This window comes from Salimicrobium jeotgali (assembly GCF_001685435.2).
Classification (GTDB): Bacteria; Bacillota; Bacilli; order Bacillales; family Halobacillaceae; genus Salimicrobium; species Salimicrobium album.
On record NZ_CP011361.2, the window covers coordinates 1 to 115,343 of the forward strand.

Below are 115,343 nucleotides of genomic sequence, written 5' to 3' on the forward strand. Positions count from 1 at the left end.
TTATACGTCCAGATTCTGAACGTAACGAGCATTTTCCTGTATGAAATTCCTTCTCGGCTCGACCGCATCCCCCATCAGCATGCTGAATGTCTCATCCGCTCCGATGGCATCCTCAAGAGTGACCTGGAGCATCGTACGGCCTTCAGGGTTCATCGTCGTCTCCCACAGCTGCTCCGGATTCATCTCACCGAGACCTTTGTAACGCTGGATCACCGGTTTCGGAGTAGCCGGTATTTCGGCAAGCTTCTCCTCCAGTTCCTGGTCGGAGAACGTGTAGTACTCTTTTTTGTTCTGTTTGATCTGATAGAGCGGCGGCTGGGCGATATAGACGTACCCGTCTTCAAGCAGCGGTCTCATGTACCGGTAAAAGAACGTAAGGAGAAGGGTACGGATGTGTGCCCCGTCCACGTCTGCGTCCGTCATGATGACGACTTTGTGATAGCGGGCCTTCGATACGTCGAACTCTTCGCCAACTCCGCTTCCGAGTGCCGTAATCATGGTACGCACTTCGTTGTTGGAGAGGATTTTATCAAGACGTGCTTTCTCGACGTTCAGAATTTTACCGCGCAGCGGAAGGATAGCCTGAAAGTGACGGTCCCGTCCCTGTTTGGCCGATCCTCCGGCCGAGTCCCCCTCCACGATATAAAGTTCGGACTCGGAAGGGTCTTTCGAAGCACAGTCGGAAAGTTTCCCGGGAAGATTGGAGATCTCAAGAGCGCTCTTTCTTCTCGTCAGCTCTCTCGCCTTCTTGGCTGCCATTCTTGCCCGTGAAGCCATCAGGCCTTTTTCGACGATGATTTTAGCGACGTTCGGGTTTTCCAGCAGGAATTTACTGAAGTTTTCGGAAAACAGCGCATCCGTAACTGTACGGGCTTCACTGTTTCCAAGCTTCGTCTTCGTCTGCCCTTCGAACTGAGGATCGGGATGTTTGATCGAGATGATGACGGTCAGTCCTTCTCTCACATCGTCACCCGTCAGGTTCGGATCATTCTCACGGAACATGCTGTTCTTCCGGGCGTAGTCGTTGATGACACGGGTCAGCCCCGTTTTGAATCCGGATTCGTGCGTTCCGCCTTCATAGGTATGAATATTATTGGCATAGGAATAGATATTACTGGCGAAGCCGTCGTTATACTGAAGTGCCAGTTCGATGGAAATTCCGTCCTGCTCCGCTTCGGCATAAATCGGTTCATGAAGAACTTCCCGGCTGCTGTTCAAGTGTTCCACGTACGAAATGATACCGCCTTCGTAGTAAAACTCCTTTTTCCCGTTGCCGTGCTCTTCACGCTTGTCTTCCACCGTGATAGTCAGACCGCGGTTCAGAAACGCAAGTTCTCTGAGACGCGTCGTGAGCGTTTCGAAATCATATTCCTGACCTTCTTTGAAGATCTCAGGGTCCGGTTTGAAATGAATCTGTGTTCCGGTCTTATCCGTCGTATCGATTTCTTCGACGTCTTTTTGGGGGACGCCGTGGCGGAAATCCTGATGATACAGTTTACCGTCCCGGTGCACGTGTACTTCGAGATAATCGGAAAGAGCGTTCACTACAGAAGCTCCGACGCCGTGCAGACCGCCCGAGACTTTGTAACCGCCGCCGCCGAACTTACCGCCGGCGTGAAGAACGGTCATGATCACCTCAACGGCCGGACGTCCGGTCTTTTCCTGGATACCGACGGGAATACCGCGCCCGTTATCCATAACCGTAATACTGTTATCTTCTTCGATAACCACCTGGATATGGTCACAGTGGCCGGCCATCGCTTCATCAATACTGTTATCGACTATTTCCCACACCAGGTGATGGAGACCCTTTTCGTTCGTCGAGCCTATATACATACCCGGACGTTTACGTACCGCTTCCAGACCTTCGAGCACCTGAATCTGATTCTCATCATACGCCTGTTCTTTACCTCTTTGAATCTCTTCACTCATAGTTTCACCCACAGTCCTTGTTTCTTTTGATTATTTATCAAGCGCTTCTTCCATCTCTTCCGAATAGTCATCCAGTTTATCCAGGGTGTTCTGCATTTTTCCACGCTTTTTCAGGGTGGCTACAGAAAGGGGACTGAAATAGAGCACCTCTTCCGTAACAACCATCGCTTTCGGCTCATATTCCTCCGTCTCCACCACCTGCTTTTCTTTTCTTCTGTTGAAGACCATCTCTTCCGTAATGGTGGAAGAACTGAGCAGTTCGCAGTCAATGATGGCTACGACCTCTTCGGATTTCACTATGTTTCCTTCACCTATATGAATGAACAATAGGACACCTCATTTCTTTCTTATTCCTTCTTCGATATAAAAAAGTTCCGCTTCCTGCAGTGCTTCGTGTTCGATACCGTCGATACTCGTCGTCGAGACGAACGTCTGGACTTTTCCACGAATCGTATGGAGCAGATGAGACTGCCGGTAGTCATCCAGTTCACTGAGGACATCATCAAGCAGCAGAACCGGGTACTCTCCGGTTTCTTTATTGATCAGTTCTATTTCGGCCAGTTTCAGGGAAAGGGCAGTCGTCCTCTGCTGTCCCTGGGAGCCGTATGTCTGGACGTCTCTGCCGTTCACATAAAAGACGAGATCGTCCCGGTGAGGTCCGGCGAGGGTCGTCCCTCTTTCAATCTCTTTCGTTTCGATCCCGTGGAATTTTGCTATATAACTTTCTTTGATAGCGTCAAGATCCATATCCTCCGACACATCAAGACTCGGTCTGTAGAAAATCTCAAGTTTCTCCAGTTCCCGGCTGATGCCCCGGTGGATCGGAGCTGCCCATTCTCTCAAAAGATTCAGAAACTGGAAGCGCCGCTCCACGATAATCGCTGCATGTTCGATAAGCTGTTCGGTAAGTACGTGCAGCATGGTCGCATCTTCATTGCGACGGCGCTGCAGGTCTTTCAGAAGATGGTTCCGCTGTCTCAGAACTTTCTGATACTGACCCAGGTGATAAATATACCTCGGCTGGATCTGTCCGATTTCCATGTCTATGAAACGGCGGCGCACCTGCGGATTCCCCTTTACGAGGTTCAGGTCTTCAGGTGCGAACATGACGACATTAAGGGCACCGATGTAATCACTGAGCCGCCTCTGCTCGATATGATTCAGTTTCGCTTTCTTCCCTTTTTTGGAGAGGACGATTTCCATAGGAAAACGGCTGTTCCGTTTTATAATCGTACCTTTTATTTTAGCATACTCCGCGTCCCACTGTATGAGTTCTTTATCCCTCGGAGTACGATGTGATTTCGTGAAAGCGAGTAAATAAATCGATTCCATCAAATTCGTCTTCCCCTGAGCATTTTCTCCGATGATGACGTTGATCGTGTCGTCGAACTCGAGAGCAAGTCTGTCGTAATTTCTGTAAGTAGTCAGGGCTATATCTTTAATATGCATCAGATCGCTTCTCCATCTACTGTTCGGAGACGACTTCGTATGCTCCGAACTCCTCAATTTCAACGACGTCACCGATCCGGAGCTTCCGGCCCCGTCTGGATTCGGGTTCACCGTTTACCAGTACTTCAAATTCGGAAAGAAGCATTTTCACCATTCCGCCCGATTCTGCAACGTTCGCCAATTTGAGGAATTGCCCAAGCTGGATCTGTTCGGTCGTTATTTCAATTTTTTCGCTCATCTCCGTCACCTTTATTCTCTAAGTAGTATCTATTTATCTATTTTACTAAAGATAAGGGGTTATGAAAAGGAAAGGGCCTTACTTTATCGGGGAGGTGGGAAAAGTTTCCGGAGCGGTCAAGAAACCCGTCACAACCGGTTACAGTCCCTTTCAGATCAAAACCTGAAAAAAGAGTTATCCACAGTGGATAACTCTTTCTCACGTTACACGTAATTAATACGTACGGACCGGCAGGATGAGCTGAAGTATGGAATCATCGTCTACAGGAGTGATCAGGAACGGCCGCATCGCTCCTGTAAAAGATATTTTCACCTGAGTTGCATCGATCGCCCTCAGGGCATCCATCATGTATTTGGCGCTGAACGATATTTTCAGTTCTTCGCCGTCGATTGTGTCAGCCGTCACTTCTTCCGTTACGTTACCGACTTCCGGAGAATTTCCGTGAATTTCAATCTGGTTGTTTTCTTTCGTAAGCAGACGTACGACGTTGTTTCTGTTTTCTTTAGCCAGTAAAGAAGCACGGTCCACGGACTGAAGCAGTTCTTTGGAATCGATAAGTACCGTCGTTTTGCTTTCGTTCGGAATAAGACGGGATGTCTCCGGATAGTTACCTTCGAGAAGACGTGACAGGAAGTATAAATGTTTTGTCCGGAAGAGGATCTGGTTATCCGTAATGCTTATCTGTACCGAGTCTCCCGTATCATCGAGAATTTTGTTCAGTTCACTGAGACTCTTCCCGGGGATGACGACGGAAGGAAGGTTCAACCTTTCTTCCGTTTCCAGGCTGATTTTCCTTGAAGCGAGACGGTGGCTGTCGGTTGCTACGAACTGAAGATTCTCTTCTTCCGTACTCACGTGCACTCCTGTCAGAATCGGTCGGGTCTCGGAAGTGGAAACGGCGAATCCGGTCTGTTTGATTAATCTTTTCAGAAGATCCGTAGGCATATCGAAACTGTTTTCCGTACGCAGTTGCGGAAGAGACGGATATTCTTCGGCGTCCTGGCCATTCAGGTGAAATTCTGCACTTCCGGAACGGATCGTTACGTTCTTCGTATGATCGCTTTCTATTTCCACGGTATTATCCGGAACTTTACGTACGATATCAGGAAAGTACTTTGCCTGTAGAACGATGCTTCCCGGTTCAATGTTTTCGATATGGACCGTTCCGTCTTCCTCGGCGGGTATGAAAGATTCGATGGAGATGTCGGAGTCACTCCCCGTAAGTTTTACTCCTTCTGTCGTAGCTTCCAGTTTCATTCCTGTAAGAATCGGAATTGCCGTACGGGAAGATATGGCTTTCATTACATCCTGGACACTTTCCATCAGTTGATCACGCTGAATAGCGAATTTCATTCATGAGTCCTCCTAAAGTGAATATATTAATTATTATTATTAAAAAAATAGTAGTAATAGTAATAGGGCGTGTGGATTTGTGGATAACTGTAATTATATTGTGACACACATAATTATCCACATGTGTATAACCTGTGTGCGAATGTGTACCTGTTATTCACACTATACCCAGGCCTTACGTTTTCAACTGTTCTGTAATTTCATCGAGTTCCCTGTGAAGCTGCTGGTCACTGCTCAGCATATTCGTAATCTTTTCGTGGGCATGGATAACGGTCGTATGATCGCGTCCTCCGAATTCTTCTCCGATTTTAGGGAGGGAGGCATCAGTGAGCTCCCTCGATAAATACATCGCGATCTGACGGGGGAACGCTACGGATTTCGTCCGCTTTTTCGCAGGAAAGTCTTCCATGCGGATGTTGAATTTCTCAGCGACGACTTCCTGGATATCGCCGATTGTAATGACTTTCGGCTTCTTGTTCGGAATAATGTCCTTCAGGGCTTCTGCCGCGAGCGAAGCGTTGATATCCCGATTGATCAGGGAGGAGTAGGCCACCACTCTGATCAGTGCTCCTTCGAGTTCGCGGATGTTGGTATCGATCTGGTTGGCAATATAAAGCATAACCTCATTCGGAATTTCGAGACCTTCCGCTTTAGCTTTTTTCCTTAGGATCGCAATTCTCGTCTCAAGATCCGGCGGTGTGATATCCGTAATCAGTCCCCACTCAAAGCGGGAGCGCAGCCTGTCTTCAAGTGTCGGTATCTCTTTCGGGGGACGGTCGCTTGAAATGACGATCTGTTTGCTTTCTTCATGAAGAGTATTGAACGTGTGGAAGAACTCTTCCTGGGTCTGTTCTTTCCCCGCAAGGAACTGGATGTCGTCTATAAGAAGAACGTCCACGCTCCGGTATTTGTTCCGGAAGTTCACGGCTTTGTTATCACGGATCGAGTTGATGAATTCATTCGTGAATTTTTCGGACGTAATATATACGACTTTCGCATTCGGGTTATGATCCAGGACGTAATGCCCGATCGCATGCATCAGGTGAGTCTTGCCAAGCCCGACGCCCCCGTAGATGAAAAGAGGGTTATAAGCCCTTGCCGGAGCTTCCGCAACGGCCAGAGAGGCTGCGTGAGCGAACCGGTTCCCGCTTCCGATGACGAACGTATCGAACGTATATTTGGAATTCAGCATACTCGTCGGGGATTCTTCCCCGTCTTTAAGATCCGGAGGTTTGGAGGAGAGTTTTACGTCTTCGAGAGACTCCTCTTTCGTTTCCGGGATGATGAACTTCGTTTTCAGTTCCGATCCTGTCACTTCAATCAGCGTTTCTTTTATTAATTTCTGATACTGGTTCTCGAGCCAGTCCCTCGCGAATTCATTCGGAGCTATGATGGTGAGCGTATCTTCGTCGAGAGAGTGAGCTTTCGTCGCTTTCAGCCAGGTCTCAAAGCTCGGTTTGCTGATTTTCTCTTTCATCTGCTCCAGAGTGGCATTCCATAACTCATGGATATTTTCCAACCCTTTCACCCCTTTCCTGTTCCAATAAAGAAAAGCTTTTTGTTCGTTTTACATAACAAAAAGCTATAATTTTTCGCTTTAACATAAAAATGTCTTTTAAACTGTTGTGGATGTACGATAGGGTATGAATAAAGGACTCAGTCGTTTTTTACCCATTATCCACACCTTTGTGTATAAGTATGTCTACACCCCTGTGAAAAACTATCCACATATTACCCACAAGCTGTGGATAATATAAAATCGGGCAGGAATTAATTTCACTGTTAAACACAAATATAATATCAAATAAATCGCAGTCTTGCAATGAATCACAGGAACTTATCCACAATTTCTACAGCTTGAGGAAAAAACATATCCACACCACCATATTTTGTGGTTAACCTGTAGATTAGTGCTGTGGATAGAAACGAGAACTGAAAATGTTGTGCACACTGGAGGTGGACAGCTTATTTTTTGGTTGTTGTAGTACAGATGCTGTTGTAAGACACCTCTGAAAAAAGAACTCCCCTTAAATTAGTAATTGACATCATTTTTTAAATATGATTATAATGATTAGGACTGCCTATGACATGAGAAACAACATGTAAATCCCATCAGGAGGTGTGTATATAATGAAACGTACATTTCAACCAAATAATCGTAAGCGCAAAAAAGTACACGGATTCCGTACACGTATGAGCACGAAGAACGGCAGAAAAGTTCTTGCTCGTCGTCGTCGTAAAGGAAGAAAAACGTTATCCGCATAAGACCACTGAAGTAATCAGTGGTTTTTTTTCTAGGTTCTGCCATTCGTGTCGGAGTGATGATCGCCACCTGGTGTTCTCCGGCCTTTGGGACAGAACTTTTTTAATGCAGATAAGAGGTTGTGAGAACTGTGCAGAAAGCATACAGAATCAAAAAAAACAAAGAATTTCAGACGGTCTTCAAAAAAGGGAAATCTTTTGCCAACAGGCAGCTGGTTCTTTATTATTTTAAAAAAGATCAGCCTCATTTCCGGATTGGACTATCCGTGAGTAAGCGGATAGGCAATGCTGTAATGAGAAATAAAGTGAAGAGGTACCTGCGTCAGGCTTTTCAGGAAATGGAAGAGGAGCTTCATCAGGAATATGACTACGTAGTGATTGCCAGAAAACCGGTGAACACGATGGAGTACCACGAACTGAAGCAAAGTCTTCAGCACGTCTGCAGGCGTTCCGGTGTTTTGAAAAAGAAATTGAAATAAAATGTTCATGGAATGATTCCTTAATAAGTGCTAGTATGAAAAAGGAAATATGAAGTTTCAGTAAGGAGGAAGGAACGTTGCGTAAAAAGCTGAGCATATTGCTCGCAATGGCGGGAGTACTGCTATTCCTTTCCGGGTGTGCGCAGATTAATCAGGATGTTTCTGCGGATAGTACCGGATTCTGGAATGAATTCGTAGTCTGGCCGTTATCACAGACGTTGTTGTTTTTCGCTGATTTCTTAAGCGGAAGTTATGGATTGGCAATCATTACGGTGACGATCATCATTCGTCTGGTCTTGTTGCCGTTGAACGTTAAACAGTTGAAAAGTTCGAAATCGATGCAGGATATTCAGCCTCAACTGCAGGAATTAAGACAGAAATACAGTTCGAAAGATGCTCAGACGCAGCAGAAGCTGCAGCAGGAAACGATGAATCTTTTCCAGCAGAACGGTGTCAACCCGCTGGCCGGGTGTCTGCCGATCATCGTTCAGATGCCGATACTGATCGGTTTCTATCACGCAATTATGAGAACACCCGAAATACAGACGCATAACTTCATGTGGCTCGAACTCGGTTCTCCGGATCCGTTTCTCGCTATATTGACAGCTGCCACTACGTTCCTTCAGCAGAAGCTGATGATGGCAGGCATGTCGGGAGCAGCAGGTGCGAACCCTCAGATGCAGATGATGCTTTACATCATGCCGCTGATGATCGGTACATTCGCATTCTTCTTCCCGTCCGCCCTTGCTCTCTACTGGATCGTGGGTAACGTGTTCATGATTTTACAGACGATATTCATACGTAAACCGATGATGAACAAATCGACAGGAGGCGCAAATCAGTGAAGCAAATGACTGCTACAGGCTCATCAGTGAAAGAAGCGGTCGACTCTGCCCTGGCCGAACTTCGGACAACAGAGGACCGGGTTGATGTGGAAATACTGGATGAAGGCAGAAAAGGTTTTCTTGGATTCGGAGCAAAACCGTCCATAGTCAAAGTGACGAAGAAAAAAGATCTGGAAGAAGAAACAGTCGCCTACATTCAGAACGTAGCAGCTCAGATGGGACTTACTGTGAGCGTCGATACGAAAAAAAAGAACCGGGAAATCTATGCCGATATTTCCGGGGAAGACATAGCCAGACTGATCGGAAAGCGCGGGCAGACACTGAATGCCCTGCAGTACCTGACTCAGATGGCTGTAAACAATTCGGCTGAACAGCTCATGAGTGTCACCCTCGATGCAGAAGGTTACCGGGAACGTCGCCGCGAGACGCTGGAACAGCTGGCCGAACGTAAGGCAGAACAGACACTCGTGAGACAGCAGCAGGTGAAACTAGAACCTATGCCTTCCTACGAACGGAAAATCATTCATGCGGCTCTCCAGAGAAACAGACGGGTAGAGACGGATTCGGCCGGAAAAGATCCGAACCGCTCCGTCGTTATCCGCCCTGTGCTATAGAATAACTGCAACCCTTTTCCCGCCAGGCTTCCCTGGCGGGTTTTTGTATGCGGAAAAGGAGGGGCCGGCTTTTTCGTGACTTTCGGAGCCTGGAACTTCGGGCGAAGGTAACGATTACGCAGGAAACGTGACGTCTGTGCATCATAGTACAGCCGGAAGGTAACGATAAAGTGGGAATCGTGACGTTTAAAGACTGGAAAGCCCCCTGAAGGTCACGATAATCCGGGTCCTCCTGAAGCCCCGGGAGATTCTTTTAAGCTGTGAAGCAGGAACTTGATATTTATCCCCAAATCATGCTAATCTTAACTGTTAGTTATTAACGATAAACTTATCCACATGTGGATATTTCAATAAAGAAGGAGGTGCGATGTATGGATACCGATACGATTGCGGCTATTTCTACCCCGACAGGAGAAGGAGCGATTGCGATTGTCCGCCTGAGCGGGGATGATGCAGTTTCCAGAGCGAACGAACTGTTCCAGGGGAAAGATTTGACGACTGTCGATTCTCATACGATGCACTATGGAAAATTATTGGACCCGGAAACGGGTGAAATAGCGGAAGAAGTGATGGCGTCGGTCATGCGTGCACCGAAAACCTTCACCCGGGAAGATATCGTTGAGATCAACTGTCACGGCGGGCTCGTCTCCGTGAATCGGGTCCTTGAGATTGTCCTCGCTCAGGGGGCGAGACTTGCCGAACCCGGGGAATTCACGAAACGTGCTTTTCTGAACGGACGAATCGACCTGTCGCAGGCGGAAGCAGTCATGGACCTTATCCGTGCCAAAACGGACAGAGCGATGAACGTGGCGTTGAAGCAGATGGACGGCCGGTTGTCCGGTCTGATCCAGAATCTGCGACAGAAACTTCTGGAAACACTTGCCCAGGTGGAAGTGAATATCGACTATCCGGAGTATGATGACGTCGAGGAAATGACGAACGACATCATGCAGGAGAAAACGGCGGAAGTCCGTGATGAGATCGAAAATCTTCTGCAGACGGCGAAGCAGGGGAAGATTCTGCGCGAAGGCCTGGCTACGGCTATCATCGGCCGTCCGAACGTCGGGAAGTCATCACTGATGAACACGCTCGTCCATGAAAACAAAGCGATTGTCACCGAAGTTCCGGGGACGACGCGGGACGTGATCGAGGAATATGTAAACGTGAGAGGAGTGCCGCTCAGACTGGTGGATACAGCCGGTATCCGGGAAACCGAGGACATCGTCGAACGGATCGGAGTAGAGCGCTCGCGTCAGGTGCTGACGGAAGCGGATCTCATTCTTCTTGTGTTAAACTATGGAGACGAGCTTACGGAAGAAGACGTGAAGCTTTTTGAAGCGGCTCGCGATATGAACATGATTGTATTGCTGAACAAGACGGATCTTGAACAGAATATAGATATAGAACGTGTGAAAGAATTAGCCGGGGACAACCCGGTCATTTCCACTTCCCTCATTCAGGAAGAGGGGATCGATCAGCTTGAGAACGCGATCTCTTCCACATTCTTTGAAGGAGAAATCGACAGCGGAGATATGACGTACGTATCGAACGTACGGCACGTTCAGCTTTTGAAGCAGTCCAAACAGGCACTGGAAGATGCGCGCGAAGGTATGGAAATGGGAGTGCCGATCGACGTCGTTCAGATCGATGTGACGAGAACGTGGGAACTGCTTGGTGAAATTGTCGGTGACACTGTCGGAGAAAGTCTTATTGATGAATTATTCTCGCAGTTCTGCTTAGGGAAATAAAATTTTAAAGGAGAGATCTCGAATGACTTATGATGCAGGTCATTACGACGTTATTGTTATAGGAGCCGGTCATGCCGGAGTCGAAGCGGCTGCAGCTTCCGCTCGGCGCGGCGCGAAGACGCTCATGCTCAGTCTGAATCTGGATATGATTGCGTTCATGCCGTGTAATCCTTCGATCGGCGGTCCCGCCAAAGGAATAGTTGTACGTGAAGTGGATGCTCTCGGGGGTCTGATGGGCCGCGTCATCGATAAGACCCATATACAGATGCGCCTTCTGAACACAAGAAAGGGTCCGGCCGTACGCGCTTTGCGTGCTCAGGCGGATAAACCTCTTTACCTGAAAGAGATGAAACGTCTGCTTGAAAATCAGGAAAACCTCACCCTTCGCCAGGGAATGGTGGAAAAGATTCTTGTAGAGGACGATCAGGTCAAAGGAGTCGTAACGGAAACGAAAGCGGCATACTATGCCCCGAGCGTCATCGTGACGACCGGTACGTTTATGAGAGGCCGCGTCATTATCGGTGATCTGTCGTACGAAAGCGGACCGAACAACCAGCGTCCGACCGTCACGCTTTCCGAGCAGCTCGAAGAACTGGGTATCGAAATGGTACGGTTCAAGACCGGGACGCCGATGCGCGTAAACAGCCATACGATCGATTACTCGAAAACGGAGATTCAGCCCGGGGAAACGGAACCGCGCTCGTTCTCCTATGAAACGACCGAATTCATTACCGACCAGATTCCGTGCTGGCTGACGTATACGAACGAAACGACGCACGAAGTCATTAACGAAAACCTCGGTCTGTCTCCGATGTATTCGGGAATGATCAAAGGTACAGGGCCTCGTTACTGCCCATCCATTGAAGATAAAGTTGTACGCTTCAACGACAAGCCACGTCACCAGATCTTCCTGGAACCGGAAGGCCGGGACACGGAAGAGGTGTACGTCCAGGGGCTGTCCACTTCTCTTCCGGAATACGTGCAGAAGCAGATGATGGAAACAGTACCGGGACTCGAAAACGCAGAAATTATGCGGGCCGGCTATGCGATCGAGTACGATTCTGTCGTGCCGACACAGCTTTGGCCGAGCCTTGAAACGAAACAGATTGACGGGCTGTTTACAGCCGGTCAGATCAACGGGACTTCCGGGTATGAAGAAGCGGCCGGTCAGGGACTGATGGCAGGGATCAACGCTGCTGCCAAAACGCTTAATGTGGAACCGTTGATTCTCGATCGTTCCGAAGGATATATCGGAGTTATGATCGATGATCTGGTCACGAAAGGTACAAGAGAACCGTACCGTCTCCTTACTTCCCGTGCAGAATTCCGTCTTATGCTTCGTCACGATAACGCGGATCTCCGTCTTACGGAAAAAGGATACGAGCTCGGCCTCATTCCGGAAGAGCGCTATAACCGTTTCACAGAGAAACGCCGGAAGATCGAAGAAGAGAAGAAACGTCTCGAAAATGAAATCGTCAAGGCCACTGAAGACGTACAGGACATCGTGAAAGAATCGGGTACGACGCCTCTGAAAGAAGCTGTACGGGCGAGCGACCTTCTGCGCCGGCCTGAAATCGACTACAGCTACATCGAACGTCTCACTCCTTCCGATATTGCTTTGACGGCGGATGAAAAAGAACAGGTAGAGATTCAGATCAAATATTCCGGTTATATTAAAAAATCTTTGGAACAGATCGAGAAGATGAGAAATATGGAATCCAAAAAAATACCGGACGACATCGACTACGATGCTATTCAGGGTCTCGCTTCCGAAGCGGCAGACCGTTTGAAAGCCGTACAGCCGCTCTCTGTCGGTCAGGCTTCGAGAGTTTCCGGTGTGAATCCGGCTGATATATCGATTCTGCTTGTCTACATCGAACAGGGAAATGTAGCCCGGGTTTCCGGCTGAGGAAGGACGTAAGATATGGATATTTCTACTTTTCAAAACAAATTGAAAGAACAGGGAATCGAGCTTACGGAGAAACAGCTCGATCAGTTCGAAAAATATTGGGAAATGCTTGTCGAGTGGAATGAAAAAATGAACCTGACCGCTATTACGGAAAAAGGGGAAGTGTATGAGAAACATTTCTATGATTCTCTGACGGCTGCCTTTTACCATGACTTCTCCGGCCCGCTCCGCATCTGTGATGTCGGGGCGGGGGCAGGTTTTCCAAGTCTTCCGCTGAAAATCGTGTTTCCGGAACTGAAGGTTACGATCGTCGATTCCTTGAAAAAGAGAATCGGTTTCCTGAACCATTTAGCTACGGAGCTTGAGTTGAACGATGTGGCTTTCTATCACGACCGCGCCGAGAATTTCGGCAAGAACGGTAAATTCCGGGAAAAGTATGATCTCGTCCTCGGACGTGCTGTCGCCCGGATGTCTGTGCTGAGTGAACTGTGCCTGCCGCTTGTGAAAAAAGGCGGGTTCCTCATCGCCATGAAAGGGCCGAACGCCCAGGAAGAGATGGACACAGCAGAATCCGCCATTTCTATCCTAGGCGGAGAGACGAAGGATGTGCACAGCTTCACGCTTCCGGAAGACGGAGCGGAGAGAAGTATTATACGCATTGAAAAGCGCCGAAAAACCCCTGGTAAATACCCGAGAAAAGCAGGAACTCCGAATAAAGTTCCTCTTTCCTGAAAAACAGACGAAAAATCCCCCTTCCTGTTGGAAGAGGGATTTTTTTCGTTATGGTTTCAGAACGACTTTAATGTTGCCGTCTTCTTTTTTATCGAAAATATCGTACCCTTTGGCCGCATCCTCAAGAGGAAGGCTGTGGGTGATGATATCGGTCGGATCCAGTTCATTGTTCTCGACCATGTCATACAGCTTCGGCATCAGGTGGATGACAGGCGCCTGACCCATTGTCAGGGAAACGTTCCGGCTGAAGAAATCACCGAGCGGGAAGGCGTTGGCGTCTGTACCGTATACGCCGGTAAGCTGGACGACTCCGAACTTCCGTACAGCCTGGGAAGCTGTGATAATCGGATGGATCGTTCCGAACTGGTTATCTTCATCGGAACCGAATTTCTCCCCTTTCGGTACCGTTCCGTCCATGCCGACACAGTCGATGACGACGTCAGCTCCGCCTTTGGTGTTTTCATGAAGGAGGGAGCCGATGTCCGGATTATTGGAGAAGTTATAAGTTTCCACGTTATTCGTCTTCTCGGCATGACTGAGGCGATGATCGACCTGATCGACGGCGATTACGCGTGCTGCCCCTTTCATGCGGGCGAACTTCTGAGCCATGAGGCCGATCGGTCCGCTTCCGAGAATGATGACGGTATCTCCTTTTTTCACCCCGCTGTTTTCCACACTCCAGTAAGCTGTCGGCATTACATCGGAGAGGAAGAGGACGCTTTCATCTTCCAGTTCGCTGTTCTCCGGAACTTTAAAGGAAGTGAAATCAGCATACGGAACGCGAAGGTACTCCGCCTGGCCGCCGGGGAAGTTCCCGAACATTTCCGTAAATCCGAAAAGACCGCCCGGTTCGCCGTGCGGGTTGGATTCGTCACACTGGCTCTCCATCTGGTTCTTACAGAAGAAACATTCCCCGCATCCGATGTTGAACGGAATCACGACTCTGTCGCCTTTTTTCAGGTTTTTCACTTCAGGGCCGACTTCTTCTACGATACCCATCGGCTCGTGTCCGACGACGTAGTCCTGTTCGGGCTTAAGTCCGCCTTTATAAAGGTGTAAGTCGGAGCCGCACACTCCGCTCGCTGTTATTTTCACGATCATGTCGCTCGGTTCTTGTATGGAAGGAGCCTGTACATCTTTTACCTGCATATTTTCTTTACCCTGGAACGTTACTGCTCTCATGTTGGTATCTCACTCCTTTTCTGGTATTGGAGACAATATATCCCTGAAATTCCAAAGTTAAACATGAAGAAATAGGGAAACTTTTCAATATTAAAGCGCCTGGCACGTGGGGCAGTAGTACAATCGGCGGTTGCCGGCTTCTATTTTCTCTATTTTCGTCCGGCATATGTGGCAGGGCTGAAACGAGCGCCGGAAAACCCAGTGCCGGTACTGGGTTCTTGTTTTTCCTTCTGCTTTCATCCGTTCTGCAATATCTGGATCGACGGTGATTCCTTTGTAGCGGTAAGATTGTTCCATAAGGGTAATCGTAGCCTCTGCCGCTTTCGCTATCTGCTGTGGCGTGGAGTCTGTGGGTCTCAGGGAAGGGTGGATACCTGCGAGAAAAAGGATTTCGCTCCGTAAGTAGTTTCCGATACCGGCTACGAAAGACTGGTCCAGAAGCAGGGTGGTCCATCTCCGTCTGAAGAAACGTTTGCTCGTGTACCGTTCTCTCAGCTGTTCTTTCGTCACAGTCTCGGATAAAATATCCGGTCCGACTTTTCTTATGAAAGGATGATCAGGTACTTCCTCGTCTCTCAGCACTTCGATGTCCGAAGCACTGTATAAAAGAGCGGACTTTTTTTCGTTATGAATCGCCAGTCGGAGCTGCCGGTTCGTCTTCGGGTAGTTGTAGGCATTCCTGATCATCCATTTCCCATACAGCTGGTTGTGGGAATAGATGGTGTACCCATTGTCAAAGCGGGTAAGCATCGCTTTTCCTTTCGTATCTACGCCGGTTACGGTCGCCCCGGTCAAAATATCCTCATATCCCTCCAGTGTTTCAAAAGCGAAAGATATATCAAGGACTTCCCTGTCTTTCAGGGCTTTCTCCACCGCATCAGCGGCTTTCCGTATTTCTGGTCCTTCCGGCATAGCGGATCTCCTCTCAATAAAAAATCTTTTAATAAAAAAGACGTAAGCAGTCGGATGAAAACTTCTTCCTGCTTACGCCCCGGCTTCTCCCGGTTGGTTCCACTTTTAGCTGGACATGTAGAGGCCGCCGTTGATGTGGATGAACTGGCCGGTCATGTATGTCGAGTCGTCGGATGCGAGCAGGACATAGCTGCCTACGTGCTCCACCGGCTGACCCGGACGTCCCATCGGTGTATTCGTACCGAACTGTTCCACTTTATCCTCATCAAACGTGGCAGGGATCAATGGTGTCCATATCGGTCCGGGCGCTACTCCGTTCACACGTATACCTTTATTCACGAGCTGCTGGGCCATGGAACGGGTGAACGCTACGACGGCACCTTTCGAAGAAGTATAGTCCACGAGCTGAGAGTTCCCTGTATACGGGTTGATGGAAGCCGTATTGATAATAGAGCTTCCTCTCTCCAGGTGAGGGATGGCCGCTTTCGTCAGATGGAACATAGAGAAGATATTCGTCCGGAACGTCTGCTCCAGCTGTTCTGCCGAAATGTTCAGCAGGTCATCCGTCGGGTGCTGTTCCGCCGCATTGTTTACGAGTACATCCAGTTTACCGAACTCGCTGAGAGTTTTTTCGACGATATTTTTACAGTGCGTTTCATCACCGACGTCTCCCGGGAGAAGGAGCGCTTTTTGACCTTCCGCTTCGATAAGCTTTGCGGTATCTTCGGCGTCCTGGTGTTCTTCCAGATAAGAGATGGCTACGTCGGCACCTTCTTTGGCATAACCGATAGCTACGGAGCGGCCGATGCCGCTGTCGGCTCCTGTAATAAGAGCGACTTTACCTTTCAGTTTGTCACCGCTACGGTAATCTTCATCCGCGTGGAGCGGTTTCGGGTCCATTTTCCCTTCCACGCCGGGCTGATGCGATTGTCCCTGCTTCGGCTGTCCTTCTGTCTGTCGATCAAAACGTTCCATGTTAAGATCCTCCTTCTATATAAGTTAATGATTTATAGTGATAGTCAGTAGTTACGCTTTCTAACTTCTATCATTCCACCTGTAAAAAAAATCAAACTCCCCTTTCATATTTTGTCCGTGTGCGATAAGATGAACGGTAACTTTTATAAGAGGGGGGAAGGATATGCAACTGGAATCCGCACGACTGACTCTGCGTCCATACCGGGAGACGGATGCAGAGCCGGCAGCTGAACTGGCGAATGATGAGGAAATCGCCCGGAGAACCTTCGTGCCGCATCCATATACGGTGGAGCACGCCGAAACGTGGATTGCCACGCATGAAGAAGCGATAGAAGAAGGCACGGCGTACCCTCTTGCAATAATCGAAAAGAAAAGCGGAGAGCTTACAGGTACGATGACGCTCAGGGTGAACCGGAAACATAAAAACGGCGAGCTCGCCTATTGGGTGGGACGGCCATTCTGGGGAAAAGGGTACGCTTCGGAAGCGGCCCGCCGTATTGCGGACTTCGGATTCGATGAGCTTGAACTTGAACGTATGTGGGGGAGGGCCATGGCGGATAATATCCCTTCCCAGCAGGTAATGAAGAAAGTCGGGCTCCGATATGAAGGTGCGTTACGTCATGAGGTTCTCCATGACGGAGAGTTCAGGGATACCTACATGTACGGCATGATCCGGGCGGACCGCTCCGATAAATAGGGAAAAGCCGGCACGAGTTCTGAACTTGTACCGGCTTTTTTTCATGTCAGGGATAATCGCTCGATAATGACGTCGGCGACCTGTCCTTCGGTATAACCGTCGGTAAGAAACCGTTCGTGGTGGTCGCGATATACGGATTTTCTTTCCTCGAACAGCTGACGGATTTCTTCGGTCGTTTTATTACGGAGCACAGGACGGTCTTCCATCAGTTCGTCGATCCTGCTTTTCCATATTTCCCAGGAAATATCGAGAAATACTACGTGACATTGTGCCATACACACGTCTTTGATTTCTTCCTGCAGAAAAGCGCCCCCTCCGAGAGAGAGTATAGTACCGGGCTGTTTTGCATAGTAAGAGATGAATTTCTTTTCTTCATCGCGGAACATTTTTTCCCCGTACGCCGTGAACATGTCGCGTATTTTCATATCGTGATACCGCTCGATTTCTTTATCGACGTCAATGAACGTGCGGTTCAGTTTTTCACTGAGAAGGGAACCGACCGTCGTTTTACCGACTCCCATAAATCCGATGATGGCAATGCTTTTTTCCATAGTGAAAATCTCCCTGCCTATTGATATTTGCGCAGCTGAGCGATCGTTTTGTCCAGTTCTTCAATCGGTATCTGGCCCGGCGCTGAGGCGTGCTTTCCTACAGCGTACGTAATGACGGAACCGAAATACCACGCAAACATCCGGGTTACGGTACCGAGTCCGCCCATCGCCATCGTAATGACCGGTATGCCGAGGGAACGTTTTGCTCCTTCCGTGACGGTAAGAAGGCGGAGGACATCCTGTTTATTTTCCGGAGTGACGGCCAGTTTCGCGTAATCTGCCCCTTTCTTCTCAGCCTCCCGGAGAATGGCGTGCATCTCTTCGGAGGAGGGGGTGGAGTCGAAATCGTGAAAGGATAAAATAAGCTGCTTGTTGTTCGAAGATGCCGCTTCTTTTACACGTTCAACGTCCTCCTCGGGCTGTCTGAGTTCAAAATCGAGAAGAGAGACGTGTGAGTTGGCAGCTACACGTTCGATCAGCTCCACTTTGTGTGACTGATCGATATCGGTCTGGTCTCCTCCTTCTTTCTGGTCGCGGATAGTGAAGAGGAGCGGGATGTCCTTCTTCACTTCTCCGATTGTTTCAAGAGTTTCGAGAACGTGCTCTGTGTCTGCAAGATTCCGGAAATAATCGGCTCTCCATTCAAAAAGGTCCGGATTCTTCGGTACTATGGAACGCACTTCTTCCGTCACATCTTCCATCGTTTGTCCTGTGACGGGAGTACAGATATTCACATCGTTCTGTTTCAGCATGTATAAACCCTCCCCGTTTGGTTATATGTGTTTTATTTTACTTGAAAGGGTAGGGGAACGACAGGGAAAAGGGGGAAAATTTAAAATTCTGCGGATTGCTGCACACATTTATTCAAGAAAACTTCGTCACAGAGCGGCAGAAATGTGTATAATTGGTACAGAATGAACGAACAGATGGAGTGATTAAAGTATGAATGATAAACAAAGAGTAGGAATCGTATTCGGCGGAAAGTCTGCCGAGCACGAAGTCTCCCTGCAGTCTGCGAAGAACGTCGTGGATGCGATCGACAAAGAGAAGTATGATGTAACGCTGATCGGTATCGATAAGCAGGGGAACTGGCATGTGAATGACGTAAGCAATTATCTGGAAAATGAAGACGACCCTGCCAACATCCGCCTTCACCATTCGGATGAAGCGGTGGCGATTGTGCCGGGACGGGAAGAGAGCCAGGTTCTTCAAGTGTCGAAATCAGAGGCGCTGGAGCAGCTGGACGTCGTATTCCCGATTTTACACGGGACACTCGGGGAAGACGGAAGCATTCAGGGGATGCTTAGAATCGCCAATCTCCCGTACGTCGGCCCGGACATCCTCGGCTCGGCCGTATGTATGGACAAAGATGTGGCCAAACGTCTGCTGCGCGAAGGGGGACTTGAGGTCGCGAAATCTCTCACTCTCCGTAAGAGAGACAGAGGGGAGGTCACTTTCCACAAGGCAGCCCGTACTCTTGGTACGCCGTTCTTCATCAAGCCTGCCAGTCAGGGCTCCTCGGTCGGAGTAAGTAAAGTGAAAACAGAAGAGGAGTTTGAAGAAGCTCTGTCGGAAGCCTTTCTTTACGATAAAAAAGTCCTGATTGAAGAAAATGTGGACGGCAGAGAGCTTGAATGTGCCATCCTCGGCAACGAACAGCCGAAAGCCTCCCAGATCGGAGAAATTCTCCCGGCCGGAGATTTTTACTCCTACGAGTCGAAATATATCGATGAAAGCGGGGCCGGTCTGCAGCTGCCGGCGCAGCTGACGGATAACGAAAAAGAAAGAATCCGTACCGCTGCCGTTCGCGCCTTCGAAATTTTGGAGTGTGAAGGAATGGCCCGTGTCGATTTCTTCCTTACTGAAGAAGGGAAACTCGTCATCAATGAAATAAATACCATTCCCGGCTTCACGAAAATAAGTATGTATCCGAAACTCTGGGATATTAGCGGTATCCCTTATCCGAAGCTGATCGACGAGCTTCTCCAGCTCGGGATTCAAAGATACGAACGCGACAATCAGTTGAAAAATACAGTAGAATAACGGAAAGCCCGGGCAGCTTGTGATGGCCCGGGCTTTTCATTATTTATTCAGTCTTTCCATGTCTCTTCAAGGACGCGCACCCAGTTTTTCCAGGCGATTTTCTCCAGTTCTTCTTCAGTAAACCCGTCTTCTTCCAGGGCTTTAAGCACTTTTCTGCTTCCGGTTACATCCTGAAGCACATCCGGTATTGTAGTACCGTCGAAGTCCGAACCGAAGGCCACGTGGTCTACGCCTACGAAATCGGCGATATACCGGAAATGAGCGATAATCTCATCCATCGATACGTCCGTATCAAACTTACCGTCCGCCCGCAGCATATTTACGGCGAAATTAATACCGATTACACCGCCGGAATCAGCGATTTTCCTGATCTGTTCGTCCGTCAGGTTCCGGGCATGCGGACAGAGAGAGTGGACGTTCGAATGTGTGGCTACGACAGGTGCCACCGTTGCATGGGCGACATTCCAGAAACCTCTTTCCGTCAGATGGCTCGTATCTACCATAATACCGAGGTGGTTACAGTGATGCAGCAGTTCAAAGCCTTTCTCCGTGAGACCGTCCCCCGTGTCAGGGGAAGACGGATAACAGAAAGGGACGCCTTCTCCGAAATCATTATTTCTGCTCCATACCGGCCCGATGGAACGAAGGCCTGTTTTGTACAGGACATAGAGGGAGTCGAAGGATAAATCAATCGCTTCCGCTCCCTCTATGTGAAAAATTGCAGCCATTTTTCCCTGATCGATGGAATCTTTCAGTTCTTTTACGTTCCGGACGACCCGGAAGGTATGAGGGTTTTCTTTTTCCGTCCGAAAGAGCTGGGAAGCGAGCTTATGCGTGAAGGTAAGTGCTTCCGCCTGGGTAATTCCTTCGGGGAGCGGGAATTTGTATCCGTTCTCATTCATGAAATCCTCCCGGTTCTCTTCCCTTGCCGGGCTCGGGGTATACATCGCAAAAAATCCACCAGCGAACCCTGATTTTTGGGCGCGTTCATAGTCGATATGTGTATGCTCCAGCGGATGGAAAAAAGAGGTGAGGCCATCCTGCAGGTGCAGCAGTGTGTCGTTGTGTCCGTCAAAAATAGGTATATTTTTCTTCATAAAAACTCCTCCTTCTGTGATTCATTCCCGTTAAAGAATCCGTTTAATTCATACTTTTCACCGGTGAATTATGATAAAATAAATAAAGACTCTAAAACATACGCAGTTTCATTATACTTGAAAATGTTCACGTACCTAATGATTCACGTGAAACATCGTATGTGCGATCGTAAAAAGGTGGTGTCTGATTTTGTTACATCCTTTCAGCCGCTTGTTCGGCTTAGGTGATAAGCCGGAGCCCGAAAACCGGGAGCAGGAGAAAGAATCATATAATCCCGATGAAGTTCTTCAGATTTCGATTGCCAAAATCCATCCGAACCGCTTTCAGCCCCGGACGGTTTTTAGTGCGGAAAAAATAGCCGAACTGGCTCAGACGTTACATACGCATGGAATGATTCAGCCCATCGTTGTACGCGAGGCCGAAGACGGAGAATATGAACTGATTGCCGGGGAACGAAGATGGCGCGCTTCCCAGTCTTTGGGATGGGAAACGATTCCTGCGATCATTCGAGAAATGACGAATACACAGACGGCTTCTGTAGCTCTAATTGAGAACCTGCAAAGGGAAGAACTCTCGGTCATCGAAGAGGCGACGGCTTACCGGAAGCTCCTCGAAATGCACGAATTGACTCAGGAAGCACTGGCGCAGCGTCTCGGGAAGAGTCAGTCTGCCATCGCCAATAAGCTTCGACTGCTGAAACTTCCGGAATCTGTACAGCAGGCCGTACTGGATAAAAATATTACGGAGCGCCACGCCCGGGCTCTCATTGCTTTAAAGGATACGGAAAAGATGGAAAAGATGCTTCAGGAAATTATCGATGACGGACTGAATGTGAAGCAGACGGAAGAACGGATTGCAGAAATGAAAGATCCGAAAGAAAAGAAAAAACCGGCACCGAAGAAAAAGAAACCGAAAATTAAAGGTGTAAGTAAAGATATGAGAATCGCAATGAACACAATCCGCCAGTCTCTGGACATGGTGAAGGATACGGGTCTCGATGTAGAAACCGATGAAGAGGATTATGACGATTATTATCAGGTGACGATTAAAATTCCTAAAAATAAGCAATAACTTTCCGCAAGCTGCGCTTTCCCGTCGAAAGCTGTAGTTTTTCACAAAAGCGGTGGTATTCTTTAGAAAATGGCAGGTGTTGAAGGAATGGGAAAGATCATTTCTATCGCAAATCAAAAAGGGGGAGTCGGAAAGACGACGACCTCGGTGAACTTGAGTGCAGGTCTTGCGCATTTAGGATATAACGTTCTGCTCGTCGACATCGACCCTCAGGGAAACGCAACGAGCGGAGTAGGTGTGGAAAAAGGCGAGACGGAAAAGTGCATCTATAACGTGCTTATCGAAGAAGTAAGCATAACGAGCGTACTTAAACAGACCTCCACGGAACGTCTCGACGTCATTCCCGCCACTATTCAGCTGGCCGGTGCCGAAATCGAACTGGTCCCGGCGATTTCCCGGGAAGTCCGTCTGAAGAATGCTCTTGATGAAGTTAAAGAGAATTATGACTACGTCATCATTGACTGCCCCCCTTCACTCGGGCTGCTTACCCTCAATTCCCTTACAGCGTCCGATACGGTTATGATTCCTGTGCAGTGCGAATACTATGCCCTGGAAGGGTTGAGTCAGCTGCTTAACACCATCAGGCTGGTACAGAAGCATTTGAACAAACAGCTGCTGATCGAAGGTGTGGTACTTACGATGTTCGACGCCCGGACGAATCTGGCCTCCCAGGTGATGGAGGAAGTGAAGAAATATTTTCAGGATCGTGTGTATGAAGCAGTAGTACCGCGAAACGTCCGTCTCGGAGAAGCTCCGAGCTACGGGGAGCCGATCATCACCTATGACCCCCGTTCCCGCGGAGCCGAAGTCTATTTAGAACTCGCAAAGGAAGTGGTTGCCAATGGCGAAAGGGTTAGGTAGGGGTCTGAACGCTTTCTTTTCGGAAGAGGAAGCATCCAGAGATGAGCAGATAAAGGAAGTTTCACTGAACAAGTGTCGTCCCAATCCTTATCAGCCCCGGAAAGAATTCGAAGAAGAAGCGATTGAAGAACTGAAAACGTCCATTGAAGAACATGGCATTCTGCAGCCGATCATCGTTAGAAAAAGTATCCGCGGATACGAAATAGTAGTGGGAGAACGGAGGTTCCGCGCTGCAAAAATGGCGGGTCTCGAGAAGATCCCGGCGGTCGTAAGGGAAATGACCGACCAGCAAATGATGGAACTTGCGCTGCTGGAGAACCTGCAGCGGGAAGATTTGACCGCTCTCGAAGAAGGAGCGGCCTATCGCAACCTTATGGAAGAACTGGGCGTTACCCAGCAGGAACTTTCGGAACGTCTCGGAAAAAGCCGCTCCCATATCGCCAACCTCGTACGTCTCCTGTCACTTCCGCCCGAAATCACGCAAAAAGTGAATGAAGGACTGCTGACGATGGGACACGCCCGGGCTCTTTTAAGCCTCGAAGATGACAGTAAACTGCTTTCTGTAGCTGTGCGGATCGAGAACGAAGGACTGAACGTCAGACAGACGGAGCAGCTGGTGTCCCGCCTGAATCAGCCGGCTGTAAAGAGTAAAGCGAAAGAAAAGAAAGATATTTTTATTCAGGAACGGGAAGACGTGCTGAAGCAGCGGCTCGGGACCGGGGTAAAAATCAAAAAAGGAAAGAAAAAAGGAAAAATCGAAATCGAATTCGCAAGTGACGAAGATCTGGAAAGACTTCTCCACTGGTTTGATCAATAAAGAACAGTAACTGTCGTTTCCTTTTCCGGACAGTCGGGGAGGGGGACGGCATTACTTTTTACGGTTTCGTGCAGGAAGAAGGGGAAAATATGGTACTGCTGGGGACGATAATCAACGGAATATGTATTGTGGGAGGAACGCTTGTCGGTCTTTTCTTTACGAAGATACCGGCAACTTTCAAAGAGACGGTCATGAACGGCGTCGGTCTTGCTGTCATACTGATCGGACTGCAGATGGGGTTCGAAGTGAACAGCATCGTAATAGTTCTCTTAAGCCTCCTGTCGGGAGCGATTATCGGTGAATCCCTTCATCTGGAAGAACGGCTGGAGGCCTTCGGAAAGTGGCTGGAGCGGAAGTTCATGAAATCAGGTTCCCAGACAGGACTTGCCGAAGCTTTCATTACGGCATCCCTCATCTTCGTAATAGGGGCTTTGTCTGTAATCGGAGCGCTGGACGGGGGATTGAGGAACGATCACGAAGTGCTTATCACGAAAGGAATCATCGACGGTTTCGTAGCCGTCGTGCTGACCTCTACGTTCGGGGTGGGAGTGATCTTCTCTGTCATCCCGGTCGTCCTTTATGAAGGAAGTATCGCCTTGTTGGCTACGCAGATAAACCGGTGGGTGCCGGAGCAGATGCTTGATCTGTTTATAACGGATATGACTGCCACCGGGGGTCTTATGATCGTAGCGATCGGTCTGAACATCCTTAATGTCACCAAAATACGTGTAGCGAACCTCTTACCTGCCCTCGTCATGGTAGGGGTCATCATTTACATCCAGCAGCTTTTCTGACGGGAGTAAGAGAAAGGTGGCAGCTGCGCCTTTCTTTACTTTCCTGCATAATTTTCATACATTTGTAATCAACAGCAGGCAGAATAGAGAAAGAGGTGATGTCGTTGAACGGAGAAGGGGAAACCGTGAGAGAAACCTGGGATATATGGAAAGAGGTTCTGATGAACCCTGAACTCTGGATCAGATTAGGGGAAGCAGTGCTCCAGGTCATTTTCATCCTAATACTTGCAACGGTGGTAATTAAAGTAGGTACGAAGATTATCGATCAGTTTTACGGCAGAAGGAAGAAAGGTCCTTTCCGCATTTCCGTGCGAAGGGAAACGACGCTGACGAAGCTGTCCAAAAATACGCTGACCTACGTCGTGTATTTCACAGCCCTCGTAATGATCCTCGAGACGTTCTCCATTAACGTGGGAGCACTGATCGCCGGGGCCGGGGTCGCAGGACTTGCCATCGGTTTCGGTGCTCAGAACCTGGTCCGGGATATTATAAGCGGATTCTTCATCATCTTCGAAGACCAGTTCTCTGTCGGTGATTTCATCGGGACAGCCGGCGTGGAAGGGTTCGTAATAGAAATTGGACTCCGGACCAGTAAAGTAAAAAGCTGGGGAGGCGAAATCCACATCATTCCGAACGGAAACATTACCCAGGTAACGAACTATTCCATCGATAATGCTGCTGCGATCGTCGATGTGAAAGTGGCCTATGAGAGTGATTTCGAGAAAGCGGAGCAGGTAATCAATGAGCTGCTTAAAGAAATGCCTTCCCGCTACAGCAGTATGATTTCCACGCCTGAAGTATTGGGGGTCGTGGACCTGGCGCCTTCTGAGATCACGTTGCGTATCTTCGCCGAGACGCTGCCGATGGAACACTGGCCTGTCGGAAGGGCAATCAGGAAGGAAGTGAAGCTGCGTCTTGATGAGGAAGGGATTGAAATTCCGTTCCCTCGTATTGTTATGTATTCACGAGAAGGTACAGGAGGGGTGCAAGATGGAGAAAGAGTATAAGCTGAATGATATAGTGGAAATGAAAAAAGCTCATCCGTGCGGGGAGAACCGGTGGAAGATTATCAGAATGGGCGCGGACATCCGTATTAAATGTGAAGGATGCGGGCACAGTGTAATGGTCCCCCGGCGTGAGTTCAACAAAAAGATGAAGAAAGTACTGGTGAAAGCCGAAGACTGACTGTTTCACGTGGAACAATATAACGATTTTCATAGCGGAAATCATTTATTTCAGCCGATAGTGAGGACTCTTTTTTCCTTTTCTATCGGTTGTTATTTTGGAGTGTACTATCTATAATTGGTATGACATATGCGCAAAGTCTCTAAGGAGGAAAACCTAAATGGCACTAACAGCAGGAATTGTAGGCTTACCGAACGTCGGAAAGTCTACGCTATTTAACGCAATTACACAGGCGGGAGCCGTCTCTGCGAACTATCCGTTCGCAACGATCGACCCGAACGTCGGCATCGTGGAAGTTCCGGACGCCCGTCTGCAGAAGCTTACGGCACTTGTGAATCCGAAAAAAACGACCCCCACTGCTTTTGAATTTACGGATATCGCCGGCATCGTCGAAGGTGCCAGTAAAGGGGAAGGACTTGGTAACCAGTTCCTCTCCCACATTCGTCAGGTGGATGCGATCTGTCACGTCGTCCGTGCTTTCGAGGACGATGAAGTGACCCACGTTTCCGGTCGGGTCGATCCGATCTCAGATATTGAAACTATTAATCTGGAACTGATCCTTGCCGATCTCGAAACAATCAACAAACGTCTCGACCGTGTGGAAAAAATGGCGAGACAGAAAGATAAAGAAGCGCTCGCCGAGAAAGACGTGCTCACCCGTCTGAAAGAAGCACTTGAATCCGAACAGCCGGCCCGCGCCCTGGAACTCTCGAAAGAAGAGGAGAAATACCGGAAAGGGCTGCACCTGCTTACAGCAAAACCGATTCTTTATGTGGCGAACGTCGCAGAGGATGAAATCGGTGAAGCTGAAAATGAAAACGTGAAGCGCATTCGTGAATTTGCGAAGAAAGAAGATGCAGAAGTCATCACCATCTGCGCAAAAATCGAATCGGAAATCGCCGAGCTTGAAGGGGAGGAAAGAGCAGAATTCCTCGAAGACCTGGGAATTGCAGAAGCCGGTCTCGACCAGCTCATTAAAGCTACGTACAACCTTCTTGGTCTGGCCACTTATTTTACAGCCGGCGAGGAAGAAGTCCGGGCATGGACCTTCCGCAAAGGGATGACTGCTCCGCAGGCGGCAGGAATCATCCACACCGATTTCGAAAAAGGGTTCATCAAAGCCGAAACTGTGTCATATGAGGATCTCATCGAAGGCGGTTCCATGGCGAAAGCCAAGGAAAACGGTAAAGTACGTTTAGAAGGTAAAGAGTATATCGTAAAAGACGGAGACGTCATCCACTTCCGATTCAATGTTTAAGTGATGGTTGCAAAAAATCAGGAATTATGGTATTATAACTAGCTGTGAGTAATAATATACGATTACTCCTTGCCTTTTGCAGAGCAGAAGGCCGCTAAGTCCATAAGGAGGTGAACACGGATGAGAAATTACGAAATCATGTACATCATCCGCCCGGATATTGAGGAGGATGCGAAGACTTCTGTCAAAGAACGCTTCAACAATATCCTTTCTGAGAACGGTGCGGAGATTGATGAGACAAAAGAAATGGGTAAACGTCGCCTTTTCCACGAAATCAAAGATTATCGCGACGGTATCTATGTAACAGTCAATTTCAAAGGAACAGCTGACGCTATCAATGAATTTGATCGCCAGGCTAAGTTCTCTGATGATATTATTCGTCATATCGCTGTACGCGAAGACGATCAATAAAGGGGTGGTCTGATGTTGAATCGTGTCGTTTTAGTCGGCAGGTTAACGAAGGATCCTGATTTGCGCTATACACCGAATGGTGTAGCTGTCGCTAATTTCACCATCGCTGTAAATCGTCCGTTTTCCAACAACCAGGGAAACAACGATGCAGATTTCATTAACTGCGTCGTATGGAGAAGAGCAGCGGAAAACCTGGCGAACTTTATGAGTAAAGGCAGTCAGGTCGGTGTAGACGGACGGTTGCAGACCCGGAGCTTCGATAACAAAGAAGGTCGTCGTGTGTTTGTTACGGAAGTCGTAGCCGACAGCGTCCAGTTTCTGGAATCAAAAGGCAGTTCCGGCGGCGGACAAAGTTCCCGCAGCGATCAGTCTTCAGGATACCAGGGCAATCAGAACCAACCATCACAAGGTAATTACGGACAGTCAAAAAATGATGACCCGTTCGCAGATGACGGGGAACCTATTGACATATCGGATGATGATCTACCATTCTAAGAGTACGGTACTCTTTACAAATTCTAAATGAAAAGGAGTGAACGCATATGGCACGTCGTGGACGTAGACGTAAGAAGGTTTGTTATTTCACAGCAAATGGCATAACCCATATCGATTACAAAGACACTGAGCTGCTTAAACGTTTCATCTCTGAGCGTGGGAAGATTCTTCCTCGCCGGGTAACAGGAACGTCTGCAAAATATCAGCGTAAATTGACGAAAGCTATCAAACGCTCCCGTCAAATGGCTCTGCTTCCTTATTCCACTGAATAGTAGCAGACGGAATCTCCCGGCTTTTTTCGAAGAGTCGGGAGATTTTTTTATGGAATTTTGTTATTCTTGAGAGAAAGATATTCAATAAGGGGGGGGGAGAAAAGGTGCCGATTTGTGATCATTGCGGCTACAGGTGGAGGCGGAGAGACGTATGGAGAAAACTTTCCGTACAGGCGAGAGGCACATGTCCCTCGTGCGGAACGATGCAGTACGTGACGGCTACATCAAGGAAGCGGGGCAGTATGTATATGCTGCTTGTGTTTCTCATTCTTATCGCTCAGGCACTGTTCGATCTTCCGCTGTTATGGTCGATTACGATGCTGTTCGCTTTATTTTTCATTTTGATGATTTTCGTAATCCCCCGCGTCTACAAGCTTACCAGTGAACAGGAAGCTCTGTATTGAAAGGAGACAGACGTCTTCTATTTTTTGATTTAAATATATCTTGCATTCGAGATAAATATACCTTATAATTATCTCAGATTCGAAATATTGGAGGTATAACAATGGCAAGCGTAGCACTAGACAAAGTTCACAGCAGTCTTGATTTTCAGATTAAACACATGATGGTATCCAAAGCGAAGGGTACTTTCCAAAACTTTGATGTCGATTTCGACGGAAGTATTGAAGATTTGGAGAATGCTTCTGTTAAAGTAGTGATTCCGGTTGAATCCATCGACACCGGACAAAAAGACCGTGACGATCACCTGAAAAACGGAGATTTCTTTGAAGCGGAAAACCATCCGAACCTTGAGTTCGTAAGCAAAAAAATCGAGAAAATCTCTGATGATGAATACAAGTTCACAGGTGACTTCACGATGAAAGGCGTCACCAACGAGGAAACATTCACTGTCGAATACAACGGGACTTCGAAAAGCCCGATGGACGGCAGCACTGTAGCCGGCTTTGACGTAGAAGGAAAAATCAACCGTGAAGCATATGGCGTAGCGTTCAACGCACCGCTCGAAACCGGCGGCGTAATGCTCGGCCGTGATGTGAAATTTACAGGAAACTTCGAATTCATCGTAGAATAAAGTAAACGGGTAAAGAAAATCGGACTGTCAGGGGCGCCCTGGCAGTCCGGTTTTTAATACTGAATTTTTCGCTGGTCTTCGGAGAGGAGGGTACGGTCGAAACGCTGGATCCAGCCCATGAAATACTGGATGAATACGCCGCTGAAAAGCATAATGATAATGGTACCCATTCCTACAGCCCCGTTGAAATAAAGAGCGAAAAGGACGAGTACGACACTGATGGCAGCACGTGATATCGTTACGTTCCATCCGGTAAGGTTATGAATGACGAGCATCATCCGGTCAAACGGGATAGGAGCAAAATCCGCCTGCAGGTTAATAGAGATGCCGAGCGCTGATATGACCATACCGAGAAAGAATACAATACTCTGCAGCCATACACTTTCCGGAGTGACGATCCCCTCCAGCGTAAAGACCCAGAAGTCGATTCCGGCCCCGGTAATGAGAGAAGTGACGATGGCGAGCATTTCGGGACGTCTTTTTTCGGCCACCGCGTTGAAAATAATCATCGAAATACCGACGACGATTTCCCAACTGCCGATCGTCAGGCCGACGGTACGGTACAAACCGACGAGCAGCGCGTCGAAGGGGGAAGTTCCCAGTCCGCCGAGAACCGTGAGAGAGATGCCGAGAGTGAGTATGAGCAGTCCGGAGAAATAGTACCCGGCCCGCTGATAAATCCTTTTCACTGTGCATCCCTCCTTATTATGTATCCTGTTACTATACAAAACCCAGGGATTTTTTTCAATGAAAAGGCAAAAATCAGAATGACAGTACTAAACCCTTGCAGGGATTCCTACAAGGGTTTAGTACGTTTACGTAGTTACTTGACGCTTGCCCACTTGAATTCGAAGTTCGGCCCGGTAGCTGTAGGGAAGACTCCTTCGATATTCGAGCGGAGCAGTTGTGATTTCGCATCCTGGTAAAGGGGAGCGACAGCGGCATCTTCTTCGATAAGAAGACGTTCTGCTTCCATGAATGTTTCATAACGTTTTTCAGGTTTCTGTGCAAGTTCTGTATTCGCTTTGTTGATGAGGCTGTCATATTCTTCACTTGAGTAGTTCATATTGTTGTTCTGTCCATCAGTAAGGTACATGTTCAGGTACGTGTTCGCATCGGCATAGTCAGGGCCCCAGGTAGCGGCTTCGATTTCGAATTCGCTTTCCTGATCACGACGTACGCGCTCTTTGAACGGTACCTCCACGACCTTGACGGAGAGACCTTCAAGATTGGTTTCGAGCTGCTCTTTGTAGTAAGCCATGGCGTTCTGGGAAGAATCTGTATCGTCACCCATCAGTTCGAGAGTCACAGAATCCTTACCGAGTGCTTCAAGAGCTTTGTCCCAGTGTTCTTTCGCTTTTTCCACATCGTGGCCGACAAGAGGTCCCTGGACTTCACGGAAATCTTTTCCGTCCGAACCGGGTACGGTTACAAAGTTCGAAGGTACATAACCATTAGCCGGTACGGAGCCGTCGTTCAAAATAACATCTGTCAGCGACTTACGGTCGATCGCCATGGACATGGCTTTACGGGCATCGGCATTGCCGAGCACTTCATGCTCCTGGTTGAATTTGAAGAAGTACAGATAAGGGTTTTCTACGACATTGAAGTGTTCGGAGGAGCGGTACTCATCCACGAATTCCGCATTCAGTTCCGCCTGGTCCAGTTCTCCCGATTGGAACAGGTTGACGGCCGTAGACGTTTCTTTAATGACTTTTACATCAATCTCTTGCAGTTCTACAGTATCGGCATCCCAGTAGTTTTCGTTCTTCACGACTTTCCATCCTTCGCCGTGTTTCCATTCCGTCATCTTGAAAGGACCGTTGGCAAGTGTGTTGTCCGCTTCCGTAGAGAAGCTGTCGCCCTGTTCTTCGACGTAACTCTTATTAAGAGGCATAAACGTGATGAAGACGGTCATGCTGTCAAAGTAAGGAACGGGCTGTTCCAGATTTACTTCAAACGTATAATCGTCGACGGCTTTTACGCCGAGCTCTTCCGGTTTCATTTCTCCGTCAGCGATAGCGGAAGCGTTCTTCACTACGCCGCCGAGGAAATACGGTCCGTACTCGGAACCTGTTTCCGGATTGACGGCACGCTGCCAGGCGTACACAAAGTCGTGAGCCGTGACCGGGTCACCGTTTTCCCACTGGGCGTCCTCCCGCAGGTTGAATGTCCACGTCGTACCGTCTTCCGATACTTCGTGATCTTTGGCGATCCCTTCGGCCAGTTCGCCATTTTCGTCGAGACGGTAGAGGCCTTCATATGTCTCGCCCGCCCATTGGAAAGCTACGGAGTCGGTAATGAGACTCGGATCCATACTCGGCAGTTCACTCTTTGCAGTGAAAGAAATGGACTGATCACTTCCGGAATCCGATCCTTCCGAAGACTCGCCCTCCGATCCTTCGCTGGAAGATTCGTTTCCTCCGTTACCGCCACAGGCGGCCAGAACAAATAATAAAGTGATGGATAAAATAAGGCCTAAAAACAGTTTTCTGCTCACTCTCTTTTCCCCCCTCTTATAGTATGTAGAACTTTTCAGAATAATGTTACTTTTTTGAGTATACAGTTTTCCTTTAATAATTTCAAGTAGCGAAATATCTCAATAGATTGACATTACGCCGGTCTCTGATAGGATAATGAATTATATATTTTTTAGATTCACGGGAGGTTTTCCTGTTTCTAATATAATCAGCGACTCTAAAGGAGGAATTGTATTATGCATCGAGTACTCATCAGTGACCCGTTGAGCGAAGACGGGATTAAACCGCTTCTGGAAGCGGCAGACACCGAAGTCATTCAGAAACCTTCCATGGAAAAGGAGGAGCTTCTGGAAGAAGTAGCTAAAGCGGATGCACTTATCGTAAGAAGCCAGACGCAGGTGACGAAGGAAGTGCTGGAGCATGGCGTAAATCTGAAGATTGTCGGTCGTGCGGGAGTCGGAGTCGATAATATCGATCTCGATGCGGCGACAGATAACGGGGTCGTTGTTGTAAACGCTCCGGACGGTAACACGATTTCCACGGCGGAACACACGATGGCTATGCTTATGTCAATGGCACGTAATATTCCGCAGGCCTACCATTCTCTTCAGCAGGGAAACTGGGACCGTAAGAAATACGTCGGTGTGGAGCTGAAGAATAAGACGCTCGGTGTCGTCGGTTTTGGTCGTATCGGCCGGGTAGTTACGCGCCGGGCCAAGGGGCACCGGATGAACGTAATCGCCTACGACCCGTTTCTGACCCGGGAAAAAGCGGAGAAAGCGGGAGTGGAGCACGGTACACTTGATGAAGTCCTCGCTCAGGCGGATTTTATAACCGTACATACGCCGCTTATCGCTGCAACGCATCATCTTATCAATAAGGATGCGTTTGCGAAAATGAAAGACGGAGCGAGAATCCTCAACTGTGCCCGTGGCGGTATCATCGAGGAGGAAGCCCTTTACGAAGCACTGCAGTCCGGCAAAATAGCCGGAGCGGCGCTCGACGTGTTCGAGGAGGAGCCGGCCATTAACAACAAACTGCTTGAACTTCCGCAGGTCGTAAGTGTTCCGCACCTTGGAGCGAGCACAGTCGAAGCCCAGGAGAACGTGGCGGTCGACGTGAGCAACGACGTAATGGAAGTGCTGCGCGGAGGAAATGCGAAACAGCCGGTGAACATTCCGTCTATACCGGAAGAAATGCAGGACAAACTCACACCTTACATTACCCTCTCGGAAAAACTGGGTGCTTTTCTCGGCAGCATCGTCCGCGGCGGGCTGAACAACATCAACGTTTATTATTCGGGTGAGCTTACGGACGTCGATCCGACACCGCTCACGAGAAAAGTAGTGAAAAGCGTGCTTCAGCTTTTTGTCGGTAATCGTGTGAATGACGTTAATTCCTACAAGATAGCCAAAGACAAAGGAATCGAAATCAATGAGCAGAAAACGACATCGACAAAAGGCTTTACGAACCTTCTGACAGTGGAACTTGAAACGGATGAAGAGACGCGAAGCATTGGAGGAACGCTGCTGAATGGACTCGGAGCCCGGGTCGTCCGTCTCGACGGCTACTCCGTGGACGTCATACCGGAGGGACACCTGATCAGTATCCATCACAAAGACCAGCCCGGGGCGATCGGCCGCGTGGGAAGCCTGCTTGCCGAGCACGACGTCAACATTGCGACGATGCAGGTGGGTCGTACCGACATCGGCGGTGCCGCTATCATGATTTTGACGATCGATAAGGAAGTGGGACCGGAATGTCAGGAACATCTGGCCCACGTCGAAGATATTAACCGCGTTCAGTATTTGAAACTGTAAAAGAATGAAGGAAACCTCCGGCTGCCCGGAGGTTTTTTTATGGGAAGCTGTTATCGTGACCTTCGGAAGCCATTTACGTGCCTGAAGGGAAGGAAAACGACGGAATCGTGCCGTTGAAAAGAGGAATGGGGAGACGACCGGCACGATTCGAAGTAAATCGTTACCTTTGGCGCCGTTTTTCCGTTCTGAAGGGAACGAAATCGTATCGCACTGCATAAAAAAACCGCCCCGGGAGGCGGTTTCTCTGTTCAGGTAAGCGGGTGAGCGGACTTTTCCCGGCGGGTGAACGTATGGACTTCGTCGTACCCGATGGATTTCGCAAACTCCACCGCTTCATCGTAACGGTAGCCGAGATGATCCGGCTTATGAGCGTCGGAGCAGAGCGTAATGCCGACGCCGTACTCTTTGCACGTCTTAAGAAAATCGGGTTCCGGATACATTTTCCCTACCGGTTTGCGGAGCCCGGCCGTACTGATTTCAATCAGCGTCCCGGTTTTCGCGAGGGCACTCGCAGCCCGGTCGTACTGACGCTGCAGAAACTCCTGGTCGTCCGGTTCATAGCCGAACACTTTGATGACGTCGATGTGCCCGACGAAATCGAAAAGTCCGGACTCGGCGAGCGTGACGACGCGGTCGAAATACTGTTCGTACACGTCGTATACGTTACGGTTTTCGTACTCTTCCCGGTAGATGGCAAGGTCGATTCCCCACTCGTCGATCCAGTGGACGGAGCCGATCACGTAGTCGAAAGGATGTTCCTTGATGAACGTTTCCATCTCTTTTTCTTTTCCCGGCATGTAGTCCATTTCGATTCCCATCTTCACGCCGAGGTTCTCTTTTTCCGCTTCATCGAAAAGCGCCTGATAGTCGCTGAAATCGAGGGTTCTGCGGTTTTCCACCCACGGATTGGAAAGGATTGGACGTGTTTCCTGAAAAAAATAGGCGTGTTCCGAGATGCCGAGCTCTTCGATTCCCTCTTCTTTCGCCTTTCGGACGTAGTCTTTCAGATAATCGACGCTCAGTTTCCCTGTTTCCGCCATATGTACGTGGTAATCAGTACGCATATTTTTCCTCCTCCACTCTTCCCTGTAATTAAAAATCATCATAACAGTATTGGCAGGCAGAGGCAAAATCATTACTTTTCATTCGACCCGGAACCTCCTGTCTATGTTAGAATAGGGAGAGCTATTTATGGTGAAAAAAAGCGGGGTTACGAAATGAAAAATACGAAACAAATTACGGAAGGAGCGCTGTTGACAGGTATTTACCTGGTAATGCTCCTCATTCTTCTGTTTTTACCGATCCCGATTATCGGGACTTTCTTAATGTTTGCGCTCCCTGTACCGTTTGTCATTTACAGTTACCATTTCGGGTTCAAACCGGGGCTGGTGATGCTTGTCGGAGCTACCGTGCTTGCATCGATTGTGGCCACCGTGTTCTCGTTTCCGGTTACGCTGCTTTCGGGACTTGGCGGAGTGAGCCTTGGTGGGGCGATGTATAACAAAAGAAACGCTTACGAAACGTGGATATCGGGGTCGCTCGGTTTTATTGGCGGCCTCGTAGCTGTTTATGTTTTGACACAGCTGCTGTTTGGATTAAACTGGATGGAGGAAATTCAGCGGGCCATCGATCAGTCCATCAGTATGACACAGGACGTACTCACTTCCATTGGCGGAGAAGAAACCGAAGCGACCGTGCAGATACTCCGGGAACAGATGGAGAGTCTGCCGGACTACTTACCGGGTATTCTCGCCGTTACCGGAATAGCGATGGCGCTTATCAGTCAGTGGCTGAGTTACAAACTGCTCAACCGTCTTGAAAAAGCCGGTCTCTTCTTCCCGCCGGTGCGGGAGATGAGGCTACCTGTCGCTATTTTGTGGTATTACTTCATCGCCATGATTCTCAATCTGATATTTATGGACGGGGAAGGAATATGGTACATGGCGGCCGTCAACGTATCGCTGCTGACGGGCATGCTGCTTATTCTCCAGGGTTTTTCGTTTATCTTTTTCTACAGCCGGGAGAAACAGTGGCCCAAAGCGGTGCCGATCATGGCAATCATACTGTCGGTTCTGCTGCCGCAACTCTTTCTTTATCTCGTTCGCATCTTGGGTATAATTGATATAGGATTCCCGTTAAGGGATAAAGTGGAAAAAAAGAAATAGCTCGGAGATTCTTAATAGGAGCTGAAGCGAATGGCAAATGTAAAGAAAACATCCGCGATGAGCGGACATTTATGGTTAATTTACTTCCTGTCCGTAATTCTGCTGGCTTTCATCTGGTATTATCAGTGGATGTTTGGACTCGTGATGACGCTGCTGCTTATCGGTTCGATTTTTTACAGTATCCGTACCGAACAGCAGGTGATCAATGACACAGAGGAATATATATCGACTCTTTCCTATCGGGTGAAAAAAGTGGGGGAAGAAGCCCTTCTCGAAATGCCGATCGGCATCATTCTGTATAGTGACAACTATAAAGTGGAATGGGCGAACCCCTACATGAATAAGTTTGTGGATGGAGATACCGTAGTAGGCTCCTCGCTGAACGAACTGTCGGAGAAACTGATTCCGAACATTAAAGAGAATAAAGACGAAGCGTGGATTAATCTCGGCGGTAACCAGATGCAGACTATCATGAAGCAGGAAGACCGGCTGCTGTATCTGTTCGACCGGACGAAACAGACCGAGGTGGAATCGCGCTACCGGAATGAGCAGAGCGTGCTGGCGGTTATCTTCCTTGATAACTATGAAGAGCTCACCCAGGGGATGGACGATACGTCGAAAAGCCGCATCAACTCCCAAGTGACATCGATTCTGAACAAATGGGCGGACGAGCACGGCATTTACTTGAAGCGCACGTCCCAGGAACGGTTTGTCGCCGTGATGACAAAAGAGATTCTGGCCGGACTCGAGAAGACGAAATTCGAAATTCTCGACGAGGTCCGTGAGCTGATTACGGATCAGAATATGCCGCTTACGTTAAGCTTCGGTATCGGCGTCGGCCCGATTACGCTCCCTGAGATGGGCGACCTGGCCCAGTCCAGTCTCGACCTTGCTCTCGGTCGCGGCGGTGATCAGGTGGCCATTAAAGATGAGACTGGAAAAGTACGCTTTTACGGCGGGAAGACGAATCCGATGGAAAAACGGACCCGCGTACGGGCCCGCGTTATTTCCCACGCTATGAAGGATCTCGTCCAGAGCAGTGAGAAAGTGCTTGTCATGGGCCACAAGTCACCGGACATGGATTCGGTCGGCGCGGCAATCGGTATTCTGAAAATCGCACAGGCCAACCAGAAAGAGGCATCGATCGTCGTGGATCCGGAAGATGTTGATACGGGTGTGCAGCGGATGATGGATGAAATCAAAAAAGACGAAGAACTGTGGGATTATTTCATATCTCCGGATGAGGCCCTGGAAACCGTTACGAACGAGACGCTGATTGTCGTCGTGGATACGCATAAACCGAAAATGGTAGCCGAGGAGAAACTTCTGAACAAAACAGAACACGTCGTCGTCATCGACCACCACAGAAGAGCGGAAGACTTCATTGCGGATCCGACGCTCGTCTACATGGAACCATACGCTTCGTCGACGGCGGAACTGGTCACCGAGCTTCTGGAGTACCAGCCGAAGAAACTGAAACTGTCGATGCTTGAAGCCACCTCGCTCCTCGCAGGTATCATCGTCGATACGAAGAGTTTCACCCTCCGTACAGGATCGCGGACGTTCGACGCCGCTTCCTACCTGAGAGGTAAAGGGGCGGACACTGTCCTCGTGCAGAAATTCCTGAAAGAGGATCTCGATATCTACGTCCGGCGGAGCCGTCTGATTGAGCAGGCGGAAATCTACAGGGACGGCGTCGCTATTTCGGCTGCGGAAAAAGGGGATATCTTCGGTCCGGTTGTCATCGCCCAGGCTGCCGATACGCTCCTTACGATGAGCGGTATCGAAGCCTCTTTCGTCATATCCGACCGGAAAGACGGCCAGGTCGGCATAAGCGCCCGGTCCCTCGGAGACGTAAACGTACAGGTGATCATGGAACAGATGAACGGCGGCGGGCACCTCACGAACGCCGCCACCCAGCTTGAAGACACAACGATTGAAGATGCGAAAGCATTATTGCAAGATATAATCGACGAGTATTTTGAAGGGGGAGAAGAAGAATGAAAGTAATATTCAACAAAGACGTCAAAGGCAAAGGCAAAAAAGGAGAAATCAAGAACGTCTCCGACGGCTACGCCCGCAACTATCTTCTGAAACACAACCTTGCTGTCGAGGCTACGAAAGCGAACGTGGACGCACAGAAAGCCAAGGACAAAAAAGAAGAAGAAAAAGCTCAGCAGGAAGTGGAAGAAGCGAAGCAGCTGAAAGAGGAACTTAAAAATATCGAAGTGAAGCTTGCAGCTAAATCCGGGGGCAGCGGCCGCCTCTTCGGCTCGATTCCGAGCAAACAGATTTCCGAGCAGTTGAAGAAAGACCACGACATCTCCATCGACAAACGTAAGATCGAGATGGACGACCCGATCCGTACGCTCGGATACACGGAAGTTCCGGTGAAGCTTCATCCTGAAGTGACCGGAACGATCCGGGTACACGTAGCGGAGAAATAGGAGCAATGATTAAGAGGAGGCAAAACCAGTGAATGAATTTTTTCAGGACCGTACGCCGCCTCACAATATAGAAGCGGAACAGGCGGTGCTCGGCGCCGTCTTCCTGGAGCCTTCGGCGATGACGACTGCGGCTGAACATCTGCTTCCTGAAGATTTTTATCGTGCCAGCCACCAGCGGATTTTTGAAGTGATGCTCGGGCTTTCCGATCGTGGAGAACCGATCGACCTCGTGACGGTGACGACAGCCCTGTCGAACAACCGGACACTCGAAGAGATCGGCGGGGTTTCCTATTTGAGCGACATCGCCAATTCGGTGCCGACCGCTGCAAACATCAGCTACTACACGGATATCGTCAGCGAGAAATCGACGCTCCGGCAGTTGATCCGGACAGCGACGGAAATTGTGACGAACGGCTATGCGGAAGAAGATGACATCGAGGACGTACTGAACCAGGCGGAAAAAGAAATTCTCGATGTGTCCCAGCGGAAGAACTCGCAGGCTTTCAAAAATATTAAAGACGTCCTGATCGACGTGTACGATAATATTGAACAGCTTCATCAGAGTGACGGCAACATCACCGGAATCCCTACCGGCTACAGGGATCTCGATACGATCACCTCCGGCTTCCAGCGGAACGACCTGATCATCATCGCGGCCCGTCCGTCGATGGGTAAGACGGCATTCGCCCTGAATATCGCGCAGAACGTAGCCGGTCAGACAGGAGAGAACGTTGCGATCTTCAGTCTGGAAATGGGCGCCGATCAGCTCGTCTCCCGTATGCTCTGTGCGGAAGGCAACATAGACGCTCAGCGTCTGCGTACAGGGAAAATGGAATCCGATGACTGGAACAAATTGACGATGGCGATGGGAAGCCTGTCTAACGCAGGAATTTATATAGACGATACGCCGGGCGTGCGCGTGAACGAAATCCGGTCGAAGTGTCGTCGTCTCAAACAGGAGCACGGCATCGGAATGATCCTCATCGACTACCTGCAGCTCATTCAGGGGAGCGGCAACTCCCGGGAGAACCGCCAGCAGGAAGTATCGGAAATCTCCCGTTCCCTGAAAGGGCTGGCGCGTGAACTGAACGTTCCGCTCATCGCACTTTCCCAGCTGTCCCGCGGTGTGGAATCACGTCAGGACAAACGCCCGATGATGTCAGACCTTAGGGAATCCGGGTCGATTGAGCAGGATGCCGATATCGTCGGTTTCCTGTACCGGGATGATTATTACGACCAGGAATCGGAGAACCAGAACATTATCGAAATCATTATAGCGAAACAGCGGAATGGCCCGGTCGGCAACGTCGAGCTTGCCTTTGTGAAAGAGTACAACAAGTTCGTCGACCTTGATCACCGCTACAGCGATTCAGATATCCCCCCTGCCTAGCGCAGAGGGGATTTTTATAATCAAAGAATTTAACGAATGTTTACAGATTTTAATTGAATAATGTTCGGTTTTTGTTGACGATATTCCGGATTATTGGTAAACTGAATAAGAATTAATGCAGGAGGTGTCTTCATGTCATCAGTAGTAGTAGTCGGAACCCAGTGGGGAGACGAAGGAAAAGGCAAAATTACGGATTATCTATCCCAGCATGCGGAAGTCGTAGCCCGTTATCAGGGTGGGAATAACGCAGGTCACACAATCAAATTTGATAATGCTACATATAAATTGCACCTGATTCCTTCAGGGATTTTCTTTGAAGATAAACTTTGCGTGCTCGGAAACGGTATGGTCATCGATCCGAAAGCACTGAAGGAAGAACTGGCCTATTTACATGAGCACGGTATTTCAACGGACAACTTGCGTATCAGTAACCGGGCGCACGTCATCCTTCCCTATCATCTGAAACTCGACGAGCTTCAGGAAGCGGATAAAGGTGATAACAAGATCGGTACTACGAAAAAAGGAATCGGTCCTGCCTATATGGATAAGGCAGCCCGTATGGGTATACGGATCGCGGATCTTCTGGATAAGGAAAGCTTCCGGGAGAAACTGGAACAGAACCTGGCCGAGAAAAACCGTCTGTTCGAGAAGGTATACGGAGACCGCCCGTTTGAGATCGACGATATCCTTGAAGAATACTATCAGTACGGCCAGGAGGTCGAAAAGTATGTATGCGACACCTCCGTCGTTCTGGACGATAACCTCGACGAAGGACGCCGCGTTCTGTTTGAAGGAGCGCAGGGGGTCATGCTTGATATCGATCAGGGGACGTATCCATTCGTTACATCCTCCAACCCGATTGCAGGCGGAGTAACGATCGGCGCCGGTGTCGGGCCTTCGAAGATCAAGAACGTCGTCGGCGTCTCCAAAGCCTACACGACGAGAGTCGGAGACGGACCTTTTCCGACGGAACTGACAGACGAAATCGGAGATCAGATCCGTGAAACCGGAAATGAGTACGGAACGACGACCGGACGTCCTCGCCGCGTCGGCTGGTTCGACAGTGTCGTCGTCCGTCACGCCCGCCGCGTGAGCGGTATCACCGATTTATCGCTGAATTCCCTGGACGTACTTACAGGTATCGACACGCTGAAAATCTGTACGTCCTATAAGTATAAAGGCGAGATTATCGAAGAATTCCCGGCGAGCCTTAAGAAACTGGCGGAATGTGAGCCTGTATACGAAGAGCTTCCGGGCTGGGAGGAAGACATTACGAAAGCGGAAAGTCTGGATGACCTGCCGGCGAATGCGCGTCACTATCTGGAGCGTATTGCTCAGCTTACCGGCATCCCGCTGTCCATTTTCTCCGTCGGCCCGGACCGCACGCAGACGAACGTGGTACGCAGTGTCTACCGGGAATCGTAAACGTTTTGCCAAAGACCTTTTGCATAGTCAAAGGGTCTTTCCTTTATTCAGAATAAATTCGGTTCGGGAGGAATAAAGATGAAAATATGTATTTTTGCGGGGTCCCGTAAAGGAACGAACCCCGAGTATGAAAAAAAGGCCGGTGAACTCGGCAGGCTGCTCGCCAGACAGGGAATCACGGTCGTCTACGGAGGGTCGAGTGCGGGATTGATGGGTGCTCTCGCTAACGGTGCGCTGTTGGAGGGCGGTGAAGTGATCGGCGTCATGCCCCGCCAGCTCGACGGCATCGAAGTGTCCCACACGAAACTGACGCAGCTCATCCAGGTGGAGACGATGCATGAGCGGAAAGCGAAAATGGCCGAACTCGCGGACGGCTATATCGCCCTTCCCGGAGGTTTCGGTACGCTTGAAGAACTGACGGAGACGATTACGTGGGCGCAGATAGGTATCCACCATAAGCCGGTCGGACTGCTGAACGCGGCAGGTTACTACACCCCCTTTATGACGATGGTGGAACATGCTGTAGAATCCGGATTTGTGGACCTTGAACATGCGAACCGTCTGAAGCTGGAAGAAGACCCCGCCGACCTTGTAAATGCTTTGTGGGAAGTAAAGAAATGATACCCGCTATTGCCGACAGCGACAAGCTATGGTAAGATAGGTTTCGTCCTCAGGCATTGGCGCCTGTCATTCCCGCGGCTCGGTAGCTCAGTCGGTAGAGCAACGGACTGAAAATCCGTGTGTCGGCGGTTCGATTCCGTCCCGAGCCACTCCAGACGAAGTACTCTGATATTAATCAGGGTACTTTTTTTATAAAAAAATTCAGGCAGAAGCAGAAATCGTTACCTCCGGGGGTACGATTCTCCTCCGGAGGTAACGATTATCGCGTAATCATTACGTTCGGAAGTACGCAGGAGGCGTGAAAGTAACGATTCCTCTATTATCGTGCCCTTCGTGAAGACTGCAACCTCCCGATCGGCACAAACACCGTCAACGACCATCTTTTTCACAAGTACCGGCTCCTTTTTCTTTCATCAAAAAAGGACAAGATAAAAAAAATGAGTTAGAATAGATAAGGAGCACGAAAGTTCAGAAGAAAGGGAAGTGAACGTACATGGCTCACAAAATATTAGTAGTAGATGATGAAAAACCGATTGCGGATATACTGAAATTCAACCTGGAGAAAGAAGGCTACCAGGTCGTTTGTGCCCACGACGGGGACGAGGCGATCGCGAGCGCCAAAGAGGAAGATCCCGATCTTGTTCTTCTGGACATTATGCTTCCGGAAAAAGATGGGAACGAAGTGTGCCGGGAGATCCGGAAGACGCACGCCATGCCGATTATTATGCTTACGGCGAAAGATGCCGAAATCGACAAAGTACTCGGCCTTGAAATGGGTGCGGATGATTACGTTACGAAACCGTTCAGCAACCGCGAACTCATCGCACGTGTAAAAGCGAACCTTCGCCGCCAGCAGCATGACCCGGAAGAAGGGGTGCAGCGTACCAAGGAAATCGAAATCGGCCGTCTCAGTATCCAGCCGGATGCCTACACGGTCAAAAGGGACGGGAACTATATTGAGCTGACTCACCGTGAGTTCGAACTTCTTTATTACCTGGCCCGCCATACGGGACAGGTGATGACCAGGGAACATCTGCTGGAGACGGTGTGGGGGTATGACTATTACGGAGACGTCCGGACAGTCGACGTAACTGTCAGACGCCTTCGTGAAAAAATCGAGGAGAATCCGAGCACTCCGGCCTGGATCGTTACCAGACGCGGTGTCGGTTATTATTTAAGAAATCCCGAACAGGAGTAGGCGTGTATGAGTAAGGTTGGTTTTTTTCAGTCGGTCCGGCTGAAGCTGATTATTGTATACATCCTGCTTATTCTGCTCGGTCTTCAGGTGATCGGTGCCTATTTCGTCGATCGGCTGGAAGCACAGCTGGAGAATAACTTTACGGAGTCTGTGGAAAGCCGGCTGGACGCTCTGGCTTTCAACATTCAGCAGGCCTTCGAAGAGGACAGGACTGAAGAGGATCCGTCTCTTGAGAGCGACGTCCAGAGCATTCTGAATTCGTTCAACGAAGGGTACGTACGGAATGAAATCAGACAGCTGCAGGTAATAGAGGAAGGGTCGAACGTCGTTATCGCCGCCTACGCAAGCGGAGATGCGACCCCTCAGGCGAACGTCGGGAAAAAGACTACAAATCCGGACGTTCTTTCTGCATTCCTTCTTCAGGACCAGTCGAGCCCGGAGACACGGGTCGATTCCGAGACGGGGCAGAGGCTGTGGGTCGGAACGCGTACCATTACGAATGACGTGGACGAAACGGTGGCGGCCATTTATTTTGAAGCGGACATGAGTCCGGTGTATGAAGAGCTTCAGGATATCAATACGATTTTCGCAAACGGAACAGTCATTTCCATTATCGTTACGGCGATACTCGGAATAATCGTAGCCGGTACGATTACGAAGCCGCTCATCGAGATGCGAAGACAGGCGCAGATTATGGCGACCGGGGACTTTTCCCAGAAAGTGAACGTCCACGGAAACGACGAAATCGGCCAGCTCGGCCACACGTTCAACGACCTGAACGACAAACTGAAGATCTCTCAGGCGACGACGGAAGGCGAACGGCGAAAGCTCAGTTCCGTCCTTTCCCACATGTCGGACGGGGTGATCGCCACGGACCGTTTAGGTATTATCACACTGATGAACGCTCCCGCCTCGCACCTGATCGGCCAACGCTTTGAGCAGGTGCAGGGGAAACCGCTGATCGACGTCCTCGGCCTCGAGGACCAGGTGTCGAGTGCGAAGGAGATGGAAGACCTCGATTCCGTGATCGTCGATATGAGTACGAATGATCAGCACCTGCTGCTGAAAGCCAACTTCTCCGTCGTTCAAGACGAACATTACGAAATGAACGGGTTCATCACCGTTATCAGTGACGTAACTGAACAGCAGCGTGCCGATCAGGAACGGAGGGAATTCGTCTCCAACGTCTCCCACGAACTGCGTACGCCGCTCACGACGATGCGCAGCTATCTGGAAGCACTCAATGACGGTGCCTGGCGGGACGAGGAGATCGCTCCGAGATTCCTCGACGTGACGCAGAACGAAACCGACCGGATGATCCGGCTCGTCAACGATCTGCTGCAGCTGACGAAGATGGACCATAAGGAATCGAGTTTTTATAAAGAAAAAGTGGAGTTCGTATCTTTCCTTGAACAGATCATCGAACGTTTCGAGATGAACAAGAGGGAAGATATCCAGTTTTCAAAACAGCTGCCGTCTGACAATGTGTACGTGTGGCTGGATAAGGACAAAGTGACGCAGGTGCTCGATAACGTCATCTCCAACGCCACGAAGTACTCACCGGAAGGCGGTACGATCCACTTCGCCGTGAAGCGGGTGCGGCAGAAACTGCAGGTAAGCATTAAAGATGAAGGGCTCGGGATGCCGGCCCACACGGTAGAGAAAATATTCGACCGGTTTTATAGGGTCGACAAAGCAAGATCCCGGGAAATCGGCGGTACCGGTCTCGGTCTCGCTATTGCCCGGGAAATAATCGAAGCTCACCACGGGGAAATATGGGCGGAAAGTCAGGAAGGTAAAGGTACGACGGTATTCTTCACGCTCCCGCTCATGCGCCAGAAGCGGAGGGGAAATAAATGAGCCGAGAGGCGATTAAAACTATCATTTTAATTATTCTGGTCGCTTTCAGTCTGCTTTTGACCCTTGCACTCTGGAATTATCAGCCGAACCTTGAGACCGTGGACCAGGGAGACGGACTGATTGAGGAAACGGACATCGGAGGGACGGAGAAGAACGTAAGGAAACTCCTCACCCCTGAGCAGATCATTCAACACGACGACGGGACTCATTATGGATACAAAAACCCGGAATACATTGAAGAAGCCTACAGGCGGATGCAGTACTGGACACTTTTCAATATAAGCGTGGCCGAAGCGGAGATTCCGGAGGAAGAGGGGAGCCTTGAAATCATTTTCCCTTCCACGCTCAGTTCGGAATCGGTACGGAACATTTTCCCTATTGAAAATCAGGACGTGACTCTCCCCTCTTTATCCTTCGACCGGGCCTTCGTCCAGTGGAGAGGCGGCGAAGCGGAAATAAGGTTTCTTACGCCGGAGGGCGGACAGATGCTCCAGGCTTCAGTTCGTCCGGGGGACATGACCGCGATAATGCAGGAGATAGATGAGGCCTCTATGTGGGAAGAGCACACAATGTTCCAACAGGACGAAGACCGGCGCATTTACTTGCCGGCTGAGCGCAAAGAAGTACCGAAGGACGTCGTGGTGACGGAGACTCTTCCGTCGAAACCGCTAAAAAACGTACTGTTCGAAGATCCGAGTGTCGTCAAACAGTTCCCTCTTTCCGGAGGCGACCTGCGTCACTCGGACGGGCTGAGCCGGATGGACCTGATCGCCGGGCAGAAAAAGATGCATTACCTGAACCTGGTTACGGAAAATTCGAGCCAGTCGACCTCGGCGTTCAATCCGGAGGAAGTGCTGCAGGAAAGCGTCTCCTTCGTCAACAACCATTACGGGTTCACAGACCCGTACCGCGTCCGGAATGTACGTTCCGCATACGGCGATGTCAGTTTCGATATGTACTACAACAACCGGCCGATTCATAAAGACAGCGAGAATTTCACAGGTATGAATGTCCGGTTCGAGGAAGGTATCCTGCAGGAGTACACGCGTCCCATGGTTTCCATCAACCCTTATCAGGCGGAGGCTGATGATTCGGGTGAAAATCAGGTAAGTACGCTTGCTTCCGGTAAGACCGTGGAAACGGTCATCATCGATTCACCGAAATACGATAAAGGGGAAATCACCGATATCGAAATAGGGTATAAACTTGTGTCCCAGGGCGGAGGGTTCAGCAATTATTACGATCTGATCCCGGCCTGGTTCATCCGGGTCAACGATGAATGGAAAGAGCTCAAGGATGTGGATACGACCGTCCGGAGAGGGGGAGGAGTGTAATGCAGTGGGGACAGATTAAGACCATCTTCATTATCAGTTTTCTTCTTCTCGATTTTTTCCTTCTGATGCAGCTGTGGGCGAACCGCGAGAACGATGTCATTCAGGAACAGACGGATACGACACTCGAAGAAGAGCTTGAAGTGCAGAACATCGATATCTCGAACGTACCTTCCGAGGTGCCGAACGTCACTTTCCTGAATGCTGCGCCGAAAGGTTTTTCCGAGCAGGAGCTGGACAGTCTTCAGGGAAAAGAGAACCAGAACGTGGAAGTGTACAACGACCGTCTCATCATAGCGACGTTCGAGGAACCGGTGGACATAGATAAAGAGAACATCCAAGAGAGCATATCGGATATCATTCCTATCAGCAATCTCTATTCGTACTGGGGATGGAACGAAGATGAAACGACCGCCCTGTTTTTTCAGAAGATGAATAACCGGACGATTTACTACAGTCAGGGCGCCCTACTGATGATCCGCACCGAGGACGGAAAAATAACGGGATATACGGCGACGCTTCTTGAGCAGGTGGAAGGGGAGTCGGAGGAAATCCAGCAGGACCTGATTCCGCCGATGGATATCGTCTCCCTCCTTTACAACAACGGATATTTGCAGGAAAATGATACAATTGAAGATATGAAAGTCGGATACTACTCTCTCGTCAACCTGAATGCGGGAGAAGAGTACGGAGAGCAGGTCTTCGCCCCTACGTGGAGAGTGAGGATCGGGGAAGAATTTTATTTCGTCCACGCGACGAACGGTCAGGTTCTTACCAACGATGAAGGAGATTTCATCGAATCGACGATCAAAGCTTACGACAATCAGCTGAGCTCGGGCACGCCTGAGCCGGTACAGCCATCAGAAGAGGAGACGGAGGAATAAATGAGTCTACGATTTAGTGTTCTAGCTTCAGGCAGTACGGGAAATGCGTTTTATATCGAATCGGGCGAAGAAAAGATTCTCGTGGATGCAGGTCTTTCCGGTAAGAAGATCGAAAACCTGCTTCATCAGGTACACGTCGATCCGAAAGACCTTTCCCGGATTCTTGTCACTCACGAACATAGTGATCACATCAAAGGTCTCGGGATTATGGCGCGTCGCTACAAGCTTCCCATCCACGCCAACGAGAAGACGTGGGAAGCGATGGAAGGCCAGATCGGGAAAGTGCCGCTGGATCAGAAGTTCCACTTTCCGAGGGAGAGTGTGCAGACGTTCGGAGGCATCGACGTCGAGTCGTTCGCCGTCTCCCACGATGCGGCCGACCCGATGTTTTTCACCTTCCACCAGGACGGGAAGAAAGCAGCTCTCGTCACGGACCTCGGCTACGTCTCGGAAAGAATCAAGAAAACGGTTGAGAAAGCGGATGCCTATATTTTTGAAGCGAACCATGACGTACACATGCTGCGGATGGGGCGCTATCCGTGGAGTGTGAAGCGGCGCATACTTGGGGACGTCGGCCACGTCTCCAACGAAGATTCGGCGCTTGCGCTCACCGATATCATCGACGACAATACGAAACGTATTTATCTGGCTCACTTAAGTCTTGATAACAATATGATCGACCTTGCGAACATGTCGGTATCCAACATTTTGAAAGAAAGAGGATTTGAAGTCGGGTCACGGCTCGAAGTGCACGATACTTTTCCCGAAAAACCGACATCCATGTATGATGTATAACCGGGCAGGGTAAGAAAAAAGAGACAGGACAAAACAATAAAAGAAAGAGGGTGACGATGCATGGGCTACTATGACGAACATTCCTCGAAGAAGCGGGAAAAGAAGAGACGGTGGGCCGTTCCTACCGTGGTAGGTCTTGTACTTGGAGCAGTACTGGTGCTGCTGGCTCTGCCGGCACTCGTACAGACGGAAATGCTTCCCTACGACATAACGATTCCGGAAGATGAGAGCGGCCTGACCGAAGGGGAACAGGGACTCACCGGAAACACGACGAAAACCGTAGACGTAGACGTTAATACACAGATCACGGAGATAGTGGACAAAGTAAGACCGGCTGTCGTGGGCGTGGTGAATATGCAGTCGCGGACGAACTTCTGGGACCAGCCCTCGGACCCTCAGCAGGCAGGAATCGGTTCCGGTGTCATCTACAAAAAACAGGACGGCACAGCTTACGTAGTGACTAACCATCACGTGGTGGAAGGAGCTTCGGAACTTGAAGTCGTACTGGCGGACGAGACGAGGGTCAAGGCTGAAATCGTCGGCAGTGACATATTTACGGACCTCGCCGTCCTGGAAATGTCAGGGGAGAACGTGGAACATACGATTGAACTCGGAAACTCGGATAATCTGAAAGCCGGAGAGCCGGCTGTCGCTATCGGGAACCCGCTCAGTCTGAACTTCTCCGGTTCCGTAACGAAAGGCATCATCAGCGGCACGCAGCGGGCGATACCGCAGGATCTGAACGGAGACGGCGTGGAAGACTGGCAGGCGGAAGTCATCCAGACCGACGCCGCGATCAACCCGGGTAACAGCGGCGGAGCGCTCATCAACATCGAAGGGCAGCTCGTCGGCATCAACTCGATGAAAATCGCCCGTTCTGCTGTCGAAGGTATCGGGTTTGCGATACCGATCAGCGCAGCCAGACCGATTATGGAAGAGCTTGAGAAGAATGGCGAAGTGAGCCGCGCCTTCCTCGGCGTGGAAGCGTACGGTCTGAACGAAGTGCCATCCTCGGAATGGCAGAGTACCCTCGGGCTGCCGGAAGATGTCAAGGGCGGTCTGTACATCCGCAGCGTAAGTGAAGGGTCTCCGGCCATCAAAGCCGGCCTTGAAGCGATGGACGTCATTACGAAACTCGACGGAAACAAAGTGACCGATATCATCGAGCTAAGGCAGTATCTCTACCGGGAAAAAGGTCCGGGCGATGAGATGGAAGTAACGTATTACCGGGACGGTGAAAAGGACACGACGACCGTGACACTGGCCTCCCAGGAATAAACTATCGTAATTGGAAAAAAGCGTGTGTATGTGGATAACATACATGCGTTTTTTTATAAAAAATAATATCCACAGCGTGTGTATAAAACTCTGGATAACTTCCATATATAGTAGGGAACATAAGGTCTGATACGATATACAACAACATGTGAGTGTGAATTTGTGGATAACCTGTTGATAGTTCTGTATAACTTGTGCACAGAATGATGTTCACACAGGCTGTGCATAACTCTGTGGACAAATGTGAGTAACTTGTACCGTTATTTTTCATTTTGCAAATCCGCTTACACCCGGCTATCTTTTTTTATTGTAAAAAATGCCGGTTTTTTCACGGAAATTTACGCCTTTTTCTTCCGGTTTTAAAAAATTATCAAAGATAAGGAGAGGAGGAACAAAACGTGCGGAAAAAGTTCCTGATGTGGTCGGCGATCATCTACACGACATATGCGCTCGGCGTACTGCTTTACCTGGTCGTCTTGAGCGACCCCGGGGTACCCGGAGACGTACAGGGGAGTGCGTCTGACCCTTCCACCTTCTTAAAGGCGGGGGAGAGGGAGGAGATACAGGAGTACGCCACGTACCGGCACCTGTTGTATCTGCTGACGCTGCCGGTGGAATGGCTGATTTATACAGGGCTTCTCGTCTTCGGCCTTGCCCGTGCGCTTAAGAAAGCGGCGCTCTATAAACTCCCGCTCTATGTGTTCTTCCTGTCCGGACTGGTGTGGGTGCTCACTCTTCCGATCAGTTACATGGGAAGACGTCTCTCACTTTCGTACGATGTCTCCGTCGAGCCGCTATCAAAGTGGCTTCAGGATCATCTTATCAGCTTCTCGCTCGATACGTTGATGATGATTATAGCCGCTCTCGTGCTCTACCGGCTCATACGCATATCGGCGGAGAGGTGGTGGCTGTACGCCTGGCTTCTCCTCGTACCGTTTCTCACCTTTTTCATGTATATCCAGCCGGTACTTATCGATCCTCTGTACAACGAATTCGACCGTCTCTCGGATGCTCAGCTGGAAGACAGTATTCTGTCACTCGCCGACGGGTCGGGCGTGCCGGCGGACCGCGTATACGTCGTGGATAAATCGGAGGAGACGAACGCACTGAACGCCTACGTTAACGGTATTGGAGATAATTTGCGGATTGTGCTGTGGGATACGACGCTTCGGAGTCTGGAGGAGGAGGAAGTGCTGTTCATTATGGCGCACGAAATCGGCCACTACGTGAAGAACCATTTGCTGAAGTCATTGTTCGGCGTGCTTGCCGGCAGCTTCGTCGGTCTTTACCTTCTGTACCGGCTGCTGCCCGTCATTCTTCACAGATTCGGGAGGGCGTTCAGGATAAAGGGGGTGGGAGACATCGCTTCCCTGCCGCTTATCCTTCTGCTCGTTTCTATACTGTCCTTCGTCGCCCAGCCGGTGGGGATGGCGGTATCACGCCAGGCGGAACAGACCGCCGATGAGTATGCGCTCGAAGTGACCGGCAACCCGGACGCAGCCATTGGAGCTTTTCATGAAATGATCCGCCACGGCAAGTCCGACGTTCATCCGCCCACTCTCATTAAATATCTGCGCTACGGTCACCCGACGATGTTCGAGAGGATAAAAAAGGCGGAGGAGTAGCAACCGTTTCGTTACGGACGGGAGAGGGAAAGAGGATATAAGGACAACATAAAGGGAGGATTTGGACATGAGTACTATTCAGACCTTATTTTTAAACGGATCGCTGAAAGATTCCAACGATGACTCCAACACACACGTTCTGTTCAACGAAGTAGCTGAAATTATGGAAAAAGAAGGGGCTTCTGTCGAAGAGATTCGTCTCGCCGACTACGACATCAAATTCGGTATGGCCCCTGATATGGGGAACGGCGACGAATGGCCGAAAATCTTTGATAAAGTGAAGAAAGCCGACATCGTCATTATGGGCACGCCGATTTGGATCGGCGAAAAAAGCAGTGTCACCACGATGGCAATGGAGCGACTTTACGCATCAAGCGGAGAGACGCAGGACAACGGTCAGTCCATCTACTACAACAAAGTCGGCGGTGCCGTCGTAACAGGGAACGAAGACGGCGCGAAGCATGCGTCCGCCTCCCTTCTGTACGGCCTCTCCCACATCGGCTTCACCGTACCGCCGAACGTGGACGCCTACTGGGTCGGAGAAGCGGGTCCGGGACCATCCTACATGGAAACGGACAAGGACAACGAGTTCACGAAATCCCACGTGAAAATGCTCGCATACAACACACTTCACCTTGCCCGCATTTTGAAAAACACGCCGATCCCTCCGGAAGGGAACACGATGGAATAACAAGAAGGAGTCTGGGACAAAACCAGTAAATATTAGTAAAAAAGGGCGTCCCTTCCAATGACTTTCATTGCAAGGGACGCCCTTTCTCTATGGATGTTTCTGTACGTTTATACACAAAAAGAGATCCCTCTGCTATAATTAAAGCACCACACAATAACCAAGGAGGGATCCCTTATGTTTACTTATTATAACATGAATCAAGTGGTTTTGCCTTTAGATTTTGAAATGAAATTGCAGGAAAATGATATTGCCTACACGGTACACGAGATGGTCGAACAGATTCCTGAGGAAGCCTTTGACGGCTTCGCTCGTGACACCGGTTGCCCCTCTTATCACCCCAAAATGATGATGAAAATCATCCTCTGCGCTTACACCCAGTCCGTTTTTTCCGGTCGGAAAATCGAAGCGCTCCTCAAAGACAGCGTCCGCATGATGTGGCTCGCTCAAGGCTACGAACCGAGCTATCGCACCATCAATCGATTCCGAGTGAATCCTCTTACAAAAGAACTTCTTCGCCAGTGCTTCGTACAGTTTCGCTGTCAGCTTGTCCAGGAAGACGTCATTGATGATGAAGCTGTGTTTATCGACGGCACAAAACTGGAAGCGAACGCCAATAAATTCACCTTCGTCTGGCGACGAATGAGTGAACGATACAGTGATCAGCTTATCGAGAAGTCCAACCGTTTCTATGAGGAACTCCTCGACAAAGAGATCATTCCGGGCATTGAACGCGAGAGTGCTGATGAACTCACGACCGAGGAACTTCAAACCATCACGGAACAGGTGGATGAAACGGTAGCTTCTTATGACCAGAAGATTGAAGAAAGTACGGATACACAGGAACGGAAGAGGCTTCGTTCCGAACGGAAAGAACCGAAGCAGTACCGGAAGCAGTTCCAGGACATGATCACCCGTAAAGAGAAGTATCAGAAAGATATGGAGATCTTCAGGGGACGTAATAGTTATTCGAAGACGGATCATGATGCGACATTCATGCGTATGAAGGATGACTATATGCGTAACGGACAGCTCAAACCTGGATATAACCTGCAACTCGCTACCGAAGGACAGTACTCGCTCGCTTATCAAGTATTCCCGAATCCGACGGATACCCGTACGCTCATTCCGTTTCTCGATCATATTGAAAATCATTTTTTTGATCTTCCTGCCTACATCGTCGGAGATGCCGGATATGGAAGTGAACCGAACTACGAAGACGTACGTTTCCAACGGGAACGAACGCCACTCATCACTTACAATACCTACCGGAAAGAGAAGAAGAAGAAATACAAAGAAGATCCCTTCAACGTGGCGAACTGGCCGTATGATAAAGAAACGGATACCTTTACGTGTCCGGCTGGTCAGGCATTGAGATACCAGTACGATTCCCGGCGGACAGATCGGCATGGCTATACGCGCTTCTTCAAGGTCTACGAGTGTGACGACTGTACCGGCTGCCCGTTGCGAGCTTCCTGTACGAAAGCGAAAGAGGGGAATAATCGAAAGATTTATTATAACGAGACGTGGGAAGATCACAAGTCCTATATGAGAGAAAAGCTTTCGGAACCAGAAACGAAGGACATCTACAAACAACGTAAAGTGGATGTAGAACCAGTTTTTGGATTCCTGAAAGCTTGTTTGTGTTTCCGACGTTTCTCCGTGCGCGGCACGGAAAACGTGGAAAATGAATTAGGATTTGCGCTGATGGCGGTGAACCTCCGGAAATACAACGCCACCATCGCAAATTCTGCCTCTGGAGACTGGAAAGACCGATATCGAAAAAGCTCCGATCATCTTTTTACGATGATCGGAGTTTTTTTACTACGAGTCCGAGTTAGTTATGTCCCAGACTCTTTTCATTACAGTTACAGAGTATGAGCGGGGGGACAACGGATGGAAAAAAATAATCCCCGCCGATAAGGCGGGGAATTGTTTATACAGCGTTCGTTTCGATTTCCACGTCCATGTTACCGCGGGTCGCCTTGGAGTAAGGGCAGAGCTTATGAGCTTTAGAGACAAGTTCTTCCGCCTCTTCCTGGGTGACGCCTTTTACTTCTACGTGAAGTTTCGCAGAGAGACCAAGGCCATCCGATTGTTTGCCGATACTCACTTCGGAGGAAACGCGGGAACTGATTTCTTTTTTAGCCTGGGAAGCTGCGAGCTGCAGGGCGCTGTCGAAACAGGCTGCATAGCCGGCTGCGAACAGTTCCTCCGGATTAGTCGCTCCTTCTTTATCTTCTCCGCCCAGGGAGGAAGGCATGGCGAGATCGAGATCCAGCGTGTTACTGTCCGTTTTGACGTTCCCTTCACGTCCGCCTTCTGCTGTTGCTTTTGCTGTGTAAAGGATTTTACTCATTGTTTATCCGCTCCTTTGTGTTATTTTAATTGTGCACAATTAAATAGTACACAATTGATTAGCGGATGACAAGTTATATGCATGAGGGATCGGAAAGGCTTTGCTATAATGGCTATAGGAGGAATGAATGATGGCCGAAGACAAAATGAAACTCGAAAACCAGATATGCTTTTCTTTATATGCGACGACCCGTGAAATGACGAAATTGTATCGACCGCTGCTTGCCGACCTGGATATAACGTATCCGCAATACCTGGTACTGCTCGCTTTATGGGAAAGCAGCCCGCTCAGCGTGAAAGAACTGGGAGGACGTCTGTACCTTGATTCCGGAACGCTGACCCCGATGCTGAAACGAATGGAAAAAGTGGGCCTCATCGAACGCTACCGTTCCAGGGAAGACGAACGCAAAGTACTGATAGGGCTGACAAAAGAAGGGCGGGACGCAGAACAGAAAGCTGCGTGTATCCCCGATCTGTTACTTGAAAATATTGATATAAATGAAGAAGAAATCCTTCAGCTCCAGCACACATTACAACGTATGCTGGAAGGGGCAAGAGAGAAAGGGGAAGGTCTATGAAAGTGTCGGTCATCAGCGTCGGAAAGCTGAAAGAGAAATACCTGAAGCAGGGGATCGACGAGTACGCGAAGCGGCTCGGCCCGTATGCGAAAACGGAAATCATAGAAGTCGCGGACGAGAAAGCCCCGGAGAATTTAAGTGAGGCCGAGATGGAGGAAGTGAAGCAGAAAGAAGGAGAAAGGATTCTTGCAAAAGTCCCAAAGGATGCCTACGTCATCACGCTTGAAATCGAAGGCAAACAGCTGACCTCGGAACAGCTCGCCTCTCGTTTCGACAACCTCATGACCTACGGCTCCAGCAAAATCGTATTCATCATCGGCGGCTCCCTCGGCATCAGCAGTCAGGTGCAGGAACGCAGCGACTACGCTCTGTCTTTCTCGAAGATGACGTTCCCTCACCAGATGATGCGCCTGATGCTGCTGGAGCAGGTATATCGGGCGTTTAAGATTTTGAAGAATGAACCGTATCATAAGTGATTTAATAGAAGGACTTAAGCAGTTTTCACTTAAAATACAAAAAAATGATTATTTTAAAATATTTTCATAGCTTCATAGAAAGATTATAGATAGGAAAAAATATTTAGTGTTTAGACTTGGATAACAAGAAAACACATACTATTTTTTCCTTTTTTATTGTGTTACTTCAGAACTATCTATAAAATAAAAATTAAGTATAAAAAAAGTAAGAGTAGGTGACTTCAACGTGGAAGTTAAACTGTTTCAGAGAACACAACGTGATTTAGCAGCGTCTATTAATCTAGTAATCGATAAATACTGGGAAGATTCTATTAGTGAAGAAGACATGGTTAAATTGATTAATAAATTGTACATAAATAATGAAGAGAAATTTAAGAAAAATGGAAGTTACACAACAGTACTTCGTCAACAGTGTGGGAAAAGAAGGTTGTCTGTTGTCAGTAAAGTCCTCCAATCAAAGGAAGTATTATAAGAGAATCTAGTGGCTTAGGGAGTTGTAGAAAATGCAAAAAGTATTAGACAACAAAAGTTTGGGATTGATCGGGGATACGTTAAAAGAAGATATTCGTTCAAATTCTAAATTAACTATTATGTCAGCTTACTTCTCCATCTATGCTTTTCAAGAGCTAAAAAAGCAATTGTTAAAAGTGGATAGTGTGAAATTGTTATTTACCGAACCTACATTTACAAATACAAAAGAGAAATCAGAAATGCAAATGTTTAGAGAAAAGGGTATTGCAGGATTTGAAGATGAAGCTAAGTTTAGAAATCAACTTAACCAACATAAAATTGCAAAAGAATGCGCAGAATGGTTGAGAGAAAAAGTCGAAGTCAAATCAATGAAGCACAGTTCTCCAATGAGTATGATAAACATTTTAAACCCAAGACATAATGACGTGAATTTATTTGGAAGTACTCATTTTACAAGTGGTTACTTAGGTTTCACTTATTCTAACGTACCTACTGCCGCCAACTACACAAATGATAATGTAGCGACCGAACAATACGTTAACTTATTTGAATCTCACTGGAGTGATCCGGTGCATTTAAAAGACGTGAAAGAAAGCCTATTAAAACACCTAGAAGTATTACATAAAGATCATTCTCCAGAATTCATATACTTTGTAACGCTATATCATATATTCAAAGATTATTTAGACGAGCTTGATGAAGAGGCGATTGTTAAGTCGAAAACCGGCTTCCAGGATACGTCAATATGGAACAAGCTTTATAAATTTCAGCGCGATGGCGTACTTGGAGCTATCGATAAATTGGAAAAATATAATGGTTGTATCATTGCAGATAGTGTTGGACTTGGGAAAACCTTTGAAGCACTAGCTGTCATCAAATATTACGAACTAAGAAATGATAGAGTGCTCGTCCTAAGCCCGAAGAAATTACGGGAGAACTGGACAATTTATACACAAAACGATAAGAGAAATCTTTTGGCTGATGATCGTTTCAATTATGATGTATTGAATCATACTGATCTGAGTAGGTATCAAGGCATGTCTGCGGATATCAATTTGGAAACGGTGAATTGGAGCAATTATGATTTAATCGTTATAGATGAATCTCATAACTTCCGTAATAATGAAGCACGGAAAGACAGAGAAACAAGATATCAACGTTTGATGAACAAAGTTATAAAATCAGGGGTTAAAACAAAAGTTTTAATGCTTTCTGCAACACCATTGAATAATAGAATGAATGACCTCAAAAACCAAATGGCATTTATCACTGAAGGTAAGGATGATGCTTTGGAGAAGGCAGGTATTAGTAGTGTTGAATCATCATTGAGAAAAGCACAAGTGGCTTTTAATAAGTGGCTTAAGTTAGGTGATGAGGAACGAAATACCGATAAACTATTGGAGATGCTAAATACAGACTATTTTAAGTTATTAGATTCTCTGACAATAGCAAGATCTAGAAAGCATTTAGAAAAATATTATGACCTTAAAAAGATTGGAAAGTTTCCGAAACGACTAAAACCAATAAACATTTATCCGCCAATTGATAATAAAAATGAATTTCCATCGATGGAGCAAGTAAATAAGCTGATTAACAGATTGAATCTCAGTGCATATGCACCTTTAAGATACTTACTACCAGAAAAAAGAGTTGAGTATAGCAAGAAATATGACACTGTAGTAAAAGGTTCTACCATATTAACTCAAGCAGATAGAGAAAACAGTCTTATTCATTTAATGAGAGTTAATTTACTTAAAAGAATGGAAAGTTCAATTCATTCATTCGGTTTAACGGTTTCTAAGCTATTGCAATCAATTGATAACTTATTAGATAAACTTGAGCATTACAAAGATTATTCAGATCAATCAATGTCTATTTCTGATATCGATTTAGAAGATGATGAATTTGAAGATATGTTGATAGGTGCAAAAGTAAAAGTTCTTATCCAAGACCTAGACCGTATCAAGTGGAAACAAGCCCTAGAAGATGACAAAGAGAATCTTGAAGAAATTTTAAGAGAGGCATTCAAGGTTCAACCTTATCGGGATGAAAAGCTACAAGAATTGAAAACACTCATTCAAGATAAAGTAAACAATCCTATAAATAATAACAATAAGAAAGTTATCGTATTTACAGCATTTGCAGATACCGCTAAATATCTATATGACAATATTGCGGATTGGTCAAATTCGAACCTTAATGTCCACTCAGCTATTGTTACAGGATCTGGGCAAAATAAGTCGAATATGAAAGGTGTGAGAGCGAAAGACATAAACGGTGTCTTAACGCATTTTTCACCTAACTCGAAAAATAGAGATACCTTATATCCAGATGCGAAAGATGAGATTGATATTCTCATTGCCACTGACTGCATCTCAGAAGGGCAAAACCTTCAGGATTGTGATTATTTAATAAACTATGATATTCATTGGAACCCTGTACGAATTGTCCAACGTTTCGGACGAATTGATCGTCTAGGTTCTACTAATGACCAAATACAGTTGGTTAATTTCTGGCCAAATATAGAATTGGACGAGTATATTAATTTGGAAGCTCGTGTCACTGGCAGAATGGCCTTGATGGATGTTTCTGCTACGGGAGAGGAAAATGTTATCGAGGGAAAAAGCGATAAAATGAATGATTTAGAGTATCGTCGAAAACAGTTGTTTCAATTACAGGATGAAGTTATTGACTTAGAAAAAATGTCTGGTGGTTTATCTATAACAGATTTAACTTTAAACGACTTTAAAATGGATTTAGTTTCATATATGGAAGAGAATAAGGAACTGATAGAACAAACGCCAGCAGGATTACACGCTTTAGCTAAGATTAATTCAAATGAGATTGATGGTATAGATCCAGGAATCATATTCTGTTTACGTCAAATTAAAGGCGAAAAGGATATTAAAGAACAAAGTGCTTTGGAACCATACTTTCTAGTCTACATTACAGAGGATCGAAGGATTGAATTTAGTCATGTAAAAAGCAAGCAAATCCTTGATTTATACAGACACCTGTCTTTAGGAAAGAACCATGTTCACGATAATCTAGTTGATTTATTTAAAGATGAAACAGATGATTATGAAGATATGGAAAAGTATCAAGCCATGTTAACAAGTGCTATTAATTTTATTGTTGGCAAAAATGAAGAAATGGGAATGGCTTCATTATTTAGTATTGGAGAATCCAGCTTATCGAATGATTCTTTCCAAAAAGCAGATGACTTTGAACTCATATCGTATCTTGTAGTTAAGTAGGTGAGAGAATGAGAAAGGAATTGATTGAAAAACTGCAAATGCCTAAAAGGACTGTGTTGAACCGAAACATACCTAAAAAGCAGTTTTATGAACAGGCTGAATTATCCAATAAAGAGAAAGAGCTTATAAAAGATGATATAGAAAGCGTTTACTTACTATCAATTTGTCGTCAGGATACATTGAATGTACCTAAATATGTGGATGAAGATCTACATTACGAGGAGATTTATTGGGTATTTGTATCACTTAAATCAACGAAACATTTTGAAAAAGTGTGTAAGACGATACATCGTGCATTTCCGAATCCAGTGGTTCTGGTTTGTTCTAATGCAGGACAAGATATTGCGGTTAGCACTGGACATAAACGATTGAATCAAAACGTTTCTAGTAAATCTGTGGTAGAAGAATTAAGCTTATCACCTTTTATTGATCCATATAGTCATGATGAAGGTACAGCCAGGTTTATTGAAAGATTAAATTTCCGATCACTTTCGCATCAAAATTTATATATATTCTATGAAGATATATCTAAAGCAACTGAGGCTAGTCAAATTATAAGTATTATAGGAAGTTACCCTAGAAGTGAACAAAGCCTTTTGGATTCCACAAGGGTTATCAAAGAAATTAATTTAAATTTAAAAGAATTGTTGCGATTGAAAAAAGAACATAATGACCAAACAGATTTTGGTGAAAAAATGAATATTTATATGAATATTAAACAAGTAGAAGCAAAAAAAGAGCAGTTGCTTAATCAATTGAAGGAGTTGTGTTAAGTGGAAAAACTAGACGGAAAAACATTTGATATTGTTAATGAAAACATAGAAAAATTAAAAGATATATTTCCAGATGTTGTAACTGATGGGAAGGTTGATTTTATAAAATTACAACAAAATTTGGGGAACTACATTGAAAAGTCAAAAGAACGTTACGATTTTACTTGGAATGGTAAATCAAAAGCCATACAATTAGCTCAAAAACAAACCTCTGGAACACTAAGACCTAATAAAAAGGAAAGTGTGAACTGGAATTCAACAAACAATTTGTATATTGAAGGAGACAATCTTGAAGTTTTAAAAATTCTTCAAAATTCTTATAGAAATAAAGTGAAAGCTGTTTACATTGATCCGCCTTATAATACTGGCAAAGATTTTGTGTACCAAGATGACTTTCGTGACAATGTAAAAAGCTATAAATATAGGCTACAAGAAAATTATAAGTCTAACGCTGAAACTAATGGGAGATTCCATACTGATTGGTTGAACATGATGTATTCAAGGTTGAAAGTTGCTCGAAACTTAATATCTAATGATGGAGTTATTTTTATTAGTATAGATGAAGTGGAATTCCCTAAGTTGAGGATGATTTGTGATGAGATTTTTGGAGAAATAAACCATATAGCAGATTTCGTTTGGAAGAACAAAACTGGGGGAGGTAATGATTCCAAGCATATTGCGGTTGAGCATGAGTATGTAGTTATGTATGCAAAAAATGAGGTTTCATTACACAGTATATTCGAACCATATAAACCAGAATACCTTAAAAGATATAACCAAGAGGATGAAATAGGGAAATTCTATTGGGATACTTTCAAAAGAAAATCCGGAAAACAATATTATCCTATTGAGTGTCCCGATGGTACAATTCTTGAATTTGATGATTTAGGTAATCCTATAAGCTGGTTACGGTCTGAGAAAAGGTTTTTAGAAGATAAGAAAAACGGGGAAATTAAATTTGTTAAAACATCTAATGGATGGTCAGTTCATTTTAAACAACGTTTACCGGAGGGCAAAAAACCTAGAACAGTGTTTTTAGAAGAGTCAATTTTTAAAAATAAGGGGAACACGAGCGATGGTAGTGAAGAGATATTAGATTTATTTAAGAAAAATGTTTTTCAAAACCCAAAACCTATAAATCTTGTGAAACATTTAATATCTTTTAGCCTTGAAAAAGATGATATTATACTAGATTTTTTCGCTGGTTCTGCGACTTCAGCTCAAGCAGTAATGGAATTAAATGTTGAGGATAACGGTAAGAGAAGATATATATTAGTTCAGCTTCCAGAAGAAATTGATCCGACAAATACTGAGAATCAGCCTGCTGTAGAGTACCTTGAACAAAACCACAAAAAAAAGAACATATCTGAAATAAGTAAAGAAAGAATTCGGTTAGGGATAGAAGAAATCAAACACACTAAAGAAAAAGATCTAAAAGATATGGATTTAGGTTTTAAAGTTTTCGAGTTAGATGAAACAAACTTGTACACATGGGATAGTGTTGAGGAGAACATTGAGCAAAACCTTTTAGATTTAGTGGATCCATTGAAAAAAGGCAGAAATCAAGAAGATGTCGTATATGAGATATTGCTTAAATATGGAGTAGATTTGACAGTACCTATTGAAGATACAATGATTTCGGGTAATAAAGTCTATGATGTTGGTATGGGGTATTTGCTTATTTGTCTTGAAAAAAAACTAAAATTAAATGTTGTTGAAGAAATAGCAAAGAAAAAACCCACAAGAGTTGTTTTTTATGACGAAGGATTTAAAGATGATACTGTGCGAATAAATGCTCAGCAAGTTTTAAAACAATATGGGGTAGAGGATATTCGTGTTATTTAAAAGGAGGTGGAGTGACTTTTGAAAATAAAGTTCGATGAACAACAATATCAATTAGAAGCAATTGACTCTATCGTAGATATATTTGGAGGTCAATCAGTTAAAGTATCGAATTTTTCTGTGAGTGCGGGTGAAATTTTAGGACAAAAACAGACAGAATTAGGTATTGGAAATAAACTTGAACTATCCGAAGAAGAGATATTAGAAAATGTACAAGCTGTACAACAAAGAAATCATCTAACAAAGAGTCAAGACCTACAAGACCGCAACTTTACAATCGAGATGGAAACTGGCACTGGAAAAACATATGTATATTCACGATCTATTTTTGAATTAAATCAGCGTTACGGTTTTTCAAAGTTTGTCATTGTAGTACCAAGTGTTGCTATACGTGAGGGTGTTTATAAATCGTTTCAAATGACAGAAGGACACTTTAAAGAACTTTATCCTAGTCAGCACTGCAATTATTTTATTTATGATTCTTCAAAACTAGAAAAAGTCCGTGAGTTTGCAACTAGTAGTAATATTGAGGTTATGATCATCAATATTGATGCCTTTAAGAAGAGTTTTGAAGACCCAGAGAAAGAAAACAAGGCCAACCTAATTCATCGTGAACGCGATACGATGAATGGGAAAAAACCTATAGAATTTATACAAGAAACGAATCCAATTGTTATTATTGACGAACCTCAAAGTGTCGATAACACTGATAAAGCAAAAGAAGCAATCGCTTCTCTAACCCCATTATGTAAATTGCGTTACTCTGCAACGCACAGGGATACTTACAATTTGATGTATAAATTAGATCCAGTCGCTGCATATGAAGAGCGACTCGTAAAGAAAATCGAAGTATTGTCTGTAAAGCCTGAAGATGACTTTAATGATCCTTACATTAAGTTAAAGAATGTTTCGAATAAGAATGGCTATCAGGCCACGTTAGAAATGGATGTTCAACAGAAAAATGGTGTAGTTAAACGTAAAAACATCAAGGTTGATCCGAACAAGCGTACCGATTTATATGTCTTATCAGGAGAGAGAGACATATATCAAGGTTATTATGTGGAAGGAATAGATTGTTTACCCGGAAATGAATCTATTGAATTTGAAGGGAAACAACCTCTATACCTTGGAGAAGCAATCGGAGAAATGAATGATGCAGTATTAAAACGTTATCAAATTCGAGAAACAATCCGTGCTCACTTAGATAAAGAACTTCAATTGATGCATAAAGGTATTAAAGTATTAAGTTTATTCTTTATTGATAAAGTAGCCAACTATCGAATTTATAATGAGGATGGTACTTGGAGTCACGGAACATATGCGGAGGTTTTTGAAGAAGAATATCTAAATATGATCAAAAACCAGAAATATCAAACGTTATTTAAAGAAGACAGCCCTATTGCAAATTTTAACGTTTCAGAAGTACATGGTGGTTATTTCTCACAAGACAAAAAAGGTCGCTTTAAAGATAGTAATCTTAAAAAGGATGGAACACTGCGTTCGAATAAAGATGATGAATCTTTCTTTGAGTTAATCATGAAGAAGAAAGAAGAGCTTTTAAGTTTCGATACACCATTGAGATTTATTTTCTCTCACTCTGCTTTGAAAGAAGGTTGGGACAATCCTAATGTCTTTCAAATTTGTACACTAGTTGAAACCAAAGATACGTTAACGAAGCGTCAGAAAATTGGTCGTGGTCTAAGGTTACCTGTTAAGGATGATGGACGTCGTCATTTCGATGAAAATGATAATATTCTTACTGTAGTAGCGAATGAATCGTATGAAGAGTTTGCTGATTCACTACAAAAAGAAATGGAATCAGAAACGGGTGTGCGATTTGGATTTATCGAGAAACATACATTTGCACCGATTACTTATACGAATGAAGACAATGAAAAAGAGGCCCTTGGTTCAGATGAGTCCGAGAAAATTTATAATTATTTTGTTGATCGGAACTACATTGATAGGAAAGGTAAAATCAAAGATTCGCTCAAACAAGATTTAGCTCAAGGAGTTATGGAAGTACCGGAGGAATACAGTGTAGTTAAGAAAGATATTGAAGAAACCTTAAAGAGAGCTATCAAGAAGCTACCAGTATTTAATTATGATGATAAAGTTAAAGTCCAACCTGATAAGCAAGTTTTACTTAGTGATGATTTTAAGCAATTATGGAATCGCATTAAGCATAAAACCACTTATTCTGTTGACATTGACACCGAAACACTGATTAAGAAGAGTGTGGAGGAAATTCAAAGACTCCCAAGATTTCGAGCGCGTAAAATAAGGCGTGAAACAGCTAACTTAGACATTACTGAAGCTGGTGTTAAAGGTGAAGGCGGGGGAGTAAGATTCTATGAAGCTGAAGAAGAAACCAGACAACTACCAGACATCTTAAGGTACTTACAAGATCAAACGAATTTAAAGCGCCGTACAATAGTCGATATACTCATTAAGTCTAAACGCTTGGATGATTTTAAGAAAAACCCACAATCATTCATGGAAGAAGTCATGAAAATTATTAATAAAGAAAAACGTAAATTAATCATTGATGGCATCAAGTATGAAAAGATCGGAGACCATGAATACTTTGAGCAATCATTGTTTGAGAGTGAAGAATTGATTGGTTATTTGAAGAAAAATGCAATTGAAGTGGATGAACACAAATCTGTTTATGATCACATTGTGTATGACTCAAATATAGAAAAAGAGTTTGCTGAGCGGTTAAATAGTGATCCGGATGTTAAGCTCTTTGTTAAATTACCTGGCTTCTTTGTGATAGACACCCCACTTGGCAACTATAACCCTGATTGGGCTGTTTTAATAGAAAGCGATGGTATAGAGCAGCTATACTTTGTGGTTGAAACTAAAGGAAGTACTGACCAAGAAGACTTAAGGTTAGCCGAAAACGGTAAAATTATCTGTGGTCGTAAACATTTTGAAGCACTCGAAGATGGTGTCGAGTATAAACTAGCAAGTACTTATGAAGAGTTAAAACAAGAAATATAAGCATCTAGATTAAACCCCAATGACATTCTATATTTAATTATGTTTTGGGGTTTAATTAATTTGTTATGGTAATAATTTTTAGGGGGAAAGTAGTGTGGAGTTTAGTATATATAAACAATCTATAAGTAGAGATGATTTCATTGCTAATATAAGGGAAAAAGGTTTGCATCGGATTGGTGAACCTAGACACTATGAAAGTAAAATTGAGGTTGATGGAGAAGAAATAATTGAGGAAGTGACTGTAGATTTCTTTTTTAAATTAGAGGATGATAAAGTGCTGGAGATAGACTGGGCGAGCTACTGGAATCGCTTCTTTGAAGTTTCAGCTGACGATTCAAAAACCGTAGAAACTGCCTTCGGTATTATTATCATTACTTTTAGCGATAGGGTATATTCGATTTCGATGGGACGCGGGTATATCTTTGCAAGTAAAGCGGCGGAGGTGGAGTTTGGCTTTGATATTGCTGAGATAATTCATGATGAAGAATCGGTTGAAGTTAAATCTGCTAGGTTCTTCAAGAAAGCCAAAAGCAGGTCACTAACGCAATACAATGCTAGTTCATTTGTGACTAATGAAATCGGTGAAAGCCATGAGCTATTAGTAAGTAAGATCAATTTAAAAGATAAATATTCCAACTTATTACTTTATAAATATACAGAGAAAATGAAGTTTGGATCTGCCGTTAAAATTGTTGTAGACAACTACCAACCAGAAGAGGTTCTTGATATAGTCCTTGAACTCAACTATTTGTTAAATAATGAAGAAAAGTCCGGTTCTCTTCCTAGAATGCAACTAATTAAAGCTAATGAAGATCATGCCCCACTAATTGCGGATTTGAATAGAAATTTAATCGGAGATATAAAGGCTAACAATTCAAGTGTCAGTCTGTCCTATTTTGTTGAAGAAGATGGAGACGTATTTGTGAATCCACTTGCAGATTCAGAGATTGAGTTGATTTACAAGAAAAGTTATGTACTTGATAAGTTCACTGTTGCATCTATAGGGGAAAAATTAACTGAAATAGGTTGCGAAGAAATTGATAAGGTCTCAATTAGAACTATAAACGATAGTAATAAAATTCCATTGATGAAATTGGTTGATTATAGAATTAGGTTAAATAGTAAGGAATATTGCTTATATAGAGGTAAGTGGGCTACATTTAATGACTCATACATAGATTATATTGAAAAAGAAATAGCAAGGGTAAATGAATACATTGTTTTAGATGAGGAATATAATATAACAAATTCTCGACTTGAGGAGGGGAGACGTACACAACATTCTGATACTGAAAAATATGATCAAGTTCAATACGATGAATACCCGTACAACATATATTTAGAGCAAAAGTATAACTATCAACTATTAGATAGGAAAAAGTTAAATAATAGGTTTCCTACCGTAGAGTTTGCTGATCTATATGATAAAGACGAAAAAGAACTTATACATGTTAAAATTGGAAGTACTGCCGATTTTCGATATTGCATTCAACAATCGTTGCATAGTGTAGAGATATTTAATTCTCATGATGACGTCTTACAAGAGTATGAGATTACAGATGTTAAAAAAATCTCTATCCTTTTAGTTACAGGTTTACAACGGATTTTTAACAGTGATGGGTCTGTTGATTTCTCTAATATTAATTCGATATATTTTAAAATTGAGTTAATAGAATGGTTTATGAAAGTTATAACACTTGGCTATACCCCAGAAATAAAGATAGCTAAAAAATAGATTGAAAGCTCAAAGGGTTAAACCGTGTGATGGTTTAACCCTCAATTTTATACTATTCATTTTACCCTAAAAACCGGTACGGTGAACCATATCATAAATAAATTAGATTCTAGTGAGTTCATTTAGTCAATAAGCTTATTAAATACAACCGGGTTACAATAGAAATAACATATGTTTGGTTAGAAAAATACCAAGTGCCGGTTTTCTTAACATTCCAGTGCTTGGTATTTTTATTTGTATTTCTACAGATACCTCTATGCTGGTATTCGTTTATGCAATTTGGAAGAAGTCATAGACATTCATTCGTTGAAAATAGTAAAAGTAGCATGAGAAGGGTTATTCCCTTCTCTTTTGTTTACTATACAGAAAGGCGGTAAAACGATGAATCAAAGTAATATTTATGACTTTCTGAACGTTGACCAAGACCCAGGCCGACCATTTATAAAACTGTTTGATATAATGGCATTGTCTGGATGGATGGTGACAATGCCACAAACGGGCCATATTGCTTAATAGTGACCTTTGATATAAAATAAGCGAGGTGTTGCAAAAAGTGTTGGTTATCAATGCTCTCTTAAGAGGAGGGATACCCTTTATCATTATGGTCGGTATCGCCTTACTACTTAATTTCCAAGGAAAATATTCAGATGCCAAAAGCACATTTTTTGCGAGTTTAATCGCTCTTTTTGTTGGTGCGGCAACCGTAATTTATAACATAGATCATTGGAGTTTAACTAAGCAAAGCGCCATTCATTTTTTAATCATGCTAATAACTGTTTATCCCATATTATTATTGAGTGGATGGTTTACAATTGTTTCCGTATTTGATGCGTTAAAAATATTTCTCTTTTTTGTTTTGGTTGGTGCAATTTTATGGCTTGTTCTATTTACATTGGCCAAAGTTTTTTCATGGTGATAAATAAGTATTATATTAACGGGCGTGATTGCTGAATAAAACCATTTGCCTTAAGGCTTAGGGGGTTGCCATGAAGGCAACCTTTTTTATTAGGGTAGGAACAGATTACCAAGCAGAAACTCCCTGTAACGCTCACGGTCTGTAGGAAGTTATAGCAGATGAAACCGAACAAGCATTTTCTTCTCTTGAAGATTGTTATTCTTATATTTCTGCCTTTGGCTTTGACATAAAGGTCGATCATGTATAAAAACGTTTAATATAATGGCATTGTCTGGATGGATGGTGACAATGCCACAAACGGGCCATATTGTTGAATTATTTTTTAATTAAATATTAAGTTGAAGGAGAATCAGGATACGTACTCTTGATTCTTTTTTCTTTTTATTTCATTCAAATATTTGCTTGAATGATAAGTTAAAAATGGTTATACTTTATTCAAGCAAATATTTGAATGAGAACGGGGTGATAATATGGATAGGAAAGATACTTGCGAAATTTACTGTTACGACGAAGAAAAAGTAAATCGAGTACAAGAGGATTTACAGGCAACGAATACATCTGGTGTTGCCCAGATGTTAAAAGCTTTTGCTGATGAAAATAGAGTAAAAATTATCTATGCTTTGTGTCAAGAAGATGAACTATGTGTATGTGATATAGCAAATATTATCGGTTCAACGGTTGCAAATGCTTCTCATCATTTGAGAAAGCTTGACAAACAAGGGATTGTTAAGTATCGGAAAGAATGGAAACTCACATTTTATTCGTTAGATGATGAACATATCAAGCAGATAATGACGATTGCATTGGCACATAAAAAAGAGGAGACGGTTAATGTTTAATCATATTCAGTATTTATTAGAGGTGAGAGAATGATTGAAACAATACTAACAGCAGCAGCTGTTTATGTAGCAACAGGGATTGATTACCTTGTTATATTAATACTTTTGTTTTCGCAAATAAAAAAAGGACAGGCAAAACATATTTGGATAGGGCAGTATATTGGAACTGCGATTATTATAACCGCAAGTTTGTTAGTTGCTCTCGGTGTTGCAAATTTAATCCCACAGCAATGGGTTATAGGATTGCTTGGACTTTTACCGCTTTACCTAGGTATTAAAGTCTGGATTAAGGGAGAAGAGGATGAGGATGAAAGCAATATTTTATCTCTTTTTTCCTCCAATCGATTTAATCAATTGTTTTTGACAGTTACTTTTATTGTGTTGGCTTCCAGTGCGGATGATTTTTCCATTTATATACCGTACTTTACGGCGTTAAATATGATTGAAATCATTGTTGCTATTATTGTTTTTTTCATTATGGTTGGAGTTTTATGCAATGTCAGCTATCGCTTAGCTTCCATAGATTTGGTGTCGGAAAAAATTGAGAATTATGAACGCTGGATTGTTCCAATCGTTTTTATAGGGCTAGGAATTTATATTATGTTTGAAAATGGGACATTCAACGTTTTATTCTCATTTCTGTTTTAATAAGGGATTGGTACGATGTTCCATAAAAGGGCGCGATTGCTGAATAAAACCATTTGCCTTAAGGCTTAGGGGGTTGCCATGAAGGCAACCTTTTTTATTAGGATAGGAACAGATTACCAAGCAGAAACTCCCTGTAACGCTCACGGTCTGTAGGAAGTTATAGCAGAAGAAACGGAACAAGCATTTTCTTCTCTTGAAGATGGTTATTTTTATATTTCTACCTGTGGCTTTGAAATAAAGGCTGATCATGTATAAAGACGTTTGATATAATGGCATTGTCTGGATGAATGGTGACAATGCCACAAACGGGCCATTTACTGAATAAACTATTTATTTTTTTGGGTGGTGAGGGATTGTCTAATAAAACAAGGTTTATAATTTCGATAATTGCAGCTATTTTACTAGTAATCAATTGTGTTATTTCTTTTAACAATCACTATGATTTAAAGTGGTTATGGTTTGTTGTAGCTTTATCTAGTGTATTTAATTGTTTTTACTTTTATAAAAAAGAAGCGAAATCAAATTAATTATCCCCATTAAAATATACATATGTGGTAATGAAATTCTATTGCTTCAAATCATTAAATTGATCTTCATTAAACGGGCGCGATCGCTGAATAAAACCCTCTACTTAAAGGCTTAGGGGTTGCCATGAAGGCAACCTCTTTTTTATTAGGATAGGAACATATTACCATCTTGATGACCATACAGAAATTCCCTGTAACGCTCATGGTCTGTAGGAAGTTATAGCAGATGAAACCGAACAAGCATTTTCTTCTCTTGAAGATTGTTATTCCTATATTTCTACCAGTGGCTTTGACATAAAGACCGATCATGTATAAAAACGTTTGATATAATGGCATTGTCTGGCTGGATGGTGACAATGCCACAAACGGGCCAGATTATTGAATAAAATTGGAGTGAAATATAATGGCAACTGTCGATAATATAATTCAAGACATAAAAGAGGAACTAGATGGACTGCCAGGTGTAGTAGGAGTTGTATTAGGAGGATCTAGGGCAAGAGGAACGCATAGTCCAGATTCTGATATAGATATTGGAATTTACTATGATGAATCAAAAGGGTTTAATACCAATGATATCGAAAAACCAGCATTAAATCTTAATGATGATAAAAAAGAGCATTTAATCACTTCTTTAGGTGAATGGGGTGAATGGATAAATGGTGGTGGCTGGTTAGTTATACAGGGTTATCATGTAGATCTTATCTTTCGTGATATTAAACGAGTCGGTAAAGTTATTGATGACTGTTTATCAGGTCTAGTATCCATTCATTATCAAACAGGACACCCTCACGGTTATTTGAATGCCATGTACATGGGGGAATTAGCTATTTGTAATGTTTTATCTGACCCTGAAGGCACATTAGGTGAATTAAAAAAGAAAACGGAACCTTATCCGGATAAATTTCAAGAAGCGATGATTCAATACTTTTCTTTTGAAGCTTCTTTTTCCCTGATGTTTATGGAGGCCAATGCTAATAAAGATGACATTTCATATGTGATGGGTCATTGTTTTCGCAGTATTTCTTGCTTGAATCAAGTTATTTTTGCGAAAAACAAGGTCTATTGCATCAATGAAAAGAAGGCTGTAGCCATGATTCAAGAGTTTCCGATAAAACCTATAAATTATAAAAAACGTATTGATGAAATTGTTTCCCTTCTCTCAACAGATAGCAATGAGACAAGCCAAGCTGTAGAAAGCTTAAAAGAATTAATTTCTGAAACTGAAGCATTATAAATTTTCCGCAATAAGTGTCGGCGTCCGATTCTACGGAAAAGGCCATTATCTTGAAGAATAAGTTGACCCTGCATAAGTGTGCATAATAAGTCGGATCGATTCTTTATCTTCCTGTTATTCTATTGATGTAAGGGAGGTCATGAAAGTGAATTCACTTCAAAACATGAATGATGCCTTGAGCTTTATTGAAGAAAATCTTACCAATGAAATTGACGCTAGTGAAGTAGCAAAACGGGCATTATGTTCAGAGTATCACTTTAAGCGAATGTTTTCGTTTCTGGCTGGTGTAACATTATCAGAGTATATTCGGAGGAGACGTCTCACTCTGGCAGCTTTTGAGCTGAACAACAGTAATTCCAGGATTATTGATATTGCCATGAATTACGGATACGATTCTCCAGATGCTTTTACGAGGGCTTTTCATAATATTCATGGGATAACACCATCAGAAGCTAGAAACAATGGTCACACCATAAAATCCTATCCACAAATGACCTTCCAGTTATCAATTAAAGGAGGAATTGCAATGAACTATCGAATTGAAGAAAAACAGGCATTCAGCATCGTTGGAATTAAAAAGAGAGTCCCTATTGTTTTCCATGGGGTTAATCCGGAAATTGCTTCTATGTGGGAAAGTTTAGATGATGAAGCGATTAAAGAACTTAAAAACTTTTCTAATGTTGAGCCTAAGGGTTTGCTTAGTGCATCTACAAACTTTTCAGAAGAACGAATGGAAGAAAAAGGAGAGCTTGATCATTATATTGGTGTGGCAACAACAAATAAGTGTCCTAGCAACTTTATCCAACTTGATGTTCCAGCTCTAACATGGGCTATATTTGAATCTGTTGGACCATTTCCTGAAACATTACAAGATATATGGGGACGTATTTATTCGGAATGGTTCTCATCTTCCAATTATGAGCAAATAAAAGGTCCTGAAATTCTATGGAATGAAAATAAAGATACAAGCTCGCCGAAATTTAAGAGTGAAATATGGATACCAGTCACAGAAAAATAACAATATGATATTCACCAAACGGGCGCGATTGTCAGCTTAGTATTGGAGGTGCAATTATGTCTATAATCACCAGTAAGCATCTTAAAGAGAAAATTATTAACTATAACTTAATTCCATTGAAAGTAAGTCTTTTGAAGATATCTAATCAAATTTATATAGACTTAGATAACGTTGAGGATTTCTTGAATTTTGCAAGTGGTTCTAATCTTGAGTATATTTATTACTATTATACTTACTATAATTCGGAAGAATACATAATCCCTAATGACTGGTACAGTGAATATTCGAAAGAATTTAAGACTGAAGTTATTCAACATAATCGATACATAGAATCATTAGATTTTGATTCACCAAGGAATTTGACATTATTTACACTTCAAAATGGAACCTTTGTGGGAATTGAACTAGGTAACCAATGGATAGAAAATCAAGGAATCTGTGTAGCAGAAGAAGCTATTGAAATTATTGAGAATGAGTTCTATCGTGAAGTTAAAAAAGTTAATGATTCCAAGAAAATTCAACAAAAAAATGACGAAAATAATTTGAGGGAAATTATCTTTAAAGATACTGAATTTAGATTCTGTAAAAATCAAGAACTTAGATATTGGTACTTGGTTGAATTGCTTGAAAAAGAAAATATGGTGAAGTATAAGTATTTGGTCGAACCATACGGAATACCTAATAATGGAAGAATAAAAATATTTATGGATAAAACCTGGGAACTCTATAAAGAACGGAAAAAGTAAATGCTATGTATAAAAGGACATAAGCTTAGCATAGGTTGTTAAGTTTGAGGTGATGCAATAAACATCTTTATATAGACATACTTCAACAATAGGGCGCGATTGCTGAATAAAACCATTTGCCTTAAGGCTTAGGGGTTGCCATGAAGGCAACTTTTTTTTACATTGAATGTTCAAACAGGGTATAATCTAATTGAACAAAATATATTACCGCCAGTTAGGGTGTTTAGAGTGTTCAATCCATGTTCAATCTTGAATGTTGATGAACACTCTCCTAAAGCATTGAGACTGTAGAGGGAAACGAACAACCTTTATTTTAAAGTTACACTACATATGACTTATGATATCTATAAGGGAAAGGGAACACTGGTCATTCGTAAACAAATGACGAACGTTCTGCTACAAATAATTCGGTGATTTGAGATCTACCCTAGGATGCCTTTTTTTGTGTTATTGAATTATTGTAGTATTGAGTTAATGTGCAATTGAATCATTGTGCTACCGTGTTACTAATAACTTAATTTAATGAACAAAGAAGTAGATAACCAGAAGAGGAGGAAATCATTCTTTCAAAACGGTAAAGGTGGCGTGAGAAGGGTATATGCAGTTGTGGAAGAAGCACTATGCCTGAAACGGGCCAGATTGTTAAAGAAAAAGGGGATTTATTATGTGTCATAAATTAACTAAATCATCAACTGATAGAGAATTGTACGGAGTTTGTGGGGGTATAGCAGAGTATCTTGGTATATCATCTTTCATTGTGCGAGTAATATTTCTCTTTACCTTTGGCGTCTCTTTTTGGGTTTATATATTTTTGGTTTGGGGCTTGGATGAAAAGCCATCGTTATAAATTAGGCAGTTCTGCAACTGGGTGCAATTGAGGAAGATCCCAAGTAGAAAAAAGTCAAACTTTTTATAAAAATTGCATACTACTTAACAAAGGATAGAATCCATTTTGATCAATCTTTTTTCAAAATGGATTTTTCATGTTTACAGTAAAGCGTGGATATCCGGGGTATTATTAATCAAACATTGAGTTATTGTGTTACTGTGCTATTGAGTTAATGTGACATTGTGTTAATAATCACGGAAGAAATATGAAAATAGGTAACGAGAAGGTGGGGGACTAAGAGGTTATTCGATCATTGCAACCCCTCCCTTTGTGTAATGTGGAGGAAGTCATAGACGTTTATTCTTTGTAAACGATACATATAAAAAGAGAAGGGGGACGCCCTTCTCTCGTATTGCTTCTCTTATTCTTCGAGACTGACAGAGAACGTTCTTCTCCACCTCTTATAAAGGTTCATTCTCCAACCGTTCCATCACCATCTCTATCCTGCATGTATTCATACAACCAGTGATCGCTGGTGATCGGCATAGAGAAACCAGCATCTTTGGCCTCTTGAATGGTCACTTGGCCATTGCCATTCGCATCTACGCTGGAAACATCCCCTTCTTCCGCAGTAGTGGTGGGCTCAAAAGAAGGTGAGGATTCGGAGGAATCATCATCCTCGGTCAACCCAAGAGACTCATTCACGTCATCCGGATTCACGTTATCAAAAGTGTCCACGACTTCATTTCCTTGAATCGTATAAGTATATTGATACTTCGAAGGAATCTGTGTCTCCGTATCCGGGTACGTAATGATGGCTTCAAAATCCGTCGCACCTCCGGCGTTTCGGATGGCATCTTCCAGGTACGCCTGATCCCCGTGCCGATTCAACGTACTTTCCTGAGGCGTAATATTATACGCATTGGATACGCCTCCGAGAGAGTCCGCAATGACGTGTCCTTCATCAAGGGTGTCGCTTTCCACACCGGGGACCTTCGCTTCATCCCAGAAGTATCTGCCGTTCGACAACACAGGTTCCGAGGCGTCATCCTGAGGGACGATTCCCTCAGCTACGACTTTGACGAGCTGCCCGTGTTCATTGGTTATATTTAGGTTAGAGGCTTTTACGCTTGGTATTAAAAGAACCACACATATTAGACATATCTAAAATGTGTGGCCTTATTTTGATCTTATCTTCAAGAAACGCCCCCGTTTCATGAAGACTCGAATCCGAGATACTTTGAATTTTATAACTTCAACTAAAACAATCACCTTCAGGTAATAATTAATTTTAATGCTGCCACCACATTATAGAAATTTCTTATTTTCTTTTTCGTCTATTTCAAATGTCTTAGCTTGATCTAAAGGATCTATTAACTCCCCGTCATCGTATCTGAACTTGTCAGAATTACGATCAGGGTGACCTAACCTATGAGAATACTTATGTAGACGGATTTGTATAATAATTAGAGCAAAAACACATCCCCGTAATGCTACAAATAATCCAGTCTCTTAATTGAAGTAGATAGATATAAAAAACAATACGAGAGATGGAACAGCAATGATAGCTTGAAATAACTTCAATAGTTTTCACTCCTTTATGATGAAAATATTAAACCGTAATGATATTTATAAAAACCAATACTCTTCATTCCTAAAAAACATTATATCTTTTGTCCCTTATAAGTTTATGAAAAACTGACTACTTTACAGCATTCCTTAAATTAACGATGTTGTTTCGACTGTTTACAAAGTGCCTGACCCCGTGCGCAAAAATGGTAAAGATGAAAAAATTACACTTTAATTAGTAATGACATCCTTGAGAATATGAAAAATATATATGACTACTATAATGATGAAACAATAAAACACACCGCATTAGAGTTGATAAATACAGTGGAAGAAAAAAAGTACCAAAAGAAATATATGTGTATATGGAAATAATGTAATTCATCTAGAAAAGATGGCTGAAGACATAATCGTCTTCAACCATAAGTATTTTTAATGTCAATTAGGGTGCCAAGGAGTTAATCATGGCTACAGGACAATTTTGTTTTGTATTAGAAAAACGTTATTAATTGTGAATGAAAAGAATTAATTTTGTAGTAGTTCATTAAAGTTTTAGCTCGAATTCAAGTCATTCAGTATCGGGGGCTTTAGTTAGATAAACCCACTATAACAAGAGAACTTTCATAAAATTGGAAATTATTCTTTTATAGTAATATCAGCACTAAACTTTAAAAGTGCCATCTCAAAAGGCTTTACGCTGATATATAAAATGGGAGAGGCCCCAGGAAACCAGATAGACAATGACCACACCAGCCACGGATCCTATATATAACGTCTGCGCGGATAGTTTTGCCAACAAACTTGCTAAAGGCGTTAAGTTCTCTCCTACATACATCAGGACAGGCGGCCCTATACCTGCTAGCAAAAGAAAAGAGATCAGCACAATCGTGAAAATATAGCCTTGTTTAAAAATATAGAACAGTGGAAATGTAAACGCTGAAAAGGTTAAGAACAATCCGCTTCCAACAGCCATATCCCTGATCGTAAACGGTTTATCCATTAAGAATAAGGCCAGGCTGGAGATGGCAATGGCTAGAACCATATATACGATAGCACCTAAGTATCGTGAGGCAATAATTTCCGTTCGAGTATATGGCAGGGAATTTAACAACATATTTGTCTCTGCTTTTTCATCGTAAGCATAGGCATTAAAGGGAATAAAAATGCTGGCAACCAGAAACGTTAAAACCGGATGTGAATTGGTAATAATGAAGAACAAAATAAAAGGAATAAAAAACACCAACTGTCTCTTCTGTAAAATTACATCACGCCTGATCAAATTAAACAAGGTGCTTCTCTCCTTTCGTGTAATACATAATCTCCTCCAGATTGGCCCGCTCAATGATAACGGTATCCCCAAAAGTGTCTTCTACCGCCTGTACATTATTCGTTAAAGCCTGAAACCCTGTCGGAGCCCGGTGCACATGGACAAAGTCCTGCTCCGTGTCTCGATCGAGAAGGTCCAAGCCCCCTTTTACTATGGCATAATGTTCGGAGATCTCCTGGATAGATTTATTGAATACTAACTCCCCGTTTCTCATAAAAGCTATGTAATCTGCGATCCGATCCAGATCGGTTGTCATATGGGTGGAGAAAAAGATCGTTCTTTTCCCATCCATCATAATTTCCTGTAAAAGCTCCAATAGCTCCCTTCTGAAATTAGGATCCAAGCCAGCTGTCGGCTCATCCATAATGATCAACTCTGCGTGATGAGATAAAGCGATAGCGAGAGATGCTTTCATTTGCATCCCTTTCGAGAAGGTTTTGATTGCTTTGTTAAGAGGCAGATTGAACTGTTCCATATATTTATAAAATAAAGGGTCATCCCATTGTTTATACGCGGGGGCCACGATCCGTCTTATATCTTTTAAGTTCAAACCCTCAAAGAATACATTGCTATCATAAACAAAACCAATGCGTTCCTTAATTTCCTTCTCATGGGTCTGGTAATCAAGACCGAATACTTTAACGTCCCCACTCTCCGGCCTTAATAGATTCATCATCATTTTAATGGTCGTGGACTTGCCCGCTCCATTTTCACCAATGAAACCCGTAATTAATCCTTGAGGCACTTGCAGGTCCAAGTGTTCTACAGAAAAACCTTTGAACTTCTTCGTTACATCTTTTAATTCCACCACATTCTTCATAGTTTCACTCCTCATATAAAGTCCTTAATAGTTGTTGCAGTTCTTCCAGCGACAGCCCCATCTCCCGGCTGTTAGCTATAACGGAACTCAACTGATCCTCGATGGCTTTATACTTCCTTTCTCGAATGACCTCTAAATTCTGCTCAGCGACAAAGGATCCTTTGCCGACGATGGAGTAAATAAATCCAGCTTTCTCCAGCTCTTCATATGCACGTTTCGTCGTAATCACACTAATCTGTAAATCTTTGGCCAACTGGCGAATGGACGGTAACGCCGCCCCTTCATGCAGGTCATTGGCTAAAATAGATGATTTGATTTGGTTTGTAATCTGTTCATAGATCGGCTCCTTTGATTTATTGGAGATAATGATCTGCATGCTGATCCCTCTTTTTTATATAATGTATATATACTATATACACATTATATACACAGGTTAGACTTTATCGCAATATTTAATTAGATTATTTTACATTTTGGCTCTGTTAAAGTTTAGTGTTGATATTACTACAAAAAAGGAAATTCCAATTTACGGAATTTCCTCATTTTTTGTAGATTGGGACGAAGACCAACTACGTAGAGATGGACAAATACTAATTTTAATCTTAATACTTGCTTATGCGACTTCTTCTGTTGGCGTAGCTGCAGCAGTACTGACTGCACTTTATAGACGAGTAAGTCAAGTAGTTTTTGGTATAGTTAAAAGCAAGTTGCCATAATAGTGGTTTAAAAAAAGCTGTCTTCCCTTTATCACAAAGGGTATGATAGCTTTTTTTACTTCTAAATCTGAATAATACTCCTATACTTTACTCATTTAAAATTATGTTTTAAATTAAAGTGTACTTATTTATATCTTAGGGAAGAACCAGTAAATTACCTGTTTGGTGCTTATTATTGCTATGTTTTTTATTTGAAGGAGCGTGGATAAGGTGTTTAAGAGGATTTATACCAGATTTATGATGGAGTTTTTAAGGATATTGTTATGGGGATTATTATCTCTTCCTGAGAAAGACTGGAAGAAAAGAAACATCGACAAAGAGATTGAGGATGGAATGAAGTTGGCTCAACGAAGCTTAATTAAATCTCAACAACTAAATGAAGATCTTACTTTGGGATCAGAACCAGGCCATAGTAAATCTACAAGGAAATTGATGAAGGCATTTTCAACACAACGTTATATATTAGAAGAAGATGAGAAGGAATTTTATTTACAGGTAGCTAAAGTGTGGGTAGGGGGACTCTTCAATAGTTATTATGTAGCATTGAGTTGTAGTGGGATCTTTTTGGTTACTTATTTAAGTACTTTTTTACTTCATCCTTATCTTAGTGGATGGAGTACTGTTATCTGGACGATGATATTGTTTTTCAGCTCAATTATTGGAATTCTTAATGCTATACGGATTGAAGGAGGGAGAAAATGGCTTCTTCTACTTCTTAATGTCTTTTTCTTTATTATCTTTATTATGATAATGAGTTGACTTTAAAGTTCCATTATATGCTGTGTTCTTTTACTAATAGCAAAACATCATTATCGCTCGCAAGTAGCCAAAGAGTAGACAAGGGGGAGTTATATATAAGTACTTATTTTATTTTCCCTTGTCCTACCGAGGGCAGGGAGGATATTTAAGATGGAAAGTTATACTTATCGGGAGAATATTTTCAATTTTTCTCAAAAACCATCGATAACAAAAGATGTTGAAGGAAACGAGGCATATGAAGTACAACTTTATTATTTAAGTGGAGTTCAGAAATTATTAACGCAAGGACTGGGCCGTGTCACTAATGGAGCCACAAATATATTCAATCGTAGATAACAATTATTGTCTTTGTTCCAAAACTCGTCCTTTTCTGTACACATAGTCATTGCATACGAAAAGTGTCTTTTTTATGTATTTCCTGTACAAAAACCCCGTTCACTATTCTATGTTCATTAACCTCGGTTCTTTTATCTTATGGTACAATGAAAACATGGAAATGAGAAATGAGGGGTAAAATGTTTATAGGATATGCACGTGTTTCTACAGGATTACAAAATTTGGATTTACAATTACATGCGTTAACCGATTATGGATGTGAGAAAACGTTCCACGATAAAATGAGTGGAACGAAAAAACAACGCCCAGGTTTAGAGGAGGCGATTCATTATGCACGTGAAGGAGATACGATTGTCGTTTGGCGTTTAGATCGTTTAGGAAGGAATATGCAGGATTTAATTCAACTGGTGAATGAATTAAATGAACGAGGCGTCGCTTTCCATAGTTTACAGGAAAATCTGACGATGGATAAAAGTAATGCGACCGGTCAATTAATGTTTCACTTGTTTGCGGCCTTTGCCGAATTTGAACGGAATTTGATTGAGGAACGCTCGGCTGCAGGACGAACAGCTGCAAGAGCAAGAGGGCGTCTTGGGGGGCGCCCGGAGAAGTTTGGGAAAAAAGACATTGAAATGATGCGCTCTTTGATTACCAATGGAACTCCTATCAAAGATGTTGCGGAGAAGTGGGGCGTGTCCCGAACCACAATTTATCGTTATTTGGAAAAAAAGTAGATGGAAAGCATTGTTATTTATCGATATCAAAGCTCAAAGCTATGAACCGTGTCAATAATAAATGGCTCACTGAATATTTAATAATTTAATGATCATCGGAATTAGAATTGATAACATGTAATATATAACCATTTAGTAATTGTGAATTATTTAATATTCACATTGGCTTACTGCAGTGACTTAGCTTATTTCATTTTCTCTAGTCTATATACTTCAAGAGGTAGGACACATACATGAAGTTGTACAGCCCAGCAGATATGTCGGACATGCTTGGGATCTAGACAAGCACTCTTCGAAAATATTCAGTGTTGCTTGAAGAACGTATTTACACATTTGATAAGAATAATCGTGGTCAACGATTTTATACGGATAGCGACGTTATGACGCTTGCAGAAGCGCTACAAGGCCACCACCTGTCATCGAAACACGTAGCGACATAGAGCGCCTTCATAGCGATATAGAGGAATTGAAGGCTGTCGTACGTAAACAACAGGAAAGCATCGAGAAACTGATTCAGCATAACCGGGAACTTATGCAGCACATTCAAGAACAGGATGCGGTGTTTATGAAGCAATTGGAGGACGTTCCCCGTTTATCATCTTCGGATGACTTTGACATAGCAGGTATATCATAAGAGGAATTGAATGAGGAATTAGAAGAAGAGGGTTCCTCTGTAGAGGAGAAAGTGGAGGAAGAATCGAAAGAAAAGAAGTCTTGGCTTTCAAAACTGTTCGGATGGTGACACCATGGCGGCGCTATTCTCATTGATGTAGCATAAATATGACTTTTAGATTGTAAGGGGTAGCTATAAATATTTTTGTTATTATAGCTACATATTTCCCTATGACAATCCTTTGTTTTATTTTGAGGTCCTGGCTCTATCTAGAATAAGTGTGCTCCATATTTTCTGTAATGCGAGTATGTGATTCTTTATGTTTTGATACTCCTACTAATAAAAAGGTTCCGAAAAACCCTACAAATACCATTGTACTTAAGAGTAGAGTTATCGAACTATTGCTTATTAAGAATGAGCCTGTTATTGGCCCTAGGAAATAAGCTAAATTACCTCCAATACCCACAATGGAAAAGTAAGTTCCTCTTTTATTTTCATCTGACAATTCTACAATTAAAGTTTGAATTTTGGGACCTATAACTAGCTCACCTAATGTAAGGATAACCATTCCTGCGTACCAGAACCAGGGTGAGAGAGATGCAAATAAAAACAGAATAGGGCCACTACTATACAATGAACCTCCAACAAGTAACCCTGTGTTCTTGCTGAATTTATTTATTACATGCCCTGCGAACGGTTGTAGAGTTAAGACCAGTACAGTACCTATTGTCATCATTATACCTATAGTTTCTATTCCATTTCCTTCAGTCAATTCAATATGTTGTACTAAACTACTTTCGAATTGTGATTCAATGAAAAAGATAAAGAAGTAGCTTAATGTTAAAAACAAGAGTACTTTATGCATTCTGATAAATGATATATTTCTGGTGATCATAGCTGTTATTGATGTTTGTCGTTTTCGCTTTTCTTGTGTTTCTTCTAAAGTAGAAACTTGTTTTCTTATAAAAACAGGTGTCAAGCTACTTAAAATTATTAAAATCAAACTGAAAATAATAAAAGTTACGATTTCGATATCGAGGCTGGCTAATAATACTCCCGTTAGAGGACCGATTGAACCGCCTAAATTAAATGCCCAATAACTATAACTGAAAACAATAGGTAGTCGTTCTTCGGTGGTTGTATATGATATTAAAGTTTGAGAGGACGTATTATACAGATTCCAACTGATACCTGAGACAATAGCTACTAAACATAACATGTAGAAATTATTAAACAATACATAGCCAGGTAAAAAGATAGCGTTAACAAATAATGAAGTCATAAAAATGTACCTTGGTCCGATCTTATCTACTATTAAGCCTCCTACCAGCCCAAAGATAGTCGAAGCTAAAGGTGATAAACCAATCAAAAAGCCTATTTGCACAATGGACAATTCAGTGTGATGATTTAAATATACCGCTAAGAATGGAAACACCATGAACTTAGCAAACGATACTGAAAACCTTGAAATTAATATGAAAAGCATGCTTCTAGACAGTTGCTTTAATTCGTTTTTGATCTTGATTAAAAATACATTCACGTAATTCCTCCTTAAACAAATTAGTCTTTGATGAATTTTGTAATTGAATTAATCTTATATAACATATATTAACATTAACATTAATTATTCAAAATGTTAACATATGTTTATAAAGAAATAAGAGGTGAGCTATTTGTCTTCTATAGGGAATAGAATTAAAGAATTGAGAAAAAAAGGAAATTTAACTCAAATGCAACTCTCTGATGGAATAGTAACTAGAAGTTATCTTAGTCAAATTGAGAAGGGATCTGCTCAACCTTCTTATGAGACAGTCGTTAAATTTTCAGAGAAATTAGGTTGCGAAGTAGAGGATCTTTATAAAGAGCCAGAAAATAAAACGTATATATTGTCTAGATTAAAAAATGATTTATTTCTTTTAGAGGGAAAAATTAACGATGGAAACTTTAAAGATTCTGAAACACTTTTAAGTAAAATCAAATTAGACTTTTATGAAGAACTAAATACTTCTGAAAAAGGTCTCCTGGAATGGTGTAGGGGTAAGATATTTGAGAATAAAAAAAAGTGGAACCAAGCTAATAGTCATTACATGAACAGCATTCATTTTTATACAAATGCGCATAACACAACCGGAGAAATCAGGTCCAAAAATTCCTTAGCGTTTACAAAAATTAAACAAAATAAAAATGTAGAAGCTTATAATATTTTGCGTTCCTGTTACAACTTAGCTCTTCAAACGAGTTTAGGAGGACCGATGAAAACGTCCATATTGATAAATTTCGGTCATGTTCACATGCAATTAAAAGAGTATTTTTCAGCTATTAGCTTTTTTTGGGAAGCTTATGAGCTAAATTTAAATACTAATGTCCATGTTAAGGTAGGGGAAACTTTATTGATGTTAGGTATTTGTTATAAAGAGATTGAGGAATTCAATCGTGCTGAAGAGATGAACAATAAAGCTTTAACTTACTTTAAAGCTTTATCCAACGAAGAAGACTTAGCGAATGTTTATAATAATTTAGGTAACTTGTACTTGACTATGAATGAGTACGAAAAAGCGATTGAGAACTTTTTGCTAGCTTCAGATAAGTTTGAAGAGAATAGTCATCTGGACGGTATGATGATTTCAACAATTGGTTTAGCATCTAGTTTTTATCAAAATAATCAATTAACAAACTGTAGTCGTATCTGTTATCAAATTATTTCTAAAAACTCTGGTCCTCAATATCAAGGGTTTGCCTATTTACTCTTGGGAAATGTGGAATTTGAAAAAGGTAAGTTAGAAAAATCCCTGGAAAACTACCTGCTGGCCAAAAATATCTTTACAGAAGCTGATATTAAATGGGGAGTTAACAAAACTTTATCGAAAGAAGCGATCGTAAGAAGCGAATTAGGTTACTATGAAGAAGCTTTAGAGATATTTAAGAGTATTGATTTAGCCAATGATGATCCTCTATTTATTAATTAAATTTATTGAAAACATACACATCTAATGTTGAATTACCCTCCGACATTAGTGGGTTAATATACAAGAAAGTAGAAGGAAACGTAGAAGATATAGGATACCCTATTCTGAAGGAAATGAAGCAAGCAGGGTTAAAACCTGAGTTTAGTTAGATTTTTTCATGTCGTCGACTCAACTGGGCTGGCCCTAGGACGTTTTACTGCTAGAATTTTTCTGTACTGAATTTTTTAAACGAATATAGTAATAAAGAAGGCTGACGAGTAAAATGTCAGCCTTCTTTATTGTTAACCATCTATTTTTCATACGATTAGATAATTTGGTAATACATGTTGCTAATTTTATTCTTCTTCCTCAAGAAAATCATCATACAATGAATCTATGTCATTTACTTTTCTATTTACACAATCGTAAAGATCTCTAATAAGATTGGTACGGTTATTAGAACGGAGGTGGAGATTAATTTTTAATAATTCATTTTTAGCGAGCATATTTTCGTAATCCTCGTCAGTAATAAAAGCAATACTTTGTAGATGTTTATTTTGTGATGAAATTATAGAACAAAAGTATTTTTTCTCCCACGTGAAAGAACCTTCGTCGTAATAAAAACTAGTGTAAAATGTTCCAGTTATAATTATTAGCCCTCTTTTCACTTCTGCCATATAAACAAATTCACTTCGTTTTACCTCTGCAGGATAATCAATTATTGAATGGTAGTTTTCATCTGCAGAAACTGTCTCCCACTCGTAATCGGCAAAATTTTTCCGGACTTTACTTATAACCCTTAGATCTTTCTGGTTCATCATGTTACCCCCTTTTTATGCGTTTTACGTACCTCTCTAATTCATCTGCCTTTCTCCATATGCTAGTTTTATTCTTTTTAGGAATACTTTGAAACGTTTTAAAATCTCCTTCAAGGCCAATACTAATTAAATTATTTTTATTTATAAGATGGCAGAGATTTTTTAAGTGGTTTTGGTAAGCTTTTAGAACAACGTCGTTTTCATGATTTTTAAGTGAATTATAAACGTGACTTACAGTACTGCAATTCTCAGCTAAACCTTCAACTTCTTGTTCTTTAATACAGTATTTTATTTTTCTTGAAGCAGAATATAAATCATCTATACTATTTTCATCTAAGTATTTTTGTTCTTGAGCATCCTTATGATAATCGGAGGGATTGAGATTTCGATACAAAACAAAAACTATTATCAAGCTTGAAACTGTGAAAAGATAATTAGAAACAGTCATTATACGCTTAGTTAGTGTAGCTTCTAAGATTCCATCGGTACAAAAAACTATTACAGTGGTAATTGCTATTGGTAAGCCAAAAAAAACTAATATTAGATACCAAACATTACTTCGTATCTTTTTCAAAGGGAACACCTACTATAATAATATCTATTTGGTTACGCAGTATTCATGATTGAAGTATCAAAGTAAACAAATGTTAATAATCTTAATATAAAGATTATCACTCCTATAGGTTCTAAACAATCTAGTATCTTTAGTATATGCGTCTTTTATTAGAAATTGAAAAGGAGCATTCCTGTAAGGGAAAAATGTGAGGATAAATCGGAGTAGAAGCCAGATGCAAAAAAGAAGCCCCCTTGGTACGATGGAGAGTGTCATTGCAATGACCTCGAATTAAGTACCGAAGGAGGACTTCCCTATGGATTTTACACAAAATCAGCGCTTAGCGCAAATGAATGATCGCACCCTTATTATTGGCGTCGATGTAGCTAAACACAAACACGTCGCGCGGGTGGTCGATGATCGTGGCCGGGACCTTGCTAAACGGCTGGTCTTTGCCAACACAATGCCCGGTTTTTCGGAACTATTGTCCTGGGTAAGAGATCTTTCCGAGGAACATGACCGTCCCGATATCGTGATCGGCATGGAGCCGACCGGTCATTACTGGCTGAACCTGGCTTACCACCTGAAAGCCCGCGGGATTCACACCGTGGTTGTTAATCCGATGAAGGTGAAACGGTTCAAAGAGATGGACGACGATTCCCCGACGAAGAACGATACGAAAGATGCGAAAGTCATCGCTCAAATCGTCCGGGACGGACGGTTCCACGAACCGACGCTACCCGAGGATGTGTATGCGGAACTGCGTGAAGGCATGAAAGTTTACGACATCATGCAGGAAGATCTCTCTTCCATCAAAGCACAGATGCAGAATGCCCTGGATCGTTACTTTCCGGAGTTTCTCCAGGTGTTCAAGGATTGGACCGGGAAAGCAGCGCTCCATCTGTTGGAGAAAGGCTTCCTCCCGGAAGACATTCGTCAGGCTTCTGAAGAAGCGTTACTGGCAGAAGTGAAGACAGCTGCCAAACGGGCGGTTGGGATCAAGCGCATCCAGGCGTTGAAGCAGGCGGCTGAAACCAGTGTCGGTCTCACCGTCGGCTTGCGCATGGCTCGTGAGGAGTTCCGTTATCTGATCGATCAGTACAAGCGAATCGAAGAACGTCTCGTCGCTCTTGAAGCACAACTCGAAGAACTCGTTCTTCACGTTCCTGGTGCTGATCAGATGATAGCTATCAAAGGTGTCAGTGCTTTGACGGTAGCCGGTTTCTTCGCAGAAGTCGGAGACCTGGCCAACTACAGAGATCCACGCCAAATCATTAAATTAGCGGGACTCAATCTGAAGTTGAACCAGTCCGGCACATTCAAAGGCCAGACGACGATTACGAAACGTGGGAGAAAGCGACTGCGGAGCTTACTGTTTCAGGTCGCGCGTCCTCTCTCGTGTCACAATGAAGCATTCCGGAAACTCCATGAACACTATCGGTACCGGGCAACCAATCCCCTCACAGGGAAGCAGTCGTTTGTCGCTCTGAGTCGCAAGCTCGTGAAAATCTTTTATGTCTTAGGGACACGGAAGTGTACCTTCAGTGAAACGCGCATGATCCGGGATATCCCCGGCATTTCAGGCTTACAGGAAGCTGTATAAGAAGAACGGAATCATTCGTTGTACGTCCCCTTTCAACCAATAGAAGCACGGAGAAGCCGGTCAATATTTTCACCGTTAGGGCATTGACCCACAAAAGGAGCATTTCCGGCATCCACCATGGTCAGGTCGAACGAAGGAATTTGCGCGCGTAGACGCCGAGAGACGTGGGAGGGTCCACCGCCATGTGTAACGTGGAGATCCAAGGTGCGATTATACGATTCACACCCATTTCATGGAAAACATCCATGGATGTCTGGTTGGTGTCACACCCAAATTCCAAATAACCCCTTTATTTTCATATAAAGGTTCCGGTCACCACCATATACTTCTATAAGTCAAAAGGAAATGGACGAAAAACGATGAAATTCTAAGAAAACGTTAATTTAAAGAGGGAGGACATGTGTTTGCAAAGAGAGGTTAAATATTTCAAAAGGAAAGTATTGTTTTTAGCGCGAAGTTAAGAACTCTATTTTTGATAAGAATTTATTTCTAAACTTGTCTTTTTGCCCGTTTCAACGTGCTCATACTTATCCCTGTCATTTGTTCCACTTCTCGGTACGAGGCTTCTTCTAACAACTGAAGCGCGTGATCGATCTGCTTCTTGTTATATTTTTTCGGCCGGCCTTCGCAGAAGTCCGGTCGTTTTTTGGCTAGAGCTTTTCCGTCCTGGGTCTGTTCGACAATCATGTCACGCTCGAATTGTGCGAAGGAGGTCATAATATTAAAAATCAGTTGTCCCGTTGGTCACAGTTTAGTTGATGTTTGTCTGGCATCACCATCAGCGTCATACACTTTAGTATAGTAATTATAGATCTTTCCTTTTTGCTTTTAACGTTTAAGCTGTTCGACCGTTTTGTGCTTCATCTCATTTTATTGGTGGTTCGTGGATCGCGTTTCGAAATACTGGTAATACTGATTTAAATAGTTTTCTTGCTTCAAAATAGCGATTTGAAACCATTTTGAATAAGATAAGTGTTTTTCCTTACGTGTTAATGTGATATTGTTAGATTGCGTCATGCGAACTCATTCTGTCTATTAAGAGTTAGTGGTAACTTCAATATACCATGAAATTCACACGGCGTTTTTTATATGTTAGCTAGTTAGCTAACTTCATATAAGAACCAGCATTTTATTTCTTCTCTTGTATATTAAATAAAATTTGATAAGTATGAATTTTAAGGGAGGTACTACAATGAATAAAAACATTCTTAAGATACTAGGCATCTTATTTTTTTCATTTGGAGTAATAGATGTAATAAATATAATTGATTATCCTACTCTGATTATTAATATTGGCTGGACATTTACAATAATCGGAATACTATTAATAATAGCTAGTAACTTCGTACAAAAAAAGAAGCCAAATCAGTAATCTTGATTTGGCTTCTTTTTTTAATATTAGCAATGGATACCCAATCCAGCTAAGCACCCAGCACACGCAGCTGCGCCAGCTCCTGTCCAAATTGCAGTACATGCAGCACTACAAAAAGCTTTTAGCGCAAATGGGAGACTTTCAAAACCTTCTTCGACACACTGAGTAAGTCCTTCTGTATAAACTTGATCAGAATCATTAACTATTTCTGTTCGAATATATTTTCCATTTTGGTAAATTCCTTTTGCCTCGACCCCAGTATTTACATCTTTAAAAGAGATTTCCAATTGAGATTCGTTTGGTTTCAATTTCATGACTTTCACATTCACAAACTGGACTTTTTCATTAAAATATGCTACTAGATAAGCGTTGGTAAAAGGAATTGGAAACATTACATTAAATCCTGCAATCCCTTTGTATAGGTTTATAACCCCTTTTTCAAAATCTACATTATTTGTTTCTAATACTTTTTGAACTTCGTTTTGCATTCTAAGTTTTTCAATAAGTTTATTGTCTGAATTCACTTTAATTTCAAAGTGAAGCGTTTCATTATTTGTAATAAAATCCATATTTATCAGCTTCCTTTCAATTGTTTTTAGAGACAGAAACGAGCATTTCCACCGATGCACCCAGCACATGCTGCACAAGCTGGGCCAACTATTCCAAAGCAGGTGCCGCAACTTCCTGTACAAGCAGCTTTTAACCACCAAGGGAGAGCATTAAATTCCTCTTGAATACAATCTACAAAACCTTGAGATTTGACTAATTTTGTTTCTTTTCTATCAACTTTGTTAAAATTTACATCTAATCTAGTTTGGGACTGATTTGTTCCATCCAAGTCTGAGATAACATAAGTTGTTGTGGAGTCTTGGTTCTTTTTGATTGTTAATAGTTTATTGGTTGTGGTCTCACTTTTAGGATTTACGTACGCTATCAGAAACTTTACAATTTTTTCATCCTTAGTTACAACAGGTATTGTGACTGAGTAAGTGTCTGATTCGGCGTATTCATTTTTCATAATGTTATCCAAATCTAGCACATTATTACTCCTAAACGATTTTACCTCTTTGTGAGAAAGAATCTCTTCAGCTAATTCGTCGTTTTCAGAAATTACCTGAGCTCTGTGGAGATCTGGATTGTACCTCACATTGGATAAAGCAACTTGCTTAAAACTATTTTCCATTATCTTCAACTCCTTTTTTGTGATTCATTTATACAAAGAGAGAAGAGCTTAATAGGAGTCAAAATTCAAGTTAATTCGTGTAAAAATTCTACAAAACCCGGAGCTTCTATTTCATCTAATGTTTCTATTTTTTGATATATCTTCATCTTTAATTCTTGCTCTAAATCTTCACGCTCTTGAAAAGGCGTATTAATGAGTACTTTCTTTATTTTAGGCTCAAAATCATTAACCACTTCATTAAACTTTTTTTCTTTTCTTAAACAATCACACATAAAAATCCTCCTTATCAAAAGCAGATCGAAGCTCTCCTAAGGCTTTTTTATGGTTGTAGGATACCGTTTGTTTAGATTCATTTAAGAAATCCGCAACATCTTTATTTGAATAATTAAATTCATAAATAAGTGAAAGGATTGTACGCTGTTTTGGCGTGAGCTCGTTATACCAAGCGTAATACAATCCATAGTTAACAAGGCGTTCAGAAAGAGAGTGGGTCGAGGGTAAGTCATTAGGTTTAATTCTTTTATCTACTAAATTGTCTTTTGGAGTTGAGGAATTTTCGTCTTGAAAAAGAGGGGCATCCAAAGATAAATGGTACCTATTAGTGTAATTCGATACTTTTTTATCATAATCAATAGAAAAGAAGTAAATAAGCTTGTTTAAATAGGTAACAATTTTAACTTTCTTATAATAATCTTTAAAAGCTTTGTCTAAATTCTCTCTGTGGTGTGATGTAGGATTCTTAACATACTTTTTTAATAAGTGACGATGAGTTTCATCTTGAAGGAATTTTTGTATAATTGGCTCCTTCATTTTAGCAATGTGTTCATTTGAAAATACGTTTTTTAAATCCACTTTCATTCACCTCCTATATTACGTGTATGCACTTTCTATTTATAAAGAGAATGAAGTTCCCCATTAGTCAAAAATTTACATAATAAAAAGGAACGTACGTTCCCATAATTTTAACGCTTTTTAAACGTTTTGACTTTCAGTAAATGTATTCTCTTTATATAAAAGAACAAAATAAAGGGGGTGAAACAATGAATCAACCAAAAATTTATCTATACGGGTCACTTCGGTGTATCCATTGCGAAAACGCAAAGAAATGGTTGAAGGATAATGGTTTTAATTATGAGTACATGGATGTAGATAAATTGGAAAATATAAATACAATAAAATCGTACAACGTGAATGTTATTCCATTTATTTTAATCAAATATCCAAATGGTACAGAGAAACATTTCGTAGGATTCAAGGAAGACGACTTATTAAAAACATTAACTTAGGGGCGGTATAGCCAAGAGGTAAGGCGAAGGTCTGCAAAACCTTGAACCTCGGTTCGATTCCGAGTACCGCCTCCAAATAAAACATATATTCTCTAACAAGGAGGAAGTGTTTACATGAGTTCTGTGAATTCTAATTTATTTCAATGTTTTTGTGATTCGAGATGTTTAAGTTATTCGATGTCAAAAATGCTGGACCATCCAGATTTGACGGCCGAGGAGAAAACATTAATATACGAATCTTTATTAGATATTCATAATGCGGCCAATAAGATCCAGCGATATTGGCGAGAGAAAAAGGAAAACGCCGAATAAAAATTTGAGTACAATTATTGAAAAGTGAGTGATATTACATGGAATCCTCGTTTTGGATAGATTTAATTGGAAACTTAGGTTTTCCAATTGTCGTAACCCTATTTTTGCTCATGCGGCTGGAAAGAAAGTTCAACCAACTAGAACAAGTGGTTATAAAGTTACTCGCGGAAACTCGGAAAGAAAAATGAACTTTTTGTAGGGAAAGCCTGCTATAAGGTAATTAGAAGGGGAAAATCGAGTAGCATTATTACGTAATGCGACACTGAGTAGAAAAGGTGATTCGCTTTCATTCTCTCACCATCGTACGTACGTTTTCGTGTAGCACGGTTCAATAAGTTACGTTTGCTTTTTTGATAAGTTTTTGAAAACTCTTCAATCTCACCTTTTCAAGACTATTATTCTGAATCACTGTATGAAAAATATGGTTGCAGGCAATACGCCCGTCTCCTTTCTTTGTATTCGTCCGTCCCCAGGCTTTATGCTTGGGGATATTTAATTTCCAAAAGTTCGGAGCCATCGGCCTATATACTGCGTCTATCTTTTCATATAGCTGATATCTTAGTAGATAATCCATCCGTAGCAGGGTCTACTATGAATTCGTCTGACTTCTTACGATTCACCAGAACATCCCTGGTTGTTCCTATAGAAAACTTCTTTTCTCTTAGCCAGAACCTTTATAAGACTCCCCTCTGAGTAAGAGCTATGCCCCCTGCATAACTGCTATATTTATTGTCCTACATTCGAGCAGTATTAGATTTCACTTTGTCTTGCAAACGTATTTATACCAAGCACACTAAAAAAAGAAACTGGCAGATTTTCATCGATTGCCAATTTCTTTGTAATGATAAAAAAAGGTAAAGAATCTAGGGCGTGATGAAGGTGAAATCCCTCAAGAAGGTGAAAAAAAGTTTTACTATATAAGTTGAATTTAAGCTTTATATGTCCGGCTTTTCGGGTATACGCGGTCCGGTAGTTCCTGCAAGATATGCAACATCACCGTGAAGAGGTCATCGATCATTTATGTGTGAGGCTATAAAACACTAGTTCAACTTATATAGCATATTGTTAACACTCCGTAACTTCAACGTACGGTCAATAACGTTATACTCGTTTATTAGTTATTAAGCGTACATTGGGCCGTATTGGAACCAAACATATAGTGGTATGAAAGGACAAAGAATAGTCATGCTCTCTTATTCAGTTTCAAGATATACGTTTCACAAAATCACGATTACCGGTAATATATAACCCGCTTTTTAACTGGTACATTGTCGAGCCATTAACCGTTAATTCAGATACAATTGTGAAAATTTCTCCTTCCTGAACGACTTCATATTTAGATTGCCAATCAGGTTCGTCATACACCCATAACTCTTCCGTAATGACCTCAAGCATTGGCTTATCTACAATGGAAGGCCCTTCACTACGGTCAGCGATTTGATCTTTGAAAATTGACCACTCGTTAAGTAATTGGGCCGGACAATCCTTACCTGTCCAATAGTAGTGAGGGACAACACGGGAAAGAGGAATATCCCATTTCCTCATGAGCAAACGAATGAGTTTAATCCCACGGTTTCGTGTCTTAAAAAAGTCTCCGTCGTTATTTACACAAAGTTCAACTCCGATAGATTTTTTGTTTCCTTCCGATCCGGCATGCCAACCTATTTCGTCCTCTAGAAGGTGCTGGTACGTTTTAGAATCATCTACTGTATAATGCCAGGAAACTTCACGTTCTTGCGCCTCTTCACTTTTTAAATAATTCGCGTGCATTTGAGCATTGGCTCCTACATCGGTATTAGCTGTTTCATGAACTGTGATATGTGACGGCCGTATTGGGTTGCCGGGTCTGTTAGTGTTTGCTTTTGGAATGAAATCTTCAATAATCATGTGTATTTTGAACCTCCTCTTTTTCTTCTATACTTTAATTAGTAACTGTCCTAGCAATTTAATGAATCGTGCCTGATGCTTAATAAGCTGCAAGAGTTGATTATAAGTAAAACTTATAGAAAACAAGGGAGAAAAGGTAACCGAGTGACCGGTTACCTTTTTTGAAGATTTTTTCTAAAATATAATGTGTGTACATTTTGCCCGAATAAACGGTATTTACTTATCTTCTTTCTTTTCAAGAACGTGTTCCTGGTCAAGCTGGAGCGACCTAATGACTCTCTCTTTTCCGACGCGTACAGGGGTGGTATGCTCCCTCAAGACAGCCATAATTTCTTCTGTGGAGAGTTTTCGAAATAGTATATATTCATATTCTTCGATTAATAAGGCCACGGCTCCCGCCACATGGGGGGTAGCCATCGATGTTCCCGATAGAGATCGAAATTCCCCATCTAAGGATGTTGAATAAATGCTCACTCCAGGAGCATATACATCCACTTCATCATTCGTGTTGCTGAAATAAGCTACATCTGGAGCATGGTCTTTGTCGATGGCTCCTACCTGTTGCACTTCTTTATAGGCACCGGGATACCTAAATTCATCTGTTTTTAGACTGCCATCCCCATCATTACCGGAGGATGCAACAACGATAATATCGTTGTTGACAGCTCTTTTAATGGCCTTATGAAGCTTTTCATTATGTTTTTTCAATCCAAGGGAAACGGAAATAATACGCACCTGTTCTTGGTTTTCACCCCGCCAATCAATAGCGTAGTCGATCGCTTTAATCAGGGCTTGTATAGAACCTGTTCCTTCTTTGTTTAATGCTTTTAGAATGAGTAAATCTGCCCCGGGAGCTACCCCTACGATTCCTGTTTTGTTAATAGCTCCAGCCAAAGTTCCAGCCACATGGGTCCCATGACCGTTCAGGTCCTCTATGATGGAGGCATCGCTGTTATGTTCTTCTGTAAAATTATGCCCCCCGATGATCCCCTCCTTTAAATCTGGGTGGTTCGTGTCGCAGCCCGTATCAATAATTGCAGTAACTACACCTTTTCCGTAATAACCCTTTTGCCATTTCGCTTTTGCTCCAACTGAAAGGATGTTAGGCGGTAAATCCTCTCCTATATTTTCTGTTCTTTGCTTTGATACTGGTGGTAACGTAATTTTTTGTGTACTCATATAAAAAACCTCCATTGATAGGTGATTGTTTTATAAAGAGAGTTAACAAAGCCATTTGACAAACGGCTCTCGGAGAAAATATCCTGCGCATTTCATAAGGTAGTCCCTCTCTACCAATCAAGCATGAATTTCGTGGCTCATATCCTTCACGAAAACTGTTCCTCATGAGGATATATTGGGAGATGAATCGTGCCGTGGACCGCCGACTAATCCGTTATACTACTTTTCTGACCGCGAATGAACGAATACACTTGAGTGATAGCGTAACGGCGCGATCATCCAACGTATTTAGAATAGGGGGATTTGGTTTTGTGAAAGGGTTAGAAGGTGTAAAAACTATTTTTCCTTAAGTAGAAGTAAGTTTCGGTTTATATCACACAGTTGGACTGGAAAGAAGTCGTGAAGAGAGTTACTTGAATTACAATCGAGAAAAAAGTAGTTCCTACATTTTCTTGTTGGTATGTAAAACTATATTTATTACTCCTGTAAAAGTATATTATTATTTTACTTTTGACTCCTTTCAGACTTTAATACCGAAAAAATTGAAAATAGAATAAATTCACAAAAATGATAAGTGGTTTTGATTTTTTGAATTCTTCTCCTCTTTATTAGTACACCAAAAGAAAAGGAGGAATCTTATGAGCGAAAATAAGAAAGACGACTTCGGAAAAAAAGAAGAAGCTGTAGAGACGCAACTTATATGTGGGAACAGTAGAGATTGTTGTATGTACCCAGACTGTAGGACAGCGTTCGATGCTAGCGGTAATATCATAGCTTGCGGTTGCCCATATTAAGAGTCTTAAAATTTTATCGAGGAGTGTTAAAATGATTCCACAAACTAATCTCCAATATGATCGTGAACTAAATGAACAAGAAAATCAAAAACTCGTAAATAAACTAAAAAAAAGTGAAAACTTCCAAAGAATCGCAAAAGCTATGCATTCTGATAGTAAACAAGCTAAGGTACGGTCCGGGCACAAAGTCCATTATGAATTAGAAGGAGACAATACTAATTTGAAACTTCTTCTGGTGGAGCTAGAGTCGGAGAAGATTGTATACTACCAAGAATCAACTTCTGCAGAGAGAATTCAAGAGGATATGTATGGTGCCAAAGGGGACAAGAGTAAAAATCAGGCTGTTATATTTAGAATTAATGAAGGTGATGTGGTAGAAACCACAGGAGCTTATTCAGAACGTCTTTCTAAAGATTTTCTAAGCGCAGAATTGAGGTCAGAGGACGAGGTTTCTACTTCAGCTTGGTATGATGGCTGTTATCCAGGTTTTAATTATTGCGGTGCCGATTGTGGGACTCGCGGTTCTTCAGGCGGAGGGGTTCCTCAAGGCCCTTACGATCAGTGTTGCTTGGAACACGATAACTGCTGGGCCAACTTCGGCACAAATGATTGCGGATGTGATTGCAGATTGAAGTCTTGCGCCGCCGCAAACGTGTTACATGCTCCTGTTGCGTTGCACACTATCCTGATGTCCTGGTTCCCAAGAGAAGAAGGCTGTACTTGCTAAAACCCTCCCCCCCAGGTATTGGGGGGGTATTTTCTCTATTAATTAGCCATTTCAGGGCCTGACTTAAATTCTTTCCCTTCTGTGGTACGAACGGTTAATGGTTCATTGATTTCATCAAGGCCTATATAAATGAATGGGGACTTGGCGGGGTTGTTTTCATCCTCAACTATATTTACAACGACTTCTGTGTTTTCATTTTGGTTAATCTTCTCAACTTCAATCTTCTTACCGATATATTCTTTGCTAAGTCTTAAAAAAATTTCTTTGTTTCCCTCTGAAATTGTTGAAACACTATAGTGATTATACGTGCCTTCTTGAACACGCATATGCCCTTGATCATTAATCCAATAATCCTCTCCATCATTTGGAGTTACAACGAATATAGTTGTAATAAAGACTACCGGTAGTACGAAAAGACCAATTTTATCTCCAATCGACACCTTGGTGAGTTTCGATGATTTAATCAATAGAGGTAATGCTACCGTTCCCAATACACTAATTAGAAAGATTCCCCCTGCTAGAAATACATACCCCATCCCTTCAAATCCTCTTACAAAGAAAAGACTATAGAGAACAATGGTTAAAGCTGTTATAAATGTCAGCAACGGGGCCAAGTAATACTGCTTTTTAAATTTTGAAATGATAAAAAAGAAGCTGAAAACCAACAAACCAAAAAATAGCCCACTTGCCATTATTGAATACATTCAATCTCCTCCTTAGAATTAATAAAATAGTTGAAATTGCCAAGTAGCCATTAAAATCACTAAATCCACTACCAGGGAATAAAGGAACCATTTCTTATTTAGGAACATCCATGTGAAAACTAATAAAAAAATGGCTGCCGGTAAATAAAATAAAAAGGTTGCAGATTGAAAGGTTTGTAGAGCTAACGCATCCCCAGACTCATGGAAACGTAGAGTGTTAAAAGATATAACAAAAAGCACTAATACCCTCACTAAGATCACCAAAAGTCGTAAGCCTCTATTTATATGGATTAACTTCTTTAGAGGCTTAATTTCAAAGTCATTGCCCACATTGATTTCCGTGCTTCCTACTGATTCATTCAAAAAATCCCACTTATCGAGCATGTTGTCACATATAGAACAATACTGAACATGCTCGTTGATTATCTCTTGTGTTTCTGCGTCTAATTCATCAAAAACTGGAATTAATTCCTGACAAAGTTTATGAATTTTCCTTTCATGTTCATTCATCTAAATCATTCCTCGCTTTTATTAACCTTTTCTTAACTCGAAAAACACGTGATTTGATTGTAGAAATATTAATATTCAACATTTCACTTATTTCTTTATACTCGTAACCATAATGTTCTTTAGCAAGAATGATAGATTTATCCGTTTTAGACAGAGTAGCGAGCACAGAATCTAGCTGGGTATCTACTATGAGCTGTTTTTCAGGTGAAGAATTATTGATTAACAAATCTTCTATCATGTCCCCTTCTTTTAATAAGCTAGGTTTTTTCTTTTTGTATCGGTCCAAAAGGGTATTTCGTGCTGCTACTTTTAGCCATCCTTTAAGTGAACGAACATCCGAGATAATACTGGGTTTGGTTATTATTTTCGTGAACAGCTCCTGAATAATGTCCTCTGCTTCTTCTTGACTGCCAGTCATCCTTGCTAAATACCGTCTTAACTCGTAGTAATGTTCTTCATAAATACTTTCTAAATACTGGAAGGGTTTCGATTTCACCAATATAAGAACTCCTTACTAACGTTCTCATAATAGAGGACGGTTTTGTAAAAAAAAAGTTGCACTTAAATTATTATTTTAACCATGAATCATTACTTGAGAAAAGATAGATTTTCCAATAAACAAAAAAGCAAAGAATAGTCACTTTCGAAGGAGGTTCTAAGTCAATTGTTGGGTGGAGGATCTTTTCCTCTGCCCCTTTATCCTATGTTTTTCCCTACGTGCTTGAATTGGTGATGCATCAGAATGCGGGCCCGTAACCGGTCGTGCCGGCGAAAGCCGAAGGCATTCCGTTTCCATACTTTCGTCTGGTTGTTCAACCCTTCCACGAAGCCATTGCTGTAATCAAACATAAAACTATTCATGATTTCGGTCTGCCAGTTTCTGAACGTATCCACCGCGGCCATGAATTCTTTCATCCCTGAGGAAGCCACAAGATCATAAAAGGCATATAGGTTCTCTTTCACTTGCTTGATCTCTCCTTGCTTTGCTATCTCAAACCACGTTTGATACGCCTCTTTTAATTGGTAAGCCACTTTCAATTCTGAAGACAGGTGGAGGTATCTTTCCAGATACCATCGCTGTTTATCCGACAGGGACTCATAGGGTTTGTGAAAGATATGTCTCATCCTCTTACACTTTCTGCGGTCGTAATCATGAAAGTCCTTCTGGACTCTCTTCCTTACACGGTCTACAGCCCAGTTGATATACCGGCAGAAGTGGAAACGGTCGGCGACGATGATGGGGTTATTCAATGCTTTGTTCACCGCCGACTTGAAGGCATAGCTCATGTCCATGACGACACACTCTACGTTCGACTTTTTCTTCTTCAGATAGTCTTTAACGGTCTCGGCCGACCGGTCCGGTAGGATATCAATCGGTTCCCCGGTATCCGCGTTAGCGATGATGACCTGATACGTGCCCCGGTCCGTATCTCCCTTATATTCATCAATCGCAATTACGCGAGGAAGCTCCTCCACTTCTTTCAGGTGAGACGCCGAGATACGATTAAAGCGCCGGACGGCGGTATTGGGCGATGTATGAAACAGGTGGGCTGGGTCTTTAAAGTTCTTGCCATGGATGAGCCTGAAGCCGAAGGCCTGGTTCCATTCTTTCGAATGGCGCTGGTAACGCTCAACTAGAGAATTCTGTTCCGCAAACTTTTTCCCACATGCGCAGGCATACCGTCGTTTACGATAGAAAAGGTGAGTCAGGCGTTCAAACCACTTGAGATGTTGGACCTTCTGCAGCCGATAGTCATGAACCCGACGGGTTCTAGCCTGAAAGGAAGGACAAACGTGAGTTGTTTTCGGCATCTGAACATGAAGGTACAAACACCCGTCCCGTTCCTCCGTCTTCCTCACTTCCACACCTTCAAATCCTGGAATCATCATGGTAGAATGCATATATACACACAACTCCTATCTTTTTCTTGGGGCTCGTCAATTCAAGTGTAAAAGATAAAGGAGCTTGTGTGTTTTTTATGCTGAATTTTTCTGATACCCCAACAAATATTGTAGAGCCAAAAGAATGAAACAAAAGCAAGGAGAGACGTGATGTTGTTTCTCTTGGGAATCAACACAGGGTTGAGAATCAGTGATCTTCTGCGCCTGAAAGTCTCTCACGTACGGAATTGCGATTTTTTTAATCTCATTGAACAGAAATCGGAAAAAAAGCGAGAGGTGGATGTGCGAGCGTTACGGGGAGAAATAGACGATTATATCGCAGGGAAAGGACAGGAAGACTACTTGTTTCCATCGCAGAAAGGTGGCAAGCCGATAACGACAGTACAGGCTTATCGGATCCTTGCGGATGCAGCTGCATTTTTAGATAGAGATGACGTTGGGACGCAAACACTTCCCTCCACCTTAAGGTGGAGGGAAGTGTTTGCTTAAAGGTTCAATACACTATAGTTATTATTTTTATTGGTCCTGTTGTTATACAAGCGACCCTTCACAGGCACTGGACCAGACTATGTCGCTTAATTTACAGCTTTACCCTTAAAAGAGGTAGAAAGGGCCACAAGGAGTGCTGAAAAAGCCTGGAAGGCACGTAATAGCAAAGAAGCTAATCAAATAGCTATTGATAAAGGCTATCCTGGTGCTGGATAAAATCTTCGGAATTCCAAAATCATCGATTGGTTAGAGATAAGTTCGAAAGAAATGAAGAAGCTACAGACGGTCATAGACGGCCCTGAGAAGCGCAGAAGGAAAAGAAAGAGGAATCGGTTGTATCAGGAAGAAAGACGTCGTGAGCGTGGTGATATGGCTCGAAAACAATATCTCGAAAAAGAACGTGACAAAACAATCAAAAAAGTAGCTGAGTTAAAGAAACTACTGGACAAAGGTGTTCAACGAAAGGAAATCATACAAAGAATGGGAATATCTTTACCTTACTACAAGAAGTTGAAAAAACAAATCTAGGGGGATACAGGTTCATCGCCCTTATATTATGGGCGGAGCCTGCTAGCTACATTTTATGGGGTAGTCTGAGAGGGTTATTGCCTCTTCTTTTTTCCCTTTAGCTCTCTGCTACATGGAGCTCTACAGCTTAATAGCTCTTTTGGTGATCTAGATACTTACCTTTCGACAGTATGACTATTGAGATTATGACGTTTGTTAAGCATTACCTGCGGCTGTTATGTGGTATATGTATAGTGCTATTGAGAACCAGGTGCGGCATTATTTTGATTTATTATGGAGTAATTATACTCATTTTTTCTTTCTTAATTTGATAGTTCAAATTTTGTCCTTTAACTAAGCTTCTATGATCGTTTGACTATTTGGTATGATCCTCCTCTTTATAAAGTACAGGGCGAGTCAATGGCCACCTGTTTATCGGTTAGCTACCGACAAATTATTGTAGGAGGAAAAATAATGAATCAAACTAGAAGCAGATTCGTGACTTTGGAGGAAGCCAAGAATGTGGCTGGAGCTTTGAAAGAAAGTGAATTGGTGTATCATAAATCCGGTCAGAGCCAGTCTTTAACACCAACGATTGCCATTACCGATTTTATTGTAGATGGAGAGCTCTATTTTAAATTGTTGGCTTCATATTACTATGTCAGTGAAAAATTGCAAATTTTAGTAGTAGAAACTAAAGATCACAACAATGATACTGTTGAATTTTCAGAAAAAATTTGGGAATATAATCTTGATAAAAAGAAATATCATCATGAAAAATATCTTAATGGTGAATTGACAGTATCTGAATATAGAGATGAAGGTTATGATATGCCGGATAAAATTGCAGAATTTCAAGATGCAAAGCGTTTTGAAGAAAGTGTAGAGGCTCAGGATACTGCGGCTGCGGCTTGTTTTTTGGAAAACCCACCATTTGGTGTTGAACCATGTTGTCTATTTGAAGGAGTTGAATATAACTATTGTGGTTCCTATTGTGGGGTAAATCGTGATGCTGGTGGTGGAGCTGTTGTAAACACGTGTGATGTTTGTTGCTTTAACCACGATAATTGCCTTGAACGTGGTGATGACCGTTGTGGTTGCCATGCAGATATTCTTGATTGTCTTGGCCGTTATTCTTGTCCAGGAGATTCAACGATGGGCGCTGGGATGAGAGTTAAAGCAACAAACGATGGGTGTTATTTTTAATATACAATTACTGAATTTTCGATAAGTATTACTATAGCCAGAAGATCCTTGGAGGGTCTTCTGGCTTTTTTGACATACTTTCTAGTTCAGTGACTTTTTATGAGAGTTACTACATTTGGGCCATCATTAAAAGAAATCCAATAACTACACCACCACTTATTGATATTAGTATTGCTATAATAGCTAGTGGATTTCTTTCAGTGCGCTTAAATAAAGCAATAGAGCCACATATAATAGAAAGAATCAGAAATGAAAATGTTATTATTAATAAAATAGTAAAATCGATTTTAAAATAGAAGTGTATGGCTCCATAAAAAAGGAAAAGTGGAATTATGCTTAATAATATGGATCCATAACTTAACCAAGTAAACCGTTTCATCTAAACTCCCCAACTATAAAATTATTTATTTTTTAGAAAAAGAATGAAAATATAAAGAAATTTATAATCGTTAGGATGGATGCAGAAATAGTTGTTTTTTTCCATGCCAATTTAGATATAAAGCTCCAAACACCCATGATTACAGAAGTTATACCCAAGGTTAAAAGTAAGTAGTACATGAAATTTAACAACGATTGGTTACCATTAGCAAAACCAAAAACGAAAAATGCGATGCATGTGAAGAATACCAGCACACTCAATATAAGAAATGTGTAGCTTTTCCACGAACTTTTAGCCATTCTCTTACCTCCAGTTATTCATTTTATAATTAATCAACAAATGGATATACCACCTACTTTTTCTAACTATAGTATTTACTGTGATTAAAATCAAAAATTGCAATATTATCCTCTTGAAATTTGTTCAATGTTTTTGATGCTCGTTCACCAATATAATAATTAGTAATTTTATGTAAGACTTTTCTTTGTAAGATTACGATTTTGTTTTATTGCATATTTATATTTTCGCAAGGATTGAAAACTAAAAAGCACCTTTTATTATAGAGATGCTTTTGAAAAGGTAGTACATTTTCACTTTGGGTTGTTCAAAAGGTTTCTGATAAATCTTTAATATTATTTTGATTTTGGATGAAAACAGCAGATTTTCATTTAATAGAGAACATTTATAATTATTGTTCTTCATTTAAGAATTCTACAAAACCAGGGACCTCTAATTTTTATCTCTTGCTCCATATCTTCTCTATCTTGAGAGGAAGTATTATTCAACGCCTTATTGATCTTTGGTTCAAAGCTATCTACAACTTCTTTGTATAAGGTTTCTTTTGTCTTCATAGTTGTACCTCCAAAAAATTAGTTTGAAACAGAAGCCCGTAGATTTTGAATACCTTTTTTATGGTTATAGGAGATAGTTTGTTTTGATTCGCCAATTAACTCAGCAATCTCCTTGTCGATCAAATTGTATTGATAACTTAACGTGATTATTTTTTTTGCTTGGTAGATAAATTTTCCCATGCGTTATACAGATTTATGTTCAATAAGAACTCCTGCAATGAGAAATTATGAAGATTATTTAGAGAATCGATAGGTTCTTTATCATCAGCTATGGTGTCTTTGATGGTTGTGGTACCACCCTCAGCTTCTATTGGTTTGTCCGAGAAGTATTCCTTTCCATAGCAAATCAACGTACCCTTGTTCTCCCCCTGTTTTCTTAACACTTTGCTCGAAGGTTGCCACGCGACGTCTTGATATTCCGAATACGTAAAAAAAAGCGTCCCAAAATGACTTTGCATCCGCACTTTCATTCGCGGCATCTTCCCATTCCTTTGAAAACGAAACAACACGTGAACGTATTTCATTCCAACTGATCATATAAACCCGCCTTTCCTAAAAATAGACAATCTGCGACTTCATTCTACCATGGAAGAAGGAGAAAACGACTAGGAGAACCGAGGCATTATGAAGAACGTTTAGCAAGTAAGAAGTGATTTTGATGAGGAAGCTTAGAGTGTAATTTGGAGTAAGGATAAATATACTTAGACACCTGATGGTAGATGATTTGATGAAGAAACTGAGTCGTATAGAGGAGATCATTGTCATTTAGAAGAGGCGTTGCGCTCACCTTAGGATAAATTCACTAAACTTCAGTATATTTTCAGGAGTGAAATTATATTATTGAAGTCTCTTCGCTCTTTTCAACGTGCTTATACTTATCCCTGTCATTTGTTCCACTTCTCGGTATGAGGCCTCTTCCAACAACTGAAGCGCATGATCGATCTGCTTCTTACTATGTTTTTTCGGCCGACCTTCGCGGAAGTCCGGCCTTTTTCTGGCTAGGGCTTTTCCGTCCTGGGTCCGTTCGACGATCATGTCACGCTCGAATTGCGCGAAAGAGGTCATGATATTAAATATCAGGCGGCCGGTCGGTGTGTTTTCAATAATCCCCATATTCAATACGTGCACCCGTACCCCTCGTTCGAATAAATCCTCAATGATACTCGTCGCATCGTTCGCTGAACGAGCAAACCGGTCCAGTTTCGTTACGACCAGTGTATCTCCTTCACTTAATCGATTGATTAGTTCATTGAACTCTTTGCGCTTTTCCCGTTTCGTCCCCGTGACAAATTCCTGATAAATTTCTTCGCATCCTTCATTTTGAAGTGCCTGGATCTGTCCTTCCAAATCTTGGCCTCTCGTAGACACTCTCGCGTATCCAAATTTCATGAAAAACGTCCTCATTTCTGACCATAAGTTATGACACCGTTCTATCTACTGATTTAACCACATCAGCTCATCGGTGTCAAAACTTCAAAGTTTTGACCAATAATTATTCGAAATAGATTACTGAATATTTAATATTCTAATGATCCTTAGTGTTCGAATTGATAAAATGTAATATATAACCATTTGAAAGAATTACATTACTTGCAAGCCAAATTCTTTTTTAATGGGAATTATCTCGAAACTGAGTTTTCAAGTAAAGGGCAGGTTAGTTGAAGACTTGAATTCGAGATATTATCTTGTAGTGACATTATTATACAATAAATGTAAAATTAAGAATGCGAATACTTCCGAAACTATTGGAGGAGAAGATGTCAATAGAACCTGTCAAAAAAGCGTATGGATATGTAATACGATATAGGGATGGAAAGCCTCAAGTGTTAGTATTTCAACATCCTATTAAGGAAGCAGGAATTCAAATTCCTAAAGGTACAGTAAAGATAGGAGAAGATACTTACGATGCTGTAATCCGAGAGATAAAAGAGGAAACTGGCTTAGAAAAATTCACAGTTGAAAAATTATTAGTTGATGATTTGTGGAGAAATGATGATGGAGCTATACATAACCGATTTTTCTACAAGATAAATGTTACAGAAGAGAGAGATCAGTGGCATTACAAACCAACCGGCGGCGGAGAAGAAGAAGGCCTTATGTTTAAATTTTTTTGGATATCATCTTTATCTGAAACCAACTTAATAAGAGGTCATGGAGACTACCTAAGTTTAATATTCGATTAGCTCTAACTGATATAAGGAGTGGCATAATGAGTTTAATTCGTTTACTTGAAAGTTACGAGATAGAAATTCCTTATGATGAAGACGAAAAGAAAGAATTTGAATTTGCAGTTCCCCAAGGTTCAGATTTATATAACATTATAATTACCCCCTCAGAATCCCTAATGGAAGCTCAAACATCTTTTTCTTTTAAAGTTGCGGTAACAGCAGAAAATTTCGAAGAATTAAAGCCAGACTTAGTAAAAGAAATGAAAGAAAATACTTTTAGAATGAGAAGGGCCCTCGATAAATTACTAGATCATATTCAATATTCACTAAATGTGGAATTCGGATACCCGAGGTTAAAGGTGAAAAAAGCACTGTTTGCTATTGATTTTGGAGGATGGGAACCTAACATTGTCTTTGATAACCCTAATATTCGAATAATCCAAGGGGCATCATTAAATTCTGAATCTGCTCACCACATTCAAACCTATTTAGATAATGGAGAAGAACCATTTGTTGCTTTAAAACACCTTCACAGAGCGAGACAAGAGGTTAATCCGAAGCAGAAAATCATAGAAGCAGCAATTGCAGCTGAATTAGCCATCAAAGAATTCTTAATTAAAAAATATCCAGATATAAAATTTTTGTTAATGGAGATGCCTTCGCCACCATTGAACAAATTATATGGAGCAGTGTTAGAACATTATCATAATGAAAGATATAAAAAAGCAAATAAACTTCAGGAAATAGCAACACTAAGAAATGAATATATTCATACCATCAAAAAATCGAAAGAAATTACTTACTCAGAAGCTAGCAATAAAGTCCTTGAAGTAGAAAATGCTATAAAGTATCTGCTTAGTGAAATTCATTCAGAACATCCCTGGGCTGGTCCGTACGGCAGAATATATGCTAATAAGAATAATAAAAAATAGACTTGAAAACAAAATTAAGTCATCGGAGGGGGAGTAGATTTGAATAAGTATGGAACAGATGTGTTTAAAGGTGCAGCAAGTTATTATTCAAGATATCGACCAATGTATCCATCATCCCTGATAAGATTTTTAGTGGAGGAGTTTGCACTTAATGGTGAACAAAACCTGCTCGATTTAGGTTGTGGCACAGGTCAACTCACAATAAGATTCTCGGATTGGACTAACAAAATAGTAGGGATAGATACAGAGCCGGAAATGATAAATGAGGCAAGACGTCTTCACCAACAGGTGAGGATAGGGCAAATTAAGTGGTTTAATGGAACGCTAGAACATTATAAAGAATCACATAATGACCAATTTAGCCTTGTGACAATAGCAAAGGCTTTTCATTGGATGGACAGAGCCAGGGTTTTAGAGGAGTTATATGACTTGATTGATGAAGGCGGTGGAGTGGCTATCATTGATAATTATGATCCAAATAAATCGCTAAAACCTTGGCAAAAAAACCTGAGTGAACTCATAGAAAAATGGTATGGGAAAGAACGGAGAGCTGGAAAATCCACCTATAACCACCCAGTTATTAGTCACGAAGAAGTCTTATCAAATTCAAAATTTGAAGTCGAAATACACACTTTACCTACATATGAAATCAATTGGACGATTGAGTCAATTCTAGGAAACTTATACTCAACTTCATATGGAGCAAGACGGTTTCTAGGCAATAAAGTTGAGGAATTTGAAAAGGAGGTCAAACAGTCATTATTGGAGTTTTCCTCCTCTGGTGAGTTTAGAGAGACTGTAAATGTATCCGTAAAGCTCGGTAGAAAATAATATAATTATCTCAAATTCGAGTCTTCCACTATTTGGGGCGCTTCTATAACAAGGGCTCCCCTTTATGAAGGGGTCAAACTGGCAATTGTTTAGAAACGTTTTAGAATTCCTGAAAAAATTCAATTGCTTATCGTTATTCTGTCCCGAGAGATAAATTATTGGGGTTGGAATTATTTATCAGACGAATAACCCCGATGGGTGTAATATCCCTCTATAAATTGTCAAACCCGCTATTTCAAGTAGCGGGTTTTTCTGTTTAATAAGATTTTATGTATTTGCTGTTTGTTTCGCAGCGGTCCCTATAAAAATGAATCAAACAATGGTATTGAACCAATGTTTTTACCACCCAAATATATATTAGAGTTGTTCGGTGGATTAGCCATAATAATAGGTTCTATAAAAGTGAAAGTAGTGGTGTTGTAAAAAGTCGACCAAATTCATGGGAATCTCAACACTAAGTAGCAGATGAATGGCAAACCTTTTCTGATGGTGGGGCTAATAAGGGAAATTGTTCCTGGAAACACATTGACTTTTATATCATTAAATGATATAGTCTATTAAACGATATATCATTTAATGATACAAAACATAAGGAGCATGAATATGGCGAGAAATGACTCATTAGAGACAGGTGAGCTCACCGATACATCCTTTTATATTTTGCTGTCGCTTGTCGAAGCAAGGCATGGGTATTTGATCATGCAAAACATCGAAGAGCTGACAGAAGGCGGTTTTTCGATCGGTCCAGCGTCTATGTACACGACCATTAAGAAGCTGTTATCGGCTGGATTGATTGAACTGTATGGAGATGGAAAAGGAAAACGAAAGACGTACATTGCCACCAACATAGGACTCCAGATGTTGGAAAAAGATATTCAAAGAAGAGAACGCATGATTGTACATGCGAAACAAGTAATGAATCAGAAAGGTGACAAATCAGGATGAAAAAGAAATACGTGATGTCGAGGGGTCTTGCTTTTGGAGAAGAGAAGGATATGGCGAAATTAAGATCTTACGCGAAAGAAGGGTGGGTGTTGGACCGATTCGCTCCGTTCGGTTTTTTGTTGAAAAAAGGGGAGGCGCAGGACCTGTCATTTGCGGTCGATTATAACAAGAATCCAGATGACGAATACTTCGCTTATTTCGACCAGGCGGGCTGGACTCATGTGTGTAGTGAGGTGGATTACATACACGTGTTTTCAGCTGCGGAAGGCACCAAACCGATCTACTCAGACCGCGAGACAACACTGGGCAAATACGAAGTGGAAAAAAAGAGGACTGGCCGGGTTGCCTTGCCTTCGTTGATCGCTACGATTCTTCTGTTTGTCCTAGGAAATTTGGAAAGTATTACAGGCATCATGGGAGAGGTTTTGATTTGGTCAGGCTTTCTAACAATGATCGTATTCATATTCTCGGGTATGCCGTATGTAGGGTACCAATATAAATTGAGTAAATTGAAAAAAGGATGAGGAAAATGAAGTAAAGGATATTCAGATTGTTCTTTTACTAGCAGGATCAAGCGGAAGAAAAGTGGCTGACGGAGATGGTTGAGCAAGTGAACGATAATAAAGTTATTTGGAGGAAGATTTTTTAAGCTTTCGATGTACCATTTGTTTTCAATAAGGTTCGAAATATAACTCTTATCTGCATTACGGACGAGCTCTTATTTTGAGAATAACATGAAATTCAACACTCAAATAATGGAAATTATGAAATGAATTTCTTATTTTATATGTAAATGGTTATAGAGAGAAAAAGAAAGGGAGATCAAAATGCAACAAACACTACTGTCTGTTGAAAAACTCGGAAAGTCCTATAAAAATAAACAAATTGTGAAGGATATTTCTTTTAGCGTTAAGAGAGGAATGGTAACCGCTATCCTTGGCCCGAATGGTGCCGGTAAATCGACGACTATTCGAAGCATGATGGGAATTATGCAGCCGGACGAAGGAAGCGTAAAGTATCAAGATTATCCAAAACATGGAGTTCCTCATGAGAAAGTGGGCTATTTACCTGAGGAAAGAGGTTTGTACAAAAATGTAAAAATCATGGATGTTATTCTTTACTTTGCAGATTTGAAAGATTATCCAAAAAAGAAGGCTAAATCCAGAGCGCTTGATTATTTGAAGAAGTTTGGCTTGGAAGGAAAAGACAAAGTTTCGGTTGAAGAGTTATCAAAAGGGATGGCACAAAAGGCTCAGTTTATTGCTTCAATCATTCATGAACCTGAACTTTTAATTCTGGATGAGCCATTCTCTGGGCTGGATCCAGTGAGTCAAGATGTGTTTAAACAAGAGATAAGACAACTGGCTGACAATGGTACTGCTATCTTAATTTCTTCTCATCAAATGAATCTTATTGAAGAAATTGCGGATGACTTACTGCTTATACATAAGGGGAAAACGGTTATTAAAGGAAGTATGGAAGAGGTCAAGGAGCAATATTCAAATTACAAGTGTACAATTATCGGGGAAAATGAAGCTTCTCTCTTTACGAGTCTTCCATCTGTGCAAAATGTTGAGAGAGATGGAAGTAAAACGGTACTATATTTGGACAAAGATGTCCATATCCCCACATGGATTAGTCACATTCCAAAGGAATCCTCTATTCAAGAAATGACGATTGATAGGATTTCCTTACATGAGATATTCGTGGGGATCGCTACAGAGAAAAATCTAATGAAGAGTGGAGGGGGAGTGAATCATGCGTAATACGTGGAAAGTTGCCAAATGGGAATATAAGCGGAACGCTACAAATAAATCGTTCATCATTTCCACACTCCTGACTCCAGTCATTTTTCTATTGTTTGCCTTCCTGCCAAGTTTGTTTTCAGGGTCGGAAAGCTCCAATGATCCCGAAGCAATGAAAGTATTTATACAGGACGAAGTGGGACTTGCGCCAAGGGTTGAAGCACTTGTGAATAATGAGGAGTCCATTAATTGGGAACTCGAATTTGTAGAAGAAAATAAGGAGTCTGTTTTAAGTTCCGTAACGGAAGAGGAAAATCAAGCGTTTGTGTCCTTAACTGAAGATACCATTCAAAGTGGCGTCGTTAAAGTAGAAACGAGCGAAGAAGTAACGGATTCATTCTTTACCCAGCTGCAGTTATTACGGCAGCCTATTCAAAACTATCAATTCGAACAGTTAGGTCTTACAGAATCTCAACTTCAGCAAATAACAGCAGGAGTATCGTTTGAAACATCTGAAGCAACTGCCCCAGCTTCTGGAGTTGGAGACGCAGATCAATCAGGCGCCGTTGAAGGAGAGCTCATTGTTCCCGGAATATTTGCTTTGATCGTTCTAATTGCCATCGTACTCACAGGAATGATGATTTTTCAAAGTGCTTCCCAGGAAAAGAAAGAGAAGGTTTCAGAAATTGTCTTGTCATCTATGAAGCCTAATGAATTGATGCAAGGAAAAATTATCGGATACTTTGGTCTTGGGATAAGTCAGGTGATTATCTGGTTGGGTTTCGGAGTACCTTTAGCAGCCTGGCGAATGGAGGATGTTCCGATCCTGCAATATTTATTTGTGCCAGAACTGCTGATTATGGTGTTTATCGCGATTTTAGGATATCTTCTGTTTGCTGCCTTGTTCGTAGGGTTTGGTGCTACAGTGGAAGATATCAGTTCATCAAGCAATTTTCAAGGTTTCATAATGATGCTTCCTTTTCTTCCTTTTGTATTTATTGGACCTATCTTAAATAATCCTAGCGGTTTGGCAGCTACGATCGGATCTTTTATACCATTCACCTCCCCAGCTGTATTAATTATGAGAATGGCTATGCTTGAGGACTGGCCGTGGTTGGAAATCGGCCTTGCCCTTGTGGTACTTATGATAAGTGTATGGCTAATGATTAAACTAGCTGGAAAGATATTTGAAGTTGGTATTCTTTTGTATGGTAAGAATGCAACACCTAAAGAAATATGGAAGTGGGTAAGAGCATAGAATCATTTCATTAATATCTACGTAAGCCATAAATAATAATTGACTTATACCTGTCCCTTTGGAGTAAATGCAATAATTAATAGGGGCAGGTGCTTTTATGTAATAAATTATCTTGATTTCAAGTCTTACACAATAGACCAGCTATAAAATGTCAAGTAACTAAATAGATGTTTCTTGTGAACTCATTGAAATGAAATTTGGCATGCCAAATAAACCTCACTTATAAAATTATTAAAACGACAAAATTCGTTAATCTCCATTGGTTTGAGGGCGAGGGACATAGGGCGTCTGATCTCTTAAAATGGCAAAAATAATGTGTGTCAATTTACGTGCTACGGCACCTACCGCAGTACCGTGAGCCTTCCCGCGTTCGCGTAACTTTTGATAATAAAGGGATAGGGCAGGATCCTTAAAACTAGCCACGAATGCTGCTTGCCATATTGCACGCCTAAGGTAAGGAGACCCTCTTTTGGAAAGCTTCGTTTTAGATCTATTAAATTCACCGGATTGGTGTACGGAAGCATCCAGGCCGGCAAAGGCAACTAATTGTTTTGGGTGTTCGAAGCGATCAATGGAACCAACTTCACCTAAAATGACTGCCGCTGTGACATCATTTACGCCTGTTATGGTTGTTAAATAATGATTTTGACGGTCTGAGAGTTCCTTTAATTCCTTCTCTATTTGACTCAATTGTTTTTCAAAAAGAGCTATTTGTTCCAGGAGAAGATGAATCTGCATTTTAAACGCCTCTGTACCTATGGAAATACCGAAGGTATTTTGGGCACTTTCTTTCAATTGTTCAGCTTTCCAACGAGCTCTTGTAATCCCGTATCGTCCCTTACTGACACGGTAAAGGACATCGGCAAGTTTTTCTGTATCAATGTCTAAAAGGTCTTCGGGTAGTGTATAGTTTAAAAGAATTTCAGTGGAAGATAGCCCAAATACATCAGAAAATACTTGTTCATACTCAGGGAAAACCTGATCTAGTAAAGCAATGATTTTACGCTTAACGTCTGAGCTTTGGTCTACCAATGCATAACGCAGCCTCTCGAGGTGTCTAAGTTGAAGGAGATCCTCTTGAACGAATGGAGTCGCTTCTGGAGAGTCGATGCGAATTACTTGAGCAATTAAGTACGCATCTTTAATATCTGTTTTGGTTTTGCGAATATAAAAATTTCGTAGGGCGTCTGATTGCATAGGATTGAAAGACGTCACTTTGTATCCAAGTTGATAAAGGAAAGAAAAGAGAGATAACCAATAGTGACCCGTGGCTTCCATTCCACAAGCACAATTCTCAGGTGTCACCTGGTGTTGGTTTAAGAAAGTCAGAAGCTTTTCACTACCCTTTTTGGAATTAGCAAACCGAATGGTTTTCCCAATAGGGTTCCCACTTTCATTGATTAATCCAGCTTCATGATGACGTTTTCCAATATCAATACCAAGATAAATCATCAACGATCCCACCCACATAATATTAATCAGATCAAAGGAGACCTCTTACCTTTATAGATACTCAACCTCGTTAGATATACGGCAACGATGTACCATCCAGCTCATACGAATAGTTCTATAAAGAAAGAGGTGTCAGTCTATAGCACGAAGACAATGCTTCAAGGGGGCAGAGCGACAACCTCAATCTGATTTAACCCCATTATACCTTCGGAAAAGGTATGATGGATTTAAAACCAGAAATAATCTGGTTAATAATAATATACGAGGGGGCTTTAATCGAATAGGGTTAATTTGAGAATCGGTTCCTATAGAATGAAAGGAACCGATTTTTCTATGCCTTGATTCAATTTCCTATAGACACCTGTTTTCCTGAAGTTACCCCTGGATCCGCCGTTCCTAGCTGAGGGAAACTTGCGTATCCTATACAGTAGTATTATAATTATAACAAGGAATCCTAGAAACAAAGAAATGATTTTTTGGTTTCTAGGAATATGTGGAAGAAGGAGAGGCATACTGATGGCTATAGAGAAAACTGTAAGAAGGAGTGGAGATATGGCTCAAGGACCTAGGAAAAAGTCGCGCCGTATAGCTATATCCAACAAACGCCAAATTACCGTCCCGAAAGAATACTACGATTATCTTGAAATGGATACCGAAGCCAATATCGAGTTGGAGGGGAATAAAATCGTGATCACTCCGGTGCGAGAAAACAATGACGACTTCTCTGAGTTTATTTTGAAAGACCTGATCGATGAAGGGTACGGAGGGGATGAACTGCTCCAGGAATTCAACCGTCGGAAGAACAACATACGCCCTGCGGTCGAAGCATGGATCAAAGACGCTCAGGAAAACGCCGAAGACGTAGATTCTGTGTCGGATCTGTTTGACGAGGACGAATAGTCATGGAAAAAGTGAAACTGAGAGTCCAAAACCCGGCCAAAAAGTTCTTCAAGAAAATCAAAGACAAACAGCTCAAAGGTAAGTATGAAGATGCGATCGAGACCATACGCTTAGACCCCTATCACGCGGGCGAACCGAAAACGGGGGACCTCGCAGGGGTCTACGGGTATGATATCCGCCATAACAAAACAGGGTACGAACTGGCATACACCATTGAAGAAGACGAGGAAGGAAACACCGTCATCATTCTCCACGCCGGTACACGAGAACAATTTTACAAGGAACTGAAACGATACTTATAGTGAATCGCATACATAACATTCATCGACGGAAGGCGAAAGCATCGTCTTCCGTCTTTTTAGATACAACAGAAAAATAAAGGAAACGCTCGATAGGTGCCGAATAAAGAAAGAGAACGTACAGGAAGAAGGAGCGATGAAATGGAAGAGAAACAAGCAGAACAATTTCTAAAGAACGAAGCAGCCCAAGTCATGAGAGAACGGAAAAGAAAAGGTCAGTTTCATATTATGGCCTGTACGCTGCAGCCTGACGGTGATCGATATATCACCGTTCGCGACGTTGCCTCTCTCGAAGAAGCCCCGACTACTTATATCTACTCTCTCATCCCCTACACCTACGAGGACGACGCTGACGTCCAGGATTTCTTTATTCGGCACAAGCGACTGATTTGTATTTATCAAAAAATATATTATGGAACTTCTTTCCGTTCATTGCTTTCGGTCAAATAACTGGTCACCAACAACAATGATGGTAAAATTATTGAAATGACTCAGCTAGTGCTGGAACACGATTTAATAAAAGGGGCATCCACCTTTGAAGAATTTGCCTATCGGTTATTTATGAAAGCCTTAAAAAAAGAAGGAAAAAGGCTTAACGAGTTGAAAGGGTGAGGTTGTTGTAACGGTAGCCCCTTATTAAATACCGGCAGATTACAGTGAAAATAACATACATTTGATTAAAAAATACCAAGTGCGGGTTTTCTTAAATCCCGACGCTTGGTATTTTTCTATTTGCATCCCCACAGATGCTCCTATGCCTTTTGTTTGTCCCGAAACTTCTTAACAACCGTAATGATGGCCACAACTACCAGCACGATACTGGTGATCAGCAGCGTTATATTCAAACTGCTATATGCACTGTCATTGACTACATAAATACCGTAGAACGGCCAAAGAATGACGAGCGGATAGAGCCAGTCGCTATAGCGGAAGGCGACGATACTCCCGATGAGGGTTGCCGCCGCAAGCATGATAAGCGTCCAGTCCAGCTCGCCGAAACCTAGGATGGTCTCTACCTTCATGCTGGCTGTCACCGCGAACACGTTGACGATCGTCGCAACGGTCACCCAGGCGAAATAAATGGAGAACGGCAACCGGTCGAACCAGTTATAGTCAGCCTTCGTGATTAATGTATGCATGAGGACAAGGGTAGCGAGAAGGCCCGCAATCACCAGGGTCGATGCAATCAGCCACTGCTGGGTAAATACGACGATCCAGAGCCCGTTCAAGAGAAAATTGAGAATCGGCCAGAAGGTTAAGCGCGACGCTAATGATCCTTCCCACGTGTTATCAAAAAACCGTTTGATAATCCAGATAAAAAGCAGGACGTAAATCAGCCCCCATATAGAAAAGGCGAACCCTGCGGGCTGGATAATCGCCTGGTTATTGTCGGCTACGATACCGACATTCGTGGCGCTCCAGTAGTTCAAAAAAATCATAAGACCAAAAGCTATCAGATAGGCGATAGCACATATCCGTTGTTTCGGCATCGATAGTCCACTCCTTTTTCCCGTCACCAATCGTTGTGTTTTGTTGTGTGCATTATTTTGGGTTTTCCTTTTCTGGAATTTTTAAAACTCTTTTCCGTTCTGCAATGATTTGGCAGGGAAACCAGTAGTTTACTAGAAGATAACAAAGACAGTCGTTTACGCGGTTTAGAAGAAGTCATAGACATTCATTCTCTAAGAACAGTAAATGTAGCGTGAGAAGTGTTATTCCCTTTTCTTTTATTTACGATGTAAAAAGGAGAGATAAAATGAATCAAAGTAATATTTATGATTTTCTGAACGTCGACCAGGACCCTTTATACCAAAGCCTCCAATCGTTACAAACAGGGGATCGTTACCGTCTTGATGACCAAACAGAAATTCACTGTAATGTTCATGGTCTGTATGAAGTTATAGCAGAAGAAACGGAACAAGCATTTTCTTCTCTTGAAGATTGTTATTCTTATATTTCTGCCTGTGGCTTTGAAGTAAAGTCCGATCGTTTATAAAACGTTTGATACAATGGCATTATCTAGCCGAATTGTGATAATACAACAAAACGAGCCATTTTGTTACATAATTTATGTTGAGATTGAAAATATGGGAGGCAACTGTCTTGCCAAGTAAACGTAGTGTGGGAATGCTTTCTTTTTTTATTCTGATTGTTGGGCTTGTTTTTCTTGGTGTCTATATTTTTACAGGTGATTCGTTTATTGACGACGGCATAACAATGCCACTCGGTTTTATCTTCCTGGCACTTTCTTTTGTTTTATCCTTGTTCAGCAGAAAGGACAAGTTCGGAAGGGTACCACTTTTCGTTTTTCCGATAATTGCGGTCATTTATTTATTGTTTTTCGGAATTATTTCTTTATTTTGGAATACATCCTAATAATACAATTACACAGAGGGGCGCGTTTGTTACAAAGCAGAGTTGGAAGATGGTCATTCGTAAACAAGTGACAATCCCTTTTCAACCAATGACTCAATGATTTTGGATATACATTAAACCGGCATCAGTTTGAGTTATTGCGACATTGAGTTACTAATGGCTTAACGAACAAAGAAGTAGATGACTAGGATCTTTTGCACAAAACCTCCATTTGGTAAAAACAACAAATAGTTACCATCTTGAGACTAAAGCAGAAATTCGCTCTAACGCTTGTGGTCTATACGTGATTATAGTAGAGGAGCGGTTACACTCCTATATTAAAGTTCGAACAGTTAAACACAATGTACTAAGTGTATACATTGGTTTCGCAATAGGACTAAATTGCAAGAAAGGGGCAATTTAAATGTTATACATAAAGGTTAGTTCCTTACTCTTTTTAATAAGTTTATGTCTTTTGCTTATAGGTTTATTTTTGGGAGGTATAAATGCTTCTTTGATTATTTCAGGTGTGATTATGAACTATGCAGGACTTGCTATATTATTTAGTGGGGCAATTAAAAAGCATAGCAAGGCTGAATAGGATTGTACTTCAATCACGTCCTCGACAGAAAGACCAGTTATTCACAAACGAGCGCCTGCTGCAAATGACTAGGTGATTTCAGATCTACCCTGGCAGCCTATGCTCCAAGAACATTCGCACAATATTAAACTGTATGGAGGTATAGAAAAAGAAACCTCGAAGATTGTTATTCTTATATTTCTACCCATGGCTTTGGAACAAAGTGCGATTATTTATAAAAACGTTCGATATAATAGCATTATCTAGCTGGATTATGATAATGCAATAAACAAACCATTACGTTTTATAATGCGAGAAAGATTGGTGAAGTTAGTAATAATAATTTTAAGCTAAAACAGAAAAGTTTTTGTGTAAAGGGGGAATGAAAATGCCAAAAATAACAAGGTATCTATTTTTTTCAATGCTAATATTACTTTTCCTAAATGGATGTGGTTCTATTGGTGACGAAAACGTTAATAGCAGTGAAGATATATTTCAATACAAGGAATCTATGATTGGTGATAACAGTGCAGTAGCCAGTATTATCAGGCAATTAAAACACAATGAAGAATTTCAAGAAGTTTCACTTGATACAAAAGAAAAGCCTTATGGAATGACTTTAAAGTATGGAAATATTGATGTAGCAGAGATAGAAAAAGAGTACAAAGAAACAGCCATTAATAATGCTACCTGCCTATTTGCGTTAATTAATAATGCGGAATGGGTTACATTTGATTTCGAAGACAATAAATATAAAATTACTAAATCGAAATTGCAGGATTTTTATAGTAAAGATTTAAGTGGATTTTCTAATGAGAAGGAGTTGAAAGCCTTAGTACAAGAACAGTTGAAAGATGAAAGTAAAGTGAACCAGCTTTTTACACGATAGAATTTTTGTTCAACTAACGGGCGCGATTGCTGAATAATACCATTTGCTTCAAGGCTTAGGGGTTTTCATGAAGGTAGCCTCTTTTTTATTAGGAAAAAAACAGATAAAACAAAGGAACTGTTTACTAAGCAGAAGAAATGGAACAAGCATTTTGTTCTCTTGTAGATTGCTATTCCTATATTTCCACCTATAGGTTTGAAGTGAAACCTGAGCGTTTATGAAAACGTTTGATATAATAGCATTACCTAGCTGGATGGGCATAGATATCTCTTTATTTGCGGGGATAAGTGTCATATTTATAAAAACAAAAAGATAATAATAAAAATAGGATAGTTAAGCAATCGGGTGCGTTAATTTAACAGTGCATCCTTGTAGGATGTATTTTTGATAAAGATTAAAAAGGAGCGAAAAAAGTGTTTAATGATATTAAAG

Annotated in this window: 114 protein-coding genes, 2 tRNA genes and 3 pseudogenes (1 of these 119 running past the window's edge); 80 read left to right on the forward strand and 39 right to left on the reverse strand. The window is 42.6% G+C overall.

Annotated elements, in window-relative coordinates; genetic code table 11:
• The 6 genes from gyrB to dnaA all read right to left on the reverse strand — a co-directional run bounded on the left by gyrB (position 1) and on the right by dnaA (position 6,491).
• A complete protein-coding gene (gyrB, locus tag AAV35_RS00005) occupies positions 1-1,932 on the reverse strand; it encodes a DNA topoisomerase (ATP-hydrolyzing) subunit B (RefSeq protein ID WP_008590279.1) in 1,932 nt (643 codons plus the stop codon).
• A 30-nt stretch (positions 1,933-1,962) separates the two neighbouring features.
• The gene (remB, locus tag AAV35_RS00010; RefSeq protein ID WP_008590281.1) at positions 1,963-2,259 is read right to left on the reverse strand and encodes an extracellular matrix regulator RemB; all 297 of its coding nucleotides are present in this window, start codon (positions 2,257-2,259) and stop codon (positions 1,963-1,965) included.
• A 9-nt stretch (positions 2,260-2,268) separates the two neighbouring features.
• Positions 2,269-3,381 carry a DNA replication/repair protein RecF gene (gene recF / locus AAV35_RS00015; protein ID WP_008590283.1) on the reverse strand — a complete coding sequence of 371 codons (1,113 nt, stop codon included), beginning with the start codon at positions 3,379-3,381 and terminating at the stop codon, positions 2,269-2,271.
• 16 nt (positions 3,382-3,397) lie between these two features.
• Positions 3,398-3,619 (reverse strand): S4 domain-containing protein YaaA, encoded by a 222-nt coding sequence (gene yaaA / locus AAV35_RS00020; RefSeq protein ID WP_008590286.1) that lies wholly within the window; start codon positions 3,617-3,619, stop codon positions 3,398-3,400.
• Between the two features lie 213 nt (positions 3,620-3,832).
• A complete protein-coding gene (gene dnaN, locus AAV35_RS00025; protein ID WP_008590288.1) occupies positions 3,833-4,972 on the reverse strand; it encodes a DNA polymerase III subunit beta in 1,140 nt (379 codons plus the stop codon).
• Between the two features lie 175 nt (positions 4,973-5,147).
• Positions 5,148-6,491, reverse strand: coding sequence for a chromosomal replication initiator protein DnaA (dnaA, locus tag AAV35_RS00030; RefSeq protein WP_008590290.1), 1,344 nt, complete (start codon positions 6,489-6,491; stop codon positions 5,148-5,150).
• Between the two features lie 611 nt (positions 6,492-7,102).
• Here dnaA and rpmH point away from each other — a divergent pair.
• The 7 genes from rpmH (at position 7,103) to rsmG (ending at position 13,561) form a co-directional block, all read left to right on the forward strand.
• Entirely contained in the window at positions 7,103-7,237 is a 135-nt protein-coding gene (gene rpmH, locus AAV35_RS00035; protein WP_008590292.1) for a 50S ribosomal protein L34, read from the forward strand.
• Between the two features lie 128 nt (positions 7,238-7,365).
• Complete coding sequence (gene rnpA, locus AAV35_RS00040) at positions 7,366-7,713, forward strand: ribonuclease P protein component (protein WP_008590293.1); 348 nt, start codon at positions 7,366-7,368, stop codon at positions 7,711-7,713.
• Positions 7,714-7,790: 77 nt separating this feature from the next.
• Positions 7,791-8,558, forward strand: coding sequence for a membrane protein insertase YidC (yidC, locus tag AAV35_RS00045; RefSeq protein ID WP_008590296.1), 768 nt, complete (start codon positions 7,791-7,793; stop codon positions 8,556-8,558).
• Positions 8,555-9,172, forward strand: coding sequence for an RNA-binding cell elongation regulator Jag/EloR (gene jag, locus AAV35_RS00050; protein WP_008590298.1), 618 nt, complete (start codon positions 8,555-8,557; stop codon positions 9,170-9,172). Before yidC ends, jag begins: the two co-directional genes overlap by 4 nt.
• Before the next feature lie 371 nt (positions 9,173-9,543).
• The gene (gene mnmE, locus AAV35_RS00055; RefSeq protein ID WP_008590300.1) at positions 9,544-10,920 is read left to right on the forward strand and encodes a tRNA uridine-5-carboxymethylaminomethyl(34) synthesis GTPase MnmE; all 1,377 of its coding nucleotides are present in this window, start codon (positions 9,544-9,546) and stop codon (positions 10,918-10,920) included.
• A 22-nt stretch (positions 10,921-10,942) separates the two neighbouring features.
• Positions 10,943-12,829 carry a tRNA uridine-5-carboxymethylaminomethyl(34) synthesis enzyme MnmG gene (gene mnmG / locus AAV35_RS00060; protein ID WP_008590302.1) on the forward strand — a complete coding sequence of 629 codons (1,887 nt, stop codon included), beginning with the start codon at positions 10,943-10,945 and terminating at the stop codon, positions 12,827-12,829.
• Between the two features lie 15 nt (positions 12,830-12,844).
• Positions 12,845-13,561, forward strand: coding sequence for a 16S rRNA (guanine(527)-N(7))-methyltransferase RsmG (gene rsmG, locus AAV35_RS00065; RefSeq protein WP_008590304.1), 717 nt, complete (start codon positions 12,845-12,847; stop codon positions 13,559-13,561).
• A 48-nt stretch (positions 13,562-13,609) separates the two neighbouring features.
• On the opposite strand, the gene AAV35_RS00070 is transcribed toward rsmG, so the two are convergent.
• The 3 genes from AAV35_RS00070 to AAV35_RS00080 all read right to left on the reverse strand — a co-directional run bounded on the left by AAV35_RS00070 (position 13,610) and on the right by AAV35_RS00080 (position 16,630).
• Complete coding sequence (locus AAV35_RS00070; RefSeq protein WP_008590306.1) at positions 13,610-14,743, reverse strand: zinc-dependent alcohol dehydrogenase; 1,134 nt, start codon at positions 14,741-14,743, stop codon at positions 13,610-13,612.
• 90 nt (positions 14,744-14,833) lie between these two features.
• The gene (gene nei, locus AAV35_RS00075; RefSeq protein WP_008590308.1) at positions 14,834-15,655 is read right to left on the reverse strand and encodes an endonuclease VIII; all 822 of its coding nucleotides are present in this window, start codon (positions 15,653-15,655) and stop codon (positions 14,834-14,836) included.
• Between the two features lie 105 nt (positions 15,656-15,760).
• Positions 15,761-16,630 carry an SDR family oxidoreductase gene (locus tag AAV35_RS00080; RefSeq protein ID WP_008590310.1) on the reverse strand — a complete coding sequence of 290 codons (870 nt, stop codon included), beginning with the start codon at positions 16,628-16,630 and terminating at the stop codon, positions 15,761-15,763.
• Positions 16,631-16,793: 163 nt separating this feature from the next.
• Here AAV35_RS00080 and AAV35_RS00085 point away from each other — a divergent pair, with 163 nt between their 5' ends.
• The gene (locus AAV35_RS00085) at positions 16,794-17,327 is read left to right on the forward strand and encodes a GNAT family N-acetyltransferase (protein WP_008590311.1); all 534 of its coding nucleotides are present in this window, start codon (positions 16,794-16,796) and stop codon (positions 17,325-17,327) included.
• Positions 17,328-17,368: 41 nt separating this feature from the next.
• Here the strand turns inward: AAV35_RS00085 and AAV35_RS00090 are convergent, their stop codons facing one another.
• Complete coding sequence (locus AAV35_RS00090) at positions 17,369-17,878, reverse strand: shikimate kinase (RefSeq protein WP_008590313.1); 510 nt, start codon at positions 17,876-17,878, stop codon at positions 17,369-17,371.
• Between the two features lie 17 nt (positions 17,879-17,895).
• Positions 17,896-18,630: a type I 3-dehydroquinate dehydratase gene (aroD, locus tag AAV35_RS00095; protein ID WP_008590314.1), complete on the reverse strand. Its 735-nt coding sequence runs from the start codon at positions 18,628-18,630 to the stop codon at positions 17,896-17,898.
• Between the two features lie 190 nt (positions 18,631-18,820).
• Here aroD and ddlA point away from each other — a divergent pair, with 190 nt between their 5' ends.
• A complete protein-coding gene (ddlA, locus tag AAV35_RS00100; protein WP_008590317.1) occupies positions 18,821-19,921 on the forward strand; it encodes a D-alanine--D-alanine ligase in 1,101 nt (366 codons plus the stop codon).
• A 47-nt stretch (positions 19,922-19,968) separates the two neighbouring features.
• Here ddlA and AAV35_RS00105 read toward each other — a convergent pair whose 3' ends face one another.
• Positions 19,969-21,018, reverse strand: a complete 1,050-nt coding sequence (locus tag AAV35_RS00105) for a dipeptidase (RefSeq protein ID WP_008590319.1) — start codon at positions 21,016-21,018, stop codon at positions 19,969-19,971.
• 190 nt (positions 21,019-21,208) lie between these two features.
• Here AAV35_RS00105 and noc point away from each other — a divergent pair, with 190 nt between their 5' ends.
• The 12 genes from noc to AAV35_RS00165 all read left to right on the forward strand — a co-directional run bounded on the left by noc (position 21,209) and on the right by AAV35_RS00165 (position 29,216).
• Positions 21,209-22,090 (forward strand): nucleoid occlusion protein, encoded by an 882-nt coding sequence (gene noc, locus AAV35_RS00110; protein ID WP_008590322.1) that lies wholly within the window; start codon positions 21,209-21,211, stop codon positions 22,088-22,090.
• An 87-nt stretch (positions 22,091-22,177) separates the two neighbouring features.
• Positions 22,178-22,951, forward strand: a complete 774-nt coding sequence (locus AAV35_RS00115; protein WP_008590323.1) for a ParA family protein — start codon at positions 22,178-22,180, stop codon at positions 22,949-22,951.
• Complete coding sequence (locus tag AAV35_RS00120) at positions 22,932-23,768, forward strand: ParB/RepB/Spo0J family partition protein (RefSeq protein ID WP_008590325.1); 837 nt, start codon at positions 22,932-22,934, stop codon at positions 23,766-23,768. Before AAV35_RS00115 ends, AAV35_RS00120 begins: the two co-directional genes overlap by 20 nt.
• 89 nt (positions 23,769-23,857) lie before the next feature.
• Entirely contained in the window at positions 23,858-24,562 is a 705-nt protein-coding gene (locus AAV35_RS00125) for a DUF554 domain-containing protein (RefSeq protein ID WP_008590327.1), read from the forward strand.
• A gap of 98 nt (positions 24,563-24,660) precedes the next feature.
• Positions 24,661-25,569: a mechanosensitive ion channel family protein gene (locus tag AAV35_RS00130; RefSeq protein WP_040609415.1), complete on the forward strand. Its 909-nt coding sequence runs from the start codon at positions 24,661-24,663 to the stop codon at positions 25,567-25,569.
• A complete protein-coding gene (locus tag AAV35_RS00135) occupies positions 25,553-25,747 on the forward strand; it encodes a DUF951 domain-containing protein (protein WP_008590330.1) in 195 nt (64 codons plus the stop codon). Before AAV35_RS00130 ends, AAV35_RS00135 begins: the two co-directional genes overlap by 17 nt.
• A 160-nt stretch (positions 25,748-25,907) precedes the next feature.
• A complete protein-coding gene (gene ychF / locus AAV35_RS00140) occupies positions 25,908-27,005 on the forward strand; it encodes a redox-regulated ATPase YchF (RefSeq protein ID WP_008590332.1) in 1,098 nt (365 codons plus the stop codon).
• 120 nt (positions 27,006-27,125) lie between these two features.
• Positions 27,126-27,416 carry a 30S ribosomal protein S6 gene (rpsF, locus tag AAV35_RS00145; RefSeq protein WP_008590335.1) on the forward strand — a complete coding sequence of 97 codons (291 nt, stop codon included), beginning with the start codon at positions 27,126-27,128 and terminating at the stop codon, positions 27,414-27,416.
• Between the two features lie 12 nt (positions 27,417-27,428).
• Positions 27,429-27,911: a single-stranded DNA-binding protein gene (gene ssb, locus AAV35_RS00150; RefSeq protein ID WP_008590337.1), complete on the forward strand. Its 483-nt coding sequence runs from the start codon at positions 27,429-27,431 to the stop codon at positions 27,909-27,911.
• A gap of 47 nt (positions 27,912-27,958) precedes the next feature.
• Positions 27,959-28,183 (forward strand): 30S ribosomal protein S18, encoded by a 225-nt coding sequence (gene rpsR, locus AAV35_RS00155; RefSeq protein WP_008590340.1) that lies wholly within the window; start codon positions 27,959-27,961, stop codon positions 28,181-28,183.
• 104 nt (positions 28,184-28,287) lie between these two features.
• The gene (locus AAV35_RS00160; protein ID WP_073991971.1) at positions 28,288-28,587 is read left to right on the forward strand and encodes a TIGR04104 family putative zinc finger protein; all 300 of its coding nucleotides are present in this window, start codon (positions 28,288-28,290) and stop codon (positions 28,585-28,587) included.
• Between the two features lie 101 nt (positions 28,588-28,688).
• Positions 28,689-29,216 (forward strand): YceI family protein, encoded by a 528-nt coding sequence (locus tag AAV35_RS00165; protein WP_008590341.1) that lies wholly within the window; start codon positions 28,689-28,691, stop codon positions 29,214-29,216.
• Positions 29,217-29,269: 53 nt separating this feature from the next.
• On the opposite strand, the gene AAV35_RS00170 is transcribed toward AAV35_RS00165, so the two are convergent.
• Together AAV35_RS00170 and AAV35_RS00175 are read right to left on the reverse strand one after the other, a co-directional pair.
• On the reverse strand, positions 29,270-29,905 hold the full coding sequence (locus AAV35_RS00170; protein ID WP_008590343.1) for a YczE/YyaS/YitT family protein: 636 nt from the start codon (positions 29,903-29,905) through the stop codon (positions 29,270-29,272).
• 134 nt (positions 29,906-30,039) lie between these two features.
• Positions 30,040-31,716: a peptide ABC transporter substrate-binding protein gene (locus AAV35_RS00175; protein ID WP_008590344.1), complete on the reverse strand. Its 1,677-nt coding sequence runs from the start codon at positions 31,714-31,716 to the stop codon at positions 30,040-30,042.
• Positions 31,717-31,932: 216 nt separating this feature from the next.
• On the opposite strand from AAV35_RS00175, the gene serA reads away from it, so the two are divergent.
• Positions 31,933-33,516: a phosphoglycerate dehydrogenase gene (gene serA / locus AAV35_RS00180; RefSeq protein WP_008590346.1), complete on the forward strand. Its 1,584-nt coding sequence runs from the start codon at positions 31,933-31,935 to the stop codon at positions 33,514-33,516.
• Positions 33,517-33,764: 248 nt separating this feature from the next.
• Here the strand turns inward: serA and AAV35_RS00185 are convergent, their stop codons facing one another.
• Complete coding sequence (locus AAV35_RS00185; RefSeq protein WP_008590348.1) at positions 33,765-34,580, reverse strand: histidinol-phosphatase; 816 nt, start codon at positions 34,578-34,580, stop codon at positions 33,765-33,767.
• A 153-nt stretch (positions 34,581-34,733) separates the two neighbouring features.
• On the opposite strand from AAV35_RS00185, the gene AAV35_RS00190 reads away from it, so the two are divergent.
• The 16 genes from AAV35_RS00190 (at position 34,734) to AAV35_RS00265 (ending at position 53,104) form a co-directional block, all read left to right on the forward strand.
• Positions 34,734-35,681 (forward strand): YybS family protein, encoded by a 948-nt coding sequence (locus tag AAV35_RS00190; protein WP_008590350.1) that lies wholly within the window; start codon positions 34,734-34,736, stop codon positions 35,679-35,681.
• Between the two features lie 30 nt (positions 35,682-35,711).
• Positions 35,712-37,685 (forward strand): DHH family phosphoesterase, encoded by a 1,974-nt coding sequence (locus AAV35_RS00195; RefSeq protein ID WP_008590352.1) that lies wholly within the window; start codon positions 35,712-35,714, stop codon positions 37,683-37,685.
• Positions 37,682-38,128, forward strand: a complete 447-nt coding sequence (gene rplI / locus AAV35_RS00200; protein ID WP_008590353.1) for a 50S ribosomal protein L9 — start codon at positions 37,682-37,684, stop codon at positions 38,126-38,128. The genes AAV35_RS00195 and rplI overlap by 4 nt, the downstream gene beginning before the upstream one ends.
• 28 nt (positions 38,129-38,156) lie before the next feature.
• Positions 38,157-39,518 (forward strand): replicative DNA helicase, encoded by a 1,362-nt coding sequence (dnaB, locus tag AAV35_RS00205; RefSeq protein ID WP_008590355.1) that lies wholly within the window; start codon positions 38,157-38,159, stop codon positions 39,516-39,518.
• A 132-nt stretch (positions 39,519-39,650) separates the two neighbouring features.
• Positions 39,651-40,943, forward strand: coding sequence for an adenylosuccinate synthase (locus tag AAV35_RS00210; RefSeq protein WP_008590357.1), 1,293 nt, complete (start codon positions 39,651-39,653; stop codon positions 40,941-40,943).
• A gap of 78 nt (positions 40,944-41,021) precedes the next feature.
• Positions 41,022-41,564, forward strand: a complete 543-nt coding sequence (locus AAV35_RS00215) for an LOG family protein (protein WP_008590359.1) — start codon at positions 41,022-41,024, stop codon at positions 41,562-41,564.
• Positions 41,565-41,640: 76 nt separating this feature from the next.
• Positions 41,641-41,713 (forward strand) — tRNA-Phe (locus AAV35_RS00220).
• A gap of 344 nt (positions 41,714-42,057) precedes the next feature.
• Positions 42,058-42,762, forward strand: coding sequence for a response regulator YycF (gene yycF, locus AAV35_RS00225; protein ID WP_008590362.1), 705 nt, complete (start codon positions 42,058-42,060; stop codon positions 42,760-42,762).
• Positions 42,763-42,768: 6 nt separating this feature from the next.
• Positions 42,769-44,622 carry a cell wall metabolism sensor histidine kinase WalK gene (gene walK / locus AAV35_RS00230; protein ID WP_008590363.1) on the forward strand — a complete coding sequence of 618 codons (1,854 nt, stop codon included), beginning with the start codon at positions 42,769-42,771 and terminating at the stop codon, positions 44,620-44,622.
• Positions 44,619-45,956 (forward strand): YycH family regulatory protein, encoded by a 1,338-nt coding sequence (locus AAV35_RS00235; protein ID WP_008590364.1) that lies wholly within the window; start codon positions 44,619-44,621, stop codon positions 45,954-45,956. Before walK ends, AAV35_RS00235 begins: the two co-directional genes overlap by 4 nt.
• Positions 45,956-46,837, forward strand: coding sequence for a two-component system regulatory protein YycI (locus AAV35_RS00240; protein ID WP_008590365.1), 882 nt, complete (start codon positions 45,956-45,958; stop codon positions 46,835-46,837). Before AAV35_RS00235 ends, AAV35_RS00240 begins: the two co-directional genes overlap by 1 nt.
• On the forward strand, positions 46,838-47,632 hold the full coding sequence (locus AAV35_RS00245; RefSeq protein ID WP_008590366.1) for an MBL fold metallo-hydrolase: 795 nt from the start codon (positions 46,838-46,840) through the stop codon (positions 47,630-47,632).
• Between the two features lie 60 nt (positions 47,633-47,692).
• On the forward strand, positions 47,693-48,910 hold the full coding sequence (locus tag AAV35_RS00250) for a S1C family serine protease (RefSeq protein ID WP_008590367.1): 1,218 nt from the start codon (positions 47,693-47,695) through the stop codon (positions 48,908-48,910).
• Between the two features lie 398 nt (positions 48,911-49,308).
• On the forward strand, positions 49,309-50,535 hold the full coding sequence (locus tag AAV35_RS00255) for a M48 family metallopeptidase (RefSeq protein ID WP_008590368.1): 1,227 nt from the start codon (positions 49,309-49,311) through the stop codon (positions 50,533-50,535).
• 67 nt (positions 50,536-50,602) lie between these two features.
• Entirely contained in the window at positions 50,603-51,226 is a 624-nt protein-coding gene (locus AAV35_RS00260) for a flavodoxin family protein (RefSeq protein WP_008590369.1), read from the forward strand.
• Between the two features lie 174 nt (positions 51,227-51,400).
• Positions 51,401-53,104 (forward strand): IS1182 family transposase, encoded by a 1,704-nt coding sequence (locus tag AAV35_RS00265; RefSeq protein WP_065757322.1) that lies wholly within the window; start codon positions 51,401-51,403, stop codon positions 53,102-53,104.
• Positions 53,105-53,159: 55 nt separating this feature from the next.
• Here the strand turns inward: AAV35_RS00265 and AAV35_RS00270 are convergent, their stop codons facing one another.
• Complete coding sequence (locus tag AAV35_RS00270) at positions 53,160-53,582, reverse strand: organic hydroperoxide resistance protein (protein ID WP_008591963.1); 423 nt, start codon at positions 53,580-53,582, stop codon at positions 53,160-53,162.
• A gap of 130 nt (positions 53,583-53,712) precedes the next feature.
• Between AAV35_RS00270 and AAV35_RS00275 the strand changes: the two genes are divergently transcribed.
• From AAV35_RS00275 to AAV35_RS00345, 15 genes are all read left to right on the forward strand, one after another.
• Positions 53,713-54,159 carry a MarR family winged helix-turn-helix transcriptional regulator gene (locus tag AAV35_RS00275; RefSeq protein ID WP_008591967.1) on the forward strand — a complete coding sequence of 149 codons (447 nt, stop codon included), beginning with the start codon at positions 53,713-53,715 and terminating at the stop codon, positions 54,157-54,159.
• Complete coding sequence (gene rlmH / locus AAV35_RS00280) at positions 54,156-54,635, forward strand: 23S rRNA (pseudouridine(1915)-N(3))-methyltransferase RlmH (RefSeq protein WP_008591968.1); 480 nt, start codon at positions 54,156-54,158, stop codon at positions 54,633-54,635. The genes AAV35_RS00275 and rlmH overlap by 4 nt, the downstream gene beginning before the upstream one ends.
• A gap of 226 nt (positions 54,636-54,861) precedes the next feature.
• A complete protein-coding gene (locus AAV35_RS00285) occupies positions 54,862-55,107 on the forward strand; it encodes a TIGR04540 family protein (RefSeq protein WP_008591970.1) in 246 nt (81 codons plus the stop codon).
• A 31-nt stretch (positions 55,108-55,138) separates the two neighbouring features.
• A complete protein-coding gene (locus AAV35_RS00290) occupies positions 55,139-58,363 on the forward strand; it encodes a helicase-related protein (RefSeq protein ID WP_008591972.1) in 3,225 nt (1,074 codons plus the stop codon).
• A 20-nt stretch (positions 58,364-58,383) separates the two neighbouring features.
• Positions 58,384-59,136, forward strand: a complete 753-nt coding sequence (locus AAV35_RS00295; protein ID WP_169819449.1) for a DUF4391 domain-containing protein — start codon at positions 58,384-58,386, stop codon at positions 59,134-59,136.
• Entirely contained in the window at positions 59,137-60,981 is a 1,845-nt protein-coding gene (locus AAV35_RS00300; RefSeq protein ID WP_008591977.1) for a site-specific DNA-methyltransferase, read from the forward strand. It abuts the gene before it with no gap.
• 18 nt (positions 60,982-60,999) lie between these two features.
• Positions 61,000-63,984 carry a type III restriction-modification system endonuclease gene (locus AAV35_RS00305; RefSeq protein WP_008591979.1) on the forward strand — a complete coding sequence of 995 codons (2,985 nt, stop codon included), beginning with the start codon at positions 61,000-61,002 and terminating at the stop codon, positions 63,982-63,984.
• A gap of 94 nt (positions 63,985-64,078) precedes the next feature.
• On the forward strand, positions 64,079-65,719 hold the full coding sequence (locus AAV35_RS00310; RefSeq protein WP_008591981.1) for a DUF6119 family protein: 1,641 nt from the start codon (positions 64,079-64,081) through the stop codon (positions 65,717-65,719).
• 553 nt (positions 65,720-66,272) lie between these two features.
• Entirely contained in the window at positions 66,273-66,635 is a 363-nt protein-coding gene (locus AAV35_RS00315; RefSeq protein ID WP_040609811.1) for a DUF3021 family protein, read from the forward strand.
• A gap of 470 nt (positions 66,636-67,105) precedes the next feature.
• The gene (locus AAV35_RS00320) at positions 67,106-67,474 is read left to right on the forward strand and encodes an ArsR/SmtB family transcription factor (protein ID WP_008591984.1); all 369 of its coding nucleotides are present in this window, start codon (positions 67,106-67,108) and stop codon (positions 67,472-67,474) included.
• A gap of 30 nt (positions 67,475-67,504) precedes the next feature.
• Complete coding sequence (locus AAV35_RS00325) at positions 67,505-68,122, forward strand: CadD family cadmium resistance transporter (protein ID WP_008591986.1); 618 nt, start codon at positions 67,505-67,507, stop codon at positions 68,120-68,122.
• Positions 68,123-69,052: 930 nt separating this feature from the next.
• Complete coding sequence (locus AAV35_RS00330) at positions 69,053-69,883, forward strand: nucleotidyltransferase domain-containing protein (RefSeq protein WP_008591987.1); 831 nt, start codon at positions 69,053-69,055, stop codon at positions 69,881-69,883.
• A gap of 139 nt (positions 69,884-70,022) precedes the next feature.
• Positions 70,023-70,901 carry an AraC family transcriptional regulator gene (locus AAV35_RS00335; protein WP_239540205.1) on the forward strand — a complete coding sequence of 293 codons (879 nt, stop codon included), beginning with the start codon at positions 70,023-70,025 and terminating at the stop codon, positions 70,899-70,901.
• Between the two features lie 56 nt (positions 70,902-70,957).
• Positions 70,958-71,647 carry a hypothetical protein gene (locus AAV35_RS00340; RefSeq protein ID WP_008591992.1) on the forward strand — a complete coding sequence of 230 codons (690 nt, stop codon included), beginning with the start codon at positions 70,958-70,960 and terminating at the stop codon, positions 71,645-71,647.
• Positions 71,648-72,311: 664 nt separating this feature from the next.
• On the forward strand, positions 72,312-72,494 hold the full coding sequence (locus AAV35_RS00345) for a PspC domain-containing protein (protein WP_008591993.1): 183 nt from the start codon (positions 72,312-72,314) through the stop codon (positions 72,492-72,494).
• Positions 72,495-72,947: 453 nt separating this feature from the next.
• Here AAV35_RS00345 and AAV35_RS00350 read toward each other — a convergent pair.
• From AAV35_RS00350 to AAV35_RS00365, 4 genes and pseudogenes are all read right to left on the reverse strand, one after another.
• Positions 72,948-73,580, reverse strand: a pseudogene (locus AAV35_RS00350) (DNA/RNA non-specific endonuclease); the annotation flags it as partial.
• 1,147 nt (positions 73,581-74,727) lie between these two features.
• Positions 74,728-75,333 (reverse strand): ABC-2 transporter permease, encoded by a 606-nt coding sequence (locus tag AAV35_RS00355; protein ID WP_008591998.1) that lies wholly within the window; start codon positions 75,331-75,333, stop codon positions 74,728-74,730.
• A complete protein-coding gene (locus AAV35_RS00360; RefSeq protein WP_008592000.1) occupies positions 75,326-76,192 on the reverse strand; it encodes an ABC transporter ATP-binding protein in 867 nt (288 codons plus the stop codon). Before AAV35_RS00360 ends, AAV35_RS00355 begins: the two co-directional genes overlap by 8 nt.
• Positions 76,193-76,196: 4 nt before the next feature.
• Positions 76,197-76,568 (reverse strand): GntR family transcriptional regulator, encoded by a 372-nt coding sequence (locus tag AAV35_RS00365; RefSeq protein ID WP_008592002.1) that lies wholly within the window; start codon positions 76,566-76,568, stop codon positions 76,197-76,199.
• 577 nt (positions 76,569-77,145) lie between these two features.
• Between AAV35_RS00365 and AAV35_RS00370 the strand changes: the two genes are divergently transcribed.
• The 3 genes from AAV35_RS00370 to AAV35_RS00380 all read left to right on the forward strand — a co-directional run bounded on the left by AAV35_RS00370 (position 77,146) and on the right by AAV35_RS00380 (position 78,737).
• Entirely contained in the window at positions 77,146-77,667 is a 522-nt protein-coding gene (locus AAV35_RS00370; protein ID WP_237757043.1) for a hypothetical protein, read from the forward strand.
• Between the two features lie 150 nt (positions 77,668-77,817).
• Positions 77,818-78,003: a hypothetical protein gene (locus tag AAV35_RS00375; protein WP_008592015.1), complete on the forward strand. Its 186-nt coding sequence runs from the start codon at positions 77,818-77,820 to the stop codon at positions 78,001-78,003.
• A 179-nt stretch (positions 78,004-78,182) separates the two neighbouring features.
• Positions 78,183-78,737: a recombinase family protein gene (locus AAV35_RS00380; RefSeq protein ID WP_008591948.1), complete on the forward strand. Its 555-nt coding sequence runs from the start codon at positions 78,183-78,185 to the stop codon at positions 78,735-78,737.
• 878 nt (positions 78,738-79,615) lie between these two features.
• Here the strand turns inward: AAV35_RS00380 and AAV35_RS00385 are convergent.
• Positions 79,616-80,890 carry an MFS transporter gene (locus tag AAV35_RS00385; RefSeq protein WP_008592018.1) on the reverse strand — a complete coding sequence of 425 codons (1,275 nt, stop codon included), beginning with the start codon at positions 80,888-80,890 and terminating at the stop codon, positions 79,616-79,618.
• Positions 80,891-81,023: 133 nt separating this feature from the next.
• Here AAV35_RS00385 and AAV35_RS00390 point away from each other — a divergent pair, with 133 nt between their 5' ends.
• Entirely contained in the window at positions 81,024-82,316 is a 1,293-nt protein-coding gene (locus AAV35_RS00390) for a helix-turn-helix transcriptional regulator (RefSeq protein WP_008592020.1), read from the forward strand.
• A 335-nt stretch (positions 82,317-82,651) separates the two neighbouring features.
• Here the strand turns inward: AAV35_RS00390 and AAV35_RS00395 are convergent, their stop codons facing one another.
• Positions 82,652-83,113 (reverse strand): hypothetical protein, encoded by a 462-nt coding sequence (locus tag AAV35_RS00395; RefSeq protein WP_008592022.1) that lies wholly within the window; start codon positions 83,111-83,113, stop codon positions 82,652-82,654.
• 4 nt (positions 83,114-83,117) lie between these two features.
• A complete protein-coding gene (locus tag AAV35_RS00400) occupies positions 83,118-83,687 on the reverse strand; it encodes a hypothetical protein (protein WP_008592023.1) in 570 nt (189 codons plus the stop codon).
• Positions 83,688-83,982: 295 nt separating this feature from the next.
• On the opposite strand from AAV35_RS00400, the gene AAV35_RS00405 reads away from it, so the two are divergent.
• The gene (locus tag AAV35_RS00405) at positions 83,983-85,269 is read left to right on the forward strand and encodes an IS110 family RNA-guided transposase (RefSeq protein ID WP_065757324.1); all 1,287 of its coding nucleotides are present in this window, start codon (positions 83,983-83,985) and stop codon (positions 85,267-85,269) included.
• Between the two features lie 489 nt (positions 85,270-85,758).
• On the opposite strand, the pseudogene AAV35_RS00410 reads toward AAV35_RS00405, so the two are convergent.
• Positions 85,759-86,013: pseudogene (locus AAV35_RS00410) on the reverse strand (recombinase family protein); the annotation flags it as partial.
• Between the two features lie 448 nt (positions 86,014-86,461).
• Here AAV35_RS00410 and AAV35_RS00415 point away from each other — a divergent pair.
• Entirely contained in the window at positions 86,462-86,641 is a 180-nt protein-coding gene (locus tag AAV35_RS00415; protein WP_040609753.1) for a hypothetical protein, read from the forward strand.
• A gap of 26 nt (positions 86,642-86,667) precedes the next feature.
• Here the strand turns inward: AAV35_RS00415 and AAV35_RS00420 are convergent, their stop codons facing one another.
• The 4 genes from AAV35_RS00420 to AAV35_RS00435 all read right to left on the reverse strand — a co-directional run bounded on the left by AAV35_RS00420 (position 86,668) and on the right by AAV35_RS00435 (position 88,676).
• Positions 86,668-87,210 carry a hypothetical protein gene (locus AAV35_RS00420; RefSeq protein ID WP_008591804.1) on the reverse strand — a complete coding sequence of 181 codons (543 nt, stop codon included), beginning with the start codon at positions 87,208-87,210 and terminating at the stop codon, positions 86,668-86,670.
• A 26-nt stretch (positions 87,211-87,236) separates the two neighbouring features.
• Positions 87,237-87,824 carry a hypothetical protein gene (locus AAV35_RS00425; protein WP_008591803.1) on the reverse strand — a complete coding sequence of 196 codons (588 nt, stop codon included), beginning with the start codon at positions 87,822-87,824 and terminating at the stop codon, positions 87,237-87,239.
• Positions 87,825-87,889: 65 nt separating this feature from the next.
• The gene (locus AAV35_RS00430) at positions 87,890-88,096 is read right to left on the reverse strand and encodes a hypothetical protein (protein ID WP_008591802.1); all 207 of its coding nucleotides are present in this window, start codon (positions 88,094-88,096) and stop codon (positions 87,890-87,892) included.
• The gene (locus AAV35_RS00435; RefSeq protein ID WP_008591801.1) at positions 88,089-88,676 is read right to left on the reverse strand and encodes a sigma-70 family RNA polymerase sigma factor; all 588 of its coding nucleotides are present in this window, start codon (positions 88,674-88,676) and stop codon (positions 88,089-88,091) included. Before AAV35_RS00435 ends, AAV35_RS00430 begins: the two co-directional genes overlap by 8 nt.
• Before the next feature lie 188 nt (positions 88,677-88,864).
• Between AAV35_RS00435 and AAV35_RS00440 the strand changes: the two genes are divergently transcribed.
• The 3 genes from AAV35_RS00440 to AAV35_RS00455 all read left to right on the forward strand — a co-directional run bounded on the left by AAV35_RS00440 (position 88,865) and on the right by AAV35_RS00455 (position 89,610).
• Positions 88,865-89,110 carry a glutaredoxin family protein gene (locus AAV35_RS00440; protein WP_065757325.1) on the forward strand — a complete coding sequence of 82 codons (246 nt, stop codon included), beginning with the start codon at positions 88,865-88,867 and terminating at the stop codon, positions 89,108-89,110.
• A 1-nt stretch (position 89,111) separates the two neighbouring features.
• Positions 89,112-89,185: transfer RNA gene (locus AAV35_RS00445), tRNA-Cys, on the forward strand.
• Between the two features lie 275 nt (positions 89,186-89,460).
• Entirely contained in the window at positions 89,461-89,610 is a 150-nt protein-coding gene (locus AAV35_RS00455; protein WP_073991972.1) for a YvrJ family protein, read from the forward strand.
• Positions 89,611-90,625: 1,015 nt separating this feature from the next.
• Here AAV35_RS00455 and AAV35_RS00465 read toward each other — a convergent pair.
• Both AAV35_RS00465 and AAV35_RS00470 read right to left on the reverse strand, forming a co-directional pair.
• A complete protein-coding gene (locus AAV35_RS00465) occupies positions 90,626-91,309 on the reverse strand; it encodes an N-acetylmuramoyl-L-alanine amidase (RefSeq protein ID WP_008591807.1) in 684 nt (227 codons plus the stop codon).
• Positions 91,310-91,525: 216 nt separating this feature from the next.
• Positions 91,526-92,488 carry a S8 family peptidase gene (locus AAV35_RS00470; protein ID WP_065757328.1) on the reverse strand — a complete coding sequence of 321 codons (963 nt, stop codon included), beginning with the start codon at positions 92,486-92,488 and terminating at the stop codon, positions 91,526-91,528.
• Between the two features lie 825 nt (positions 92,489-93,313).
• Between AAV35_RS00470 and AAV35_RS00475 the strand changes: the two genes are divergently transcribed.
• Positions 93,314-94,009 carry a hypothetical protein gene (locus AAV35_RS00475; protein WP_008591649.1) on the forward strand — a complete coding sequence of 232 codons (696 nt, stop codon included), beginning with the start codon at positions 93,314-93,316 and terminating at the stop codon, positions 94,007-94,009.
• A 38-nt stretch (positions 94,010-94,047) separates the two neighbouring features.
• Here the strand turns inward: AAV35_RS00475 and AAV35_RS00480 are convergent, their stop codons facing one another.
• The 4 genes from AAV35_RS00480 to AAV35_RS00495 all read right to left on the reverse strand — a co-directional run bounded on the left by AAV35_RS00480 (position 94,048) and on the right by AAV35_RS00495 (position 97,125).
• Positions 94,048-94,713, reverse strand: coding sequence for a YesK family protein (locus AAV35_RS00480; protein ID WP_008591647.1), 666 nt, complete (start codon positions 94,711-94,713; stop codon positions 94,048-94,050).
• An 18-nt stretch (positions 94,714-94,731) separates the two neighbouring features.
• Positions 94,732-95,223 carry a hypothetical protein gene (locus AAV35_RS00485; RefSeq protein WP_008591646.1) on the reverse strand — a complete coding sequence of 164 codons (492 nt, stop codon included), beginning with the start codon at positions 95,221-95,223 and terminating at the stop codon, positions 94,732-94,734.
• Positions 95,216-95,719 (reverse strand): RNA polymerase sigma factor, encoded by a 504-nt coding sequence (locus AAV35_RS00490; protein WP_008591643.1) that lies wholly within the window; start codon positions 95,717-95,719, stop codon positions 95,216-95,218. The genes AAV35_RS00485 and AAV35_RS00490 overlap by 8 nt, the downstream gene beginning before the upstream one ends.
• A gap of 200 nt (positions 95,720-95,919) precedes the next feature.
• Positions 95,920-97,125, reverse strand: coding sequence for an ISL3 family transposase (locus AAV35_RS00495; RefSeq protein WP_008591641.1), 1,206 nt, complete (start codon positions 97,123-97,125; stop codon positions 95,920-95,922).
• A gap of 138 nt (positions 97,126-97,263) precedes the next feature.
• On the opposite strand from AAV35_RS00495, the pseudogene AAV35_RS00500 reads away from it, so the two are divergent.
• The 3 genes and pseudogenes from AAV35_RS00500 to AAV35_RS00510 all read left to right on the forward strand — a co-directional run.
• Positions 97,264-97,614: pseudogene (locus AAV35_RS00500) on the forward strand (tyrosine-type recombinase/integrase); the annotation flags it as partial.
• Positions 97,615-97,947: 333 nt separating this feature from the next.
• The gene (locus AAV35_RS00505) at positions 97,948-98,142 is read left to right on the forward strand and encodes a hypothetical protein (RefSeq protein ID WP_040609694.1); all 195 of its coding nucleotides are present in this window, start codon (positions 97,948-97,950) and stop codon (positions 98,140-98,142) included.
• Between the two features lie 453 nt (positions 98,143-98,595).
• The gene (locus AAV35_RS00510; RefSeq protein ID WP_008591635.1) at positions 98,596-99,327 is read left to right on the forward strand and encodes a phospholipase A2 family protein; all 732 of its coding nucleotides are present in this window, start codon (positions 98,596-98,598) and stop codon (positions 99,325-99,327) included.
• A gap of 1,077 nt (positions 99,328-100,404) precedes the next feature.
• Here AAV35_RS00510 and AAV35_RS14255 read toward each other — a convergent pair.
• The 3 genes from AAV35_RS14255 to AAV35_RS00530 form a co-directional block, all read right to left on the reverse strand.
• Positions 100,405-100,557 carry a hypothetical protein gene (locus AAV35_RS14255; protein WP_008591629.1) on the reverse strand — a complete coding sequence of 51 codons (153 nt, stop codon included), beginning with the start codon at positions 100,555-100,557 and terminating at the stop codon, positions 100,405-100,407.
• A 300-nt stretch (positions 100,558-100,857) separates the two neighbouring features.
• Positions 100,858-101,094: a type IIL restriction-modification enzyme MmeI gene (locus AAV35_RS14260; RefSeq protein ID WP_156330902.1), complete on the reverse strand. Its 237-nt coding sequence runs from the start codon at positions 101,092-101,094 to the stop codon at positions 100,858-100,860.
• Between the two features lie 300 nt (positions 101,095-101,394).
• Positions 101,395-101,946, reverse strand: coding sequence for a recombinase family protein (locus AAV35_RS00530; protein WP_008591624.1), 552 nt, complete (start codon positions 101,944-101,946; stop codon positions 101,395-101,397).
• Between the two features lie 368 nt (positions 101,947-102,314).
• On the opposite strand from AAV35_RS00530, the gene AAV35_RS00535 reads away from it, so the two are divergent.
• From AAV35_RS00535 to AAV35_RS00565, 7 genes are all read left to right on the forward strand, one after another.
• Entirely contained in the window at positions 102,315-102,740 is a 426-nt protein-coding gene (locus AAV35_RS00535; RefSeq protein WP_008591621.1) for an NUDIX hydrolase, read from the forward strand.
• Between the two features lie 26 nt (positions 102,741-102,766).
• Positions 102,767-103,657 (forward strand): hypothetical protein, encoded by an 891-nt coding sequence (locus tag AAV35_RS00540; RefSeq protein ID WP_008591619.1) that lies wholly within the window; start codon positions 102,767-102,769, stop codon positions 103,655-103,657.
• Positions 103,658-103,696: 39 nt separating this feature from the next.
• Positions 103,697-104,488: a class I SAM-dependent methyltransferase gene (locus AAV35_RS00545; protein ID WP_008591618.1), complete on the forward strand. Its 792-nt coding sequence runs from the start codon at positions 103,697-103,699 to the stop codon at positions 104,486-104,488.
• 603 nt (positions 104,489-105,091) lie between these two features.
• Positions 105,092-105,433, forward strand: a complete 342-nt coding sequence (locus tag AAV35_RS00550; protein ID WP_008591616.1) for a PadR family transcriptional regulator — start codon at positions 105,092-105,094, stop codon at positions 105,431-105,433.
• The gene (locus tag AAV35_RS00555) at positions 105,430-105,957 is read left to right on the forward strand and encodes a DUF2812 domain-containing protein (RefSeq protein ID WP_008591614.1); all 528 of its coding nucleotides are present in this window, start codon (positions 105,430-105,432) and stop codon (positions 105,955-105,957) included. Before AAV35_RS00550 ends, AAV35_RS00555 begins: the two co-directional genes overlap by 4 nt.
• Before the next feature lie 303 nt (positions 105,958-106,260).
• Positions 106,261-107,199 carry an ABC transporter ATP-binding protein gene (locus tag AAV35_RS00560; protein ID WP_008591612.1) on the forward strand — a complete coding sequence of 313 codons (939 nt, stop codon included), beginning with the start codon at positions 106,261-106,263 and terminating at the stop codon, positions 107,197-107,199.
• Entirely contained in the window at positions 107,192-108,436 is a 1,245-nt protein-coding gene (locus AAV35_RS00565) for an ABC transporter permease (protein WP_008591610.1), read from the forward strand. The genes AAV35_RS00560 and AAV35_RS00565 overlap by 8 nt, the downstream gene beginning before the upstream one ends.
• A 249-nt stretch (positions 108,437-108,685) precedes the next feature.
• Here AAV35_RS00565 and AAV35_RS00570 read toward each other — a convergent pair whose 3' ends face one another.
• Positions 108,686-109,888: an IS110 family RNA-guided transposase gene (locus AAV35_RS00570; protein ID WP_008591815.1), complete on the reverse strand. Its 1,203-nt coding sequence runs from the start codon at positions 109,886-109,888 to the stop codon at positions 108,686-108,688.
• 516 nt (positions 109,889-110,404) lie between these two features.
• Here AAV35_RS00570 and AAV35_RS00575 point away from each other — a divergent pair.
• The 3 genes from AAV35_RS00575 (at position 110,405) to AAV35_RS00585 (ending at position 111,537) form a co-directional block, all read left to right on the forward strand.
• A complete protein-coding gene (locus AAV35_RS00575) occupies positions 110,405-110,788 on the forward strand; it encodes an AbrB/MazE/SpoVT family DNA-binding domain-containing protein (protein ID WP_008592158.1) in 384 nt (127 codons plus the stop codon).
• Between the two features lie 2 nt (positions 110,789-110,790).
• The gene (locus tag AAV35_RS00580; protein WP_008592145.1) at positions 110,791-111,090 is read left to right on the forward strand and encodes a type II toxin-antitoxin system RelE/ParE family toxin; all 300 of its coding nucleotides are present in this window, start codon (positions 110,791-110,793) and stop codon (positions 111,088-111,090) included.
• A gap of 138 nt (positions 111,091-111,228) precedes the next feature.
• Positions 111,229-111,537 carry a hypothetical protein gene (locus AAV35_RS00585; RefSeq protein ID WP_156330916.1) on the forward strand — a complete coding sequence of 103 codons (309 nt, stop codon included), beginning with the start codon at positions 111,229-111,231 and terminating at the stop codon, positions 111,535-111,537.
• 302 nt (positions 111,538-111,839) lie between these two features.
• Here AAV35_RS00585 and AAV35_RS00590 read toward each other — a convergent pair whose 3' ends face one another.
• Positions 111,840-112,577, reverse strand: a complete 738-nt coding sequence (locus tag AAV35_RS00590; protein ID WP_008592142.1) for an ABC transporter ATP-binding protein — start codon at positions 112,575-112,577, stop codon at positions 111,840-111,842.
• Positions 112,578-112,843: 266 nt separating this feature from the next.
• Here AAV35_RS00590 and AAV35_RS00595 point away from each other — a divergent pair, with 266 nt between their 5' ends.
• The 4 genes from AAV35_RS00595 to AAV35_RS00615 all read left to right on the forward strand — a co-directional run.
• The gene (locus AAV35_RS00595; RefSeq protein WP_008592141.1) at positions 112,844-113,083 is read left to right on the forward strand and encodes a hypothetical protein; all 240 of its coding nucleotides are present in this window, start codon (positions 112,844-112,846) and stop codon (positions 113,081-113,083) included.
• Between the two features lie 107 nt (positions 113,084-113,190).
• Positions 113,191-113,463: a hypothetical protein gene (locus AAV35_RS00600; protein ID WP_008592140.1), complete on the forward strand. Its 273-nt coding sequence runs from the start codon at positions 113,191-113,193 to the stop codon at positions 113,461-113,463.
• Between the two features lie 947 nt (positions 113,464-114,410).
• A complete protein-coding gene (locus AAV35_RS00605) occupies positions 114,411-114,911 on the forward strand; it encodes a DUF4825 domain-containing protein (RefSeq protein ID WP_008592139.1) in 501 nt (166 codons plus the stop codon).
• A 413-nt stretch (positions 114,912-115,324) separates the two neighbouring features.
• A protein-coding gene (locus AAV35_RS00615) for a hypothetical protein (protein ID WP_008592137.1) crosses the window boundary here: on the forward strand, positions 115,325-115,343 show its start. It continues 245 nt past the right edge of the window; the window shows 19 of its 264 coding nt (coding positions 1-19); its start codon is at positions 115,325-115,327; its stop codon lies off the right edge, out of view.

Bases quoted from the DNA above. Each gene is read 5' to 3' on its own strand.
- gyrB (WP_008590279.1), bottom strand. From the start codon at position 1,932: ATGAGTGAAGAGATTCAAAGAGGTAAAGAACAGGCGTATGATGAGAAT.
- recF (WP_008590283.1), bottom strand. From the start codon at position 3,381: ATGCATATTAAAGATATAGCCCTGACTACTTACAGAAATTACGACAGA.
- yaaA (WP_008590286.1), bottom strand. From the start codon at position 3,619: ATGAGCGAAAAAATTGAAATAACGACCGAACAGATCCAGCTTGGGCAA.
- dnaN (WP_008590288.1), bottom strand. From the start codon at position 4,972: ATGAAATTCGCTATTCAGCGTGATCAACTGATGGAAAGTGTCCAGGAT.
- rpmH (WP_008590292.1), top strand. From the start codon at position 7,103: ATGAAACGTACATTTCAACCAAATAATCGTAAGCGCAAAAAAGTACAC.
- mnmE (WP_008590300.1), top strand. From the start codon at position 9,544: ATGGATACCGATACGATTGCGGCTATTTCTACCCCGACAGGAGAAGGA.
- mnmG (WP_008590302.1), top strand. From the start codon at position 10,943: ATGACTTATGATGCAGGTCATTACGACGTTATTGTTATAGGAGCCGGT.
- rsmG (WP_008590304.1), top strand. From the start codon at position 12,845: ATGGATATTTCTACTTTTCAAAACAAATTGAAAGAACAGGGAATCGAG.
- AAV35_RS00070 (WP_008590306.1), bottom strand. From the start codon at position 14,743: ATGAGAGCAGTAACGTTCCAGGGTAAAGAAAATATGCAGGTAAAAGAT.
- nei (WP_008590308.1), bottom strand. From the start codon at position 15,655: ATGCCGGAAGGACCAGAAATACGGAAAGCCGCTGATGCGGTGGAGAAA.
- AAV35_RS00080 (WP_008590310.1), bottom strand. From the start codon at position 16,630: ATGGAACGTTTTGATCGACAGACAGAAGGACAGCCGAAGCAGGGACAA.
- AAV35_RS00085 (WP_008590311.1), top strand. From the start codon at position 16,794: ATGCAACTGGAATCCGCACGACTGACTCTGCGTCCATACCGGGAGACG.
- AAV35_RS00090 (WP_008590313.1), bottom strand. From the start codon at position 17,878: ATGGAAAAAAGCATTGCCATCATCGGATTTATGGGAGTCGGTAAAACG.
- aroD (WP_008590314.1), bottom strand. From the start codon at position 18,630: ATGCTGAAACAGAACGATGTGAATATCTGTACTCCCGTCACAGGACAA.
- ddlA (WP_008590317.1), top strand. From the start codon at position 18,821: ATGAATGATAAACAAAGAGTAGGAATCGTATTCGGCGGAAAGTCTGCC.
- AAV35_RS00105 (WP_008590319.1), bottom strand. From the start codon at position 21,018: ATGAAGAAAAATATACCTATTTTTGACGGACACAACGACACACTGCTG.
- AAV35_RS00115 (WP_008590323.1), top strand. From the start codon at position 22,178: ATGGGAAAGATCATTTCTATCGCAAATCAAAAAGGGGGAGTCGGAAAG.
- AAV35_RS00120 (WP_008590325.1), top strand. From the start codon at position 22,932: ATGGCGAAAGGGTTAGGTAGGGGTCTGAACGCTTTCTTTTCGGAAGAG.
- AAV35_RS00125 (WP_008590327.1), top strand. From the start codon at position 23,858: ATGGTACTGCTGGGGACGATAATCAACGGAATATGTATTGTGGGAGGA.
- AAV35_RS00130 (WP_040609415.1), top strand. From the start codon at position 24,661: ATGTCGTTGAACGGAGAAGGGGAAACCGTGAGAGAAACCTGGGATATA.
- AAV35_RS00135 (WP_008590330.1), top strand. From the start codon at position 25,553: ATGGAGAAAGAGTATAAGCTGAATGATATAGTGGAAATGAAAAAAGCT.
- ychF (WP_008590332.1), top strand. From the start codon at position 25,908: ATGGCACTAACAGCAGGAATTGTAGGCTTACCGAACGTCGGAAAGTCT.
- rpsF (WP_008590335.1), top strand. From the start codon at position 27,126: ATGAGAAATTACGAAATCATGTACATCATCCGCCCGGATATTGAGGAG.
- ssb (WP_008590337.1), top strand. From the start codon at position 27,429: ATGTTGAATCGTGTCGTTTTAGTCGGCAGGTTAACGAAGGATCCTGAT.
- rpsR (WP_008590340.1), top strand. From the start codon at position 27,959: ATGGCACGTCGTGGACGTAGACGTAAGAAGGTTTGTTATTTCACAGCA.
- AAV35_RS00165 (WP_008590341.1), top strand. From the start codon at position 28,689: ATGGCAAGCGTAGCACTAGACAAAGTTCACAGCAGTCTTGATTTTCAG.
- serA (WP_008590346.1), top strand. From the start codon at position 31,933: ATGCATCGAGTACTCATCAGTGACCCGTTGAGCGAAGACGGGATTAAA.
- AAV35_RS00185 (WP_008590348.1), bottom strand. From the start codon at position 34,580: ATGCGTACTGATTACCACGTACATATGGCGGAAACAGGGAAACTGAGC.
- AAV35_RS00190 (WP_008590350.1), top strand. From the start codon at position 34,734: ATGAAAAATACGAAACAAATTACGGAAGGAGCGCTGTTGACAGGTATT.
- AAV35_RS00195 (WP_008590352.1), top strand. From the start codon at position 35,712: ATGGCAAATGTAAAGAAAACATCCGCGATGAGCGGACATTTATGGTTA.
- rplI (WP_008590353.1), top strand. From the start codon at position 37,682: ATGAAAGTAATATTCAACAAAGACGTCAAAGGCAAAGGCAAAAAAGGA.
- AAV35_RS00210 (WP_008590357.1), top strand. From the start codon at position 39,651: ATGTCATCAGTAGTAGTAGTCGGAACCCAGTGGGGAGACGAAGGAAAA.
- AAV35_RS00215 (WP_008590359.1), top strand. From the start codon at position 41,022: ATGAAAATATGTATTTTTGCGGGGTCCCGTAAAGGAACGAACCCCGAG.
- yycF (WP_008590362.1), top strand. From the start codon at position 42,058: ATGGCTCACAAAATATTAGTAGTAGATGATGAAAAACCGATTGCGGAT.
- walK (WP_008590363.1), top strand. From the start codon at position 42,769: ATGAGTAAGGTTGGTTTTTTTCAGTCGGTCCGGCTGAAGCTGATTATT.
- AAV35_RS00235 (WP_008590364.1), top strand. From the start codon at position 44,619: ATGAGCCGAGAGGCGATTAAAACTATCATTTTAATTATTCTGGTCGCT.
- AAV35_RS00240 (WP_008590365.1), top strand. From the start codon at position 45,956: ATGCAGTGGGGACAGATTAAGACCATCTTCATTATCAGTTTTCTTCTT.
- AAV35_RS00245 (WP_008590366.1), top strand. From the start codon at position 46,838: ATGAGTCTACGATTTAGTGTTCTAGCTTCAGGCAGTACGGGAAATGCG.
- AAV35_RS00250 (WP_008590367.1), top strand. From the start codon at position 47,693: ATGGGCTACTATGACGAACATTCCTCGAAGAAGCGGGAAAAGAAGAGA.
- AAV35_RS00260 (WP_008590369.1), top strand. From the start codon at position 50,603: ATGAGTACTATTCAGACCTTATTTTTAAACGGATCGCTGAAAGATTCC.
- AAV35_RS00265 (WP_065757322.1), top strand. From the start codon at position 51,401: ATGTTTACTTATTATAACATGAATCAAGTGGTTTTGCCTTTAGATTTT.
- AAV35_RS00270 (WP_008591963.1), bottom strand. From the start codon at position 53,582: ATGAGTAAAATCCTTTACACAGCAAAAGCAACAGCAGAAGGCGGACGT.
- AAV35_RS00275 (WP_008591967.1), top strand. From the start codon at position 53,713: ATGGCCGAAGACAAAATGAAACTCGAAAACCAGATATGCTTTTCTTTA.
- rlmH (WP_008591968.1), top strand. From the start codon at position 54,156: ATGAAAGTGTCGGTCATCAGCGTCGGAAAGCTGAAAGAGAAATACCTG.
- AAV35_RS00290 (WP_008591972.1), top strand. From the start codon at position 55,139: ATGCAAAAAGTATTAGACAACAAAAGTTTGGGATTGATCGGGGATACG.
- AAV35_RS00320 (WP_008591984.1), top strand. From the start codon at position 67,106: ATGGATAGGAAAGATACTTGCGAAATTTACTGTTACGACGAAGAAAAA.
- AAV35_RS00325 (WP_008591986.1), top strand. From the start codon at position 67,505: ATGATTGAAACAATACTAACAGCAGCAGCTGTTTATGTAGCAACAGGG.
- AAV35_RS00330 (WP_008591987.1), top strand. From the start codon at position 69,053: ATGGCAACTGTCGATAATATAATTCAAGACATAAAAGAGGAACTAGAT.
- AAV35_RS00335 (WP_239540205.1), top strand. From the start codon at position 70,023: ATGAAAGTGAATTCACTTCAAAACATGAATGATGCCTTGAGCTTTATT.
- AAV35_RS00340 (WP_008591992.1), top strand. From the start codon at position 70,958: ATGTCTATAATCACCAGTAAGCATCTTAAAGAGAAAATTATTAACTAT.
- AAV35_RS00345 (WP_008591993.1), top strand. From the start codon at position 72,312: ATGTGTCATAAATTAACTAAATCATCAACTGATAGAGAATTGTACGGA.
- AAV35_RS00360 (WP_008592000.1), bottom strand. From the start codon at position 76,192: ATGAAGAATGTGGTGGAATTAAAAGATGTAACGAAGAAGTTCAAAGGT.
- AAV35_RS00365 (WP_008592002.1), bottom strand. From the start codon at position 76,568: ATGCAGATCATTATCTCCAATAAATCAAAGGAGCCGATCTATGAACAG.
- AAV35_RS00370 (WP_237757043.1), top strand. From the start codon at position 77,146: ATGATGGAGTTTTTAAGGATATTGTTATGGGGATTATTATCTCTTCCT.
- AAV35_RS00375 (WP_008592015.1), top strand. From the start codon at position 77,818: ATGGAAAGTTATACTTATCGGGAGAATATTTTCAATTTTTCTCAAAAA.
- AAV35_RS00380 (WP_008591948.1), top strand. From the start codon at position 78,183: ATGTTTATAGGATATGCACGTGTTTCTACAGGATTACAAAATTTGGAT.
- AAV35_RS00395 (WP_008592022.1), bottom strand. From the start codon at position 83,113: ATGAACCAGAAAGATCTAAGGGTTATAAGTAAAGTCCGGAAAAATTTT.
- AAV35_RS00405 (WP_065757324.1), top strand. From the start codon at position 83,983: ATGGATTTTACACAAAATCAGCGCTTAGCGCAAATGAATGATCGCACC.
- AAV35_RS00415 (WP_040609753.1), top strand. From the start codon at position 86,462: ATGAATAAAAACATTCTTAAGATACTAGGCATCTTATTTTTTTCATTT.
- AAV35_RS00420 (WP_008591804.1), bottom strand. From the start codon at position 87,210: ATGGATTTTATTACAAATAATGAAACGCTTCACTTTGAAATTAAAGTG.
- AAV35_RS00425 (WP_008591803.1), bottom strand. From the start codon at position 87,824: ATGGAAAATAGTTTTAAGCAAGTTGCTTTATCCAATGTGAGGTACAAT.
- AAV35_RS00430 (WP_008591802.1), bottom strand. From the start codon at position 88,096: ATGTGTGATTGTTTAAGAAAAGAAAAAAAGTTTAATGAAGTGGTTAAT.
- AAV35_RS00440 (WP_065757325.1), top strand. From the start codon at position 88,865: ATGAATCAACCAAAAATTTATCTATACGGGTCACTTCGGTGTATCCAT.
- AAV35_RS00455 (WP_073991972.1), top strand. From the start codon at position 89,461: ATGGAATCCTCGTTTTGGATAGATTTAATTGGAAACTTAGGTTTTCCA.
- AAV35_RS00465 (WP_008591807.1), bottom strand. From the start codon at position 91,309: ATGATTATTGAAGATTTCATTCCAAAAGCAAACACTAACAGACCCGGC.
- AAV35_RS00470 (WP_065757328.1), bottom strand. From the start codon at position 92,488: ATGAGTACACAAAAAATTACGTTACCACCAGTATCAAAGCAAAGAACA.
- AAV35_RS00475 (WP_008591649.1), top strand. From the start codon at position 93,314: ATGATTCCACAAACTAATCTCCAATATGATCGTGAACTAAATGAACAA.
- AAV35_RS00480 (WP_008591647.1), bottom strand. From the start codon at position 94,713: ATGTATTCAATAATGGCAAGTGGGCTATTTTTTGGTTTGTTGGTTTTC.
- AAV35_RS00485 (WP_008591646.1), bottom strand. From the start codon at position 95,223: ATGAATGAACATGAAAGGAAAATTCATAAACTTTGTCAGGAATTAATT.
- AAV35_RS00495 (WP_008591641.1), bottom strand. From the start codon at position 97,125: ATGCATTCTACCATGATGATTCCAGGATTTGAAGGTGTGGAAGTGAGG.
- AAV35_RS00510 (WP_008591635.1), top strand. From the start codon at position 98,596: ATGAATCAAACTAGAAGCAGATTCGTGACTTTGGAGGAAGCCAAGAAT.
- AAV35_RS14255 (WP_008591629.1), bottom strand. From the start codon at position 100,557: ATGAAGACAAAAGAAACCTTATACAAAGAAGTTGTAGATAGCTTTGAA.
- AAV35_RS14260 (WP_156330902.1), bottom strand. From the start codon at position 101,094: ATGATCAGTTGGAATGAAATACGTTCACGTGTTGTTTCGTTTTCAAAG.
- AAV35_RS00530 (WP_008591624.1), bottom strand. From the start codon at position 101,946: ATGAAATTTGGATACGCGAGAGTGTCTACGAGAGGCCAAGATTTGGAA.
- AAV35_RS00535 (WP_008591621.1), top strand. From the start codon at position 102,315: ATGTCAATAGAACCTGTCAAAAAAGCGTATGGATATGTAATACGATAT.
- AAV35_RS00540 (WP_008591619.1), top strand. From the start codon at position 102,767: ATGAGTTTAATTCGTTTACTTGAAAGTTACGAGATAGAAATTCCTTAT.
- AAV35_RS00550 (WP_008591616.1), top strand. From the start codon at position 105,092: ATGGCGAGAAATGACTCATTAGAGACAGGTGAGCTCACCGATACATCC.
- AAV35_RS00555 (WP_008591614.1), top strand. From the start codon at position 105,430: ATGAAAAAGAAATACGTGATGTCGAGGGGTCTTGCTTTTGGAGAAGAG.
- AAV35_RS00560 (WP_008591612.1), top strand. From the start codon at position 106,261: ATGCAACAAACACTACTGTCTGTTGAAAAACTCGGAAAGTCCTATAAA.
- AAV35_RS00565 (WP_008591610.1), top strand. From the start codon at position 107,192: ATGCGTAATACGTGGAAAGTTGCCAAATGGGAATATAAGCGGAACGCT.
- AAV35_RS00570 (WP_008591815.1), bottom strand. From the start codon at position 109,888: ATGATTTATCTTGGTATTGATATTGGAAAACGTCATCATGAAGCTGGA.
- AAV35_RS00575 (WP_008592158.1), top strand. From the start codon at position 110,405: ATGGCTATAGAGAAAACTGTAAGAAGGAGTGGAGATATGGCTCAAGGA.
- AAV35_RS00580 (WP_008592145.1), top strand. From the start codon at position 110,791: ATGGAAAAAGTGAAACTGAGAGTCCAAAACCCGGCCAAAAAGTTCTTC.
- AAV35_RS00585 (WP_156330916.1), top strand. From the start codon at position 111,229: ATGGAAGAGAAACAAGCAGAACAATTTCTAAAGAACGAAGCAGCCCAA.
- AAV35_RS00590 (WP_008592142.1), bottom strand. From the start codon at position 112,577: ATGCCGAAACAACGGATATGTGCTATCGCCTATCTGATAGCTTTTGGT.
- AAV35_RS00595 (WP_008592141.1), top strand. From the start codon at position 112,844: ATGAATCAAAGTAATATTTATGATTTTCTGAACGTCGACCAGGACCCT.
- AAV35_RS00605 (WP_008592139.1), top strand. From the start codon at position 114,411: ATGCCAAAAATAACAAGGTATCTATTTTTTTCAATGCTAATATTACTT.